This is a genomic window from Psychrobacter sp. TAE2020 (assembly GCF_018919485.1).
Lineage (GTDB): Bacteria > Pseudomonadota > Gammaproteobacteria > Pseudomonadales > Moraxellaceae > Psychrobacter.
Genome location: NZ_JAHLMU010000001.1, coordinates 96326 through 211668, shown reverse-complemented (window position 1 = coordinate 211668; position 115343 = coordinate 96326). Strand labels below are relative to the sequence as shown.

Below are 115343 nucleotides of genomic sequence, written 5' to 3'. Positions count from 1 at the left end.
AAAAACGTGCCTTTTGAGGTGCCGCCCCGCATATAAGTAGCAGGGACAGAGATTTGCGGGGCGAATTTTGGTAGGGTCATTGATGGAGTCCTTTTTTATTAATGCTATTATAGTGATATCAATTACATTGGAAAAATTTAACTATGGTTGAAACCAAGAAAACAATTTATTTAGACCAAAATGTTTTAACAGAGTTGAGAATCAATAAGCTATATGCAAATGATTTAAAGTTTGTACAACTACTAAAATTACTGATTTCTAAGGAATATACTATAGTTTACTCACGTGTAACTTTAAGTGAAATATATAATATAGGTAATAAAGACTATATCGAAGAACATCTGAAAACTTTAAAGTTGTTAAATGCGATTTACTTGAACAGTATATTCACACTCGATGAACACGACGTGACTAATATTTACGAAAATTTTGTCAAGTCATATGAAAATAAGTTCTCTAAAAAAATACATTTCAGTGCTAAAAATTTTATCAAGAAGCTAAACGGTATCAATGTTGGAATAACTACTAAGGACAGTTTTAATAATATGCTTAGCGAAGCTATTGACATGCCATTTTCTTATCTCAATGAACGATTACCAATAATGATAAGAGCAAATAAATATATTTCAAAAAAAGCAGCTGGTTTTACAATAAAATATTTTTCCAGTATAAGTGATGAGCTACTAGACTTTGACCCAGTTAAGTTTAGACAGTATATCAAAATAGATACCGAAGTTAAGGCAATAGAAGCTGAACAAGCTATGTTCGTTGCTATCAAAGCTCTATGTGATTACGACCCTCACTTTATAAATATATTTCAATTCAATGAAAACAATATAGAAACAAAAATTGAATTCTTTTTTAACTTTCTTAATTGGATAGGCTATTATCCTGACAAATTTCAAAATGATACTAATAAAAAAGGTTTCCATGCTGCATCTATGCGTGATGCAGCTCATGCTGGAACTGCTTGGCACTTTGACTATGTTATCTCAGATGACTATAACTTTAGGCAAAAAACTAGAGCATGCTACGCTTATGTTGGTTCTAAAACGAAAGTGCTTTCTATTGATGAATTTCTGTCATTACATTAATTTCTAATCCGATCACTAGATCGATACTGTGCAATAGACTTAGCTAAATGAGCAACGTTAGCGGGCGACTTAAGTAAATACAGCGTTTCCATCAAACTATCATAATGTTTAAGCGACATAATTACCGCATCGTCTGCTTTAGGACGTTCGATAGTCATTATTTTATCGTAGTCACATACAGCATCTAAAATTACTTTTAGATCATTATTAGCCTCTGAAAAATTAATTATTTTCATGTTATCTATCCTAAAGTAGTCAGTTTATATATTGCAAAATCAACTCTTAAACTAACTATGAGTTGAGCATAACGATTGGCAAAATAAGGCCTATGTTTAAGAATCCAACCTAGTTCAACTAAAGTTTTTATCGTCTTTTTCTACAATGATCTCTAACTTTAGTACCATTTTTTCTTACGTAAGAATTAACCCAGTATTCGCCTGTAGAACACTGGTTTGAATAACTGCTATTTTTTTGAAAGACTTCACAGGGAATACCATTGTTATCAGCATCTAAGTTATATGGGTCATAATTAGAGTTGAACCCATTAGATGTGAAAAATTGTATTGCTTCAGCCTGGCTACTAAAGTTTTTACAGTTATAGTTTCCATGCAGATCGGATTGCGAAGAAGTCGTCTTTGGTATATTTGGCGTTGTTTCAACGTATTTATCAGCGCTAGAAATTAATGAAAAAACCTGAGGACTTACACCTATAAAAATTTCTCTTCCTGTTTCTGAGGGGTCAAATGCAACAAGCATCTCAGTTTCATTGAAATAATATGTCTTACCATAGAAATCTACTGAATCGTCAGCATTATAAAAAACTGACCAATCAGAATGCTGTATTAGTTTATGGTTAAATGACTGTGTCAAAGCTTCCCAATCATTTATAAAACCCTGATGTTCTTGAGCATAACTACCGCATATCCATTCTGTTTCAGGGTCTTGGAGTGCATATGAATCACAATCAGTCATTGAACTATCTAAGCTTCTTATTGCTTTTGTTGCAAAATTATAATGTGCAGTAGCTGTATTCATCTCTTTTGCAAAGCATGAACTACAGAATAATAAAATCATTAATACTAAGCACTTCATTTATTAATCCCAAATTATAAAAATCTTTATGTCACTTCACCCGCTGAAAAATCCTTAATTTTTGTAGGCTATACCTTTAGCCCAGCATATTAATTTTATAACGTTAATTTCAATAATAGATACCAATGTTTATTGATGACTAAAATTAAAAAACCGATGCCATATAAACTATACAACATCGGCTCCTTTGTATTTATCAGCTTAGAGTGCTAAAAAACTAAGCAATATCTAACGTACCATCGATAAACTCTTTAGCAAAACGCTGCAGCATACCGCCAGCGTTATACATCTTTACTTCATCAGCAGTATCTAAACGGCAGATGATAGGCACTTCTGTTTTGCTGCCGTCAGTACGGTTAATCACTAGCGTCATCATACCGCCAGCAGATACTTCACCGGTCACATCAAATACTTCGGTACCGTCGATATTAAGCGTATTGCGCGTAACGCCTTTTTCGAACTGTAGGGGCAGAGCACCCATACCGACTAAGTTTTGACGGTGAATGCGCTCAAAGTCCTCAGCGACCACTACTTCCACCCCGGCTAAACGCACGCCTTTAGCAGCCCAGTCACGGCTTGAGCCTTGACCATAGCCATCACCTGCGATAATGATAAGCGGCTGATTACGGTTCATATAGGTTTCAATGGCTTCCCACATGCGCATAACTTGACCTTCGGGCTCAACACGAGCTAGCGAGCCTTGAATAACATCACCGCTCTTATTATCACTGCCATCACGTACCATTTCATTAAGCAGTTTAGGATTGGCAAAAGTAGCACGTTGAGCTGTTAAGTGATCACCGCGATGGGTGGCATAAGAGTTATAGTCCTCAGAAGGTAGACCCATAGTGTCAAGATACTCGCCAGCCGCTGAATCCCCTAAGATAGCATTAGACGGTGACAAATGGTCGGTGGTGATGTTATCACCAAGTACCGCTAATGGGCGCATGCCTTTTAGCTTATTCATCGCTGCCATTTTGCCTTCCCAATACGGCGGACGACGGATATAAGTGGTTTGCTCACGCCAGTTGTATAGTGGGCTTAAAGCTTTGCCTGTATCTTTTTTGGCTTCATCGAACATCGGTATATACACCGCATTGAACTGTTCGGGTTTCACGGCTGCGGCAACGATAGCATCAACTTCATCATCATCGAACCAGATGTCTTTTAGATAAACATCATTACCGTTTTGGTCTTGGCCTAATGAGTCTTTTTCGATATCAAAGCGAATATTACCAGCGATAGCATAAGCGATAACCAATGGCGGTGATGCTAAGAATGCTTGCTTAGCATAAGGATGGATACGACCATCAAAGTTACGGTTACCCGATAACACAGCCGTAGTAAACAAGTCGTTATCGATAATCTCTTTTTCGATATCAGGGTCGAGTGCGCCACTCATACCATTACAAGTAGTACAAGCAAAGCCCACCACATCGAATCCAATCTGTTGTAGCTCAGACATCAGACCAGCTTCTTCTAGATACATTTTTACGGTCTTAGAACCAGGGGCTAAAGAGGACTTCACCCAAGGCTTACGCAATAGACCTTTTTCATTAGCATTACGAGCGACTAGTCCAGCAGCCACCATATTGCGTGGGTTGGAAGTATTAGTACAGCTAGTGATAGCTGCAATAATAACCGCGCCGTCTGGCATCATACCGTCTTTTGGCTCTGGTAGTTTTTCATCAGCGCCGTGGGCGATACCTTTAGCGACTAAGTCGGTCGTTGATACCCGAGCATGTGGACGCGAGGGACCGGCCATATTCCGTACTACTGCTGACAAATCAAACTCAAGCACACGGGCGTATTCGGCTTTTTCCATGCCATCAGCCCATAGGCCAGTTTGCTTAGCGTACTGCTCGACTAGTTTGATTTGTGCTTCGCTACGACCAGTCAAGCGTAAATAATCGATGGTTTGCTCATCGATATAGAACATCGCTGCGGTCGCGCCATATTCAGGGGTCATGTTGGAGATAGAAGCACGATCACCAACGCTGAGCTGGCGAGCACCTTCACCGAAGAATTCGATATAAGTCGAAACCACTCCAGCATCACGTAAGAATTCGGTCATTGCGAGTACTAAATCGGTACCCGTTATACCTTTTTGCAATTTACCGGTGAGTTTGACACCAACGTAATCTGGCAGGCGCATATAGGAAGGATTACCGAGCATCACGCTTTCAGCTTCTAAGCCACCAACACCGATAGAGATCACCCCTAAGGCATCAACCATTGGTGTATGGCTGTCAGTACCAACTAGCGTATCCGCAAAGGCAACTTTATAGCCGTCTTTACCCTTAGCTACTTGTACAACAGGTGACATCTTCTCAAGGTTAATTTGATGCATAATGCCATTACCAGGTGGCACTACGTTGACGTTATCAAAGGCATACTGACACCAGTTGATAAAGTGAAAACGGTCATCGTTACGACGCTCTTCGATAGCTCGGTTTTTTTCAAAAGCATCTTCTTCAAAGCCTGCATGTTCAACAGCTAAGGAGTGGTCAACGATTAATTGAGTGGGTACGATAGGATTAACTTTCGAAGGATCGCCACCTTGCTCAGCGATAGCATCCCGTAGGCCGGCTAAATCTACAAACGCAGTTTGACCTAAAATATCATGACAAACTACACGCGCAGGATACCAAGGAAAATCAAGATCTTGCTTACCTTCGATATGTTGTTTTAGCGCAGCGGTTAAATCCTCTGGTGGGCAACGACGCACTAAGTTTTCGCACAATACCTTTGAGCAAAACGGGAGCTTGTCATACGCGCCAGCCTGAATATTTTCAACGGCTTCGCGAGTATCAAAATAATGCAGCTCGGTATCAGGTAAAGGCTTTTTGAAGTGGTCGTTCATCGGTTGTACTAGAGCGTTGTCCATAAGTCACCTTTGGCAGTTAGCTGTTTGGAATGTGAAGAAAATATAATAAAAGAGTAATTCTTTTAGCAAAGTCATTGTGAATTGTTAAATAAGTCTTTGCTAAAAAAACGTTATAAATAGCTGACAATAGCGGTAGGGCGCGCGGGGCACACCCTACCATTAAGCAACCTATTGCTTTACTGCGAACTATTAACGAGCACTAATATCCGGCACATAACGCAATTCTTCACCGATATACTCGGCACTTGGGCGAATGATACGGTTATTAGCCCGCTGTTCAAACACATGCGAGGCCCAACCCGTTAGGCGCGAGCAGACAAAGATAGGGGTGAACAGCTTAGTTGGAATACCCATGAAGTGATAGGCTGACGCATGGAAGAAATCTGCGTTACAGAACAGTTTTTTCTCACGCCACATGACTTCTTCACAGCGTACAGATACAGGGTAGAGCACCTCATCACCAACGTCTGCTGCTAGTTTCTCAGCCCAGCCCTTGATGACCACGTTACGTGGATCTGATTCGTTATAAATCGCATGACCAAAGCCCATAATCTTATCTTTACGCGCCAGCATAGCCATCATTTCCGTTTCTGCTTCATCTGCTGAGTTAAAGCCAGCAATCATATCCATTGCTGCCTCATTAGCACCGCCATGCAAGTGACCCCGTAAAGAACCAATGGCACCAGTGATACAAGAATGAATGTCAGATAAAGTAGAAGCACAGACACGAGCAGTAAAGGTTGAGGCATTGAACTCATGCTCAGCATAAAGAATCAAAGAGACGTTCATAACCTTTTCGTGCAGCTCGTTTGGCTTTTCACCTTTAAGCAGATGTAGGAAGTGACCACCGATAGTGTCATCATCAGTCTCAGTTTCGATACGCTCATTGTCATGAGTGAAGCGATACCAGTAGTTAATAATAGAAGGGAAAACCGCTAGCATACGATCAGCTTGATCGTTTTCTTCGGCAAAAGCTATTTCAGTCTCAAGGTTACCCAGCATAGAGCAACCAGTACGCAATACATCCATCGGATGCGCATCGCTTGGGATACGCTCAAGTACGTCTTTTAACGGCTGTGGTAGGCCACGTAGCTTTTTAAGCTTAGCTTGATAAGCATCCAGCTCAGCTTGAGTCGGTAGATTGCCGTATAGCAATAGATAAGCGACTTCTTCAAAGATGCACTTGTCTGCCAGCTCTGAGACATCGTAACCACGATAAGTCAGACCAGAGCCTGATTTTCCGACTGTAGATAATGCTGTTTTGCCTGCGACTTGACCACGAAGACCTGCGCCTGAGAGTTCCTTTTGTCCTGCTTGGTGTGCTGCCATGGTAAATTCCTTTTGTTGGTAGCTTAGGGTAAGTAAAAACGGTTACTTGCTGTTAGGTCAAGCGCTGAGTACGGTCGTCTATGATTAAATCAGCGCTTGAATAGTACGGTTTACTGCTACTAGTAGACTGCTGCTAGTAAAATGAGTCGTTTATTTATTATCGGCAAATAGTTTGTCTAAAGTTTGCTCGAACTCATGATAGTTTAAGAAATGATAAAGCTCCATACGGGTTTGCATAGTATCGACGACTTTGTCTTGGGTGCCATCAGAGAGAATATGCTGATAGACGTTCAAGGCGGCTTTGTTCATCGCTCGAAAGGCTGACAATGGATATAACACCATATCAACACCAACGCCTTGTAGCTGCTCAGTAGTATAAAGATCCGTCTGACCAAATTCCGTCATGTTAGCTAGTACTGGAATATCTAACACATCAGTGAACTTACGATACATCTCGATATCAGTCAAAGCTTCAGCAAAGATCATATCCGCCCCCGCTTCTTGAAAGGCCAGTGCACGTTCAACAGCAGCATCTAACCCTTCAACCGATAAAGCATCAGTACGGGCCATCACTACAAAATTCTCGTCAGTTTTGGCATCCATAGCTGCCTTTAGGCGATCGACCATCTCAGCGATACTGACGATTTCTTTATTAGGGCGATGACCACAGCGCTTTTGAGCTACTTGGTCTTCGATATGCACGGCTGCAACCCCAGCTTTTTCCATTTTTCTGATGGTCTGTGCAATATTAAATGCACCACCAAAGCCAGTATCGATATCTACTAGTAAAGGGGTGTCGACCGCGTCAGTAATACGACGGGCATCCTCTAATACATTATCTAGGCTAGTCATACCTAAGTCTGGTAGACCAAATGAAGCATTGGCTACGCCAGCACCAGAAAGGTATATAGCTTTATGACCAGCTTGAGTGGCCATCATAGCCGTATAAGCATTGATAGTACCGACGATTTGTAGGGGTTGGTTGTTAGTGTTTTGCTGTTGCATGGCATTACGAAAGCGCGCGCCTGCTGAAATTGAAGTCATTTTATAATCCTTAGCTGGTTTTAATATAAGCTTTTTTAACACGGTATATTTTTAATATAACGATAAAGTGGGCTAGGTGTAGGGTATCTGTACAATGCCTGAATACCTTTAGACTATAGATAATCCAAGCACTTTTAAAGAGCTATTAAAGAGCTATTGTTTAATAAATAACTATTAACTATTTAAAAAAAATTAATCTATCCGTTTTATGAATAATTATATCTATAAAACAGTTGTTTAATGTCTGCTTTATTCATAACAACCAAAATGGAGGGGATAATAGTTAGACAAGATTTACATCTAGTTACAATTAACCCTCGTGTATCTGTAGAGACTTAGAGAAGCTGCCTACTAATATCAATATTACTAATGAAAAGACCAGTACTCAGTGGATACTGGACAATTGAATAAAAAAGCCCCTATAGCTAACTAAGCTAAAGGGGCTTTGATTAATAGAAGGTTAGATTACTTTGTTAGGCGACGTGAGCAATAAAGGCCTAAGCAAATAGCCCAGCAAAATTGGCTAGGAACAACAGAGCAAAACCGCCTAAGAATATCAAGCCAGCAATCGATAGAGCATTCATACCGGGTGATAGTTTTTGATGGCTCTTAACCAATGAGTAGTTAAGCCAACCAAAAATAGGCGCCGAAACAAAGGCAGATATCATAGCGAATTTCAGCATAGTGCCTAACTGTCCTGCGAAGAAACTAATGATAACTAAGCCGCCACCGATAGCATAAGTGGTCCAAAAGGCGACTTGTTTCTTATTGATCTCACTTTCACCTTTTAACAAGCGCCAGCACTCGGCATTGGCACGTCCGTAGCCATCTGCACAAGTAATGGTAGTACCGAACATGCACATAAAGGCTACGAAGGCGACTAGCAGTCGAGACCATTCACCAATAGTGTTGGTATACATACTAATAAGCTGGTCGATGTAAGCACCGCCGGCGATCTGTATCTCTTGACCAGAACCGTACTGTACAAATACCCCTAGTGCTAAAAAGAATAGTGCCAAAATAGCAGAGATCGAATAGCCAACGTTGAAATCAAGCAGTCCTTGACGCTTAGTCGTATTATCAGCTTTTCTCTTAGCTGAAGTCCACATAGAAGTAATTGCCGCAAACTCAAGTGGCGCTGGCATCCAGCCCATTAGCGCTACAATGAAACCCAAGGTCGCTAAGTTCCAAGGAGAAGCGGCTATAAAGTCTGGAGTCACTACCGTTGGCTTGCCAGCGGCGATAATTACCGCTGCTAGGGTTGCGGTAGTCAACGCAATCATAATCCATTTGGTTAGCCCATCGAGCAGCTTATAGTGACCCGCTATCAAAAATACCCAGCATACCGCGGTTACTATCAGTGCCAAGGCAATCGTTGACAAGCCAATAGAGGCGGGTAGCATAAAGCCTAAGATCACTGCAGCAATCAAGGATACGGCACCAGTACTAATCACTGCCGACAGGACAGAGAGAATAAAGTAGATCCAAAGATAGGCTTTTGAGCGTTTGGCATAACCGGCAATTAGACTCTCGCCAGTATCATAGACATAATCTGTACCGAAACGAAAGAATGGATATTTAAAGACGTTAGCTAAAATAATCATGATAGCCAACTGCCAGCCGTAGATTGCGCCCGCTTGTGTCGATGAAATCAAATGCGAGCCACCAATAGCTGCTGTCGCCATCAAAATTCCAGGCCCAAATATACGCCAGCTAAAGCCTTCTTGTGCAGTACTGGCTGTTGCATCTGGATTGTTGAGTCGTTGTGTGGTCATGAGTACCCCAAATATAAAATATGGCAAGCTATCACTGACCTGTGAGAGCTTGCTAGTAATTTTTGCCGATTAAAGTTTATCAATAAATAAAAATAGTGGTAACTTTAGCATAGCGCACTTAATTAAGGATAATAATTATTTTCGTGGTTTAAACCAACTATCCGTTTTGAGTGCTTAATTTTTAGACAAACTGCTGCCGCCGATAAGTGATACCACGCTTCTCATAGACTTCATAAATAGCGTTTAATAAGTTAGGAACTTTAGGATGGCTAAAGTCTTTTAGGGTATGTAGATAAATAGGGGAAGTGACATTTTCGTGAATCAGACGCTGATAGCTAATCTGATCAGTACGCATGTTTTGCAAGCTGGCAGGCACTAAAGTAATCCCTTCACCGGCAGCGACTAGCCCCAGCGCCACTTGTAAATCACTCACCTTAGTGGTAGCAAATGGGGTGATACCGTATTGAGCAAACAAGTTTAATAAAGGTTCAGTCACACTATGAGCCGCCGTAGTCTTAGTGCGGTTGGCGTTAGGCACTGTAGGCTGGTCGTTGTGAGTGGCTGTTGTACTAACTGTAAAAGCGCCAGCACTTATGTCGGTTATGTCAGTTATCTGCGCTGGCAAGTGAGTTTGATGATATAGAATCAAGCGGTTATTGACCAAATCAATCAAACGCTGGTCTTTAGTGTGAGCTAGAGGATGCGCTTTTGGCAAAGCGACTACATAACGCTCATGGCGTAACAAAATCTGCTGAATCCATGGATCCTGATGAGGGAATCGGCTAAAACCTACGTCGATCTCACCCGATTTTAGCGCCTCAACTTGTTGGTAGGAACTGATATCCTTAAGGTTGACTTCGATATCAGTAGGGTAGTCGGTACTGGCAAGTTTTGAGGGTTTACACTCTTTATTGGAGCTATCACTATTGCTGTTATTATTGTCACTGCGACTAGTGCTATGTTGCTTTAGGGTGGCGATAACTTCTGGCAGCAGACCGTAGAGTACTGAGGGGACAAAGCCAATATTGAGCGTTGCGTTAGGTGCTGCCAGCCGCTGAGTCATATTAGTAATAGTTGACAGCTCGGTCAGTACAGCGCTTACTTTGTCATAAAAAAACAGTCCAGCTTCTGTCATCTGTAGTGGTCGGTGATAACGATTAATGAGCTCGACACCAATATCAGCTTCCAGCTGTTTTAACAGCCGACTGAGACTTGGCTGTGATAGCCCTGTGGTCTTGGCAGCCGCGCTAAAACTCTGTAATTCAGCGATTGCAACAAAAGCCTTAATCTGTTTTAGATCCATAACTAGGGTATACCTTTGTTCTATTTTCTATAGCCAATAAAAAATCGGCATTTGGTGGTGTTTTATCTGCCTTTAACATAATTAGTGCTGGTTTATAAATTTAGCTACAATACCAGATTAGCGATATCCTTACACTATATGGTAAGCTTATATAAGGCGGTAGCTCAGCAATAATATGACTCGCAGTCATGCAATAGTTTATTTAATAGTATTTTGAACTTTCCAATCGTATCTAGAAAGCAGATTAATCTATATAGGGAACATAGTTATCAAACTCCCAATTTAAACGTATTCTCATCTACAAAGTACTAAGGTTCCTTTTTAGGAAAATCTCGTAGTTTATCTATATAGTTAGCCCAGTCTTGCATCATTCGTACTCGAGTATCGATCTCATCTAGTCGATTATAAGCACCGCCATGCGTGTCTTTTATCCTATGGCCCAGCTGTAACTCTGTTACGATATCCGAATAGCGTAACTCAGGTTGTTCCATAAGCAAGGTTTTAGCTGATGCCCGAAAGCCATGAGCACATTGAACCTCTTTATAGCCAAGTCTATGAAATACTTGTACTAGCGCTGCTTTACTAATATAAGGATTACATGAGGCGCGCATCGATGCAAACACATATTCATTATGACCTGTGGCTGCTTGAATGCTGCGTAAACGTTGAATCACCTGAGTGGCTAATGGTACGACCAATTGCGATACCATGTCATCACGACCTTCGCCTTTTGTTGGGGAAAACCCCCATAGCTTGTTATCCCAATCTATATCTTGCCAGCGCATAGACCGCAAATCGATACTACGCACGAACACATAGGGCAGTAGATTCATTGCCTCCAAAGTGATTTTATTTGCCCCTTTGAAATTGGACATATCATTCAGGAGGGTGGCAAACTGATCAGGTTTGGTAATAGCTGGTAAGTGGTTGCCTGAGCTGGCAGGTGCTAGCTCGCCACGTGTATCAATAGCTACGTTTCTATCGCATAATCCTCTTGCGACAGCGAATGAAAATACTTTTTCCGTATAAAGACGAGTGCTAGCACCAACGAAGGCTGCTTGATTTTCATTATTTTGAATAGCCTCACACACAGTTAATATCATCTCGCTGGTGATATCGTTCATTCTTAAGTCGCCAATCTCGCGACACATATATCCTAGACATAGATCCCAATATTCCAGTGTCGACTCACTGAATGAGAGTTTAGATTTACCTTTATGACTACTTAATGTCTTATGGTCTCGCCAAGCTTGGGCAACCTCAGCAAACGTGGCGTTTTTTAGATGGGCATATTTATTCACTTGTTGATGTTGCTGTAAAGCCTTAGGGTCAACACCCTTTGCAACCATGTTGAGTATGGACTCGGCTTTATATTTCACCTCATATAAACTAATATCATTGATCTTGCCGAGCATCATTCTAGGTCGCTTACCATCGATATGTGGATGGGTATAACGAAGGTAATATTCTTTTTTGCCGTTTGGGTAGATGCGCACACTTAAACCAGCAATACCTGAAATACTTACTGAATAATCGTTATCTCGGCATTCAAGTTTATTAATATCATTTAAGTTGTCGACAGCCATGATGTATATCCGTAAGCTTTATAAGCAAGGTAAGTAGTGAGTGTTAGGCTATTATTTCTATATTGAGATTTAGAATAATCTTTGTGCCTGTTTTATAAATCTTGGAAAGTGCCTTCTAGAAAATATAGATAGCTATTGGACACTAATATGGACACTGTTACTTATTAGATAAGTTAGAAAACCTTTCAAGTAATAGACATTATACTACAATTATCCCCAAGGTTACCTTGGGGATAATTGTAGTATAACGACTGAATGAGGAGTAGGCCATGTGTTTATTGCGGTTTAGGTTGTTATTATTCTTTATTTTGGTCAAATAATTGGGGTTAGTATAAGAGGAATGCTTTATCTAGCATTCGATTGAGCGTATTTTTGACAAAAATCATGCTCGTGTACTCGCACAGAATTGTTTAATCAGGGTCATAGTACTGTTCTGTGCAAATTTGCAAAGTATCAACATAGTACTTTAAATTAAGATGTTTCAGGAAGAATGAGAGAGGTTAGACAAGATCGATGAATGTTTCATTTATTTAGAGAGCTTTTTTGGTGACTCTAAATAAAAACGTATTGCAACGTAGTTAGCTATGAAACTAGCAACTATAAGGTGTGCCTAGACTAGGACTGACTGAGATGCCAACAATCGAATGATAGGGAATTTGATTGTTAGGTGATGATTAGAAATGAGAATCTATGCGAAGGGCTTGATAGGTCTTGTGCAGGTAATAAGCTTAGCATTGATGAGCAAAGCAAGCTTACCAAACAGATTAACTCTGAATGAATAGTAAAATTACTGTATTTACAACATATCTACAATAGGCTTCTGTAATATATATAGAGGCTATTAGCGACTTGAATTAATACATTAATCGATTACGGATACACTAGGATATATGAAGACTCTATACATTAAGGCTTCAAGATATATCAGTTAGTAATTATATCAATGATGGTTATAATGGTCATTTAAACAAGCAATACATATTATGGTTAAGTAGTCATCAACCAATCTTGATAAGGATTTATTATATAATTATAATCCCGTGACTTATCATCAGGTACTGTCTATTTAACATAATATACATTATGCGAAAACAAACTAACGGTTTCTATAAGTTTGTTAATAGCTATTCTATAAGGCTTTTTACTTCTTATATGACATTTGCTTATAATTAACGGCTGTATTAAGCCTTAGCTCATATGCTTCGCTGACTGCATGAATAACAGTAAAACACTTTATATCTAAGCCACATATAAATTTTGGGCTTATCATTCATTATTCATTATTCATTATTCATTATTCATTATTCATTATTTAGATAATCTGATCTTTACTGACAGCTCTGTAGCAAATGAGCTTTTAGAGAAATATTCTTCACTAAAACCACGTCAGCTATTTTGCAAACACTATCATCACAAGATAATTCATAATAAATATTGCTGCCTTGCGCTAAGCTAACTTTAACTAGACCTTGCTCAGTCACAGCGAACTGTTTGTTTTGTGAATAATCAGGATCTTGAGAATCCCATAGCACATCATAATCGATACCACAGTTCAGCTGTTCTCTATCGAAATAATCGTCTGCAAGCTGAAATGCAGCTTTTAGCTCCGGATTGCTATATTGCTGCAAAACTATAGGATTATCCATACCTTCGGTACTGACATCTTGCTGATACATCTTTTCGATAGTAGCTACTTTCATCGCCGTAAGTCTCTGTTGCAGCTCTACATCATTGGCTATGGCATTAACTGCTATTCCGGTGCCAATGATTGCTACTAACACATACAATATGTATTTTTGCATAATGTTATCCACCCAACACAATTTATGACTTCATAAGCCCTAGTTACAGTATAGCTACTTCCTTAATCTGCTGCATAATGGTATTAGTAAGGTTTAGTGCGATCCATTGACTCTAAGGATATCGTTATGAAAACATTACCTTGTTATAAACTAGCCACTAGCAGCTGCACAGCGTTATTAATGTTGGCTACCGGCTGTCAATCAGTACCTGCTACCGATACCAGCATAAATGATGAAAGCACGTCTATTCCATCTCAACCACCAGCTAGCGCTAGCCAGAAAACCCTTACTGAGCAAGCGCTACATATCCAGCGTGCGCTTGCCAGCCAAAATTATGCTGACATCATCGATGATATTCACCCCACTCGTGGTGTGCGATTGTCGATGTATGCTTATGTACGTCTAGATTCTGACAAAGTCTTTAGTCGTGCCCAATTCGCCCAGTACTTGCAGCAGTCCAAAATCCGCTTTACTTGGGGTGATCTGGACGGTGCTGGTGAGCTATTTATTGTGTCATTACCAACGTACTTAGACACTTGGGTCGATGGCAGTAAGTTCAATGAAGCCCGTATAACCGTTAATAAGTTTGAGTCTAGAGGCAATATGATTAACAATATCAACGACACCTACCCAGACTTAGATGTGGTTGATTTCTATCGTAAAGGTAGCGAGAAATCTAACGGTATGGACTGGCGTGGTATGCGCTTAGTGTTTGATGAGTATCAAGGTAAGCGTTATTTAGTGGCTATCGTCAATGATCAGTGGACGGTATAAGGCTTCAATTAGGCAAAGATCATGGCCGCTTTACAGAAAACCATGGTTAATAGTCTAGAGTGTAAGACGCTTCAATGTCAGCCTACCCGCCACAACACTGAGGCCTATATATAGAGGGAGTATGACTGTTGGTACCATTCGTACTATCGATACTCCTCATCCTATAGCTGTCTGTAGATAGCGGTTATAAAAACAAAATTTTGAGCATTAGTATAAATAGCCGATAACAAACTACAGGTAATTTAAATCTTCACGATATATTTGTACTTTATCGTATCTGTGGCAACCTTAAACCATCAAACGCTTGTTGTGTAATGCCCTATAGACGTTGTATAGTCAACATAGGACACGGACGTTGTCGCCGCTATTAAGCATAAAATAGCGGTAACCTCATCTACTATAACAATGTATAACTTTGCCAAGGATGTGTGAGGTATTTATGAATAAAAAATCAACTCAGAGTCAATCCCAAAGCCAGTCTGTAACAGACAGCAAAAATAATCAGCAGCAGAGCCAAGCCACTATAACCACTACTAAAATAAACGCTGCCAAAGATTCTGCGCCACACCCTAGAAAAAAGCTTGAGAGTTTTGATGAATTAAAAATAGCCGATGGCCAATACCGCCCAGTAGCCAAGGCGGTAGGTGATTGGCTAGATAATATCAATAGTGACGCCCTTAACCACCTGAATGAACAAGCCGAAAACATCTTTTATCGTAAAGGCGTTACCTTTACGGTATATAGCGATGCCAAAAATATCGAGCGTATGATTCCGTTTGATATTATTCCTCGTATCATCGCCGCTAGCGAGTGGCAGCTGATAGAAAAAGGCTGTAAACAACGTATCACCGCGCTCAACGCATTCTTGCACGATATCTATCATGATCAAGCTATCATGAAGGCTGGTGTTGTTCCTGCCAGCTATGTCTATGCTAGCGGCTGCTATGAGCCTTGGATGATGGGCATCGAACTTGACAAGCCTATTTACTCTCATATCAGTGGTATCGACTTGATTCGAGATGAAACAGGTACCTTTTGTGTATTAGAGGATAACTTGCGTACGCCCTCTGGTGTCTCTTATATGCTCGAGAGCCGGAATATCTCAGAAACCCTATTATCGGATATGTTTACTAAGACCCCTATCCTAGGCATCAGCGACTATCCAAATCGATTGAAGAAATGTCTAGCTAGCTCAACCAGCAAGTATGATCCTCAGATTGTCATCTTAACGCCAGGGCGCTTTAATAGTGCTTATTATGAGCATGCCTTTTTGGCGCATGAGATGAATGTACCGCTAGTCCATGGCTATGACTTAGTAGTGGAAGATAGCAAAGTTTATATGCAAGGTATTCGCGGCAAAGTACAAGTTGATGTGATTTATCGCCGCATTGATGATCCTTATATCGATCCTTTAGCCTTCCAGTCCAACTCTATATTAGGGGTATCAGGACTGATGAGTGCCTATCGAGCTGGTAATGTCGTTATCGTCAATGCTCCTGGTACTGGTGTGGCTGATGATAAGAGCTTGTATCCGTTCGTTCCCGATATGATTAAGTTCTATTTAGGTGAAGAAGCTATCTTACCGAATATTGAAACTTATCAATGTCGTAAACCTGATGAGCTCAAATATGTGCTCGATAATTTAGACAAGCTAGTGGTAAAAGAGACTCAAGGATCAGGGGGCTACGGTATGCTCATTGGCCCAACTTCTAGTAAAGAAGAAATTGAAGACTATCGTTTACGCTTGCTTGAAAATCCAAGCGGCTTTATTGCTCAGCCGACGATTTCGCTATCAACTAACCCTACTGCCGTCAGCGATGGTGTTGCACCACGTCATATTGACTTACGTCCCTTTGTTTTGAGTCATGGCGATGGTTCAGTAGATATAGTGCCCGGTGGCTTGACTCGGGTAGCTATGGTTGAGGGCTCACTAGTAGTCAACTCCTCTCAAGGTGGTGGTATCAAAGACACTTGGGTTATTGATGATACAGATTTAAACCAAAGTAACGTGGACGCTAGCCCCGCAAGTAATAGGCAAGCTGGCAAGACTAATAAGCTATTAGAGAAAAATACTACTAGTCACCCTGAATACTATGATCGCTTACAGCCAATAGAGGCAGGCTATGATCATCTAGATGATGCGCCGATGATACTACTATTGTCTACCGCTAGTCATCTAATATGGCTGGGTAGATACGGCGAGCGTCTATACTATTACGACAGCATAATGAAGCAGCTGATTAAAGGCGATCTTGAAAAATCACAAGTGCAGCATTTGGTTAGTTGTCTGGGCTTTAAGGCTGATGTAGAAGCACCGCTCAAAACTATGAAAGCGCAAATAATGACTAATCTTGAGCAAGAAATAATACCTAACGTAGTACAGTCGATTGAGGCTAATGTGCAAGAGGCTAAAGGGGTTCTTGGCAAAGATACTGCCGAGCTCTATAACCTGATCAAGCGACTCAGCAGTGCAGGTACTTATCGGGCGGCAACCTTGCAGCTCTACGCTTGTAATGCGGCTATGAAACAAGAGCATTCTACAGTAACTTGTTTTTGGCAATTAGGACGCCACTTTGAGCAGCTTGAACGAGCGGTGTTATTAGATGAAAACTCCATGGAAGTCAGTCTTCAGTTTAAGCACTGGATTAATGAGCTACCGGAAAATACGCGCTGGCGTGAGCTAATCCGTCTGACCAATCAGATGATTAAATCTAAACGATTTAGTGATTTCAATCTTATTAGCAAAGAGTTCAATCTGATTCTACGCCAAGGGGTTTAGTGCCGTTATTAACGCTAAATATTGAGCTACTATTTAACGACTTCGTAATTTAAATGCGTCATCAACTTAAGCCTACTATAAAAAACAAGGATGCTATTATGAAATTACAAATCAGTCATCAGACCAACTATTACTATGAAGAATTGGCTCAGCGCAGCGTACAGTATATACGCATGACTCCTATGCAACTACCCCATCAAACTATTCATAAATGGGATGTGATGCTGCCCAAAGTAGCTACCAATCAAAAAGACGGCTTTGGTAACGATTGGTTGACCCTAAGTCGTAACGAAGCTCACAATAATTTGCAAATGCAGGCCTCTGGTATCGTCGAGATTAATACCGAAACGGAGTACTTAGAGGATATGGATAATGTGCCCTACTTACTATTTACCGTGCAGACGCCATTGACCAAATGCTCTCAGGAGATGCGTGATTTCGCAGCGCCTCATCTAAAAACGGTCACTCATGATAGTCTAACAAAACTGGCCAATGAGCTTATAATGAGAATGCCTTTTGTCAAAGATGTGACTCATGTAGGCACTACCGCTGCTGAGTCTTTTGCGATTAGTGCTGGTGTATGCCAAGATCATACTCATGTGTTTGTAAGTTGCCTACGAGATCAACAAATTCCGGCACGCTATGTGTCGGGCTACTTATATGATGATACCGAAAACCATATGGCCAGCCACGCTTGGGCAGAAGCTTGGTTAGATGGCTACTGGTATACTTTTGACATCTCAAACCAGTTATTCCAGCCCAGCTCACATGTCTATGTCGCTATTGGGCGCGACTACTTAGATACCGCGCCAGTACGCGGTGTACGGATGGGTGGCGGCTATGAGAATCTTTATAGTCAAGTGCTAGTGACCAGATTATCTTAACCTATATTATTTTTTGACTACAACTTTACTAGGTGTTTATATGACTTATTGTGCGGCTATTCGCTTAAAAGACGGCATGGTTTTCGCAAGTGATACTCGTACCAATGCTGGTGTTGATCATATATCAACCTTTAAAAAAATCTATCAATATGGTATCGAAGGTGAGCGCTTTATAGTACTACAGACCGCGGGCAGTCTCGCCACCTCGCAAGCAGTCTTTACTAAATTACAAAATGATATCGATCAGCGTGCTGAGCCTAATATCAATACAGTGATTACCTTGTTTGACGCTGCACAAATGGTCGGTGAATGTATGCGCTCTATTATGAATCATGCAAAATCAGTAGCTAATGCAAGTACTGATGGCGCGTTCACTAGCTCCTTTATGCTGGGGGGGCAAATTAAGGGGCAGTCTCCTGAGCTGTATAGGATTTATCCTGAAGGCAATTGTATTCGAGCCACTGAAGATACACCGTTCTTCCAATTGGGAGAAAGTAAATATGGTAAGCCTATCCTTGATAGGTCGGTAAGCTATGCTACGGATCCCAGACATGCAGCCCGAGCTTTGATGCTGTCTTTTGACTCCACTATTCACTCAAACCTATCAGTAGGTATGCCCATAGATTTTTTGTTGTATGAAAATGACAGTCTAAAACTACCTAAAGGCCGCCGTATTGATGACAACGATGAGTATTTTAATACTATTCGCCATCAGTGGTCAGAGGCGTTACGCCGTACTCTAGTTGAACTACCTAAGGCTCCCGATGGTTATTGGGATAGTTAAAGGAGACTTATGCCAAATTCAAAAACCTATTTACTGTTATGGATACTCGCTCCCATAAGCGTCTATGCTACTTTTGGCCCTGAGGACAGCGGTGATTATTTATCCAATACTACGGTAACTCCTAGCCAGCAGCAAGTAATGCAGGATGCTATTTATATCAAGCAAGCGCTTGCTTATAAAAACTATCAGGCCGTTGCACCCCTCATTCATCCAACTCGTGGTGTGCGCTTCTCGATGTATGCTTATGTTGACCTCAAGAGTGATAAGGTTTTTAGCCGTGCTCAATTCACTCAGTATCTTAAAGCCTCTAAAATTAAGTTTACTTGGGGACAGCAAGACGGTACTGGCGACCTCTATATAACCCCGCTGCCAGCTTATTTGACTGCTTGGGTTGATGCTAGTAAGTACCAAGCAACCGCGCCTACAATTAACCAGTTCCAGGGCTTTGGCAACAGCTTAAATAATCTAACCGATATTTATAAGAACCATGATTTTGTTGAATTTTATCATCCTGGTAGCGACAAGTACTCTGGGATGGATTGGCGAGCCATACGCTTAGTCTTTGCTGACTATAAAGGTAAGCCTTATCTAGTCGCTATTGTTAGTGATCAATGGACTATATAAGCACTCAGGATAAGTATTTATGATAAGCATTTAGGAATTGAATATTAAGCATATTAGGTAGTGTTGCCTATTACTTTTATTACTCTAGCCCTAATAAGACTGGTGCTTAGCGCTTATTATTACTCAACTATTAAATCAGCGCTAAAATAAATATAAAAAAGCCTACAAAATTGCAGGCTTTTTTTATAATAGAGCTTTGAAGACTTTAGTTTAGAAAACTCTTATTCAACTTTATAGGTTAACCTTATTGGTCAGATGACTCTAATCAAGCAGCACGTTACCATACTCTCTACGCAAATCATTTTTTACCATCTTGCCAGCACCATTCAAAACGATATTATCGACAAAGATGACTTTATCCGGTATTTGCCAACTAGCAACGCGCCCATTATAAAACTCTAGAATTTGTGCTTCCTCAACACTAGAGCCCTGCTCTTTTACTACGATCAATACTGGACGCTCACCCCATCGGGTGTGTTTAGCAGCAATAGCAGCAGCCATCTTAATTTGCGGATGTTCTACAGCGATATTTTCCAGCTCTACAGAGGATATCCACTCACCGCCCGACTTTATTAAGTCCTTAGCTCGATCACGAATATTCATATAACCATCAGTATCAATGGTAGCAATATCACCAGTATCGAACCAGCCATCTTCGGTAATGGCCTCTGGACTCTCAGTGAAATAATCACTAATCACCCAATGTCCACGAGCTTGCAAGTTACCTTGAGAATGCCCATCCTCAGCGACTGCTTGCTTTGGATACTCAGTGTCCATCAAGCGTATTTGTATCCCATAGGGAGGACGACCTTGCGATTCGCGTAAACTATTCATCTCACTATCACTAAGTGATTTATGCTTAGCCTTTATCTGGTTCATAGTGCCAAGAGGGCTAGTTTCGGTCATGCCCCAACCGTGAATAGCGTCACAATTGAAATTCTCTCGAAAAGTCTTAATCACTGATGGTGGGCAAGCTGCGCCGCCGACAATCGTTCGAGTCATACTATTGAGTTTGCTACCGCTATTCTTGGCAGCTGTCAGTAAGCTTTGCCAGATCGTTGGTACTCCTAGAGCCACTGTCACTTTATAATCATCAATCAGAGACACTAAGCTGTCACCATCTAGATTAGGCCCTGGCAGTATTAAAGAGCAGCCGGTGAGCGCTGCCGCATAAGGAGTTCCCCAAGCATTGACATGGAACATGGGCACGACTGGTAGCAACACATCTTGAGCAGACAGTGATGAGACATCAGGCATACACAAAGCTATAGCATGCAGTACTGAGGAGCGATGGGTGTATAAGATGCCTTTAGGATTACCAGTAGTCCCCGAGGTATAGCATAGCGAGCTCGCCGTAGTTTCATCGAACTGTGGCCAATCAAAATCAGGAGAGCTTTGCTCTAATAGTTCATCAAAAAATAGAGTTTCAGGCAGTTGTGCTAACACTTTATCATCGCGAGCCCCTAAACATATAAAGTGCTTAATGCCTTTGAGACCGTCTTTAATAGCCACAATCAGCGGCAAAAATGTAATATCAAAGAACAGAGCTTGGTCATCGGCGTCATTAACAATGTAGCTGAGCTGCTCGGGGAACAAGCGTGGATTGATAGTATGACAGATCATGCCACTACCAGAGATAGCATACCAAGCCTCTAAATGGCGGCGGTTATTCCAAGCTAAAGTAGCTATTCGATCTGCCGACTTTAGGCCCAATGCCGCTAAGGCATTTGCCATTCGCTTCGCGTTATTAGAAACTGTGAGCCAATCACTATGAGTCACCGTCCCATCTACCTCTTTCGATAACACGGCGGTATCACCATGATACTGAGCCGCATGCTCGATCAAACCACTAAGCAGCAACGGCTGGTACATCATCTTTCCTAACATAGATATCTCCCTATATTGATTTTATAACGCTCATCCATGGGCATCCTTAGGTCTGGTAACTCACACCTAAGATAATCAGTATACGGCATCAGCTTGGCCAACTGTAGCGATAACGTCTTAGTTTATGCGGCTATTTTTAGTCACTTATTGTCTTAATTAGCTTTGATATCGCTGACGGTATTCTCTGGATAATATATCGTAAGCCCGTTTAAAGGCCTGACTAAAATACGACTACTTACTACGGTTTCTCCCAACAATAGTATCTATATTTTTATGTATTTCCTATATTTTATTAGTCATAGTCCAATAAAATATATTTGTATTGCTCCAAATTATTAATATCGCTATATTATATTGAGTTTCTTACTTATGATAGTCTTAACTATCAATTAATTATTGTTAATTATTAAAACTAACATTAATAGGTTGAAGCTTTAATTGAATAGTAAGCTGAAAATTATCTGGAGTTTTTATGCCAAAGAGTGAACTGACAGGAAGTCTTCTAACTCGTACTCTGTTAGAAAGAGGTGATACACCAGTATGGTGTGCTGTGGCTGATAGTTGCGATGAAGAAGCAATACAAGATTTAACTGGTAATGATTTTACCGCTCTTATTAGCTCATGTGATGAATATAGTTTCTTCAGTACTAGCGGTATACAGTGGTTGTGTGCGGTACCTATTAAAATAGTGCTGATTATAGAAACTTGAATCGGTTTACGTCATGCTGTGGCCACTAAATATTAGGCCCAAAAACTAAGTAAAAACTGACTACTCAGTTAAAAATGAGGGGGTCATAAACAAGGCGACAAACATGGTCGCAAATAATCTTCTAAACCATAAAACTAAGCTGTTACATTAATAGCAAGTATTAGTTTTATGGTTTGCATTATCTTAAAAAATGCGACTATGGACTATGGACTATGGACTATGGATTTTAAGTTCCTGCTCATTTGAATTTATTCTAAAATGATCTAGTAGCGATATATCAACAGCTCAAGTCACCACTAGACGCATTAACTGAGTACTGATATAACCACCAAAAGTACCCATAGCATAACCAAGAATACCTAAAAACACTCCGACAGGTGCCAATGACGGATGAAAAGCAGTAGCCACAATTGGCGCTGACGAGGCGCCACCAGTATTAGCATTGGAACCAACAGCTAAAAAGAAAAACGGCGCACGGATAATTCTAGCAACAATAAAAATAATAATCACATGGATAGTCATCCACACTAAGCCGATCAGTAGTAATCGCCATTGCGAGACTATGCCCGCCAAATTAATCTGCATACCGATAGCGGCAATTAACACAAATATGAACACTGTGCCTATTTTAGAGGCGCCCACGTGGTCGAGCCTACGAATCTTAGTAAAAGAGAATATAACGCCTATTATGGTAATGATCACTACCATCCAAAAGAACGAGCTAGCAAAGCTGTATTGTACCGCCCAACTATAAGGCGCAAAAAACTCAGCAATCTGCCCACCGATGAAGTGCGCAACCCCTACCATTGCAAAACATAAGCCAAACAGCACCATCAAGTCATTCAAGGTTGCCGGTCGCTCATTATCGCGCTCATAGCTTTCGACCGCCTGAATGACTCTTTCAATGCTGCTAGTATCCGCCTTCAACAGTCGATCTATTTTATCGCTATGCTTTGCGAGCACTAAGATAATCAATAACCACAGTGAAGCGTTAGTAGTATCTACCAAAATCATCATGCCAAACAGATCGTCGCTGACCCCAAACAGCTCTTTCATCGCGGCTTGATTAGCAGCACCCCCTATCCAACTGCCCGCTACTGCTGAAAAGCCACGCCATAGCGTATCGTCGGTAAACATCTCAGGCGACACCCACTTAGCCAAACCCAAGCTTATAGGTCCACTAATAATGATAGCGACTGTTGCCGCCATAAACATAGCAATAGCTTTCCAACCAAGACCCAATATCTTTGGTACATCCATGGATAGGGTCATCAATAGTAAACTAGCGGGCAGTAAATAAGTCGCCGTAAAACCATAAATCTGTGAGCCTATGCCGTCAGCAAAAACCCCCAGACTATTCAACGTTGCCGGTATGAAGCAGCACAGAACAATACCTGGCAACAGCGCATAAAAACGTCGCCAAAACTTACCAGGTAATCCTTGGGTATAAAACACTAAGCCAATAATGGCCATGATAATGCCAAAGGCAACCGGCAAGCTGTCGATCTGTGAAGCAGTAAATGATGACGAAATCATGAACATCTTAGCGTTCCATATGCAAGCTAGATAAAAGGGACAAAAGGTAATAAAAGTTGGCAGTATAATCAAGGTTAAACTTGGGTGCAAGGGGCTGCTATTAGTCCATGAAGCATTTTTTAACTATAGCTATCTATTTCAAAATAGCGCAAGACTACTCCTAGTTACTGGAATTTAAAGCCAAAAAAAGCCAGATAATAATTATCTGGCTTTTCTGACTCACTATAAAGGTTATTTAATGACTGAAATATTATCAGTCATTAAATAACCTTTAATTAAGAGTTTTTGTTACGGTTGTTGCCTGCAGGACGGCCTTGGCCGGCGCTACCTGCACCTGAACGGCTAGCTGGACGACCTTGGCTACCACTTGGACGACCACGACCAGTTGCAGCGCGTTCGCCACGTGGGGCGCTAGTGCCGTCAGTACGTTTGCCTTGATAAGGTTTGCCGCCAAAGCGATCATTAGGCTTACCTGATGCATCACGTGGCTTACCTTGATAACCGCTGTCGTTGCTGGCACGTTGACCAGTAGCGCTGCTGCTATCGCTTGAACGACCACGGCCTTGAGGACTGCTGCCACTAGGCTTACCTGCATAGCCACCACCAGCTGGACGACCACGGCCTTGACCATTACCGCCGCCTGCTGAACGACCACGACCACGGCCACGACCATTACCTTTATTTTCGCTTGGTACATAAGTCTTTTTAGGCTCTAAGCCTTCAATGACTGATACTTCCATTTTGCGGTTAAGATAGCGGTTGATAGCATTTAACTGTGGACGATCATCCATGCTACATAAGCTGATAGCTACACCACTACGGCCAGCACGACCACAACGACCGATACGATGAACGTAATCTTCAGTTTGGCGTGGTAAGTCGTAGTTAATAACGTGTGATAGTGCTGGAACGTCAAGACCACGAGCAGCGACATCAGTTGCTACTAAGATTTTGCATTTGCCGTTACGTAAGTCTTGCACGATACGGTTACGCTTACTTTGTGGCAAATCACCATGTAAGAAGCTAGCTTTATGACCATCTTCTTGTAGCTGTTTAGCTAGCTTTTCAGTGCTGCGTTTAGTAGCTGCGAAGATGATTACCTGATCAACGTCTTGTTGACAAACGATTTTGTCTAAGATTTTGTTTTTATGATTGAAGTCATCACAGTAATACACTGTCTCATCGATGTGAGCAGATTCAACTTTGATAGCAACGCGTTCTGGGTTAGTAGTAAAGGTAGCTGCGATTTTGCCAACAGGACCATCCCAAGTTGCAGAACACATAATAGTCTGACGATTAGTAGGAGCTGCGCGTAAGATGTCACTGATATCATCAGCAAAACCCATATCAAGCATGCGATCTGCTTCGTCAAGTACTAGTACTTCAAGGTTTGATAAGTCAACGCGACCAGCATTGATATGGTCAAGTAGACGACCAGGAGTCGCAACGATAACTTGTACACCCTTTTTTAGAGCAGTAATCTGACCGTTATAAGGAGCGCCACCAACTAAGGGCACACAAAATAGACCACGCATATCTTTAGAATAAGTACGTACGCTATCATGTACTTGCTGAGCAAGCTCACGTGTTGGCGTTAGGATAAGGGCTTTAGTTAGTTTGTCAAAGCTAGTAGCACGGCTCAAGCGATCAAGTACTGGGATCACGAATGCAGCTGTTTTACCACTACCTGTTTGCGCAGACAATAGTAAGTCACGACCTTCTAGAGCAAAAGGAATAGCTTGTGCCTGAATAGGAGTTGGGTTGGTGTAACCACTACGCTCAAGTGCAGCAAGAATTGGCTTGGCAATATTAAGATCAGCAAAAGTGGTTTGATTTTCTTCAGAGTTGGCTTCAGAAGTGCTAGCATCAGTAGCTTGTGCAGTAGTATCTGTAGTTGCCGTATCTTGGGCAGTAGTGTCTTCGATAATACCGTTTTGTGCAGCGATTGTAGATAAGATGTCAGTCATGAGAATCCTTGGTAGAGTAAGCCGCTGCAAATTCAGCGAACTTGATGCATACCACTGATAACCGTTCATCATGTAAAGTGTTTATTGAAAATCATCAATAAAGGCTCTGCATGGCGTCTGACGTATTTTGGTGGTAGTGCCGAGTGTCTTATCCTTGCTTGTCACAGTCAAACTACAATAGCTTTATCCAAAGCAAGTAGTAGCAAATAACAATCAATTTAATCCATCACATAGGATTAGTAGATAAGATATGAGTCAAAAATAACCCTAGTGTTAAAGCGTTATTTAAGTACACAAAATCATCGGCAACAATTACTCTTGGTCATCCCAGACCCAAAATCGTAGGCGATGTTATCAATCTCATAATTCACGTCAACCTAAGCTAACGTGGCGACGTAGTATAGCATAATAAATACATTATACTTATATATTTTAATCTTTAAGTTAAAAGCGGTTGTTAAACCGTAAAGCCTAGCTCAATAATAGTGTTTTAACTTCTAGTGTTTTTTAGCAACCACCTTGCAGAGTGAGTTAGCAAAGTACTACTTTGCCAGTCTGCCACACCAGATCGATTGCTCGTAGTCTTACTCGTAGTGAGGACAGAAATCCTTTTAACGTCTTACTTGCGATACTAAAGTGGGTAGCCACCAAGCACCACCCTCAGCTATTAAACGACAAAGACCCGTAGTACCTTCCTTACTTTTAGCAAAGCCTTTCCCGGTCCATACCCATTCAGTAATAGTCAAACAGTCGCCGATACCACGCCCCTTTTGTACTGAACTGATAATACCTTTGTCATCGTAAGTAGTAGCAGCAGTAGTGACTAGTTTTGGATTATAAGGGTGACGGTCATTCATTACCCACATACCATCGCCAGTGTTGTAAGCACCTGACCAGCAGTTATGTTGCGCTAGTAATTGATTGCTATTTAGACGTTTAACCTTCCATGGGTTTTTGTTATACAGTTTTGGGCAATCATTGCTTACATCTTTAATCGTGCCTTTCACTATAGCGCTCAATTGCGAAGATTTGAGGCTAAAGCTTTTATTACTATTGGTGTCAGCAACTGGGTTAGGAAGCACTAAGTTTAGCTGCGGGGCATCTACAGCTGCTAACACATTACTATTAAGCTTATTAGGTTTTGGATTAAGCAAGGCGCTTGGCGTTCCTACTCGCCCTTGTACCTCATCAGCTTTTAGCATGACAGCTGTAGCGCCATGATCTGATACTTGCCAGCGTGAGTTACGCACTACCAGCTCAATCTTACTAGATTTAGTAAGAGAGTCTAATAAGGTTTTGACTTGGCTACTAGAAAGAGCTGCATAGCCCGCTCCCAATGATGAGGACGTGGTCTCCCCTAAGTCTTTGCCATTAATAAATAAGGACACCCGATGACGATTACCTAATTCTAGTAGCGCTTTATTAGAGCCGTTTTTGTCACCACCGAGCTTAATCTCGCCCGTTATTTCAGCTTTATTACCTGCTTGACGAGTCAATAATATAGACGCTGGAAAGTCACTAGTGAAATCCGTTTGATAGCCTGCGATACGACAAGTGCGGGTATTATCACAAACTACTTGCCAATCTTGGTTGACTAACTCTACTGGGGTCGCAGCTATGCTTAGGGGGCTAATCATGATAGTGCCGATGGCAGCTAGTAACTTCAGACTAAGGTTACGCCATCTAGTATTAGGGTCGATAGTTAGCATCACTGGCCTCGCAATTAGACTAAATAGGGTCAGCTTATTATAAATGCTGACTTTCTCATAAGATTAGGCACTCATCTTAACTTATCCATGTTTCTATCTGTTATATCTATGTTTCATAATGTAAGTATTTGAGTATCTAAATATTTGAGATAACGAATATTATGCAGATCTCAGCGCTAGTTTCTACTCTATCAACCAATTAAGGCCAATAGAACGATATACCGTCTATTAGCCTCAGGGTGACTGCTGGTTGATAGTTAACTCTAGTGGTTATTTTATGGCTCAATAACCATAACTATCTGATAATAACCATTAAACATAGCTGGTTATTTACTAACCCTAGTTTGTTAATAGCCCTAGTCTATTAGCCACTAGAGTTTAATGATAAACCAAACCTTTGCCTTAGCTAATAGGCTGTAGCTCTAAGTCCACTGCGCGTTTGACCGCGGGACGATCCGCTATGGTTTGCGCCCATCGCTGTAGGTTTTTGTAGTCAGCTACTTGTAGGAATTCAGCGGCATCATAGAGCTTGCCGAGCGCTAACTGACCATACCAAGCCCAAATGATAATATCTGCAATATTATAATCTGACTCATCATCGCCACACATATAAGTGCTAGTTGCTAAATGTTGGTCTAGAACATCTAGCTGACGCTTAGTTTCCATAGTGAAACGGTTGATAGGATATTCCATTGGCTCTGGCGCATAAGTATAAAAATGTCCAAAACCGCCTCCTAAGTAGGGAGCACTACCCATCTGCCACATTAGCCAAGACAAACACTTAGCTCTTGCTGCAGCTTGCTGCTTATCGCTTTGTAGCGGTACAAATCTCTCAAACTTCTCCGCTAAGTACAATAAGATAGAGCCTGATTCAAATAAAGCTATAGGCTGACCTTGCTCATCAGTTACAGAGTGATCGACTAAGGCTGGAATCTTAGAGTTAGGGTTTATAGCGACAAAATCAGAGCCAAACTGATCGCCTGCAGAGATGTCTATTTTATAAGCGTCATAGGCCGCTTGTTTTATACCTAACTCGCTAAGCTCTTCTAATAGAATATTTACTTTAACTCCATTAGGGGTGTTCAATGAGTACAACTGCAACGGCGCATCGCCTACTGGTAGATTTTGCTGATGACGTGATCCGGCAGTCGGACTATTAGTGCTAGCGAACTTGCCACCATTTTCTTTATCATTAGTCCAGACTTTAGCAGGCGTATAAGCAGCCTCTTGAGTGGTACTAGTTTGCTGGTTATCATTACTCATAAAAAATCCTATTATTTGTATCGTTGTTAACTGCTGGGGTTTATTAAGCTGGTTTATTAGCGTTAGCTGTTGGCCTGAGAGTGTATTTATAATGAAAACCAAAGAGAACATATATACCGTAAAAGCTAGCTATCAGCAAAAATCTAAATAATCACTGCCCTACTATAGCGAGTGCTGGACTCCGCAATAAAGTGCGCTGATGTAAGTAATGTAGGTGTTTCTAAACGATAGCCCAGTTGCTCTTTACTAAGCTGTGATTTCATAGTGATACTTAGCACTACAGCAAACCGTTACTTTGCTCATCTTTAATTACTGCAGAGTTATTCTTATACTACAGAATATTTTATAAATTTTTTCTAAATAGACTGCGCGAAAGCTTGTATGCTGCCGCTGCGGTGGTGATATCAATATGGTGACGCTAAGCGCAACACAAAGTAAATACCTGCCCTATGTGTTAGCGGTGGCATTATTTATGCAGATTTTGGATGCAACTATCCTAAATACTGCCTTGCCGCAAATGGCAAAAGCACTAGGTGAGTCACCCTTAAAGATGCAATGGGCAGTCATCAGCTATGCTTTGACTTTGGCGATATTTATTCCTATTAGTGGCTTTTTAGCGGATAAATATGGCACTCGACGAGTATTCTTATCGGCTATTATCGTATTCTGTATTGGCTCTATACTCTGTGCTACTGCCCCTAATTTAGATTTTTTGATTGGTGCACGTATCGTACAAGGTATTGGCGGAGCGATGATGACGCCAGTCGCACGCTTAATACTAGTCAAATCCTACCCTCGTAATAAACTACTAACCGTTATGAACTTTGCGGTTATTCCTGCCTTAATCGCTCCATTAGTCGGTCCCTTGCTTGGCGGCTATATAGTGCAATACGCCAGCTGGCATTGGATATTTTTGATTAATGTGCCGATGGGTGTGGTTGGTTTTATTTTAGGCAAAAAGTTGGTACCAGCCCTATTTGAGGAAACTGAAGGTTTAGACTGGCGTGGCTTTGTGTTATTTGCTTTAGCCGCTTGTGGCCTGACCTTAGCAGTCGAGCTTGGTTCACAAGCTGGACGTGGATTTTATGGGTTGCTATTAGCACTTGGTGCAGGGTTATTCCTAATCGGCTATATATGGCATGCCAAGCGCTACCAGCAGCCATTATTTCCCTTAAGCTTATTCAGCATTCGCACCTTTCGGATTGGTATCGTCGGCAACTTATTTACTCGCTTTGGTATTAGTGCTGTGCCGTTTTTATTACCCTTATTATTACAAGTAGTGTTTAAGTATTCACCTTCGCAGGCAGGGTGGCTATTAGCGCCTATTGCTGTTGGTGCTATCGGGGTTAAGCCCTTTGTCAGTAAGCTTATCCAACGTTATAGCTATCGCAGGGTATTGGTCTACAATACCCTGCTATTAGGCCTGCTAATTATTGTTTTGGCACAGTTTGGTGATGCCTCACAATGGCCTTGGTTCATTCCGGTACTAACATTAATGGGTGCTTGCAACTCTATGCAATTTAGCGCGATGAATACTATCACTATCGGCGATTTACAAGGTCAGCAAATCAGTAGCGGCAATAGTCTTATGGCGGTCAATCAGCAGTTGGCAATCAGTTTCGGTATTGCCAGCGGTGCAGCTCTACTGAGCTTGCTAAGTGAGCGCTTACAACTCGATGTTCTGACGGCTTTTCAGATGACTTATTGGATACTAGGCATCGTAACCATAATCTCGGGGCTGCATTTTTTACGTCTAAAACCTGAAGATGGTCGCGGGCTGTATTAAAGGTCATAAAAAGGCCAATATCAGCGCTAATGCTGATATTGGCCTTTTTTGATTGGATAAGCCTATAGATACGAGCAATTAAATATAGCTAGAGCGGCACTTGCCGCTAATAGAATATAGCGCGCGCCCTTTTGTCTATGGCGTATCGTCATCAATTTGTGACTGAATATAGTTCTGTATCCCGATACTAATAATCAGGTCTTGTTGAGTGTCCAACCAATCATCATATTCTTCATTACCATCTTTAAGCTTGACTAGTAGCTGGCGAGAAACATAATCCTTATGCTCTTCACATAGGCTGACCGCATCAGTAATGATATCGAACTTTTGCTGTTCTAGACGTAAGTTACAGTCGATCATCTCAGCTACATCTTCAGCGATGAACATCTTACCTAAATCCTGTAAATTGGGCAGACCACCTAATAATAATATACGACTAATCAGCTCGTCGGACCATTTCATCTCAGCAATAGACTGCTTATAGAAATTGTCATTTAGGGATTCAAGTCCCCAATGCCGAGCGATACGAGCATGTAAAAAATATTGGTTAATAGCAATCAATGACTGCCCTAACACTTTATTCATTGCACGAATAACTTCTTTATCGCCTCTCATTCTCTCTCTCCTTACTAATTATCACCCAATGACTAGCTATCTTGGTATCTACTAGGCCAGTTATCTATCAAACGTCAACTAAACTAGCTTTGGTGGTACTTCAGCCATTTGGCTCTGTAGATAATTAGGCAGGCCAATCATATCGATAAGACGTAACTGCTGCTCAAGCCAATGAGCATGGTCTTCTTCAGTATCTCTTAGCTGCTCAACTAACATATCACGAGTCACATAGTCGTGCTCTTGTTCACAAATAGCGATACCCTCTTTGAGATGTTGTTGTACTTCATACTCAAGATTAAGATCGAGCTGTAACATTTCAGGAACAGTTTTGCCAATATTAATAGCATTGACACTCATATTTGGCGTGCCGCTAAGCATTAGAATACGACGAATGATGGCTTGGGCGTGCAGGGTTTCGTCTTCCATCTCGTGATGAATACGATCATATAACTTACCATAGTGCCATTCAGCATACATCTCAGAATGGATAAAGTATTGGTCACGAGCCGCTAGCTCTCCCCCTATTAAAAAGTTTAAATAATCAATAACTTTTTGGCTGCCTATCATAACGTTGCTCCCCTGTCATATTATATATCTTAGGACGATATAGTAACACATAGATGCTGTCAGGGGCGTAGCGCTAATGCACTAAGAATAAGATTTCAGTTGGCAATGATAACTAATTCTACATATAGTACTGATTTTACAATGTTAACGAAGTATGCTTTTAGCCATAAAATAACCGCCCAACTCAGGGTGAGTAAAAGGCGGTACAAGCAATACTATTTTTAGCGCTGGTATTTAATACATTTATTTATAGACCTGATTAGCCATAATCAAATCGCATAGGCTAAAATATCGAGCTTAGCGTGGTGCGCTTCTAAATAATCATTCACCATAGGTTCACAGCATCCACAACACGTAGCTACATCAAGCGTGTCTTTTAGACCATCAAGGGTATCAATACCAGAAGCAATGGCTACCTGAACTTGTTTTTCTTTTACGCTATTACAGATACATACGTACATGGACTTTCCCCTACACTATCCTGACTTGTTATTTATTTATATCTCATAATGTTTATAATAACGATAATTATTACTATTTACAATAGCTTTTAACCAATTGAATCAGCATGGTGTTTATGATTGATTATTTAAATGAAATCAACTATCAGCCCACTATAATCAATACTAATTCTAAATCAGTGCCACCATTCGACACCTATTATTAAGATGATGTGTTACTAATATTCCTTTATGTGAGAATAGAAGGTTTTTAGGCGATGAAAGGTAACGATACTTTGATGAATGGTAATAAATGTCCTAAAATTGCGAAACTTAATAATAATTGGCTGCAGAATTTGCTATATTAGTTAGCCTATTAACATTTGCAACTGCTTACACTACCCACTGACTCTCTTTTAGACTCTGAAGTAGTCAATAGATCGTCTATTACCATGATAATTAATGCACATATTTATTAAATATATAGTTGCTAATCCATTAAAAACTTGGCAGTTCAATTATCAATTGGTAGGTTGATTTTTAATGGTTATGGCAACTAAACTGAAACGCATATGCAGGTTGAAAACTACATTTGGAGATGCTCTATGTCTGATGATAACTTTACTGTACAACCAATTGAGTTGACTATACACCCTATTGAGTTGTTTAAAGTGCTATCTGATCCTACTCGTTTGAAACTATTCCAAATCTTATTCCAAAAAGAAGCTCGTTGTGTCGGTGAATTAGTGGAGATGCTTGAACAGCCACAGCCAACGATATCACGACACTTAAACCACCTCAAAAAACTGGGTATCTTAAATGCCGTTCGAGAAGGCACTTGGATGTGGTATGAGATGTCTGATGACTTGCCTCAGTGGTGTCAAGATATATTAGAGACTACTTATCAAGCGTTATCAGAACAAAAAGATATCATGAGTGACCAATAACTATCTATTTGTTGTGATGACAGCTAACAAAAAAGACCTAATAACTTAGGTCTTTTTTTATGGGAATCAGGTTATGCTCGATAGTTTATATTAACAGTTTCTACTAAAGGCCAACATCAGACTATGCCTAAATCACACTATGTCTAAGAAGTCACTGACAAAGGCGTTAGTAGGATTATGAATCAGCTCTTCTGAGGTGCCTACTTGCTCAACACGGCCATGATTCATTACTACGATTTCATCGGACACCGCACGTGCCTCTTCTTGATCATGAGTAACCATAATGCTAGTAATCCCTAGCTCGTGATGAATATTCTTCAGCCAACTACGCAGCTCTTTACGTACTTTGGCATCGAGCGCGCCAAACGGCTCATCCAACAGCAACAGCTTAGGTTTTACGGCTAAGGCACGTGCTAGAGCAATACGCTGACGTTGACCACCAGACAATTGATGTGGATAGGCATTGGCCACTTGCGGCAGTTGTACTAACTCCAACAGCTCCGCTACTCGCTTGTTAATATCTGCCTTATTAGGTCGCTCAGCTTTTGGCAGTAGTGTCAGCCCAAAGGCGACATTATCAGCGATATTTTTATGACGAAATAATGCATAATGCTGAAACATAAAGCCGATATTACGCTTTTGTACTGGGGTATTAGTCACCTCAAGCTCATCGAATAATATCTGTCCAGAGTCGGCGTATTCAAGTCCAGCAATAATACGTAGCAAAGTCGTTTTACCACAGCCTGAAGGACCTAATAGCGTGGTTAGCTTGCCCGTAGGCACAGTGATATTAATGTCGTTTAGCGCATTGAAGTCACCAAAGCTTTTATTCACATTTCTAATTTCAATACTCATGTTTCAATACTCATATCGGTTGCTATTCTTAGGTTTGTTAAGTCATAGTCTTTAGTCATGCCTGCCACTCATTGATACGGGTAGCTCACTAGGCCGTTAACTACTTCTGGGAGTCAGTAGGACTCTTTAAATCAACGGTCGCATTGGCGCTTACTGGTAGCTCAGGCGCACTGACTAAACGCTCAGATTTAGCAAATTTACGATCTTGCAGGTTGGTCATGACTTGCTGAACTAATAGCGTCACTAAGGCTAAGGCTGCCAATATACTGGATAAAGCGAAAGCGGCAGTAAAGTTATAATCATTATAAGCAATCTCTACCAACAGCGGCATAGTGTTAGTCTCACCGCGGATGTGACCGGATACTACACTAACCGCACCAAACTCACCCATAGCTCGCGCATTAGTCAAAATCAACCCATATAACAAGGCCCACTTAATATTAGGCAAAGTAATATGCCAGAATGTCTGCCAACCGCTAGCGCCTAGTGTCAAAGCGGCTTGTTCCTCAGAATCACCTTGAGATTGCATCAAAGGTATTAGCTCACGTGCTACAAAGGGGAAGGTGACGAATAAAGTGGCTAAAATAATCCCAGGCACCGCAAAAATAACTTGGAACCCCATGCCTTCGAGCCAGCCGCCGATAGGAGAGTTAAGACCGAATAGCAAGATAAACATTAGCCCTGCAACTACTGGTGACACTGAAAAGGGTAAATCAAGTAAAGTGGTGACTAGCTGCTTACCTTTAAATTGATAACGAGTGACTAACCAAGCAATTGCCACCCCCATCACCATATTAATCGGTACTACAATAGCCGCAGTAATTAAGGTCAGCTTAATAGCTTGTAAGGCTTCAGGCTCTACAAGAGAAGCAATATACAATGCCCAACCATTTTTAAGCGCTTCGTAGAACACCGCCAGTAGCGGAAAAACCAACATGATAATCATAAATAAGACAGCAATAGTAATAAATAGACGTCTAATCCATGGCGTATCTTTGGTCGCAGGATTGCTTTGATAATCGTAGCTATTGGCTATTTGCATCTTAGCGAGCTCCTACGCGGCGTGACAGTTTCCACTGCACTATATTGATCGTTAATAAGATAACAAAGGAGATCAGCAGCATAAATAACGCTACTGCCGATGCACCTTGAATATCAAATTGCTCAAGCTTACTGATGATAATAATAGGTAAAATCTCAGATTCCATCGGTATATTACCGGCAATAAAAATAACAGAACCGTATTCACCGGTAGCACGCGCAAACATCATACCTGCGCCCATTAATAATGCGGGCAACAGCTCTGGTAATATTACTTTTTGAAAAGTTTCAAAGCGGTTGGCACCTAGTACCGCAGCAGCCTCTTCAAACTCAACTGACAACTCTGCTAGTACCGGCTGTACAGCGCGGACAATGAATGGAAAGCTCACCACAACTAGCGCTAGCCATATCCCTATCGGCGTGAATGCCACTTGAATACCAACTTTATCGAACCATTGACCAATAAGACCATTTGGTGCATAAAGCGTAGCAAGGGAGATACCCGTAACGGCTGTCGGGAGCGCAAAGGGTAGATCCACTAAAGCATTGATTAAAGATTTGCCCCAGAACTCATAACGTACTAATACCCACGCCACTAAAGTACCGAATACCATATTGGTTAACATGGCTAAAAATGACATCCATAAACTCAGCTTAATAGCGGCGGCGACTTGCGGCTGACTAATAGTTGACCAAAAACCCGTCCAACCCATCTGAGTGGTGGTATAAGCCATCATCGCAAAGGGTAATACCACCAATAACGATAAGCTAAACACTGTGATGCCCATGCTCAGCCCAAAACCTGGCAGCACATTGCGTTGGCGCAGACGTGTCAGCCAGCCTCTTTTGTGACTAGGCTTGTTGGCCGAAGATCTAGTTGCACTCATAGTAATGTCCTGTTGCCTATCTGATGGTACTTATTGTCAAGACCATGTCATATCAAGTTTATTATTAGTATGGTTACGGTATAAAGGACATAGCGCGAGTGGCCATGTCCTTTAGGGGGTTTATTCTATTTTTGCAACAATACTGTTTTTAGAATAAGACTATTGACCGGCTGTCTAAAACCTACTGCGGGGCGTTCACCGCTAACTTATCAAACACACCGCCGTCACTAAAGAAAGTACCCATGATCTCATCCCATGAGCCAAAGGTATCATTTGGACGGAAAGTTTCGATTGCTGGCAATTTATCACCGTTTTTATCTAGCACGCTTTTAACACTTGGACGTAAGTAAAGATCAGCAGCTAGTTGCTGAGCTGGCTCGCTCCATAAATAGTCAAGATAAGCTTTTGCGGCAGCAGTAGTGCCTTTTTTATCAGTCACACTGTTAACGATAGCAACTGGGCTCTCTGACTTGATAGAGTACTTAGGATAAATGATGTCTACTTTACCTACGCCAAATTGGGTAGCGGCAAGGTTAGCTTCATTCTCAAAAGTGACTAATACATCGCCAATACCACGTTGGACAAAAGTAGTAGTGGCCGCACGACCACCACTTTCATAAACTTTTACGTTTTTGAGCATGTCTTTAACGTAGCTCTTAGTTTTGGCTTCATCTTTATTAAAAGCATGCAGACCATAACCATAAGCGCCTAAGAAAGCATAGCGACCATTACCAGTTACTTTTGGATTGGCCATTACAATTTCGACACCCGATTGAGTCAAATCTTCCCAGTCCTTGATATTTTTTGGATTGTCTTTACGCACTAAGAATACGATAGTACTAGTAAAAGGCACGGCATTATCAGGAAACTGCCCTTCCCAATCACTAGCTACCAAGCCTTTTTGCTCAAGTAACTCAATATCTGAACCTTGATTCATAGTAGCGACATCTGCTTGTAGTCCATTAGCAACTGATAACGCTTGCTTGCTTGAACCCCCATGAGACTGGTTGACAGTGATGTTTACATCTGGGTTTTCAGCTTTATAGTGTTCGATAAACAGGGGGTTATAGTCTTTATAAAAGTCACGTGCTACATCATAAGAGACGTTTAACAGCTCAATATTTTGAGCGGCGGTTGACGCATCATCAGTCTTGGCAGCCGTATCGACTTTATCGTTATTGCTACAGCCAGCAAGTCCTAGGCTAAGCGCTACACCTACAATACTTAAGGTGCTCAGGGTCTTTTTTTTGTGCTGATAGCTTGCTGTATTAGATGTCATAACGGCCTCAAAGATGTTTGTTAAGTAATGCAGGTATGCTAACAGCGTCAGCTTATTATCTTTAATGATGAATATGCGTATGTTTCTGCCAAAATGGAATATCAAAGTGTCTTTACGCGATACTGAGTGTATAGAGGTACTCAGGTCGTGGTTATTACACTTGTCTATCCCATTGGTAGCACCCTGCTTGGTTAACAAGAGATAAATTGAGACTGATCGTTATTTTTTCGGTTGCACGGCTAGCTTATCAAACAGCGCACCATCTACAAAAAACTTATCCATGATGCTATCCCAATCACCAAAAACTTCAACGGGCTCAAAGGTTTGAATATTTTGTAAGGTACCTGCATGAGCAGCTAAAATCTTTTTATCGCTAGGTCGCAAATACATCTTAGCCATTAATTCTTGAGCAGGTTTATCCCAAAGCGCTTTAAGATAAGTGGTTGCTGCTTCAGTGGAACCTTTTTTGTCAGTCACTGCACTGACCACAGCAACAGGATTATGGATAGTAATTGAGTAGCTAGGATAAATAACCTCGACTTGACCTTTGGCATGCTGCGTTGCTACCAAATGCGCCTCATTTTCAGTAGTGATTAGCACATCACCGAGACCACGCTGAGTAAAGCTAGTAGTTGCTGCACGCGCCCCGTTGTCATAAGTAACCACATTCCCCAACACTTTTTTCATAAAATCGTCGGTCTTTTGCGGTTGATTGACTGGCTCTTTGAATTGATGCAATGCGGCGCCATAAGCTCCCAAAAAGGCATATCTGGCGGTGCCACTAGTCTTAGGATTGGGCATAACGACTTCGACATCCGATCTTGCTAAATCCTGCCAGTCTTTGATCTGCTTTGGATTGCCTTTACGAACCAGAAGTATCATAGTAGTCGTATAAGGGACGGCGTTATCAGGGAAAGCTTCGCGCCAATCGGTCTTGACTAAGCCTTTCTCAACCAGCATGTTCATATCGCTTTCTTGGTTCAAGGTCACTACATCAGCCTGCAAACCATTGGCAACTGATAGTGCCTGCTTGCTGGCGCCACCATGAGACTGCTTGATATCAACAGTACTATCTGGAAATTGAGCTTTATAAGCACTACTAAATAGAGGGTTATATTCCTTATAAAAGTCGCGCGATACATCGTAAGAGACGTTGAGTAAGCTGATATCTTGGTTTTTATCTACCGTAGAACTAGTCTCACTTGCCGCCTTATCGTCTTGTGTAGCTTGGGTCGGGTTACAGCCGGTAACGAGCACTGCCATTGTCAGTGCACCACTCGCCATCAGCGTGCGCGGTAAAATACTGCTCTGATTGGATTTTAAAGATTTATTAGCATGACGTAATACGTTGAGCGCTTTAATAGCAGATTGCATGGTCATTCTCTATAAGGTTAGATTTATGTTGTAAACTCATTGGACTGTTTTTATTAAAATTATTACTAGAGGATAAATTAAAAGATAAAAATACAGCACAAGGCGTAATGACGCTATGAGCCATAGAAGCTATGCTAGCAGTTTGTTCGTATTACTCTTAGTGACAAAAATGCGTATCAATTTATTAACTTGGCATAAGGATACTATTAGATATACTTCATTATTCTAGTTTGTATAGTCGTTATTCAATAAGCTGATAATCTAGCTCTCAGATAGCTTATAATGAAGGTTATGGCATAATAATTGTCTTGAATAAGCTTGCTTAATAGCTGGGTTTAACTACCTTTTCTTAACTACTTTATTTAATGAAGGGATTATAATTATTCACCTTTAGTCAATCAGCATTACAACTGAATTTTATAGCTACCTTCCACTACTTACAGACGCGCTATTCTTACGTTTAGCAGGGCATTTATATGATCAAAACTCTATCGTTACCTTCATTACCTTCCTCAGTGGCTGCGCTGACTTTGGCTGTTACTGCTCTCACTGCATTAAGCGCTTGTAATAGTGTCTCTCCCACTATGCAAAGTACCGCAACCTCGACTATGGTAAAGCCAGCTATTGAGTCTGCTGCGCAAGCTCAAACTACCCTCTCTCCAGCGGTGCAAGTGGCACTCGGTGATTATGTCTCTACAGGCTATGCCCAACGAGCCCAAGGTTACGACTGGATTGCGGTGATGATAAGCGCCAATGGTAGCGAAGCAATCAATATAAAGGTACGTGCCCGTACCGATATTAAGCAGGCGAGCTGTAGCTATGAAGGCCAAGCTACTTTGATGGGTCAGGATAATGCTCATGGCATTATTTTTCAGACTATGGCTAATGACAGCCTGGTTTTTTTGCAGTTTAAAGACGGGCAGCTTACTATTGATAGTGAAGATAAACGGGCACTCAATTACTTCTGCTCAGGGGGCGCTACTTTGGCCGGTGATTATCAAAAGCTTACTGGGAATTTGGCCGTTAGCTAACTTATAGCTAGGCAAATCTATAACCGAAAAAAGGTGTCAAACGTTAAGTCTGACACCTTTTTTATGCTTTAGGCTGTAATAAATTTCGTTAAATTATAACGCAGAAGCCCCTACTAGTTTAACTTCAGTACGTTCCTCACGGGCAATACTGGCATAGTAGCTACGTAAAATATCCAACACTTCAGGGCGGCTGAAGTTATCGGGTACTTCTTCATCTTCTGATAACGCTTTACGCAGTTTGGTTCCTGATACTTTGACATGTTGACTCGCATCATGCGGACAAGTTTTACTTGAGGCCATCGCCCCACAAGCGTTACACCAAAACGTCCAATCTATCTTTAATGGTTGCGTTAATAAATCGTCTTTTTCTAACTTCTCAAAGATGGTTTGCGCATCAAAAGCCCCATAATAATCGCCAACACCAGCATGGTCACGACCAACGATTAGATGACTACAGCCATAGTTTTGGCGAAAGAGCGCATGTAATAAAGCTTCACGTGGCCCAGCATAGCGCATGTCTAGTGGATAGCCGGCTTGGATAACGGTATCCGCTTTAAAATAGTTGTCAATCAAAGCCTTGATCGCCTCTTGACGTACTTCAGCTGGAATATCACCGGGCTTAAGCGCTCCTAACAGTGAATGCACTAATACCCCATCACAAATCTCAATGGCAATCTTAGCTAAATACTCATGCGAGCGATGCATAGGGTTACGAGTTTGGAAGGCTGCAACCGTTTTCCAGCCTTTATCGGTAAGGAGTTGGCGGGTTTGCTCAGGGGTTTTATAGGTTTCAGGGTATAGCGTTGGAAACTCACCCTCGCTCAACACCTCAACTTGACCGGCGATATTAACTTCATTTTGGCTAAGCACTTGCTGTACACCCGGATGCTCACTATCAGTAGTCGTAAAGACTTGCTGGCACTCGCGCAGCTTATCAATAGTATAAGTTTCTTCTACTGTTAACAGCCCCATAATCTCGCCATCCTCTGCCACTAGCGCCACTTTATCGCCGTTGTTCAGAGTATCAGCGATTGTTTTTGGCGCAGACAAGGTAATAGGAATAGGCCAAAACAAGCCAGCATTAGCTCCTGTTTGTAAGCGCATATTATCGACTACACCTTGCCAATCGGCTTGATTCATAAAGCCATTAAGGGGAGTAAAACCGCCAATACCTAGCATGATCAAATCACCACGCTCACGTGAGCTCAGGGTTATCTGTGGCAAAGTGCTGGCCAGTTCTAGCGCTTGAGTGCGAGCATCACCAGTTAATAATAAAGGCTTTAACTCGCTACTGCCATGCGGAGGTACTAGATTAGGATGCTGCACTGAGGTTGATGTTTGCGAATTTTGAGCGGCTGTAGGTTGTGTCATAGTAGTCTTTAGAACCTTAAATTGGATGGCGATTATAATAATAGTAGGGATAGCACTGAAGATAAAACTAACCACAGCACCACTAACACAGCTATTAGGCGACTATAAAAGCTGGCTAGTGATCAATAATGTCTCAGATGATGCTATTGGCTATAGAAGATGTACATAGGCTACCTAATTTTCGTTATGAAAATTTATGCTGTGTTTTACTATAGATATGACTTAAAGGAATTTATAATTTGAGTCGTAAGCTTATATGATGTGAAGCTAAGTTAATTTGACACCCTATTGAAGACGCGCTTATCTAGTTTTTGCTGATGCTGTTTTTTTGTTTCAGCTACTTTTTAATTCAGATACTTTGGATTAGCTACTTTTGAATTAGCTATTTAGCAAATTTTATACCCTTATAAAGCTATTACTGCTAAAGCTTGCATTCATAAACTTATTGTCTGTGAAGCTTGTATCGATTGCACACTGCCTTTTATTCTAAAATTCGAAATTGAGAGTACGTCATGTATCAATATAATTATGCTGATCAAGCTTTGGTTGAGGAACGGGTTGCCCAATTTCGCGACCAGACTCAACGCTTCTTAAAAGGTGAGCTGCCAGAAGAGCAGTTTTTGCCACTGCGTTTGCAGAATGGCCTCTATATTCAGCGCTATGCACCTATGCTGCGTATCGCCATTCCTTATGGTCTGCTTGCCAGCTATCAATTGCGCAAATTAGCAGAAATCACTCGTAAATATGACAAAGGCTATGGCCACTTCACGACTCGTACTAATATCCAGCTTAACTGGCCAAAATTAGAAGATGTACCCGATATTTTAGCTGAGCTTGCGACCGTACAGATGCACGCCATTCAGACTTCTGGCAACTGTATTCGCAATACCACTACGGACCCTTACGCTGGTATTCATCAAGCAGAAATTGCTGATCCCCGTCCTTATTGTGAGATTATCCGTCAGTGGTCAACCTTTCATCCTGAGTTTGCCTTTTTACCCCGCAAGTTTAAGATTGCGGTTATCGGTACTGAGAATGACCGTGCTGCTACCCAAGTTCATGATGTTGGCTTACATGTGAAAACCAATGACGCCGGCGAGATTGGCTTTGAAGTGATAGTTGGCGGTGGTTTGGGTCGTACGCCAGTGATTGGTAAAGTGATCAATGAGTTCTTACCACGTAAGCATCTACTGAGCTATCTAGACGCTATTTTGCGGGTATATAACTTGCACGGTCGCCGTGATAATAAATATAAAGCTCGTATCAAGATATTAGTAGAGAGCATGGGTGGCCGTGAGTTTGCTAAGTTGGTCGATGCTGAATGGCAAGCCCATACTAAAGATGGCGCTTTAACATTGACAGCAGACAACTTCGCCACGGCTAGCAGCTTCTTTAGTGCACCTGATTACGTAGCAATTGATGCGCTACAAGTACAGTCTGAGCTGCAAAAGCTACTGAGTGAAAATAAAGGTTTTAGTAATTGGTACACTCAAAATACAGTCGCTCATAAAATAGGCGGCTATCGTGCGGTAGTGATCTCTCTAAAAGCCGGCTTAGTCGACGGTCGCTATGTGCCCTCCGGCGATGTCAGTGATGCGCAGATGGACGCCTTAGCTGACTTGTCTGACCAATATAGCTTTGGTGAGCTACGTGGCACGTATCAGCAAAATTTGGTATTCGCTGACGTACAAGTTAGTCACTTATATGAGTTATGGCAGCAGTTAGATAAGCTGCATTTAGCCCGCGCTAATATCAATACTTTAACCGATATGATTGTCTGCCCTGGCTGGGATTATTGCTCACTTGCCAATGCTACCACTCACAATATCGCTGAACAAATCGAAAAACAGTTCAATGATCTTGACTACTTATATGACTTAGGTGATATACGTCTCAATATGTCGGGCTGTATGAACGCTTGTGCTCATCACCATGTTGGCGATATAGGTATCTTAGGGGTAGATAAAAAAGGCGAGCACTGGTATCAAATCAGCTTGGGCGGTAATTCTAGCGATGATGCCAAATTAGGTAAAATACTAGGTAAAGCGGTTCCAGCCTCTGACGTCGCTAGCACTCTACAGACTATTTTAGACGTGTATCTTGAGATACGTGCTAATAGTGACAACGAGGTTGAGGGCTTTGGCGAAGTGATTAATCGCGTAGGCATTGCCCCATTTAAGGAGAAGGTCTATGGGTAATCATCACATCTTCAACAGCACTGGGGTCGATATTAGCGGCCAAGATCGCTGGCAAGCGCTAACTACCGCTGATCTGCCTGATGGTATTGCCTTGGCTCACGTGACTTTGCTTGAGTTGCTGCACAAACAAGAAAAACTCGACGTATTAGTACCACTGACTGATTTATTAGATAGCAAAGGTGCGCTGGCAGGCGGTCTACTGCATGAAGTTTACGAGTTGCTAGCTCATCATAGCAGTCGCCTAGGCATTTGGTTGACCTCCAATACGGATGCTGATGCATTAGCTGGATTGAGCGAGTTTTTACTACAGCAGGCCTTGATTGTCATTCACGTACCACTGTTTGCTGATGGCCGTGATTTTAGTTTTGTACAAACTTTGCGCCAACTAGGTTATCAAGGTGAGATTCGCATCGCTGGTGCCTTTGGCCGTGATCAAATTGCTTATCTATTACGAGTCGGAGTCGACAGCTTTGTATTAAGCGAGCATGATTTGAAATCAGATATAAGCCAAGCCTTTACTGCGCTGGCTAGTAGCTATGATGGTCAAAATGCAGCTGCCTTGCCTATGTTCGCTAATGGCTAGATTATTTAGAAACCCTATTTTTATGACTAACTTTGCTATCAACGAGCTACTAATCTTAATAGCATAAATTATTTATAGTAATAACCATTAATTTTAATTTACCCTAAATCAAGGATCATATAATGAGTCAGCTACACCCTAGTCTAGATATCGATCAAGCCAATCAACAGCTACAAGGTAAGTCACCTGAGCAAATCGTCGAATGGGCGCTAAGCCAAGCCAAAAACCCAATTATCACTACCAACTTCCGCCCTTATGAGTCAGCGATTTTGCACTTAGTAGCCAAACAGCGCCCAGACATCACTGTACTATGGGTAGATTCAGGCTATAACACTGACGCGACTTATAAATTTGCTAATAAAGTTATCAGTGACTTAAACCTTAACGTCATCACTTATATTCCTAAGCAAACTTCTGCCCATCGTGACGTCACTATGGAAGGTATTCCTGGTATTGATAATCCACTCCATGACGAGTTCACTGATCAAGTGAAGCTTGAGCCATTTCGCCGTGCGCTTAATGAGCTAAAGCCTGACGTTTGGTTTAACGCCATTCGTAAAGATCAAACCGAATTCCGTCAAGGGCTTGATGTGCTTAGTTTGTCTAAAGATGGGGTGTTAAAAGTTGCACCGCTGTTTGAAAAAACCGACGCCGATCTAGATGTTTACCTTCAAGAAAATGATTTGCCAAACGAGTTTGACTACTTTGATCCTACTAAAGTAGAAGAGCATCGCGAATGTGGTTTGCATACTCAGCTGTAAGTTTTCCCTATTACTGAACGCTAAAAGCCTTTTCATGACGAAAAGGCTTTTTTTATTTAAAATTTATTACTTTAATCGTTTTCCTGCTCTATCGATGTAGAACCACTCCCCATCTTTTTGCACATGAGCCGTGCCATCAGCAAAGGGATAGGCAAAAGGAATATCATCATATATTAGAGGGATTTTAATCTCTCCCTTTATATCAATAAATCCATGTTTGCCTTGGTTATCTTGACCATTATTATAAACAAGCGCTAATCCATTAACAAAAGGGAAAACCACGCTATGATTGAGCTCTTTGACTACCCTATTTGATCTATCAATGATCATAAACTTATTATCATGGTTAACGACTGCTAAAGTACCTGAAAACCAAGTTACGCTATCATACTCGATAGGTATAACGATGTTATTTAACCTATCAATAAATCCAAATTTTTCATTTTTTTCAACTGCCGCCAATCCCTCTTTAAAAGAAATAGTAGAATCATAGTCATAAGGAATAATCAGTTTATTATTAATGTCAATGTAGCCATACTTTCCCTTCATCTCTACGGCAGACAATCCCTCAGAAAAACCAATTAAATCATCGTATATTATTGGAATAATCACTTGTCCCTGTTTATCGACAACCCCTCTTTTGCTATCGACCTCAACCACAGCTAAGCCCTCTTCAAACGGGTAAGTGCTATCGTAGATAAAAGGTATTATTACTTCACCTTTTGTGTCTATATAACCTGATTTTTCGTGGTTATGTATACTGGCTAAACCTTCGACAAAAGCTCCTAATAAATCGTATTCCGGTTTGATTTTTATTACGCCTTTTCGGTTAACGAAGCCATATTTGCTGTTTTTTACAATAGGAGCCAGATCTTCATTAAACGAGCAATATTCGTCAAATTCAACACCTTGCGATAGCTTATACCCTGCGTCTAGTTCACATTCTGCCAGCGCTTGCGTACTGATCAGCGAGCCAAATATCAGCCCAAAAATAGTGCCTGACTTTTTTAAAACCATCAAAACATTGCTAAAGTTCATAGTCACTGCCTTTATTACTCTAATACAATACTTTAATACTAAGATTATGAGCTGTTTTAACTCAGCTTACCTCAGTTAATTGGTGAAAACTTATAACTATTTTCATAAGAACACATCAGTCCGCACTAATAACCACATTAGCCATAGTTTAATGGCACAATAAGTTAAAATAATAAGCTAAAACAATAGTCAGCTATTACTACTAACCACAGCATTAAAAAAGGATTCCTTTATGGCTAGCCAAAACCGCAGTAGTATCTCTAAAATAATGAATAATGACATCTTGCAACATGCCGGCTATTTAGCCGTTGCTAAGACTAGAGCTAAAGTACTAAAAGTGTTCTCAATGGTCATACCTATGCCCCGACCGCTACTATTCGTCGGTGATAAGTCTTGTCACGAGCTGTGTGACATGATTATCAATGAAGGCGGCACTAAGGTATTTATCGTTACTGATGCAGTGCTTAATAAGCTTGGCGTACCGGCAAAAGTTACCGACTATCTGCAAGCTCATAATATTGAGTATGTTATTTATGATGGCATCACCCCTGATCCTACTTTTAAAGTGGTTGAAGATGGTTTACGCCAGTCTAAAAATGCCAATTGCGACGCTGTGCTAGCTATCGGTGGCGGTTCAGTCATTGATGCTGCAAAAATGATTGCTATGAGTCAAGGTAATAACTGTCAGCCAAAACAGCTGATTGGATTATTCAAAGCCCGTAAGCCTTGTATGCCATTGTACTGCATCCCTACGACAGCAGGCACTGGCTCAGAGGCAACTATCGGTGCCGTAGTATCCGACGATAAGACTCATCAAAAAGCCATTTCTATCGATCCAAAAATGGTGCCGTTGGCTGCCGCTATCGATCCAGCTATTATGCAAGGTATGCCACCCCATATCACTGCTGACACTGGTATCGATGTGCTCACTCATGCGTTAGAGGCATGGATGAGTGTTAATGCTGGCGCTGAAACGGACTACTATGCGGCGTCTGCGACTAAAGGGGTGATGGAGTATCTACCAATAGCTTATAAGGATGGTACCAATATAAAAGCTCGCGAAGAGATGGGTATTGCCGCACATTACGGTGGCATTGCTTTTAACAAAGCTGGTTTAGGTTACGTTCATGCTATCGCTCACCAATTAGGCGCACATTACGGTATTCCTCATGGTCGTGCCAATGCTATTGTTTTGCCTTACGTATTAGATCTAAACCGTAAAGCTAGTGAAAAACGCTTGGCAATTCTGGCGAAAAAAATTGGTATCGTTGAGAGTGGCAAGGTAGGTAGTAGTGACGGTGACATAGCGAATAACCTAATCGCTAAGGTTAGAGAGTTACTAGCGACTGTGAACATCGATCCTACAGTCAAAGGCATGCAAACTAGTGATTTCGATAGCATGGCTAAAGCGGCGGCTAAAGAAGTTAGCGATACTTATGCCGTGCCAACTTATATGCCAGCATCGGGTATCAAAGAGATTTTGACTAGAATTAAGCAAGCTAGTGATAAAAAAGAGGCTGAACAAGCTACAGCTTAAATATATCTAAGCTAATTTTTCTTAACCGTTGTGCTTAACCGTTGTGCTGAATCAGAAGGGTATATTACTAGTAGCGTAATATGCCCTTCTTTATGTCGATTAGGGCTGAAAATACATAGGTCTATATGGCGCTCACCCCTTATCTACGCTCGTTTTTTATAGCTTAGCTATTCCCTTTATTATCAAAAATCGCTTTTAATATCCCAATAATGACTATGCTAATGCCAATTCACTAGATGAGCCTATGCCAGCTATGCTCCATAATAGCGATATAAATTAAATCCTATTAAAATGTGAATTTTAAATACTATGAATACCTTTCCGCTGTTTTTTAAATTAGCAGGTCGCAAAGTGCTTATCGTCGGCGGCGGTGATGTGGCACTACGTAAGGCAGATTTGCTCAGCCGTGCAGGTGCTGCTATCACTATCCTTGCGCCTAGCATTTGCCCTGAGTTACAAGCATTACTGAGTAATAATAAAAGGGCGGCAACACAAAGCCATCACCAGTTAATATTTGAAAATTATCACAAGTCTTATATGGTCGGCGCACGTGTCATCATTGCTGGAACCGATGACGAAGCCCTCAATCATCAAGTTCATGCTGATGCCACTGAGCTTAATATTCCGGTCAACGTCGTTGATACCCCGCATTTATGTGATTTTATTTTCCCAGCTATCGTCGATCGCAATCCGATTGTGATTGGTATCTCATCCAACGGCAAAGCACCGGTATTAGCGCGTTTATTACGTGCCAGACTTGAGACTCTAATTCCGCAAGGCTATGGCAAACTGGCTAAGCTGGCTGGAGACTTTCGCGCAGAAGTTAAGACCAAAATTCCTACTCTTACTGGTCGTAGGCAGTTTTGGGAGCGCGCCTTTGAAGGACAAGTTAGTGAGTTGATGTTCGCTGGTAATGAAACCCAAGCCGCAGCGCAACTGCAAGCTGACTTAGACAGTACGGCAGCACAGATCGTTAAAGACAGTTTGCTTAGTAGCAAGGCTATCGATAATAATGATCCTCAACAGTCTGACCAACACTTTGATTCGTCAGCCGAAACAACCAGCTCAAGTAGCGCCCCTTCACGGTTAGAAGGTAATGGTGTTCATCACAGTGACGGTGACAGTCATAACCATACAGCCACTAAAGCTGTGCAGCTAGTGGGTGAAGTCTATATCGTTGGTGCCGGCCCTGGTGATCCAGAGTTATTAACCTTTAAAGCCTTACGTTTAATGCAACAAGCCGATATCGTCTTTTATGATGCTCTCGTGTCTCCGCAAGTATTAGACCTCTGCCGCCGTGATGCTGATAAAGTATTCGTTGGTAAAAAACGTAGCAATCATGCAGTAGCACAGCTTGGTATTAATGAATTGTTAGTCAATGAAGCTAAAAAAGGTCGGCGGGTAGTACGGCTAAAAGGGGGCGATCCCTTTATTTTCGGACGTGGTGGTGAAGAGATTGAGAGCTTACGGGCGCACAATATCCCTTATCAAGTAGTGCCCGGTATCACCGCTGCTAATGCCGCTGCTAGCTATGCTGGCATTCCACTGACTCATCGTGATCATTCGCAGTCAGTACGTTTTGTCACTGGATTCTTAAAAGCGGGCGCGCCTAATAATAATTTTAAAAGCTTTCTTAACACTGATGAGACCGTCGTATTCTATATGGGCCTGCATTCGCTGGCACGGTTGACTGAAGGCTTAATTGAAGCAGGTCGCAGTAGCGATACCCCTATTGCTATCGTCTCTAATGCCAGTATGTCCAATCAGCAAGTGCTAACGGGGACTCTGGCGACAATCAACGAGCTACAAGAGAAAAACCAACTGCCAACCCCAGCATTATTGATCATGGGTGATGTCGTGGCGCTACATCATGACTTAGCTTGGTACAAGCTAAATGAACAGCAGCACGACCCTAGTGATACTGCTGATAATTGGCTACGTGAAGGCACGGCTGCTACTCCAAAGGATGAATTGCTAGCTAACCACCCTGCACGCCAGCAAGCCCATGCCCTCTCAATGGTGGCTAATCTTGCTGATCAAAAACAAGCTGATAGTTTAGAGCAGTTAATTATTAATTAGCTTACTCATGAAACCCAGTTATAAAAAACCACCTCCGTCGTTAAGCGGATGTGGTTTTTTATTATCTTGCTAATTGCCAGTTCCATGTTAGAGTCTGAGGTTAACTTCAATATCAAAGGCTCTATAGTTATGAAAAAAATAATGGTTGTGCTGCTTACTCTCACATTCGCTACTTCAGCCTTTGCTACTAGCGGACGTACTAACTCCTCTGGCTGTCACAATTCGAAAACACAAGGTTATCATTGCCACTAAAACAGGTTGCCCATAAATAAGTTTATATCTAAATTTTAAAAAAGAACTATTGCGCTTTTGCACGATAGTTCTTTTTATTATGAATAACAGCTCTTTTCGTTATTAAGGAAGCTTACTAAATATAAGCTTAGTCATATTATGATTCTTACTATAGCCTAGCAAGCCCAGCAAATCCCGCTAATTCTTGCTAGAATAAAGCCTTTATATTAACTTTAATAATAGCCCTCTTATGCCCTCACTTGCCACTGCCATCTCGTCATCTTCAACTACTGACTGCAAACCCTTAACCGTGCTGCACACCTCGGACTGGCATTTGGGGCGTAGATTGTATGGGCGTATGCGTTATGAAGAATTTGAAGCGTTTTTAACTTGGCTGCAACAGACTATCAGTGCGCAGCAAGTAGACGTCTTGATCGTTGCTGGTGACATCTTTGACACTATGACGCCTAGTAACAAAGCGCAAGCGCTGTACTATGAGTTTTTAGGTAAAGTCTCAACCTTATGCTGCCAGCATATCGTTATAGTTGCTGGCAATCATGATTCGCCGACTTTCTTGGATGCGCCAAGCAAGGTATTGAAGTTTTTAAACGTCCATGTCATCGGCACAGCTTGTGAGGACTTGCATCAAGAAGTGCTGCTGCTAGAAGACCATCATGGCGACCCACTTTGCATCATCGCTGCTGTGCCTTATTTACGCGACCGTGATGTGCGTGGTAGTAAGCCTGGTGAGTCAGCTGACAGCAAAGACGCTAATGTCATCGCTGGTATCCGTGCCCATTACGATGAAGTGGCTAGTATCGCTAAAGCTTGCCAACAGCAGTTAATTGATACTTATAAGCGCCACATTCCTATTATTGCCACAGGACATCTATTTGCCGCTGGCAGTAAGACCACCGAAGATGATGGCGTGCGTGACCTTTATGTGGGTAATCTAGGTAAGATCTCTGCTGAGATGTTCGATAATTGCTTTGATTATGTCGCCCTTGGTCATCTCCATGTGCCGCAACGAGTCGGTGGCTGTGAGCATATTCGCTATTCAGGCTCACCCATTGCGATGGGTTTTGGCGAAGCTCGCCAGCAAAAACAAGTTTTATTAGTACAGTTTGGTGACGTGAAAAACCTTGTTACTGATGAAGATTTAGTTGCAAAAGCAGGTCATAACGTTGTTAAAAATACTATTAAACTTACGGAAAAAAAGATCAAAAAAGTCATTAATAACTCTACGGCCCTGATGGACGATTTATTTGGCTTCGAAGAAACAGAGGATGTTAACAGTAGTGAGAGCATAGCTAAAGAGCTACATAGTAATCGAGCAGAAGAAAATTCTGTTTCGCTTACTAACCCTGCTAATAGTAAAACTCTGCATTTTAACGATGGTAATAAGATGCAAATTATCACGCTACCTATTCCCTGCTTTCAAAAGTTAGCGCAAGTCTCCGGTGACCTGCAAACTATTGCCACAACTATTAAAGCTATGACTCAGTTACAACCGATTTGGCTAGAGATTATTTATACTGGCGATGAGATCGTCAGCGAGCTGCGTGAAGAAGTACAAGCGATGGTAGAGGGCTTAGCGTTCGAGGTGTTAAAAATCAAAAACACTCGTACTTATAATAAAGTGCTTAACCAAGAGCAAACCTCAGAGGCCTTGCAAGATCTTAATGAACTTGAAGTGTTTGAGCGTTGTCTAACTACCCATGAGGTGGCTGAAACTCAGAAAGACTCATTACGGGATGCTTATCAGCAAATACTGCATAATATTTATCATGCTGACAGTCGGGCGGAATAATCAACCATAAAGCCTTTGATACTTTGATACCTTTAATATAACTCTAAAACCATAAGACCTCACCATGCGCCTAATCGAACTGCGACTAAAAAACCTAAACTCTCTTAAGGGCGAATGGTATATCGACTTTGCCGATCCTGCTTTTATTAACGAAGGTATTTTTGCTATTACTGGGCAGACTGGCGCTGGCAAGACGACTATTCTAGACGCTATTTGTTTAGCCTTGTATGGGGAAACGCCAAGGATTAATAGTATTAGTAAAAGCAGCAATGAGGTGATGACTCGGCAGACTGCAGACTGTTTCGCTGAAGTGGTTATTGCTCTCAATGGCAGTCAGTATCGCTGCCGTTGGGGTCAGCGTCGAGCTTATGGTAAGTCAGATGGTAAATTACAAGACGCTACTCATGAGATTGCTAAGCTAAACCTTGAGGAGCCAGCCAAAGATGATGAGATTTTAGAGACCAAGCTATCACGTACTAAAGAGAAAATCATTGAGCTAACACGCATGGATTTTCAACAATTCACCCGCTCCATTCTATTGGCGCAAGGTAGCTTTTCAGCATTTTTGAAGGCTAAAGCTGATGAGCGAGCTGATATTTTAGAGAAGATAACCGGGACTGATATCTACGCTACTATCTCCGAGCACGTCCATGAAAAAAAACGCTCTGAAGAAGATATTCTAAGCAAGCTGCAATTCGGTCTTGAGGGCTTGAGCCTATTAGATAGCGCTCAAGAGGCTGAGCTTAAGCACACCTTAACTACCCATCAGACCACTCTGACAGCGCAGCAACACACCTTTAAGCAGTTAAATGAGCAGCTTAATTGGCTGGATGCTGTGCATGAGTTACAGCAAAAGCAACTGAATTTTAGCACTGAGCTTGAGCAAGCTAAGCAAGCCCAGCAAGCTTTTATCCCTGATGCTACTCGTCTAGCAGCCGCTAATAAAGCGCTAGAAATTGATAGTCAATACAGTCAGTTAGTTAACAGTCGTGATAATACAAAGCATTTAACTGCTCAACAGCAGCTGATTACCAGCCAGCTTGCTGGGCAACAAGTTAGCTTACAACAAGCGGCTAATCGTCTCACTACTGTGCACCATCTACAAACTCAAGCTGATAACGAACTACAAACAACTTTGCCTATTATCATAAAAGTACGTGCCTTAGATGCGGATATAAGACAGCAAGCACATAGCTTGAGTGATTATAACCAACGTCAAGATACTCTATCTACTAACCTGCAATGCCAAGCGGCAGAGCTTGTTAATAACCAACAGCAGCAAGTCAATAATCAGGCGCAGCTGGCGAGTACTGATAAGTATCTTGAGGCCAATAGTCAACTTAGCGACCTTGATACGGATACCGCTATTTTTGATAGTAATTGCAGCCGTTTAAAAGCTTTATTACAAGATAACATCAGCCAAGCACAAGCTAAAAAGGCTGTTGACGCTCAAGCGAAACACTATCAGCAGCAACTTGCTAAACTAGCTGAGCAGCAAGCGGTAGAGCAATTGGCAATAGCTACAGCTCGCCAGCAGCTTAGTGAATTACAGCAGCAACAAGCTGCCTTGCTAGCTAATAAATCACTAGCTGATAGACGGACTGAGCAAGAGCAAATTGAGCATAGCGGTAGTCAAGTTGAGCAAATAAAAGCTAAGATCCAACAGTTAACGCAGCTATCCGAACAAATCAATGCTATAAACTCAGCGCTACCCATAATTAATGATCAACTGCTAATTATCGAGCAACTAATCAGCAAAGGCGAGTCGGCCATTACTGAGACTAAGCTCAAACGCCAAGATAAACAGCAGCACTTAGACTTGCTACAAAGAGTCGCTAAGCTCGAAGATTATATTGTCGAGTTAGAAGAGCATAGCCCATGCCCACTTTGTGGTGCTACTGAGCACCCGTACGCTAAGCATCATCCCTTTTTAGAAACTGGCAAAGACAGTGACAACAGTAATCAGCTGTCGCCAACTATGCAGACTAAGCATCAGCTGAATGAATTAGATAAGCTTCTCGATAGCTTACAGCATACCTTATCAGCGCATCGTATCGACTATGCCACTAAGCAAACTAGCATTGTGCAACAGCAGCAGCAATTAACCCCTTTATATAATCAAGTCAAGGCTTTAGCTGGTGACATTGAACAGATAATAGCCACTCAAACCCCTGTATTAGCCTCATTACCAACTTCAGTATCAACTATCATTGCGCCGTTAACCACCATAGCTGCTGATATGGCGGCCCTACGCCAACAGCTAGAGGGCGAAGTAGCAACTGCCATCATCACTGATCATGCTACCTCGTTAGCGTTAATAAACACCATGCAGCAACAGCTCGCTGAGCAACGCAACGCTATTAGAGCTGTGCTAGCTCAATATGAAAACCTCACCAGCTCCCTGACACAGAGCAGTAAAGTTATCGAAACCAAGGAGCAGCAGTACTATAAGCTGGCAGCGGATATCAGTGCGATTGAAAGCGATCTAAAACTTAGTTTGCAAAAAACCGCAACTATAGATAGCACTATAGAAAATAACTTCTATGAGCTGGCAACAGTCAGTAGCACCGTTCAATCTTTACTCGCTAAGTACCCCCTAAGCAGCTATGTTGCAGAGCTAACAAGCGATTCTTTTGCAGTGGATACTGTTTCTAATACTTTACCAACAGTTTTACCGCTACTAAGCACTAGTATCGATCAACAAATGCTTGTCGATGCGGCAGAGGCTGACGATTATATAGAGCAGTTGCGCCAATACCGTAGCGGCTTAGTACAGTTAAAAAAGCTATTCAATAGCAAAAAACAGTCCCAGCAAACGCTGTTTACTAGCCTTAGCAGCCTAAACGCTCAGATAAAAACCCAACAGATGCAGCTTGACAAAGATACGGCGGAGCTTGATAAGCTCAGCGAGACTATCAAACAGCAGACTGAGTTATTGAACCAATTACGGCAGGACAGAAAGCAGAAGTTTGACGATAAACACCCTGATCAAGAGGAAAGTCGGTTACGCTTGTTAGTTGCACAGGCCACTACTGAGCAAGTAGCTGCGCAAAGACTGCATGACAATACGGCGCAAGCATTAGCACAATTAGAAGAAAAGCAGCAGCAGCTGATTGCACAGCTACAGACAGCTACTCAGACTATGCAAGCTCAACAACAGGCTTTTGCAACTGTGTTAGCAGCATCGCAGTTCACGGATGAAGCGGCTTTTGTGGCGGCGCGCTTACCTTTAGAACAGCGCAGCGAGCTTACTCATCGCCAGCAAAGTATCGATAACCAGCTGCAGCAAGTACAGTCATTACTGACTCAAACGTGCCGAGCGCTCAAGCATAAGCTGGACACCCCACTGACTGTGGCTGACCGAGCCACACTTGCTGCCGAACAACAGCAAATGCAGGACAGCAATACTCGATTGAGTGAAATGATTGGGGCGATAAGTAGGCAGCTCAAAGACAATAATGACAAAAAAAGCGCTCAACAACACAAACGTCAGGCTATTGACGAACAAAAACAAAAGCTGCAAGTATGGCAACAGCTACATAAGCTAATTGGTTCGGCCGATGGTAAAAAATACCGTACCTTTGCTCAAGGCCTAACCTTTGATATTATGGTTCGCCATGCTAATACTCAGCTGCATAAGATGAGCGACCGCTATCTGCTGATTCGTGACGATAATAATGCGTTAGAACTCAATGTCATCGACAACTATCAAGGTGGCGAAGTGCGCAGCACCAAGAACCTGTCCGGCGGCGAAGGCTTTATTATCAGCCTTGCCCTAGCGCTTGGATTGTCGCAAATGGCCAGTCATAATATTCGTGTCGATTCGCTCTTCCTTGATGAAGGCTTTGGTACGCTGGATGACGAATCACTCGATATCGCCCTCGATACTTTGACTAGCTTGCAGCAAGAAGGTAAATTAATCGGGGTCATCTCTCACGTTCAAGCGTTAAAGGAGCGTATATTGACCCAAATTCAGGTCAAAAAACTCTCTGGTGGCTATAGTGAAATCAGTGGTCAGGGCTGTCATAAAATTATCAGTTGATGAAGTAACAACTTTAAGAATCTAGCTAGAAAGGCTTTTATATGGATATGCTTATAAAGAAACTCATCGATAGCTTCTACGCTAATGTCCTACCTATTAGTGTGTTTTGCTTAACGGTGGTGGCCTCTATGCTCGTTGCTACCTCAGCGCAGGCAACTATTAATTGTGCGGGTTATTTACCTAATAGTTATTTTGAGCGTATTGAGAATAATAACGAGCGATTCGCTGATAAGCTATTCACTTTAGAAGATAACAGTCAACAGCTGCAAGATTTAAATAGCAACGTTTTATTAGCTGGTTTAACGGATGCTTATGGTTTAATGAATAAGTATTTGATCGCTAGTAAAGACACAGCAAAAGGTAAAAAAACAGGTGTCGTGAATGCTGCTGGCGAGATAATTGTACCTTTTGCTTACGATGCTATTGCGATTGAACCTGATATTTATACTAGCTTTATTGTCAGTGTTAATATGCCAAATGGCGCTACTGACCAAGGTATTATTGATCGCGATGGCTATTGGATATATCCAGCAATGAAAAACAATAAAAAACCACAACAACGTAGAATTGACAACGGCTACGGCAATTATCGTTATGTGCAACCAACCCAGCAACTCATCAAAGCAGTCGATGTACCACTCAATCTTACAGCCGCTGCTATCAGTCACGCTCATTATGATAGCAATGACGATCATGATTATTTTTTGATTAATTCTGTAGTGGATGCTGGCACAATAAGTAAAGCTGGTTTGCTTGATGATCAAGGTAACTGGGTCATTGCGCAGCAGTACGATGATTTACAACCACTAAACGCTTGTACTGGTCAGCCGTTATATTTGCAAGCGGTTTCTACAAAAGCATTTACTTCAAAAATGCAACGGCAAACGGCCCTCCTCGATCAAAATGCCAGTGTTATTATCCCTTTTACAGCCAATCAAAATATTGAAACTTTTAATAGTGGGTTTTTGAATTCGATACTATTTTTACGTAGTGATTTAATCGAAGGTAGTACAGCTACTGGGATGACTGAAGACATCAAGAATAACATCGTTAGTGCCCAAATTATTGACGCTGAAGGTAAAGTGATTTTGTCATCAGAGTCAGCTATCGTAAAACTGCTATACCATCAGCTTTATGCTTACAAGCAAGATGGCAAATTTGGCTTTATCGATGACCGAGCCAATATGGTATTAGCGCCACAGTTTGATAGTTACCGTGATGAAGGCAATAAAGTATGGGTAGAAAAGCAAGGTAAGAGGTTTGATTTAGCTACGTTGATTGAGTTGGATTAATTATTTTGTGCTTTAATTATTAAACAATAAAAAACCACCCTTATCATAAGAGTGGTTTTTTTAGATCCATTAATCACTAAATTCACTAAGCAATCCTTACTTAGTAACTAGCCCGCTCAGCTCACTCATTAATACTGACAGTGCTGATAAGCTAATAGCTTGCTCATCATTGCCATCTAATTTTTGCATCTCGATAGTCACTGACTCTAGCTGCGCTTGATGACGAGACTTCCAGTCACTAAAGGCTTGCTTAGCGTCAGGCTGAGATAACAGCGCATCCATAAGCATACGTAAGCTACGTGATAGCTCATTCACTAGCGCATGACGAGCACGGCGATCCCAATAGTCTTGCTGTGGTAGAGTAGCAATATTATCCATCATCCAATCAAGTTGTAACACCCGATAGGCTTCAAAGTATAGCGAAGCAATCTCATCGACAGGGCGCTCATACTGCTCAGCAAGTAAGGCTGCATCCAGAGCATCAACATGATAGGGCAACATAGCGAACAGCGCTGCATCCTTATCAGATAGGCCATCTTTAGTTAAGCTGGCGGTATCTTCCTGCAAGTATTGAGCGTACTGCTGCTCAATAAAGCCGCCTACTTTAGTCAGTTTATTGACACTACCGACGAAGCGGTCAATCATATCCGTCACTTGTAACTCTTGACCAAAGGCATTGATGAACCACACTACCCCACGCTCAAGCGCATCACGCAGGCGTAGCTCGAGATTGAGTAGCAGCTTAGCATCGACTTTATTATCCAAGGCTTCTAGCATTTTCCATGCGGTGGATACTTCAAACACATCACGAGTAATGGCATAAGCACGAATAATAGTATCTAAGGTTTGTCCGGTTTCCTCATAGAGTCGGAATAGCGCTTCAATACCTAGACGGTTGACCACACTGTTGGTTAAATAAGTACTAATAATCTCACGATGTAAGCGATGCTCTGTCATCTCACCAAAGAAGCGTCCAACTAGCTCATCAGGGAAGTACTTGCGCAGTTCATTGACGAAGTACGGGTCATCAGGTAAGTCAGACAATAATAAACTATCGTAAATCCACATCTTGCCATAAGCCATGACTACCGCTAGTTCTGGGTTAGTCAAACCAGTTCCTGCTTTTTGACGTCGAGCAATCTCTTCATCTGCTGGCAAGTATTCAATCGCTCGGTCTAAGCGTTGCTCAGATTCTAACAGCTGAATAAAGCGCTGATGATCGCTCAAGTTAGCCGCTGCTCGCAGATGGCTTAGCTCGATAGCTTGTGGTTGTAGATAGTTTTGACGCAGTACTAACTGTGCGACTGTATCCGTCATACTTTCTAGTAGCTCATTACGCTGCTTAAGGGTCATATCACCTTGCTCGACAACTTTACCGAGTAAAATTTTGATATTGACCTCATGATCTGAGCAGTTTACGCCACCTGAGTTATCGATAGCGTCGGTATAGATGCGTCCCCCTGTTTGCGCATATTCGATACGACCTTGTTGAGTGAAACCTAAGTTACCACCCTCACCGACCACTGCAGTACGTAGCTGGCCACCGTCAACGCGTAGTGCGTCGTTAGCTCGGTCACCAACATCAGCGTGGCTCTCGTTAGCACTTTTGACATAAGTACCAATACCGCCATTCCAAATCAAATCAACGGGAGCAAGAAGCAATGCGCTAATAAAGTCGTTCGGCGCTAGAGTATCAGCGCTAATATCAAACAGCTGTTTCATCTCGGCACTAATAGTGATGATTTTATCGTTACGTGAGAACACCCCACCACCTTGGCTAATTAGTGACTTCTCATAGTCATCCCAAGTAGAGCGCGGCGTATTGAATAAGCGCGCGCGCTCAGCATAAGAGTCTTCAGGATTAGGATTAGGATCTATAAAGATATGCAGGTGGTTAAAGGCGGCAACCAGCTTAGTATGAGTCGATTGCAGCATACCGTTACCGAATACATCACCGCTCATATCGCCGATGCCGACGACGGTAAAGTCATCACGGTTTTGAATATCCATACCGCGCATACGGAAGTGACGTTTCACTGACTCCCAACCACCACGAGCGGTAATACCCATAGCTTTATGGTCATAACCGACTGAGCCACCAGAGGCAAAGGCATCATCGAGCCAAAAGTTATATTCAGTAGATATAGCGTTGGCAATATCAGAGAAACTAGCTGTCCCTTTGTCAGCCGCGACTACTAAGTAGGGATCGTCTTCATCATGACGCACTGTATTGGCTGGCGGGACGATATTACCGTCAATAATATTATCGGTGACGTCGAGCATCCCACGTAAGAACGTCTGATAGCAAGCAATACCTTCTGCTTGGAAGGCTTCACGACCATCAGCAATAGTCTTAGTTTTGACAATGAAGCCGCCCTTAGAACCGACTGGTACGATTACCGCATTTTTGACCATTTGTGCTTTCACTAGGCCCAATACTTCCGTACGGAAATCTTCCATTCGATCCGACCAACGCAGGCCACCACGCGCCGCTTTGCCGCCACGCATATGTACCGCTTCAACACGCGGTGAATAGACAAATATCTCAAACATCAGCTTAGGTTTAGGTAGATTCGGAATATCAGCCGCTAAGAACTTAAAGGATAATCTATCTTTGCGCTGACCATCGCCATCAGTCTGATAAAAGTTAGTGCGTATCATAGCGTTAATTAAATCTACATACCAACGCAAGATACGATCTTCATCTAAGCTATCAACTTCGACTAGCGCTGCTGTTAGCTGTTGCTGAATTTCTGTCACTTTCTCAGTGCGTACACTACTATCATGCTCGGCATACTTAGGGTTCATACGCGCATCGAACAGACTAACTAATGCCACACTAATAGCGCTATATTTGACCAGGGTTTGCTGCACATAAGCGCTAGAAAACGGTGCTCTAGCTTGGCGCATATAACTCGATAAAGCGCGCAATATAACTACTTCATAAGTATCAAGTTTAGTAATTAGTACTAGCTCATTAAAACTATCGCTTTCGACACGTCCTGCCCATATCTCTTTTAGACTGTCCTCAAACTGAACACGCACAACACGCATATCGATAGTATCAACATGCTCTAAGTTTAGCTCGTATTCTTGCATCCAGATTGACTGCTCTGGTAGATCAAACTCATAAGTTTGCGCTGAGATGACTGACACCCCAAAGTTCTCTAGTACTGGTAAAACTTTAGACAATATTACTGGTTGTTGACGGCCATATAGTTTTAGATGCAGCTGATTACTAGCGTCACCCGTTGACTTATACAAATGCCATAGCATTGGTGATTCATCATTTAAGCCCGCTAAGCGCTTAGTATCTTCGACTGCTGTTCTAGCATCAAAACGCTCTTGGTAAGCAGCAGGGATATAGTTTAAAAAACGGCGCTGTAATGCATTGGCCTGCTGTTCACCGACATTATCGAGCATCACTTGCTGATAATTATCTTGCCATGATTCCATCAATGCTGATAGCTCGACCTCTAGGTCACTATTATCAACAGTATTAACTTCCCCTGGTACTGTGCGTACATGCACATGAACGCGGGCGTGCTCAGACTCATTAAACTCAGTAGTGAAGCCTGATGAAGTGCCACCATAAGCCGCTTCTAATACTTTTTGAACTTTTATACGTAACTCAGTATTGAATTTATCACGTGGTATATATACCAAACAGGAGACAAAACGTTGGTAGTGATCTACTCGGCTAAATAGGCGTAGACTCTTGCTATCTTGCAATTGGCTAATACCATAAACAATAGGATACAGCTCTTCAACGCTGGCTTGGAATAAGTCATCACGTGGCAAAGTATTGATCACATGCATCATTTTATGATAAGCATGTCCATTGCGTGGTAGATCTGACATCGCCATGATCTTGTTAGCTTTTTCACGCAATAGCGGAATTTGTTTTACCGTAAGCTGATACGCCTGTGAGGTCAAAAGCCCGATAAAGCGATACTCACCAATTAACTTACCTTGGTCATCAAACTTATGGATACCCAAAAAGTCCATATATACTGAACGATGAATTGGTGATACACGACTTGATTTAGAGAGCATCAATACTCGTGGCTCAGTTAGCAGCTGTTTTAAATTAGCAGGTAATTGATGAAAGCTCTCAGAGATCTTATCTTCATCAGCACCACGTAATAATCCTAAGCCACTATTGCCAATCGCAAACAGCTCTAGGTCAGCGCCTTTTTCAGTATCTTGCCCTTCTAAACGATACTCTCTAAACCCTAAGAATATAAAGTGATCATCAGATATCCAGTCTAGAAATGCTTGTATTTCTTGCTTAGAATAGAATAACTCTGGTAAAGCTTGCTTAGTCAACTCGGCTTTGATAGTAGTTAACTGCGACTGCATTTGCTCCCAATCACCGACGACGACATCTAAAGTGTCAACTTTTTCTAATAATAATTTATGTAACATCACTAACTCATCATCATCTTGATAAGCAATCTCAAAATGGATTAGTGACATATGTGAAGTGCCACTCTCAGGCGCACTATCAATTTGAGTGATATGACCTTCTTCATCGCGCTTGATACTGACAATAGTGTTATATATACGATGCACGTCGATACCCTGATCTTCAAGGCTCATCAGTAAACTATCTACCAAAAATGGTCGATCATAAGCCACTATTTGCACTACAGTATGCGAACTATGAAAATGCTGTTCCTCCGCAATAGGATTTAGGATAGCCAATTGCGGCTTGCTGCCGTCATAAGCTTTGAGTAAAGTAAAATGGTGTAGACCCATCCCTGCTAAATCTACATCACTAATATCATCTGCAATCTCGTTATGTAATGGTCGATAATAGCTCTGCAAAAAATAATCAACTAGCGATTTGTCTTTTTGTACGTAGCTGGTAGCAATATCGCTTATTTGGCCAATACGTTCTGCTGAGATATTAAGTGAGTTGGGCATAACAGTTGTCCTTGTTATAATTTATTAATTTATTTTTGGGTTAGTATGAATAATGCTATCCATGCTCATAATTCATAGCTTTTTTTTGCTCAAGACTAAGTATTGCTCAAGAATCTTGTTAGTTATTCTCAGACAATTGCTTAGAATCAAACCTCATTTTCTCTATCTTTCTACTAACTGTCGTTACTTTCTTGCTGTTCGAACAGTTATCTGGTTATTATTGAATAGAGATAATTATGATCCTGCTTCTAAAGTGTAACCCAGCTATTGCCATAGCTAACGCTTACAACATCATTTCATGAATGAGCTTTGCTCTCATAACCTTTATTAATGATACTGCTATTAATGAGACTGTTGCTCAAAACAGTAAGGGGCGTTTGCAACTATTGCCGTTTATAACGCAATGTAAAAAAACCACCTAGATAAATCCTAACCTATATCTGCGCTCTATGCTACGACTAGGCATTTATTAGCAATAATTATCAGTAGTCATATTATTTGGTTTTCGAGCGATTCACCATCATACAATATGGATATTATGATTAATGTCTTAAACTTATTGCTATTACACGCTTTCCTACGAATACACATAGTAATTGAGATCAGTTTTTTGCTAGAATACGCCAAGCTGATTAGCGGCAACTCTCTACGGTAACCTGAGAAGCCATCGATTTTGACATAATGACATAATTATAAGAAAGCTCGACATTTTAATACGTAATATCTTAATAGTTTAGAATTTTAGAACTCAGCATTTAAACACTCAGTAGTTAAATACCCAGTAGTTAAACTCTCAGCATTAAGGGCAAAACGCATGATGAATATTTTGGTAATTGGCGCAGGTGGACGTGAACACGCTTTAGCATGGCAATGTGCCAAAGATAAAAAGGTACAACGAGTTTATGTTACTCCAGGTAACGCAGGTACTGCCCTTGAACCAAAATGTGAAAATGTCATTTTAGAAGTCGCTGTTAGTGACTCAATTGCTGGCGAGCACAGTGCTGTTATTGATTTTTGCCAAAATAATGCCATTGATATGGTTATTGTCGGCCCAGAAGCTCCGTTAGTTACAGGTATAGTAGATGCTTGTCGTACTGCCGGAATTAAGGCTTGGGGTCCAAGCGCTTACTGTGCGCAATTAGAAGGCTCTAAAACTTTTGCTAAAGAGTTTATGGAACAGAACAATATTCCCACTGCCGCTTACCAAGGTTTTACTGATCCCGTAGCGGCCAAAGCTTACGTCGATCAGCAAGGTGCTCCTATTGTGATAAAGGCTGATGGACTCGCGGCTGGCAAGGGCGTCATTGTTGCTGAGACCGTCGAGCAGGCACATCAAGCTATCGATGACATGCTAGCTGACAATAAGTTTGGTGATGCTGGCAGCTGTGTGGTGATTGAGCAGTTCTTAATTGGCGAAGAGGCCAGCTTTATTTGTATGATTGATGGCAATAACATTCTACCAATGGCTACTAGCCAAGATCATAAACGAGCCTTTGAGGGTGATACTGGACCAAATACCGGCGGCATGGGTGCTTACTCTCCAGCGCCAGTGGTTACTGACGAAGTGCATGATAAAGTCATGGCGCAAGTTATTCAGCCAGTTGTCGATGCCATGAATGCTGCCGGCCATCCTTATACTGGGTTTTTGTATGCCGGTCTGATGATTGATGACGCTGGCAACCCTTCGATTATTGAGTTTAATTGTCGATTAGGCGATCCTGAAACTCAACCTATACTGATGCGTTTACAGTCATCGATGGTTGACTTAGTGACTCAAGGACTGGCAGGTGAATTACCTAGTCAAGCAAAATGGGACCCACGCCCCGCTCTAGGTATTGTGGTTGCTTCCAAAGGTTATCCTGAAAGTTCCTCTAAAGGTGATGTGATATCAGGATTACCCAAGCTTGTGGATGCCGATATTCCAGCAGTAAAAGTTTTTCATGCAGGCACTACTTTCTCTGATAATACCCAAACCGTAAATAATGATGATGCTAATAGCAAAGAGGTAACGACTAACGGCGGGCGTGTATTATGCGTCACTGCACTTGCGGATAGTATTTCAGAGGCTCAGCAAGCAGCCTTAATGGTCACTGGGGCGATTAGTTTTGACGGTGCACACTATCGTCGCGATATTGGTCATCATGCTATTGCCCGTGAGCTTGTTTAGTTCACTAGCAAAACAAGACTGCTGCTTTAGTAAAGTAAGTGGCGAATTAAAGCGTCTTTTATGGCTAAGAGGTATTGAAATTACATAAGTAGACACCTCTAGATTATCAGTGCTTAACAGTATTATTTTAAAGCCTGTTGAGCACTTGTTACCTTCGGTCAATCTATGGCATTTAGTGTGATACAATTTTGTATATTGGCGTCATCGCTCCCTTGTATTGTGAGTCTCTGACCCACAAATCATTCTTACTCTGACAAATACCTGATACTTATGGCAAATGATACGTCTAAACCTACTGACAATAAGCAGTCCATCGATAGCCTGAAAACCTCAGGGTTTGAACGTCGCATGTCGATTGCTAAAACCTCTTTAAACATCGGACGACGCTGGGCAGGTAACAGCGTTTCGGGAATGTTTTTGGATAAAAAAGCTCGTTCAGCACGTAACCAAGTGTTTATGGAAGCGCAGGCAAATTATGTGGCTCAAGAGCTAGGTAAATTAAAAGGCTCAGTAGTCAAGATAGGTCAAATGCTAGCTATGTATGGCGAGCATGTGCTGCCCCCTGAGATCACTCGTGCTCTGCAAACTCTCAATGATGATACTGCTATTTTAGCATGGCCAAAAATTGAGCAAACGTTACGTCGTACTCTGGGGAGTAAACTGGATGAGCTTGAAGTTAACCACACGCCTATCGGTACTGCTTCTCTCGCTCAAGTACATCGTGCAACCGTCATTGCAACAGGTGAAGATGTTGTTTTAAAGATTCAATATCCAGGTGTTGCCGATGCTATTGATTCTGACTTAGCGCTGTTTAAGCGTCTATTAAAAGTCAGTAATGCTGTGCCACAGACTCGAGCGCTGGATACTTGGTTTGAAGAGATTCGCGACTTACTACATGTGGAAGTTGATTATACGATTGAAGCTGCTACTACAGAACGTTTTTATCAACGTTTAGCAAACGATCCGCGATACTCAGTACCAAAAATTAATCGAGATTACTCTAGCAAGTATCTTTTGTGTATGAGCTATGAGGCTGGTGTTTCAGTAACTTCAGAGACCCTGAAACTCCTACCTAATGAGCGTCGCAGTGCTATTGGTCAAGCGGCGATAGAAATCATGATGCAAGAAATTTTTGTCTGGGGTGAGATGCAAACGGATCCAAACTTTGGTAATTATTTAGTGCGTATTGCTGATGAGAATGACCCTCAAGAGCAAGATAAGCTAGTATTATTAGACTTTGGGGCGATACGTCAGTTTGATACTCAACTCCTGACTATTGCACATGGCCTACTACGTGCCGGCTACCATCATGATCATCAAGCTATGAGAACGGCGATGACTGGTTACGACTTCTTTGACAGTATGAGCGACAAGGTAAGCTCTGATATCGCCACGTTATTTTTATTGGCGACTGAGCCTTTTAGTAATCCTGACACTAACCCTGATATTCCCTCTAACTGTTTAGACGATAGTAAACGTTATATTTGGGCTAATAGTAAATTGCATTCTCGTATTTCAGCAAAAGCTCAACGTGCTATGCAATCATTTGAGTTTAATCTACCACCAAAAGAGTTTATGTTTATTAGTCGAAAGTTCATTGGTGCCTATACTTTTCTAACGGTACTTAATGCACACACTAATTCAAATAATTTAGTTAAACCTTTTTTATAGTTAAATACTATATTATTCACTGAATTTTGCCGTTCCTCTTTTTGGAACGGTTTTTTTTGAAGTTATTTTATTTACTTAGGCTATTTCTTATAGCAACTATCTTAATATTTCTATATTGTTGGCATTATAAAATCATCTTACATTTTAGAAAAACCACTTTATTTTAAGTGCGTTTATTCTACTTAGGCTATTTTTGATCGAAGTTCCTTGCAATTCATTCATCGAATAGCTTGCGATACTATATTTTATAATTAATGCTTAGAGCTAAAGCTTAGCTACTATTGCTAACTGCACTATAAAAATAGTTTGGTTAATTAGGCTATATTTGTCTTTTGATAAGCGCGTGCTATTATAACCACTGCTATTATCTGATGACACTTTCTATCTTAACTATGAGGATATTCTCAGCTATATGACCACCACACCTGAAACTTTGCCTAAAACTTATCCTTGTCCGCGCTGCGGTACTAAAACGGCATGGCAAGGCAACACTTCAAAGCCGTTTTGTAGTGAGCGTTGTAAGCTTATTGATCTAGGGGCTTGGGCCAGTGAAGAATATACCCTACCTGCAGAAACTACCCCGTTTTCTGATGAGCTTTAACTCGCTTGCTGTAAATAGAGTAATGCCCTACCGTTAATAACTGTGCTTATATTAGCAGCTATTTTATCCCTCTAATAATCTAATGTTTTTCATCACAAGGATGTTTGTATGTCAGCGACTTACCTGATGCCCACTTATAATCGTCAGCCAATCAGCTTTACTCGTGGTGCGGGCAGCTGGCTCTACACTCAGAACGATACTCCCTATCTAGATGCGCTGACTGGTATCGCGGTATGTGGCTTAGGCCATTGTCATCCGCAAGTGACAGAGGCCATTCAGCAGCAAGCGGCAACTCTTATTCATACTAGCAACTTATTTGGTATTGACTGGCAAGAGCGCGCTGGCGAATCCTTATGTACTGCTGCACAAATGGATAGCGTATTCTTTGCTAATAGCGGCGCAGAAGCTAATGAAGCTGCACTCAAAATGGCACGACTGTACGCCTATAATAGAGGTTTCAAGCAGCCTAAAGTAATCGTTATGGAGCAGTCGTTCCATGGCCGTACTTTGCTATCACTGTCAGCGACTGCCAACCCAAAAGCGCGCGAAGGTTTTTTTACTTTAGATGATGACTTTATTCGTATACCTTTTGGTGATATAGCAGCTGTCGAGCAAGCCGCTATTGACCACGATGATATATGTGCCATATTTGTTGAGCCTATCCAAGGTGAAGGCGGACTCAATACTGCTGCTAATGGCTTTAAGTATTTAGAACAACTGCAAGCAGCTTGTGATACTCATGACTGGCTATTTATGATCGATGAAGTACAGACTGGTAATGGCCGTACTGGTAAGTACTTTGCTTACCAGCATAGTAACGCTCGTCCTGATGTGTTGACTACTGCCAAAGGTTTAGGTAACGGTTTCCCAGTAGGTGCTTGTATGGTTCGTGGGCGCGCGAATGGATTATTTGGTGCTGGTAGTCACGGCTCTACTTATGGCGGTACACCACTAGCTAGTCGCGTTGTGCATAGCGTATATGAAGTATTACGCACTACTGGTATCATGGAAAATTCAGTTACTGAAGGTCACTTTATCCGTGATAGTATCACCACTGAGTTAAAACAGTATGGGGTTAGTAGTCGCGGTGCTGGTACTATGATAGGTATCGTCCTGCCCGAAACTATGGATTGCAGTCAGCTAGTTGACTTGGCCCGTGATGAGCAGCAGCTAATTATCAATGTCACCGGCGGCCATGTTATACGTCTGCTACCGACTCTGAATATTAGTCGTGACGAGAGCGAGCAAGTAGTTGAGCGTTTGCTTAGTTTATTAAAGCCACTCGTATAAAGAGTTTACAGGCGACAATGTTAAAATGCTAAGCACACTTATTACTAAACTTATTTAATAGCTAGCAGATAGAGCTTACTATCAAACATCTGTAGTCAATCGTCATAGTAAAAAATTTTAGCAAACATCAGTATCAATATTAAAAACCATTATAAAAAGTTAGTAAGAAAAAGCCTGTAGATAGTAAGTTATCTACAGGCTTTTTTCTATTTAAACTATTGAACCTGCGTCACTTAGCTAGCATGAAAATACTTTTTTAATACTTCTAAACAGCGAGTGATTTTGGCAGGTTGCTGATCACGATTGAGAGTAACCGCATAAAGCACAAAACTAGGTAACTGATAGCCAGTTAATACTTCAACCAACTCACCACTTTCTAATTCTTTTTTGATATCCATTTCCATCATTCTCACTAAACCATGACCTTCTCTAGCCAAAGTAGTCGCCATAAACACATTATTAGTATGAATACGTGATTTCATCTTAGTGCGAGTCTTTTTGCCAGTTTCAGTCTGAGCCAGATCAACTTGGTTAGTATCTTTCATAATATCGATACAAATAAGCTGATGGTCGTTTAAATCTTTTGGGGTTTCTATCTTATTATGATTACGCAAATATTGCGGTGAGGCAACCAATAGCTGGCGTACATCAGTCAAAGGATGACTGCTTAACGTCGAATCATTGATACTAGGGCTCATACGAATAGCAATATCAATGCGTTCATCAATCATATCTATGTAGCGGTTATCTGCTAGATAAGTAATACTTAAATCATCGTGCGCAGCCATCCAAGTCGATAACGCTGGCAAAATATGATTAACCCCTAACTCAGGGGTAGTCGAAATCCGTAAACTGCCAGCCAACTCATCACGCAGTTGATTGACTTTGATACGCCCTTGTTCTGCGGCGCTGACCACATCCTTTGCTGCTTCGTAAAAGCTTTCACCCGCTTCTGTTAAGCTAAGCTTACGAGTTGAGCGATGTAATAGCACTACGCCTAGCTCATTCTCTAACGAGCGAATCTGCTGACTAACGGCACTAGTAGTGATGCCAAGTTCGCGAGCTGAGCCACTAAAAGAGCCGTGTCCGACTACACTGGCGAACACGGCCATACCACGTAAATTATCTAACATAATGTCACCTGAGCTATTTTTTAGTATTTAATATAACTTAACCATTATAGCCGAATTTTATTCGGCACACCTATTTTAAATATATCTAGGAAGTACAATAAATAATTTTCCAAAAATAAAAATGTATAATAATCAGCAAGATAGCTTACAAATAAAATATTCTAGATTTGAATACAGGAATATTAGCAAGATAAATACTATATAACAACACTTCCAACAACAGCAGTGACTATTTAAGTTAACTTAACCTTACCCATTTTTCCTTGCTGACGTTCTAATAAATGCTGCATAACTGGTGATTGTAATAACAACTCTTGTGCCGCTAAAGAAGCTTGCTCTAACCTCAGCTGTTGACGACTCTCTGGGGTCTTATCTTTTACTTCGTTAAGGCTGTTGTCTATTCGCAGACTAATATCAGCTTGAGAAAACTGTTGTTGTAATTTGGCAGCCAACTGCTCAAAGGTAGCTTGTAAATGCTTACTGTCTACCGTAGTAATAAAAGTGGCTTTGCCATTGCACAGACCAGTCATCATTCCTTGGCGAGCAAGGGCACGCTCATCTTCGGCCAAGCTATTCTGTTCACGAGCGCTTTGTAACCAGTAATCCCACTTTTCAGCGTTCCATTCTCCTGTCAGCGACTGCGTGGCACAGCGTAACAAAATACGGGGGTCATTTATCGAAATCGCACCATGAGAATCATTTGGGCTAAGCTCAACACTAGTATCTGTAGGTTTACTATCCACTTCAGCATTAGCCACTAGCTTAGGATTAATAAATGACTTATCTACAATTATGGCTTCAGCGGCAACTGCCAACCTGGAAGTAGCAGTAGGCGCTAGCGTAGGCTTAGCCGCTGTTATTGACTCAGTAACTAACTCAAATTCAGCAACCACGCTAGGCTCAATAGTTGGTTCAGACTGAACAGCTGGCTCGAGTTCCAAGCTATTACTAGCAACTGAATCCATATTGTATATTGAGTGGTTTAGGCCGTCAGTAGAGTGCCTATTATTAACAGCAGTATCAGTATCAACAGTCGATTCACTGGCTATTTCAGTGTTCACCATAGCCTTATCAACAATAGCTGCACTTTGCTGAAGATGCTTAGCAGCATTCTCCGCTAAGAAATAGCTATCTTCATCAGCGTATCTATCCTTTAAAACACTACCCTCTTCTAAGGGCGAACTCATTAAGTTATTAGCATTATCAGCTGCTAGCGCCTGGTTTATCGAGCTATGCTGATAGTCATCTACTACTGAGTAATCGGAAACTATGTTGTCTACAACTGAGCCATCTATAATCAAGGTATCAGGATTTTGATAGTCGATATTTTGATGGTCAATATCATAAACTTGTAATTCAGCTATTGAGTTAACTTGTTCACTAGCGTTAATGGTAGCAGTAGCGTTATTAGTAACCGCACCAGTATTAGCATCGCCATTGACCACATTGTTATTAATAGCACGGCTGTCTTGATTAGCTTGATAAGCTACTATCTCATCAACAGGCAAAGGTCGAAAGGCCAACAAACGTAGAATACACATTTCTAGCGCTTGCATTGGGGTACTAGCCAGCTTAATACCCTCACGTGCTTGCACCACAATCTCATAATACAGCTGCAACACATCAGGACTGATGTGCTGCGCTAGAGTATTGATAGTCTCAGCTTGCGCCTCATTTACATTTAAGGCGACTTCAGGTAATAGCTGAGTCAATGCCAATTGATGCAACAGTTCAGCGAGTCCATCAAACATACTCGAAGCATCAACCATCTGCGCCCGCATTTGCTCGATATGAGCTGCTACTGCCGACTTATCATGGTTATAGATATCAGTAATCAAACGTACTAAGTCTGCAGCGTCGATCAGACCGAGCATCTCATTCACAGTCACATCATCGAGCGCCCCTTTACCAAAGGCAATCGCCTGATCGGTCAAAGATAACGCATCACGTACTGAGCCTTTGGCAGCACTAGCCAATTGCCAAAGGGCTGGTTGAGTATAGTCAACATGCTCTAGAGTTAAGAGGTTAGCCAAGTGCTCACTAAGCAAAGTCTGTGGCAATGGGCGCAATACAAACTGTAGGCAGCGCGAAATAATAGTAATAGGCAGCTTTTGCGGATCAGTAGTCGCTAATAGAAACTTTACATGCTCAGGAGGTTCTTCAAGCGTTTTGAGCAGTGCATTAAAGCTGTGCGTCGATAACATGTGCACTTCATCAATGAGGTAGACCTTATAGCGACCTTGGCTCGGCGCATACGGCACGTTATCTAACAGCTCACGAGTATCCTCAACTTTAGTACGAGACGCCGCATCGATCTCAATTAAGTCGATAAAACGACCCTGGTCAATCGCTACGCAGTTATCGCAGACGCCACAAGGGGTACTAGTCACGCCCGTATCGCAGTTGAGACACTTAGATAGAATACGGGCGATAGTAGTCTTACCCACCCCACGCGTACCAGTAAATAGATAAGCATGATGCAAACGATTATAGTCAATAGCGTTAATCAACGCTTGCGACACATGAGTTTGCCCAATCAATTCATGAAAGTTTTTGGGTCGATATTTACGGGCTAATACTTGATATTGCTGGGTCATATCTGTCCATTTTACCAATTGACGATAATTAAATTAGGCTACTGGAGTACTATTTTTGAGTGCTCATTATAGCAAAAAGCCAGCACTTTCGTCTGACTTGTTGCGGTTACCGCTTCCGATTGTTTTAAGCTTATTGCTAATTATTAGTCAGCTTTGCGACGCATATGGGGGAACAGAATAACATCACGAATACTAGCAGAATCAGTAAATAGCATTACTAAGCGATCAATACCGATACCCTCACCTGCCGTTGGTGCTAAACCATAAGATAAGGCTTCGATATAGTCAGCGTCAAAATGCATAGCTTCATCATCACCAGCATCTTTTTCAGCAACTTGACCACGGAAACGCTCAGCCTGATCAGCAGGATCATTAAGCTCACTAAAGCCATTGGCCAACTCACGGCCACCAATGAACAGCTCAAAGCGATCGGTAATCTCAGGATTATCATCACTACGGCGCGCTAATGGCGAAGTTTCAGCTGGATACTCAGTAATAAAGGTCGGCTGACGCAGTTGATGCTCAGCGGTTTCTTCAAAGACGATAGTCTTCAGTTTACCTACGCCAAACACCTCTTTTACTGGCTGTCTCAGCGTATTGGCTACATAGTCTGCCAAGTAATCACGATTATCGATCTGAGCAATGTCAAAGCCTTCAGCATATTGGGCAATAGCCTCAGACATTGTTACTCGCGCAAAGGGTGCTTGTAAACTGATGGTTTCTTCTTGATAAGTGATTTCAGTGCTACCTAAGATATTGGTGGCTAACTCACTAAACAAACGCTCAGTCAAATCCATTAAGTCATGATAGTCAGCGTAAGCCTGATAAAACTCAATCATAGTAAATTCAGGATTGTGACGAGTAGAGATGCCTTCGTTACGGAAGCTGCGGTTGATTTCGAATACTTTTTCAAAACCACCAATCACTAAGCGTTTTAGATACAATTCAGGAGCGATGCGCAAATATAATGGCATATCAAGGGCGTTGTGATGAGTTTCGAACGGGCGTGCTACAGCACCACCTGGGATAGGATGCATCATTGGCGTTTCGACTTCCATAAAACGCTCATTAAGCATAAATTGACGAATACCACTGATCACTTGACTACGAATCATAAAAGTATCGCGGGTAGTCTCATTAGTCATCAAGTCGAGATGGCGATTACGATAGCGAGCCTCAACATCCGCTAGACCATGAAACTTATTTGGCATGGGGCGTAATGATTTGGTTAGCAGATTAAACGCTTCGATATGCACATATAAATCGCCTTTGCCTGAGCGACCGATATAGCCTGAGATACCCACTATATCGCCTAGATCTAGCGACTTTATACTAGCTAGGGTCTCCGGATCTAACTCTTTGCGAGCTACATATAACTGAATACGGCCACTCATATCTTGAATGACGATAAACGAGCCACGGTTGAGCATCACTCGACCAGCCACATTCACCTGAGTCTTTTCGCCATTAGCTGCTTTTTCTTCGATCTCTTGCTTAGAGATACCCTCAAAGGCTGTTTGCAAGTCTTGCGCATAATCAGTACGTTTAAACTGATTAGGATAAGGCTGTTTGCCTGAGGCAGTTATGTCATCTAGTTTAGCTTGTAGTTGAGCGATAAGCTCATTGGCTTCTTCTAGGGTTGGCGCTTGCTCATCGGAGGCTTGATTGTTCTGATTGCTGTTCTTTGACATAAAATTCTCAAAATTTGACAAGTTAAGTTTTAGTTTTGGAAAACTATATTATTAATCTATACACAAAGTCCCTTTGGTAATGCCACCTTCAATAAGTTGACGACAACCGAAAGGACTATCATTAGCCGCACAGGTTCCAACTTGATTGGCTTTGCCCGGCTCACTATCTAACTTTGAACTTAAGCAACTTCCTTGACAGTCAGAACTGTCACTACAGGACTTGCCTTCATCTGAAAACTGCATGACACACCTGTGCATCTGTAGTCTGCCTTGCTTTATGTACTCACCGCCTTTAGCGAGACATTCTTTTACAAGATTCTCAGAAGAAGAGGTAGAGTCATTCTGATGATCGATCACTGGCGAGGTTTGGCATGCAGATATAAATAGTAAAGAGCATAAACCAATAATAAATAAAACCAGACGATTCTTCATTATATTTCTCACCTACAAAATACGGATGGGTTTAGAAGCCAGTTTACTATAACAACACTTATATCTTTAACGCTAATTACCCTAAAAACGTTATTGCTCACCACCGATGCTGGCCATAAGATCTGCTTGGTGCTCACGTAATAACGCATCAAGCAACTCATCCATATCACCTTCTAAAATGGCATCAAGCTTATATAGCGTCAAGTTAATACGATGATCAGTCATACGTCCTTGCGGGAAGTTGTAAGTACGAATACGTTCACTGCGATCACCACTACCGACCAAATCTCGACGAATAGTATCGGCAGCATCTACTTGCGCTTGTACTTTAACTTGCTGAATTTTTGAAATCAGCATCTTCATAGCTTGCGCACGGTTTTTGTGCTGGCTACGTTCTTGCTGACACTCTACCACAGTACCCGTCGGAATATGGGTTAAGCGTACTGCTGAATCGGTAGTGTTAACGTGCTGACCACCTGCGCCACTTGAGCGAAAGGTATCAAAGCGAATATCAGCAGGATTTAGATCAACGGTATCATCAATCTCAACTTCCGGCATTACGGCAACTGTACAAGCTGAGGTATGCACGCGGCCTTGGCTTTCAGTTTCAGGTACTCGTTGTACCCGATGTACGCCAGATTCAAACTTTAAGCGTCCATAAACGCTATTGCCAGAGACGCGAGTGATGATTTCTTTATAACCACCATGCTCACCTTCGTTGGCTGATAATACCTCAACTGTCCAGCCTTGCGTTTGGGCATACTTTTGGTACATACGGAACAAGTCACCAGAGAAAATCGCCGCTTCATCACCACCAGTACCAGCACGAATCTCTAGAAACGCTGGCACTTTATCATTAGGGTCTTTAGGAAGCATCATCACGTTGAGCGCTTCTTCCATCTCAACGATAGTGTCGCGAGCGCTATCAATCTCATCCTGCATCATCTCTTTCATATCAGGATCTGAGGCCTCAGCTAACATCATTTCAGCATCAGCCTGGTCTTTTTCCGCGCGCCCGTAGTTAAGCCATAACGTAGTGATATCCATCAAGTCACTATGTTCAACCGATAGCTCACGGAATTTATTATTATCACTAATAATTCCAGGGTCAGATAATAAAGCGGTAACCTCTTCATAACGGTCTACCATTTGGTCTAAACGCAGGCGCAGGGATTCTTTCATAACAGATCTTTTAATTAGATAAGGGAAATAAGGGAGCAATTATAGCAAATTTTTGCTGCTAAATTAAAATCACTACGTAAACTTGCTGTTTATATCGTGCGATACCCCTAAACATTAGCTCCGTAGAAAAATTTAAAGCAAAAAAAATAGCCAAGAATGCTCTCAGCTATTTCCATATTCAGCATAGATCGATAGCAAAAATGGCTATTTAGACCTTTTTGACTAATACTGAACCAATCGAGTAACCAGCACCGAATGAGCAAATAACACCCAAATCACCTGATTGTAAGTCATCTTTATAACGATGGAATACCACCATAGGGCTAGATGAACTAGTATTGGCAAATTCAGCAATGACACTTGGCACAATAGACTTATCGGCTTCTTTGCCCATAACGGTGCGTAATATCAAATCGAGCATATTGGCATTAGCTTGATGTAGCCACATCATTTTTATATCGCTAGCTGGTATCTCGTTGTCCTGCAAATGCTCAAGAATTATTTGTGACACTTTTGGACAGACTTCACGGAATACTTTACGACCATTTTGCAGAAACAGCTTATCAGTAACCGGCTCTTTTAAGTCAGGATACATTTGGGTTTCAGCTGCTAAAAATTCTGAGCGATCCATAAAGCCATATTCGTTTTTGATGTTAGTAGAGAACTCAGTAAACAGCTTAGCGTTCAGTATCTCATAACCTTTTGGCGTATCTAGATCTTCTACGATACAAGCAGTAGCGACATCACCAAAGATAAAGTGGCTATCACGGTTACGCCAGTTAAGATGCGCTGAGGTAATCTCAACGTTGACCACAGCAATGCGCTTAGCCAAACCTGATACGATAGAGCCGTGCGCTTGCGAGAGACCAAAAGTGGCGGCACTACAAGCAACGTTCATGTCGTAAGCAAAGCCACCAATCATGCCGATTTCATTCTGAATTTCGATGGCAACGGCAGGATAAGTGCGCTGGAAGTTTGAGCAAGCGAGGATAATACCATCTAGATCGTTAGCTTCTAAACCAGCGTCTTTTAGCGCATCCCTAAGGGCTGCTGCCCCCATTTCAGCCATTACTGACAGCTCTTCACCCAAATTACGATAGGCAATAACGGGAGCCATAATTTCAGGGTTTAAAATACCCTCTTTTTCCATTACGTAACGTGATTTGATACCTGATACTTTTTCTATAAATTCAGCAGAAGAGGGTTGCAAAGCAGATATAGTCTCATTAGCTATCTCGTCTGCATGTTGCTCATTATAATTATCGACATACTGATTAAAGGAGGTAACCAATTCTTCGTTACTGATGCTATAAGGGGGAATGTACAGGCCAGTGCCAGTTATACAAGTCGTCATAATAAAGCTTCCTTGTCTACTACAAATAATGCTCAAAAAGGGAGAAAATAGCACAAGTCTACTTTCGGTTAATAACAATGGGTGAATAACTGTAAACTTAAATTTAATGTCTTTATTATGCCTGAATAATACTATTTTTCTAATAGTTTGTTACAAATAATCAGATTGGCGTTAATAATTAGCAAAGCAGAGCCTACTTCTACGGCAGTTAAGCTATAATCGAAGCTCTTAAAGCTTGGTAAATAATAAAAATTAGGAAAAGCAATGTTAGAACTTTTAAACTGGCTCTTTGGTCAGTATGCTGACTACCCTGTACTATTTATTGGATTAGAGATAGTAGCGGTGATATTCGGTGTCGCTAGTGTGTTACTCGCCAGCAGGCTGAATGTGTTGGTCTTCCCTATTGGTATCATCAGCACCGCAGTTTTTGTATATTTACTTTGGCAATGGCAATTGTTTGGCGATATGTTTATCAACGCTTACTATACAGCTATGGGTATATACGGCTGGTTTAATTGGTCAAAGAATAAAACTGACGGTGAGCAAAATAATATTACTATCGAGCGTATTCAAGCTGGTGACTTGCCCATCCTGACCTTACTAGCCAGCGTGACTGTTGCTTTTGTAGCACTGGTTTATTATTTCCGTCCAGTTATCAATAATAACTTCAGTTTTGACGGCGCCGTACTCGGTATGCACTTATTTACTTGGGTAGATTATACCGATATGCTGACCACAGCACTGTTCTTGATGGCAATGTGGCTGATGGCTAAACGCAAAATTGAGCATTGGCTGATATGGATAGTGGCTGACACTATTTCAGTACCGTTATACTTTTATAAAGGCCTTACTTTTACCGCGCTACAGTATGTAGTGTTCACTCTCATTGCAGTTTGGGCTTACTATGAATGGCAACGACGTTACTCTGTACAATTTGGAACAGCATACGCTTAAGTCGGTAACTAAAGTCGCAATTTTAGGTGCAGAAAGTACTGGAAAGACTACTTTGTGTCGTGATTTGGCGGCGCATTTTTCTAGTCCTTGGGTGCCTGAATACATGCGCACTTACTTGCAAAAAAAGTGGAATACTGAGCAGCAGACTTGTACTTGGGAGGATTTATTACCTATCGCCCAAGGCCAAATAGCTGTAGAAAATCAGCTGGCACTCGAAGCTATACAAGGTGCACAAGTTATTCAAAACCAGCAAGATGAGCTAGCAGCGCAAGCTATAGATAAAAACACAGCACAGCAGCGCTATCTGTTTTGTGATACTAGTCTATTTGAGCTAATGATTTATGCCAACTGGTATTATGGTGACTGTCCAAAGGCTCTGAGCCAAGCCGCACTAGCCCATCGTTATGATTTAATTTTACTGACTGAGGTCGACATCCCATGGGTTGCCGATGATCTACGTGACAGCCCTTATGATCGCCAAGCAATAACGACACGCTTTGAAAATGAGCTTAACTATTATAATAAAGACTTTCGGCGCATTGGCGGTGATCGACAACAACGAGTCCAGCAGGTAGCGCGGTGGCTAAGAGAATTGCATTAGCTGACAAAGTGAAAATTGAAATAGCAAATTGATTTATAGATGCAAAATTGAATTTAATAATGATATTTACTTAGGCTATTTTATCATTAATTAAAGCTGCTAGCCTCTGCTATCCAATAATGCGCCATCACCCTAGTCAATGCTATAACCTTTATTATTTTCGCTACTACCAATGAATAGGTTGGGGCAAAGCAGTGCTTTGCTACATCCGCCCTCATATCCATGACAATCATCGATAAGGAAGTTGGTACGTTTTTACCTTGCCAGTTGTAACTATCGATACAAGGCCTTTAATTAGTATTCTTATGTCTATGCATTAAATATATTATGAGTTCTTAAAAAGGATCTGATAGCCTTATAAAGGTTTCGTTAGATTATCAATAGCCGTTCTCATTCAGTCTTCTGTATTCGCTACAACCACCACTATTACCTTTTTCACAAACTTTTCCATACAGTTCTTTAGCTTTAGCTTTGTTTTGGCGAAGCCCACCCAAACCTCTTTCATAGAAATAACCAAGAAAACCTTGACCATACATATCTCCTTGATTAGCTGCTTTTTGGAACATCCTTCTTGCTAATATAAGGTCTTGACGAACATCTTTACCATAGTAGTATATCAATCCAACTTTATTTTGATATTCTGTACTACCTTGTTCTGCCCATTTTCTCATTTCATCTAAACTAGGTGTGGGTGTAGCTTTTTTCTGTTTGGAAGGAGCACCTAAATTATCAATAGCTTGAGTTATTTCATCATTGCTAGAAATGTATCCACCGTCATTACTGCTATAGATTTCCTTCGTAGAACCATAGTTTTTAGAAATAGAGCTATTAGTAATATGAGCCAAGGTATTATTAGGTTGAAAGGTTATTTCAGTAGCACCACTAGTTTGGACTATTCCTAATACTAACAAAATTAATAAAGATTTCGTCATAGACCTAATAACCTTCTTGTTTGATAAAACTAATATATATTAGTATAAAATATTACCCCTCTATACTTATCATGGGATAATATCACTGTATGCTTCGTCTTTAATCTGTTCTATAATTTCTAGATAGATGGAAATTAATTGTTATATCAAACATCAGATTTATAAGGCATTTCCACACATATCCCATTATAAAAACTCATCTTTATGTCTATCACTATTGAGCATAGCCCAATTGAATACCACTTTTGCCAGCACTGTAATACAGTTTTGCTAACATTATACAAAGTACAAGCCTGATGGATACTCATGTCTTTTTTTTGACGATTTTCATCACTTGTGCTCGAAAATCTGCTGAATAGGTCATGTGTTCTGCTGCCATTTCACTTGTTTTAAAACAATTGTATCTTATTTAGAAAGACCTAATTATAAGTGAAATCACCCTAAGTCATTTCCATAAACTATTCATCTTTTTTGCATGGTTTTTCTTTATGGCCTCTCTAAAATTATAGTCAAATCAATCGACTGTATTGACCCTTGCTAACAGCAAAAGGTCAACCTGAGGAACTGCTATGCAAAAAACACTTACTATAAAACTGGGTATTATCGCAGGCTTATGCATTATCTTTGCCATTGGTCTCACTATATTTAGCTCTGTTATCTACGAGCGCCAAAGCTACGCCGACTCAGTCATTGCAGAGATTGCTGAGCAGCACGTTTATCCACAACAAGTCATCACCCCCTTTATCGCTATTCCCACGACCGTGACCCCAGAATGCTTGCTAGATGCTGAAACCCAGTCCGTTAAATGTGCAGCGCCTTACTCTAAGATTGACGCTATCTTTGCCGCGCAAACTCAAGCCAGCCAAAGTATTATGGTGAATACCGACACTTATAAACGCAGTATTTATCATGCGACTAGCTATAACAGTGAGCTACAATTTAAGCAACGTTACTCATTAGCCGAACCCTCTTCGAACCTTTCATATTTATCGGATTTATCAGAGCTATCTAAACAAGATCAGCAGGGCATTACTACAGCAGCAGTGACAGCTGATAAAAATGCCTTACGCTCATTCCAAGCGGTTAGTCATTGGGAGCAGGCAAAATTGATTATTCCAGTGTCAGACTTACGCGGTGTAGCGACGTTGCCGACAGTAATGATCAATAAACATACGATCAAAGCTACTTATCCACAAAACTCCATGATTAAAGGTTTGTCTTATGTTGAAGTGGCACTTCCTGATACTGTCTTAACTCAATTAGCTACGCAAAATCTTGCCAACTCACCGACCCAAACAGCTGCATCAAATAGCAGTAAAACCTCTACTGTTGAAAACAAAAACCAGCCGATCGAAATGCTGATTGATTTACCATTAGTAGGTATAAGCAGTTTAAATACTGTACCGACTGGGCAGAACTTTGAGCTGACTATGCTTAGCAACTGGGACACGCCTAATTTTATTGGCAAGGCCTTACCTAATACTAAGAGCTTTAGCGCCGATGGTTTTAAGGCTAATTGGCAGAATCAATATCTCACTGTTGCTAATAATCAGTACCTATCACAATGCTTAAGTACCGCTAATAACCAGTGTCAGGTGATAAGTACTGCGCCTTTTGCAGCAGGCAGCTCCTATGATGAAGCCACTATTGCTGTAGAAGCAGCAGCTGGCTCAGTCGATAGCATCAATGGTAGCCTAAATAGCTTTGGAGTGAGTTTTGCTGAACCCAACGACGTCTATCTACAAACTGAACGGACTATGAAATACGCCTTATTGCTAATACTAGTCTCATTCGGCACTTTCTTTTTGTTTGAAATAATCAAGTCGAGCCGTATTCACCCTATCCAGTACTTGCTGGTGGGCTGCGCACTATTAGTGTTTTACGTTTTATTACTACCACTCGCCGAGCAAATTGCTTTTTGGCAAGCTTATGCTATCGCTGCTAGTGCTTGTGTTGGTCTCATCGGCTGGTACAGCTATTATGTGCTCGATAGCCTCAAACGCGCCGTTATTTTTACCGCTATATTGGCCGGACTGTATGCAGCGTTTTATGGCATCTTAACCACAGAGGATTTGAATCTATTACTAGGTGCCGTGTTCTGCTTTGTGCTGCTAGCCTGCGTGATGATAATGACTCGTAAGATTGATTGGTATAAAGCCGCCTAGTCTCAGAGAAATCATGACTAGTTGGGCACTTTATTGTCGCTAAAATCTGCCTGATTATTATAAATCCTGTTGAGTAATTGGTTATTATTGTTAAGATAGTCACCCCTATTAATAAACATTGATAGTCATCATTTGGCCCTATTACTGTAAGGATTATTTTTGAAAGCCACGTTATACACGATTATTGCGTTGATTGCTTTTGCTGCTAACTCACTCTTTTGTAGGATGGCCTTGGCAGAAGGATATATTGATGCTTGGAGCTTTACCATTATTCGTCTGCTAGGGGGTGCGGTCTGCCTTATGCTGATTATGACCATACACGCACGCCGCCTAACTCGCCAAAGTATGGTGAATAAAAATCTTGATAACCGCGCTATTTTAAAAGATAAAGGTAGCTGGCTTAGTAGTATCAGTTTGGTGATCTATGCGCTTTGCTTTTCACTAGCTTACGTAGAGCTAGATACAGGCACTGGCGCCCTTATCTTGTTCGCAGCCGTACAATTAACAATGATTGGCTGGGGTATTTTTAAAAAAGAGCAGTTGAGCGCCTTCCAGTGGGCAGCTTTTGTGGTGGCGGTAGTAGGCTTTATTTATCTAATGCTACCCTCAGCTGCTGTACCGTCATTATCTGGCGCGGCAATTATGGCTATCAGCGGCGTTGCATGGGGCGTATATAGTATCCGTGGCCAAGCTTGTATATCGCCACTGCGTGCTACAGGCTTTAACTTTATCCGAAGCTTAGTGGCTGTTCCTATATTATTCTTAGTGGCGGTAAGCTATCTGGATAATATAAGTGCAGAGGGCATACTTTTAGCAGCGGTATCCGGTGCGATTACATCCGGTATTGGTTATAGTATCTGGTATATGGCGATGCCGTTATTAAAAAGCACTCAAGCAGCTGTAGTCCAGTTTTGTGTGCCGGTAATGGCCGCTATTGCTGGGGTTTTATTTTTATCTGAGCAATTAACGCTGCGCTTTGTCATAGCTAGTGCTATTATTTTAGGGGCAGTGTTAGTGTTTATTTTGAATAAGAGTCACCTTAAACCTAACAGTCAGCATTAATACAGTTAGCGCTTATAAGCAATAAACTGTACCACGGCACTGACACCTTGATGACGATTACCTTCTGAAATCATACGTTGCCTTTCAACCCCGAATAGCTGCTCAAGTTCTGCCAGCTCATACTGCAAAGTGGCAAGCGATCCAAAACGATCTTTTTCGCTAGCTGTTGGCCCGCCGACCGCCTCCATCATAAGCTGTTGTTCAGTGTAAGCTTCAACGATAAATACTCCGCCCGGCTTTAATGCTGATGCAATTTGGCTATGTACACGCTGGCGAACCACCGTCGGCATATGCGCCCAAATAGAAACAATGCCATCCCACTGTTGTACTCCAAAATCATAATCATTAAGGTCGGCAACTTGGGTGATTAAAGTGACCCCTTTATCTTTAGCCAATTGCTGTGCTTTATTTAAGCCTACTATCGATAAATCAACACCAGTAACTTGATAGCCATTTTGGGCTAAAAACACTGCGTTCCTACCCTCTCCTTCAGCCAAACATAGTACCCTTCCACCCGCTTTTATGCGCTGAAACGACTGCTTTAAAAAATCATTTGGTTCTGTACCAAAGATATATTGAGACTCGCTATAACGTTCATTCCACATATTATCCCCCCTCCATTAAGTTCACCCAGTTATAAACCTGCCAACCTCATTATATTCTAAGCTGGTTATTAAGCTGGATATAGCAAACTCCATAAACTAATTTATATATATTACTAGCTTGGTTATAAGGGCTCAAAGCTATTAGTAATAAAGCGCTTACTAGGCATATTGATCTTTTGCCCCTAGGCACTACTACCAGCTAATTATGCCACTAAAATCAAAGCGCTTTTCTAGACAAAATGTAAATTAAAAATAGTGCAGACTGCTTTTATCAATAGGCATAAAAAAACCAGCCAAGACTCGCTCAGCTGGTTTTTGTTCATTACTATGACTTAAAGACAATGAATTAAAGACAGTGACTTAAAGTATTAGCTACTAATTAACTAACAGCTATAGTACAAGTCAAACTCTACTGGATGCACAGTAACATTGACACGCTGCACTTCTTCTTCTTTTAGAGCGATAAAGGCTTCTAGCATGTCTTTAGTGAATACATCACCTTTTAATAAGAATTCATTATCATCTCTTAAAGCTTGTAGAGCCACTTCTAAGCTTTCAGCAACTGTTGGAATTTGTGCTTCTTCCTCTGGTGGCAAGTCATACAAGTTCTTATCTGCCGCTTCGCCTGGATGCATTTTATTCTGAATACCATCAAGACCTGCCATTAGCAGTGCCGCAAAAGTCAAATACGGGTTCGCTGCAGGGTCAGGGAAACGTGCTTCGACACGAACTGCTTTTGGGCTACTAACGTGTGGAATACGAATAGATGCTGAGCGGTTAGATGCTGAATACGCCAATTTAATAGGCGCTTCGTAGTGTGGCACTAGACGCTTATAGCTGTTAGTCGATGGGTTGGTAATGGCATTCAATGCACGAGCATGCTTGATAATACCACCGATGAAGTATAATGCTGATTCTGATAAACCGGCATATTCATCACCAGCAAAAGTGTTTACCCCATCTTTTGAGATAGAAATATGCACATGCATGCCTGAACCATTATCACCAACGACAGGTTTCGGCATAAAGGTAGCCGTTTTACCGAACTGATGGGCTACGTTATGTACAACGTACTTTAGCTGTTGTACTTCATCGGCTTTTTTGACCAAAGTATTAAATGCTACTCCAATCTCTGCCTGACAAGGAGCGACTTCATGATGATGAACTTCAACACTACCCTCACCAATGATCTCTTCAATACGCTCACACATAACTGCGCGCATATCATGTGAGCTATCAATTGGTGGTACTGGTACATAGCCGCCTTTGACGCGTGGACGATGTCCCATGTTGCCCCACTCATAATCTTTATTAGTTGACCATGCCGCTTCTTCAGCGATAATTTCATGGCTAACTCCAGACATCTCAATCGACCATTTCACTTCATCAAAGATAAAGAATTCAGGCTCAGGACCGAAATAAGCGGTGTCACCAATGCCAGTCGACTTTAAATATTCTTCAGCACGGCGGGCGATAGAACGTGGATCACGATCATAGCCTTGTAGCGTTGATGGCTCGATAATATCGCAAGTGACGACCACAGTAACGGCATCGAAGAACGGATCAAGAAATGCCGTCTCTGGGTCAGGACGCAAGATCATATCAGAGGCTTCTATACCCTTCCAGCCAGCAATAGAAGAACCATCAAACATCTTGCCATCTTCCATGACCTCTTCATCAACACTATGAGCAGGAAAGCTCATGTGATGTTCTTTACCCCGAGTATCAGTAAAGCGAAAATCAACCCATTTAGCGTTAGAGGACTTGATAAGATCTAGTAATTTATTCGACATGAATAATCTCCATAGTAGTGGTTATAATGTTACTTGCGGTCTTTCTATTTTAAAATCTGACATTATTTTAGCAATATATGAGCGATAATGTTGAGTTGTTATCGACTCAGTAATAATTGACTAGCCTTCAGTAGTAAAAATCTTGGTAGTGGCTAGGAGTAAATCACGGTTACTAACTATATTCTATATAGCAGTCTTCGATATATAATCAAATATCAAATATAATAGAGCAAACATTATGCCAATCCATAATAAAAAGAGATAAAAGCCCTTTATTTACCTCTTTTTATTAATAATACGCTTACTAAACCTGCTAGTACGTCCCGAGACACTATCATGACCCGCTCTATAAAGACCCAAATTAGCACTAATTATCCGAGTAAATGCACAAAAATGATAAGACCAGCCATATAAACTGCACTAGATTGGTGCGTATACTGTTGCGACTTATCATGTTGCATTAAGCATTTAATTGCCACTACCTCAGCAATATTACTTCAATAACTTTGTTTTAATATGGTTACTTTCATCCTTTGGATAACTACAGGCTTTATGATATAGGTCTACTAATAATTAGTTAAACAAAATAAGTACTTTCATTAGCACTACATTTGCTAGGCTACAAAATGATGGTAAGATACTTAAGAGTGTTTGATAAATGACAAATTCACAAACCTATATTGTCACCACCCTAGTGTCCTAGTATAAAATCCAATAAAAGTTGAAACTCTGATGATTTTGATGATCGATAATTACGACAGCTTTACCTATAACATTGTACAGTACTTTGGCGAATTGCAGCAGAACATCACTGTTTGGCGTAATGATCAGGTCACTATCGAACAAATCCAAACGCTAGCACCTGATATTATTGTCATCGGTCCCGGTCCTTGTGACCCTGATCGTGCTGGTATCTCATTAGAGATTATTGATACCTTTAAAGGCATTGTTCCTATTTTAGGGATTTGTTTAGGTCATCAAGCTATCGGCCAACTATTTGGTGGTCAAGTCGGTAAGGCAGGTGCAGTAATGCACGGGCGTTTATCATCGGTTTATCATAATGGTCAAGGGGTATTCGCTGATCTCCCTAACCCTTCAGAATTCACTCGTTATCACTCCTTAGTTGTTAATAAAGACAGTTTGCCGGACTGTTTAGAAATGACCGCGTGGACTGAAAATACTGATGGTAGTATTGAAGAAATAATGGGCGTCCGTCATAAGACTTACCCTATCGAAGGGGTACAGTTCCACCCTGAATCCATCTTAAGCGAAGCTGGCTATCAGCTGCTCAATAATTTTTTGCAAATACATAATTTAGCAGTATTAAGCACTGATCAATTACCACAAGTCAGTTAATTATTCTAAATTGTGCAACTATTGAGCTACTGAACTTTCAATAAAAATGATAAATGAGACTTTATGAGCCCTGCTAATATTTCAACGACTACTAGTAATCAACATCAAACCACAGCGGAAGATATCGCCCAGCACTCCGAGGAGCAAATTCATAAGTTACTCTCCTCGGCTTTAGATCGGATATTACAACGTATTGATTTGACCTTTGATGAGATGCATCAAGTGATGTTAGTGATCATGCAAGGCAAATGTAGCAACGCTATGATGGGTGCTATCTTAACTGGTCTGCGCATGAAGGGTGAGTCAATTGACGAGATCACTGCAGCGGCTAGTGCTATGCGTGCTTTGGCCGCCAATATTAGCCCTAGTGCTTGTGATCACTTGGTAGATATTGTCGGTACTGGCGGTGATGGAGCTAATTTATTTAATGTCTCTACTGCTTCGGCCTTAGTGGCTGCTGCTGCTGGTGCGCAAGTCGCCAAACACGGTAATCGCGGGGTCTCGACTAAGTCTGGTAGCTCAGACTTATTGGAACAAGCGGGTGTCAGTCTCACTTTAACACCCTTACAAGCGCTGGATTGTATTGAGAACCAAGGTATTGGCTTCCTATTCGCCCCCAATCATCACAGTGCTATGCGCTATGCCAATCCAGTACGCAGAGAGCTTAGAGCACGGACTATTTTCAATATCTTAGGACCTTTGACTAACCCTGCTGGGGTACCCAACTTAGTGATTGGAGTGTTCACGGCACAACTGTGTGAGCCGATAGCAAAAGTGATGCGAAACTTAGGCGCACGCCACGTGATGGTGGTTGGTGCCAAAGACGGCTTGGATGAAATCAGTCTAGCCACTTCAACGACAGTTGCTGAATTAAAAGATGGTGAAATATCAGTTTATGATTTAATGCCAGAAGATGCCGGTATCGAATCACAGACGTTGATTGGACTGGATATAGACTCGCCACAGCAGAGCTTAGAGTTGATCCGCGCCGCCTTATCAGGTACTGACACTCATGAGCGCGCGGTACTCAAAGCCCGTGATATGATTGCCCTTAATGCAGGAGCGGCAATCTATACAGCAGGTCTAGCCAGCAACTATGCCAATGGGGTTAGCCAAGCACAAAGCGTTATTCAAAACGGAAGCGCCTTGCTTAAGCTTGAATCATTAGCCGCTTACACTCAACAGTTAGCGGCTGAATCCTAGCTAGCTCAATACTAGGCAGTTAAAACTTAGCTAGCGCAGCCTTAACGCATACACTGCAAGCTAAGCGCCAGTAGTAAAACTATCTCACCTAGCTATTTATATGATAATTAATCAATATTTGGACATTACTATGACCGCCAGCTCAACGACCAACGCTGCTATCCCCTCAGTATTACAACGTATTGTAGCCACTAAAGTCGAGGAAGTTGCTGCTGCCAGCAGTGAGCTATCGCTAGCAGACTTAAAAGCACAAGTCGCTTCTGACAAGCATCCACGCCGTGGTTTCGCTGAGGCTTTGCGCACATCGGACCTAGGAATCATCGCTGAAATAAAAAAAGCTTCGCCTTCTAAAGGGATTATTAATCATAATTTTGCTCCAGCTGATTTTGCTCAGCAGTATGAACAAGCAGGCGCTAGCTGCTTATCAGTATTGACCGATCGTGACTATTTTCAAGGCAATGATAGCTATTTGATCCAAGCACGTGCCGCTTGCAACCTCCCAGTACTGCGTAAAGACTTTATGATTGATGAGTATCAGATTTATCAGTCGTATTTGCTTGGCGCTGACTGTATTTTATTGATTATGGCCTGTCTCGATGACAAACAAGCCCTTGAGCTACAAACTTTGAGTATTAAGCTCGGCATGGATGTATTAATAGAAGTGCATACAGCCAATGAGCTAGAACGTGCCTTAAAGTTGCCACGATCGTCACACAATATCTACGGTATTAATAATCGTGATTTGAATACCTTTTCGGTAGACTTACAAAATACGGTTAAGCTAAAAAATACCCTGCTGCAGACCTTAAAGGCTGAAGATACTAACCAACAAGCGGTAATCGTTACTGAAAGTGGTATTCATGGTGCTGACGATATGCGCTTGATGTTCAAGCACGGTATCCAACACTTTTTGATCGGTGAGCAGTTTATGAAAACTAATCATCCTGGTAATGCTTTACAATCCTTACTTGCGAGCGTTGCCACACAAGCGTAAAGTATGGCTTATCAGGTCAATAGCATAATGTTGATAAACTATCAGTAACTATAATACTGGCTATATCTTTAAGCGCTAAACCACTTATAAAATTAGCAGTTTATAGCCTAAAATATTTGTAAATTAGCTTATTTATAAACCAAAACCTTCATTAATCAAATAGAACCCTTAATCATTATGTCAAATTCTCTATTTTCAAAAGAAATGCAAGATCAGCTTAAAGAGTTAAAAGGACAGCTGAATAAAGGTCGTGACACTTCAGCTGCTGACGGCGACAATCAAAAGCCTACAGAACCTGTATCGCTATTGACCCAAAAGCAAGTCAAAAGAACCGTTAAACAGCTAGATAGTGAGCATGTCGACGATGACAAAGTACTGTTCATGCAAGCTATGCATGGCGTTAATCAGCTAGAAGATAAAAATGTACGCTCGGTTACTGGAGCTACCAAAACTAGTAAGCCGGATGCAGCTACTCTCTCAAAGCGTGCTGCTGCTCAAGGTAGTGAAGCCGCTGAGTTAGGAGCCGCTTTATCAGACATGCAAGCTCTACTTAATCCGGTTGCCGCTGAATCAATCTTGTCTTATAAGCAGCCCTCCCTACAGAATAAAGTATTTACTCAATTAAAGCAGGGCAAACTACGCTGGTATGATGCCGTAGACATTCATGGCTGTACTATTGAAGAAGCTCGTGCAGCTATGACCCAACTGCTCAGCCAAGCCAAGCAAAATAACGAAACCTTAGTAAAAATCGTTCATGGCAAAGGCAGCGAAGCTATTCTAAAAACTTGTGTCAACGGTTGGTTACGTCAGCTGCCAGAAGTGCTAGCTTTTTGTTCAGCGCCACCAAAAGATGGTGGCAATGGTGCAGTATTAGTACTGTTAAAGAAGTCTAAACCAGAAGGTGAATAACTGGCTATTTGATTATCTAAAAAGGACTGCTATAGGCAGTCCTTTTTTTAGCTTTGGCAGTTATGAGTGATGCTGAGTTTATAGCAACTTTGACTGCCGTTATCAGCATTGCTCACTAAAGTTAAAGCCCTTAAAACCCTTATAGCTATCTTCATTAACAGTGCAAGCGTTACTGTCATAATATCAGCGCCAAGGCTGATTCCACATCGACAGGCTGTTTCTTTTGGCATGCTGTTTATGAGTAATTTTAAGCTTCTTAAATTTACGTTTTGCCAATATTAGACTATTTATTTTCTTTGATTTGTCTATAATACTATTCTTTTTTTCTAGCTTATGCGTCTGCTTATTATTACCTTTGCTTGCGCTACTTTCAGTGCTATCAATACTATCAACACCATTATTAGCATCTGTAGTATTAGCCTGTTGCTTATCATCCATATCAGCATCTTCAGTTAATAAATGCTCCATGGAATCAGTGCTGTCATTGTTACTATTATTAGAGTCTCTGAGGTTATTTTGGTCAATAACTAGTTGCTGTGTGGGTAGCGCATGTTCGACATTATATTTTTTGACTCGGCTTAACACATCAACTAATAATATATCTTGTTTTCCGTAAAACTCGATCACATCAGCTGAGTTGACATAAGCTCGTAACTGGATGACGTAACAGTCTTGACGCAGCTCTAAAATATGGGCCTGATTCCACTCTTCATTGGTTAGTTCATGCTCACCTAGTAGCTTATGCAAATCATTGACCATCTCGAACACTACATCGATGTCAGCATTGCGCTTAATATATAAGTTATGCAAAAAATGGAACATATCTCGCGAGTTGAAATTTTCAATCTGCATTGATGAAAAGTCACCATTAGGCACAGTCACTACCGTACGGTTTAGCGTGCGCACTCGCGAAGAGCGAATACCGATATCAATAACGGTACCTTCATAGGTGCCGAACTTACAATAATCGCCTATGCGTACGGGCGAATCAGCGACTACCACTACACTACCGACTAGATTCTCGATAGTCTTTTGCGCACCCAAAGCTAAGGCTAAACCCCCTACCCCTAAGGCTGCAATACCAGTAGTCAGATCAAAACCTAAGTTGCCAAATATCACAATAACAGCAAAGATTAATAATAACGCTTTAACCACTTTACGCAGCAGACCTAATATCGACACTCGCTCAATATAGTTCTTTCTATAACTTAAATTGACAGCACGGCTAAAAATAACGTCAACCATGCGTAATAGTAACCAAGTTATTGCCAGCCATGATGCTATTTCAGTAAAACGATTGATAGGCTCACGTAGGGTCACCGATATGCCAGCATAAACCATTATCTCCGACAGAATTAGCGCCATAATCACTACTGACAGTGGCAGGATTATCTTGTTAGGTAAGGGTAACGGATCACTACGTATATAAGGATAAACAATTCTTAAAACGTGATACCACAACCACACCATGATATAAGTCAGTAAGAAACTACCTAGTGTCAGTACTAGTGCGGCAACCAAATCAGTAAGCTGATAGCCAAATAACTTTTGGCCATCAATTGAATCAAGAGTATATTGAGATACTAATGTCGGCTCAGTATTTTCTAGTACCTCAGGTATTGAAGTTAACGTTTCGGCAGAAAACTGCCAGTATTGCTCACCTTTTTTGGAGACTACACGTTCCAATAAGATAGGTACACTTTTGTCATCGATATTAATGGTACCTACTTTTTCTTGGTTAGGTAGCAGCTGATCACTCAAATACCCTTCAGGGGAGTTACTCAGCTGTAGATCTGGTAAAAAACGTCCACCAGCATCGAGCGCACGTTTCAGTTGACGCCCCATGGTCGCCGGGTTATCAGATTTAGAAAGATTAAGATAATTGCTGGCAAGCAAATAGTCGTTTTCGCCTAGCGCACTAATAAATCCTTGTACCGTATGTCTTGGGGTATCTCGCCCAAATGAGTCTGGTATTGGCGTGCGTTCGCTTTCTTCTGTACTCCCACCACCCACTCCTAACAGACTAGCCTCAGCAGCAAAGGTACTAGTCGGTAACAGACTGAACAGTAGAGTCAGTAGCAGTAAGCCCAGCAACACAGGCTTTCTTATTAATAAAGTGACTGTAGTTACTGTGCTAGGAGTTACTGTGCTAGGTTTTAAGTGACACTGAATAGACAAAACAAACCTCTTAAGTTAATAAAGTAATACGATTAGCTGATTATAAATCTCATAGCTATGATAGCAACTATTGTTTGCCATAGTCATTCTGATTGTGATGTTTTATATGTGACGTTTTATAGTGGCTAGCAGCGTTTGCAGTCTCAATAAGCTATTAAATCTTCATATCAATACCATGAATATCATTCAAGCTCTACGACCATTATTATCAGTAGCTTACTGATCCACTGATTTAGCCTAGTTTAATGAATTTCTTTCATCTTATAGTGAATAAAAATTAGCTTAAAGTAGTTTATAACTTAGTGTTTTTTGTGGATAATAAACGTAGTTTTGCTTTTCTACTATTTTTTGTAAATTTTAGCCTTAAGTTTGTTACTTTTTGGCTTATTTCTTACTTTTATTGCTTTGGAAATTTCTATGGTTTTATCACGTTCTTCTTCAACTACTTATCTTAGATTATGTATTTTAAGCGCATTTGGCGTATTTGTCATGAGTGCTAGTGCAGCGACTACTGAGTTAGATAGCGTTAGCGATAATGATCTACCACAAGTCGAGCTAGATGAAATCATAGTAACGGCTACTCGTACCCCGACTAAAACTAGCAATGTTATTGCGCAAACTCGGGTAGTTAATAAAGAAGAGCTTCGACGTTTCCAAGGTCAGACTGTGATGGAAGTTTTGCGACGTCAGCCTGGGTTTAGCATTAAACAAGATGGCGGTATGGGCACTAATAGTAACTTCTATCTTCGTGGTTATGACAGTAAGCGTGTATTAGTATTAATAGACGGCATCCGTTATGGCTCAATGTCATCTGGGCAACCCGCTTTAGGCCTGCTTCCTGCTGACCAAATTGATCGCATCGAAATATTATATGGTGCTTCAGGATCTAGTATTTATGGTTCTGACGCTATGGGTGGCGTTATACAAATATTTACTAAAGGTAGCGATGTTGAGCAAACCAACTTTTCAGTTACTGCTGGTGTTGGCTCACATGACCACTATGTATATGGTGCAGCCGCTCAGTTTGCCAATGCTCAAGGTGCAAAACTTAGTCTTTCTGCCAATCGCAACCAAACCAAAGGTATCAGCGCTCTTGAAAACCGACCAGGTAATGATGCAGATGATGATGGCTTTAAAAGTAATAATTTTGCTTTAAATGCTAGCATACCTTTAACTGAAAATATCAGTGTAGGCGCAACTGGGCTTTTCGCTAAGTCGACTACTGAGTTTGATAACTTCAGTTTTGGACCAGGGCCTAACGCAGAAATTGATCAAGAAAACGGTTTAGTGTCAGCATTCTCACAATATGAAAATGATAAGCTAACCGTGCGTTTGTCAGCAGGTCAGAGCTTAGATAAACTAGATAATAAAGTTGGTGATGCCTTTGAAACCAAACAAAAACAAGTGAACTTGATAAGCAGCTACAAATTACCTGTAGGACATTTTCAAGCGGGTGCAGAATGGTTACAGCAGGAAGTAGAGCTCACAGATAACACTCCTAGTAGTAGCGGTAAAGATCAGTATAAAGTCAATGATCGTGATATTAAGAGTGGCTTTGCTGGTTATCAAGTCAATGAAGATGCTTTCGATTTTCAAGCTAATGTTCGCTTTGATGATAATTCGCAGTTTGGCAATGAAACCACTTTTGGTTTTGGTTATGCCGTAAAACTAGCTCCTAGTCTACGTCTTGGTACTAGCTTTGCTACTGGTTATAGAGCGCCTACTCTAAATGATTTATATATTGAAAGTGAGTATTACGTTCCAAATGAAGACTTAAAAGTTGAGAAGAGCAAAAATGTAGAAGTCTTTATTGAGTCTAACACTGCTGTACAGAATACCCGTCTGACCGCCTTTAATAGTGATGTCGATAATCTTATTGATAACAGATACATTGATAGTATTAACAAGTATCAAGCACTTAATATTGATGAAGCAAAACTATCAGGGTATAGCTTTACCTCAGACTGGCAGCTAAGTAATATCTTGTTAGGTGGTCAATATACTCGCACTGAAGCAGAAGAGCGTTCAGGAATTAATAAAGGCAAGCAATTAGTATACCGTCCTAAAAATACTGGCTTAATATATATAGGCTACCGAGCTGCAGACTTTGATATTCGTACTGAAGCGGAATATGTTGGTAAAACTTATAATGTAGCAGACAACAGTACTTTTATTGATGACTATACGCTGTTCAACATTAGCGGTAATTATTATCTTAGCCCAAACCTTACTTGGACCAGCCGTATTAATAACTTAACCAACGTTGACTACTCAACTAACGAAAGCTTCGGTGAATATGCTTCACGTTACAACCAAGACGGCACCAACTTCTTCACCTCACTAACCTATAACTGGTTCTAGGCTCATTTAATCTTAACTAAAACTTGTATTACTAATCAAAAAGGTCATCAATCGATGGCCTTTTTTATGGCTGTTGGTTAATATCAATAACGATTGACACGATTTATCAACATAATCGCTAACTATTTATACTAGCCAATAGGTGACAAACGGTCTGTCATACTTTACAATAACGACCTCCGAGAGGTGTTGCACCATACCCAGTAATCAAGGCATTTAAGTACTAAAGGCCTGTTAATTATTAGTTATGTTAGGCTCGGTACTGTTTAATAGATAGTTATTAGACAGCGCAAATAACGGCACCTGCGTTTTATTCTTTTTATCATTCATTTATTACTGATAGGAGCATATGATGGACGCAGTGTCTAATATACCATCTGTCCACACGCTAGACCCTACTTTCACGGACTATAAAGTTGCTGACATTAGCTTAGCGGAATATGGTCGTCGTGAAATCACCCTTGCCGAAGCTGAAATGCCTGCCCTTATGGGTTTGCGTCGTCGCTATCAAGCTGATCAGCCACTACAAGGCGCTAAAATCGTCGGCTGTATCCACATGACTATCCAAACCGCTGTACTTATCGAGACCTTGATTGCTCTTGGTGCTGAAGTGCGTTGGACTTCATGTAACATCTTCTCAACCCAAGATCATGCTGCTGCTGCTGTTGCTGCTGCTGGTACTCCAGTATTTGCTTGGAAAGGCGAAACTGACGAAGAATACGAATGGTGCTTGCGTCAACAGCTATATGTGGGCGGCGAAGAATCAGGTCAACTTTGGGATGCCAACTTAATTTTAGATGATGGTGGTGATTTAACCGCTCTTATCCATAATGAGTACCCACAACTGCTGGATAACGTCCATGGTATCTCTGAAGAGACTACTACTGGTGTGCATCGCTTGCTTGACATGCTCAATAAAGGCACGCTAAAAGTACCTGCTATCAACGTCAATGATGCTGTTACCAAGTCTAAGAATGACAACAAATACGGTTGCCGTCATAGCTTAAACGATGCCATCAAACGTGGTACCGATATGTTCCTAGCTGGTCGTCGCGCCCTAGTTATCGGTTATGGCGATGTGGGTAAAGGTTCTGCGCAGAGCTTACGTCAAGAAGGTATGATCGTACGGGTATCAGAAGTTGATCCTATCTGCGCTATGCAAGCTTGTATGGATGGCTACGAAGTCTTATCGCCTTATATTAATGGTGACAACACTGGCGGCGCAGAAAACATTAATACCCGTCTACTAGAAGATACTGACATGATTGTTACTACTACTGGTAACTATCACGTCTGTGACAAACATATGCTAGCGGCGTTGAAGCCAGGCGCTGTGGTTTGTAATATCGGTCACTTCGATACCGAAATTGATACGCAGTTTATGCGTGATAATTGGCGCTGGGCTGAAGTTAAGCCCCAAGTTCATCAAATCTTCCGTTCAGACGATGTCAATGACTATTTGATTTTGTTAGCTGAAGGTCGTTTGGTGAATTTAGGTAACGCCACCGGTCACCCATCAAGAGTAATGGACGGATCATTCGCTAACCAAGTGTTGGCGCAAATGTATCTATTTGAAGAAAAGTTTGCCGACTTACCTGTCGATGAGCGCTCTGATAATTTGTATGTTAGAGTGCTACCGAAGAAGCTTGACGAAGAAGTAGCTGCGGCAATGGTTGCGGGCTTCAATGGTACGCTAACTAAGTTGACCAACAAGCAAGCTGAATACTTAGGGGTACCTGTCGAAGGACCTTTCAAGCCTGAAACCTATAAATACTAAGGAGCACGACTGTGAGTAAGCCTGCCGTTTCTTTTGAGTTTTTCCCTGCTAAGTCTGCACAAGGGCATGAGAAACTGCTGAGTACTTTTGATCAGCTCAATAAGCTTGCACCAAAGTATTTTTCCGTCACTTATGGTGCGGGCGGCTCAACTCGTAGTCGTACTTTAGAGATAGTAAAAGATTTATGCGTGCGCAGCAAAACGCCAGTCGCCCCGCATATCTCTTGCATCGGTGATGATAAAAGCGAAATTTCTGAGCTGTTAGACTTATATAAAAGCTTAGGTATCGATCGTCTCGTTGCTTTACGTGGCGACTTACCTTCAGGTCAAGTCGGTATGGGAGAGCTGCCTTTTGCGGTGGACTTAGTCCAGTTCATTCGTGAACATTCAGGCGACTATTTCCATATAGAAGTGGCAGCCTACCCTGAGATGCATCCACAAGCACGTAGCTTTTTATTAGATATTGATAACTTAGTCAATAAATACCAAGCAGGTGCTAATGCGGCTATTACTCAGTTCTTCTACAACGCTGATAGCTATCTTTATTTGCGTGATGCCGTAGAGCAACGCGGCATTGACACAGCAGCTCAACCACTAGTCGCAGGTATCATGCCTATCACTAACTCTAGCAATTTGATACGTTTTGCTGACAGTTGTGGTGCTGATATTCCGCGCTATGTGCGCAAGCAGTTGGCTGATTTTGGTGACGATAGCAAAGCTATTCGTGAGTTTGGCTTTGAAGTTGTTTATCGCCTTTGTGAGCGTTTAATTAGTGAGGGTGTGCCAGCGATGCACTTTTATAGCATGAACAAAGTCGAGCCTAACAAGCGCTTAGTCGAAGCTTTAGGTCTCGCTTCTGCATTGGCGTTTTAAAGTTGCGGTTATAAATAGGCTGTAATACAATGTTTAAAACAACTGGTACTCTTAGGAGCGCCAGTTTTTTTATGAGTGGTGATCTAACAGCCTAGTAACAACACTATAAATGTCAGTGCCAATACTCAATACCCCACTTGGGATAGCTACTAATAATTTGTTATTCGATTAGCGGTAAGGTATTGTATACAGAATATTAAATCCCTTTTTATATTAATAATAGGAATAAGATAAAGTGCGACGTTTTTTCTATGCAGCTAACCTAGATGATATTAATAAAGACAATAATAAGCCTGAAGATCATAACAATAATCGGCCTCATTATCCCAAACTAAACACCCTAGTAATTGGTGCCAGCCTTATTCTGACTGAGACTATCACTCATCATTGGTGCCGTGTACTGCGTGCTAACAGTGGTGAGCGAGGTATACTATTTGATGGTTTTGGTGGCGAGTATCTGGTAGAGCTGGCTACTATAAGCAAAAAACAAGCGACCGCTATTTTACTCACTCACAACACTGATGACCGTACTGCACCGTTTATAAGTAAGATTGGCTTAGTCATTAGTCGCGGTGAGCGTATGGATTATGCTATTCAAAAGTCAACTGAGCTTGGGGTGACCGCCATTCAACTGTTGAGTAGTCATCATGGGGAGGTCCATCTAAAACCCCTGCAAGTAGATAAAAAGGTGGCACACTGGCAGCAAGTCGCTATTGCCGCTTGTGAGCAGTGCGGATTAAATAGGCCGCCCCTTATCATCGCACCAGTGTCTATCGATGCTTGGTTGCAAACGCTAGCCAAGCCAAGTGTGGATAATACTACAAATGGCCGCTCTGATAGTCATCCTAGCAAGGTCATAGGCAACCAAATAGCCGTAGGCTCTGCAATGACAGCGCTCAGTCAAGATCCTTATTACCAGCAATTACAGCAGCAAGCAGACTTATCCTTAATGCTCAGTGTACCCGCAGTAGCCCAACCTTTGATGCCAACTACTTTGTGTAATGTCTTAGCGAAGCCACTGCCTTATATCAACTTACTAGTTGGGCCTGAAGGGGGTCTCAGTACTGATGAGTGTCAGCAAGCACAGCAGGTTGGTTTTGCAGCTTGGCAAATTGGTACACGTGTATTACGAACTGAAACTGCCCCTATCGTAGCACTGGCGACCTTGCACGCCCTTAGCGACCTATAGCAACTATTTAACACTGATTATGGCCTGCCAGGTTTTTATATCCATCTATTGAACTTTTATTTACAATTACTATACTTTCAGTAGATTTTTAATAACGATATTTAGAGTAACTCTGTTTAAACTCTGTCATCCCATGAGCAAAGATTATGAGTACACCATCCCCTATCACCGATTCAATTAAGCAGCAGTTGCTAGCCCAATTTTGCGAAGAACACGATAATGCTATCTCTATATTAGACGCCGATCTTCATTACTTATCAGTTAACCGTGCTTTCGAGGTTATGGTTGGGTACAACTCAGAGTTTTTGTTAAATCGACCTCTTGGGGTTTACGCCACTGAATTTTTATCCCTACGAGATGGCACTGTTTTAAACGACATGATTGGTGATTTGCGTAGTACTGGCCTTTATGCAAATAATGTTTCAATAGCCAATCGTTATGGTCAGACACTCAATTGCTATGTTACTTATCGTCAAATGACTATTGATGATCAAGTGTATTTTATAGGTATGTTTCGTGACATCTCAGCACTAGTTAAAGATAAGGAAAAACTCACTCATTTACTAAACTTTGATCCACTAACAGGGTTACCTAAACGCAAAGTATTCCTAAGTCAAGCCAATCACTTGTTATTAGACAATAGCAGTGAAATATTCATTGTGCGCTTCAATATTAATCGTTATCGCACCCTTGCCTCTAGTATAGGGCTTACTCAGGGCAATAATTTAATAATAGAATTTGTAGAGCGGGTTAATGATATAAAACTAAAACATCTAAAATTTTTTGCCCATTTTGGTTCTGATGATTTTGTCTTACTATTTGACGGCTGTCACAAGAGCCAAGTGAGTCATCAACTGGATAGATTAATGCAAGTTTGTCAACAACCCTTCATAGTAGACTGTTGTTCAAAAGACCAACTGATAAATGCCTATCACAGAGATGAGATAGTAGACTTTAACGGCTTGGTAGATAATAGCTCCTTTAAAAAAATTAATATTTATTTACAGCTGTCCATAGGTATTAGTCATTATCCTAAGAATGATAATCAGCTTATAGGGCTACTGACTAAAGCTGAAAAAGCGCTACAGTATGTCAGGGAGAGTAAAGTCGACGATATCTGCTGGTATCATGCCGATTTGGATCGGTTTATCTCTGACAGCTTACAGCTCGAAGCAGAGCTGCGCGTGGCTATACAGAAGTGTCAGTTTGTACCTTATTATCAGCCTAAAGTGAATTTAAGTACTGGTGAAATTATCGGCTTCGAGGCCTTAGTGCGATGGCAACATCCTACTCGTGGACTGCTAAAACCTTGTCACTTTATTGATGCTATCATTAAGTACAAACTCTCATTTGAGCTATTCTGTCAAATGGCTGTGCAAATTACTAAGCATTTGCAAGCTTGGGAAAATCTGGGCTTTCACAAAAATATCTGTATTAATGCTGATGCCATGGAGTTTAGTCATACCGATTTTTACAACTTCCTTAGTGATTTGTTTAGTAAAAAATTAATTAATCCTACCCAATTAAATATTGAGATTACTGAGTCTTCATTAATGCTGGGTCATGCTAATGTCAAAAAGCAGCTTGAGCAACTCAAAACTTTAGGAGTGGGTCTAGCACTTGATGATTTTGGTACTGGTTATTCTTCTTTGAGCTACCTACAAGAGTATCCTTTTGATATTATAAAAATAGACAAAAGCTTTATTTTAAAAATGGTAAATAGCAGGACTCAGCAAGCTATTGTTAAAGCCATTTTAGACTTAGCTATAGCGCTAGATATGGTAGTTATTGCGGAAGGTATTGAAACTGAGCAACAGCGGGATCTACTATTAAACATGGGCTGTCTCTACGGTCAAGGGTATTGTTTTAGTCCTCCAATACCTTACTTATCCGCTACTAGAATGTTAACTGAGCAGATCAATTTTCGTTAATGTCGAATCCTATAAGGTTAATACTTTTATTATTTTAGCCGATATATGCTTACTTAATCCTGTGCTATTACCTACTAACAGTGATAGTAAATTTTGATCATGTCAATCGTTTTATATTCGCACTTAAGATTTCATCGGGCTTGCAAAATAGGATGCAAGTCGGGTTGATGACTTATCAGTTTTACCTACCAACTTGTATAATTCTCTGCGAACGCCTATCTTTTATAATGAATTCATTATCGTATATTGCCACAAGCTGATGAACAGACTGAATTTTAATAGATCAAAGCCATAGGCCTGAGTTATCACTCCCAATCGTTATCTTTATTAATTTTGCTAGCCTTATTGGCGGTGATTCATTTTTATAATCATCGTTACGATCGTTTGTGACTATTGATAACCCCTAGTCCTAGAGTTATTACTTTCTATTAATAATCCCTTAAATAGCAGTTACAACGCTCTAATTGTAAGCAGACATATCCCTAATAAAGGACAGGAAATTATGCAATATAAAGCCCCCCTACGCGACATGAAATTTGTCATGCATGAACTTCTAAATACTACTGCCCATTACCAATCGATCGCCGCCTTTTCTCATATTGAAGCCGACATCGTAGACAGCTACCTCGAAACAGCCGCCAGCTTTGCTGAGAATGAGCTGTCACCGTTGAATCAGAGTGGTGATGCTGAGGGCTGTCATTTTAATAATGGTGAAGTGACAACTCCTAAAGGCTTTAAGGAAGCTTATAAGCAGTATTGTGATTTGGGCTTCACCTCTTTAACCGCTGAAGAAGAGTTCGGTGGTCAAGCCATGCCAGCCTCTCTTAACTCAGCTATCTCTGAATTCGTGGGTACTGCCAACTGGTCGTTCGGTATGTATCCTGGTCTATCGGAGGGTTGCGTGTCTACGCTTGAGCATCATGGTACTGATGAACAAAAACAAAAATACTTACCTAAATTAGTGGCAGGTGAATGGACAGGCGTCATGTGTCTGACCGAGCCGCAATGTGGTTCTGATCTGAATTTAGTGCGCAGTAAAGCTGAGCCTAATGATGATGGCAGCTACAATATTACTGGCGGTAAGATTTGGATTTCTGCAGGCGAGCATGACATGTCTGAGAATATTATCCATATCGTTTTGGCGCGCTTGCCAAGTGCACCAGCAGGTACTAAAGGATTGTCATTATTTATAGTACCAAAGTTCATGGTCAATGATGATGGTAGCCTGGGTGTACGTAATGCGGTCTCTTGTGGCTCAATTGAGCACAAGATGGGTATCAAAGCATCAGCCACTTGTGTCATCAACTATGACAGTGCCAAGGGTTATCTAATTGGTGAAGAAAATCGTGGCTTAAACTGCATGTTTACCTTTATGAATGTGGCTCGAATTGGTACGGCTATTCAAGGGGTTACTGCCTCTCAATATGCTTTCCAAGGTGCTTTGTCTTTCGCCAAAGAGCGTTTGGCCTTTCGTTCTTTAGACGGTGCTAAATTCCCTGCAAAACCTGCCGATCCTATTATTGTACATCCTGCTGTTCGTGACATGCTATTGACGACTAAAGCTTTTGCAGAAGGCGGTCGCGCTTTGATCTGCTATATGTCTCAATTTGCAGACACTGTAGCCAAAGGCGAAGGCGAAGCTCTTGAATATGCCAATCAGATGCTGTCATTACTCACCCCTATCGGTAAGGCTTTCTTAACTGAAACAGGGCTTGAGTCTGCTCACCACGGCGTACAAGCCTTAGGTGGTAGTGGCTACTGTGTAGAATATGGTCTTGAGCAAAACGTTCGTGACACTACTATTGCCTGCATTTACGAGGGCACAACCCAGATTCAATCTCTTGATTTGATCGGTCGTAAAGTACTAGGATCACAAGGCAAGCTATTGGCTAACTTTACTAAAGTTATCCAACAGTTCTGTGATGACAATGAAAATAACAGTGCTATGAATCAATTTACCGCATCGCTTATCAAACATATCAAGCAATGGGGCGAATTGACCATAGATATTGCTAAGCAAGCTGAAGAAAATCCTGAGGCGGTAGGTGGCGCTGCTGTCGACTATATGTACTTCAGTGGCTATGTGACTTTAGCCTACTTATGGGCGCGTATGGCATTGGTTGCTCAGACTGAAATTGCTAATGGCAACAGTGAGCATGACTTCTATGATGCCAAAATGAAGACGGCGCAGTTCTACTTCGCTAAACTGTTACCACGTACGACTACTTATGCTGAGCGTATCGCTACTGGCGTTGAACCCTACATGAGTATGGATGTTGAACAGTTTACTTTTTAATTGATCATTCAAGCTACCAATAGCCTTTATCTTAATAAAAGCTATTAAACACTTTATTACTGTCAATACACGCATCGGCAATATACTTAGGTATGTTGCCGATTTTGTTAGGCGGTGCTGCCCATAGCGTTAGCTGCTACTAACCTCATCAAGCTTGATCTAGAGTTAGAAACTCTTTATTAGCAGTGCCCTGCCTTAAGCTATTTTTAGTTAATACAAGGTCAATTGATAACTTTTAGTACACTCGTAATTCACGAAGAGATACACACGTTTATACGCTAATTTGATAAACTTTATTTATAGTTTGCGCTCTCTGTTGATACTCAGTTGATGACTATTCATTGCTATTATAAACCCCTATTATCTAAGCATTAACTGTAAGCGCCCTCATTTTATTTATAGTAAACAAAAGGATTTTTTATGTCTGTTTATAATGCACCCCTTAATGACATGCGTTTTATTTTAACGGACGTTTTCAAAGCTCATGAACTTTGGCAAAATAACGATAAGCTTTCTCATGTCGATATGGAAACAGTCGATATGATTTTGGAAGAAATGGCCAAACTATCCAAGAACGTCTTACTGCCTATCAATCGTAGCGGTGATGAAGAAGGCGCTACTTTTCAAGGGGATGGCGTAGTCACTACACCTCAAGGCTTTAAAGAAGCTTATAAACAATATGCTGAGTCTGGTTGGGTAGGATTGGGAGGCAACCCTGAATACGGTGGTCAAGGTTTTCCAAAAATGGTTACTATGCTGACTGAAGAGATGATGTTCACTAGTAATCAGTCGTTTGCGCTGTACCCTAACCTGACCGTTGGCGCGACTATGTGTATGAATGCCGCTGCCTCAGATGAGATCAAGGAAATCTATTTAGAGAAAATGTATGCTGGTGAATGGTCAGGGACTATGTGCTTAACTGAGCCACATGCCGGTACTGACTTAGGTATCATCAAAACCAAAGCTGAGCCTAATGACGACGGCAGCTTTAACATCTCTGGTACTAAGATATTTATCACAGGTGGTGAACATGATCTTACCGATAATATCATTCATCTAGTATTGGCCAAGACCCCTAATGCGCCTTCTGGCTCAAAAGGCATTTCGTTATTTGTAGTGCCTAAATTCTTGGTTAAAGAAGATGGTAGCTTAGGCGCTCGCAACACGCTAGCGGTAGGTTCTATCGAGCACAAGATGGGCATCAAGGCTTCTGCCACTTGTGTAATGAACTTTGATGGTGCTAAGGGCTGGATGATCGGCGCTGAAAATACCGGCTTATCTTCTATGTTTATTATGATGAACTACGAGCGCGTTACTATGGGTCTACAAGGACTAGGGGGTACTGAGCTTGCCTATCAAAATGCGGCATTATATGCGCTTGATCGTGCTCAAGGTCGTAGCGATACGCAATTACAAAGCCCTGAAAAGCCTGCTGACGCCATCATTCACCATGCCGATGTTCGCCGTATGCTATTGAATGCTAAAGCCAATTCAGAAGCCTCACGTTGCTTTGCTATGTATGTGGCTCAACAGCTTGATATTGAAAAGTTCAGTAGCGATCCAGAAGTCGCTAAAACCGCAGCGGCTCGGGTGGCATTATTGACCCCGATTGCCAAAGCATTCTTAACTGATAAGGCCTTGGAAGCTACTATTGACTGCCAGCAAGTGTTTGGTGGCCATGGTTATGTACGCGAATGGGGTATGGAGCAGATCGTCCGTGATACCCGTATTGCTCAAATCTATGAAGGTGCTAATGGTATTCAAGCGCTGGATCTATTGGGTCGTAAAGTGGCTCGCAATGAGGGCAAATATATTGCCAATTTCTTAGGTGAGATTCGCGATTATGTGGCAGCAATGACCTCAGATCACGGTATCAAACAAGCGACTTTAGCGGCAGCAGATACCGTTGAAGAACTTACTAGCACGGTGCTTACCAATATCGGCACTCGCAAAAATGAAATCAATGGCTGTGCTGTTGACTACATGCATGCGGTTGGCTATTTATGCTACTCGTATATGTTTGCGATGATGGTAGAAGCTGCTGATGGCAAACAAGGTAAGTTCTATAGCGATAAAGCCAAGCTAGCTGATTACTTCGTTGGTCGTATCTTGCCACGTATTGATGCCCATGCACAGATGGTTAAAGCCGGCAGTGATCCAATGATGAATTTTGATCTTGAATACTTTAATGTGACTGCTAGTTAATCAAAGCTTAGCCGTTTAACACGGTAGGTATTTTATAAGCATATAATAATGAGGACAGTATAATTACTGTCCTTTTTTTGCTCTCAAAACTATGGTTTATAGAATAAAGCCTAATAAAACAACTACTAACAAAATAATTAACTATCATTGTGATATTCAGCTTAGAATGAAGCCGACAGTCGTACTGAATAACATCCCTAAAAAGCCATATATCTACCGTAAGGTAACTACAATAAAGGGTCTAATGTGTCAGAGTTAAAACGCATTTTACAGCAGATTACTGCTTTGAGTGAAGTACCCGATGCGGCCATTCTTAAACGCTTAATTGATCACCTAAGAGCAGGAGACAAAGAGCCTGCTCTGGCCAATGAAAAGCTGCAGGCGCTTATTGATATTTTGCATAAGCATCCAGAATATGGTAATGGTATTGCCAGCTTTGTATTGAAGCTAATTATCCAATACCGCCAAATTGCTCTTTATACTGATACCGGCATTATGTCGGATCAAGGTTTTTTTAGTAGTCTTCGCCGCTTGATTGGTCATCGGTTTTTGCCGTTATTACCACAAGATGATTCTGTAGTAGAATTGGTCGGCTATCTGTTTGATAAACCTCAAGATGAGCGCTGGCTGGCAAACGTCGAAAAACAAAAATGGGATGAGTTGGTCAGTTTATTAAAAATAAAAGATGATCAACTAAATTTAGTAGCTTCTGTTAAGAATAGTATTCTTAACGCTATAGTTATTTTATCCTATCGAATTAGCGGTATTGGCCTCCACCCTGATTTGATGGAAGCCTATCCTGAAATACTAAACTATTCAGCTGCTTTTGTCGCCCAAAATCAAGAAGCCGTCTTGTTCGTTAATCAATATCGAGAAGCGCATGAGCTGGATACTTTAACTGACATTACTCCTGAACAAGCGATCAGTCCAGCCCCTTTACTAGTGATGTTGGAGCAGTGTGAAGATATTGTCTCTACCATACGCAAACGTATCTATAAGACGGGTATCTCTATCCATTTGACTAATATGATGTTGCGCCTGGATCAAAGTCTACAGCGTGTACGCATCCTAACTGAGCTGGTTGCTGATCACTCTCAAAAGCGTGATCACGCTATTATTGAGATGATTCAAGCCTTAATTGAAACGGCTAATCGTCGCTATAGCATAGGCTATCTGATTGATAACAGTACTAAGCTGCTCTCGCGTAAAGTGACGGAAAATGCTAGTCGTGTTGGCGCAAACTATATTAGTACCGATAAAGCCGGCTATCGAAAAATGTTTCAAAAGGCCTCTATCGGTGGCCTTATTATCGCTTTTATGGCTACCTTAAAGATACTAGCTTATCATCTTGCTCTTGCCCCTATAGGACGAGCATTTATTAATAGTATGATTTATGGCTTAGGCTTTGTCTTTATTTATGTGGTTCATGGCACAGTAGCCACTAAACAGCCAGCGATGACGGCGGCGGCTATTGCTTCTACTATCTCAGACAGCTCTGGCAAAAAATCACATCAGTTGACTAAATTGTCAGAATTAGTAGTGGATATCCTGCGCACTCAGTTCATCGCCATTATGGGTAACGTCATGCTAGCGGTTCCGGTAGCATTGATAATCTCCTATGCGTGGTTGCAATATACTGGTGCGCCAATGATTAACACTAACAAGGCAGCACACTTACTGCATGACCTCGATCCTTTTCATTCGCTTGCTCTACCGCATGCGGCTATCGCTGGGGTCTATTTATTTTTATCGGGACTTATTGCTGGATACTACGATAACTTAGCGGTTTACAATCAAATTGGCCCACGTATTCGTCGTCATTGGTTACTAAAGTATCTGTTACCGCGGTCGTGGCTAGAGCGCTTGAGTGGTTTTGTGGAGGCCAACCTAGGCGCTATCATGGGTAACTTTATCTTTGGAGTATTCTTAGGAAGTACAGCTACTGTTGGCTATATCCTTGGCTTACCGATTGATATACGCCATATTGCCTTTGCTTCAGCGAATTTGGCCCATGGATTATTCAATATTTCATCGTCTCAAGTGAGCTGGCCATTGATTTTAATGTCTATTTTAGGGGTAGCTTTGATCGGCATGGTTAACTTGATGGTTAGCTTTTCGCTGGCACTGTTCGTGGCTCTACGATCTAAAGAAGTGCGTTTCTTTGAATGGGGACGCTTGACCCAACTGGTTGTTAGTCATATCTTTAGCCATCCCTCAGACTTTTTTTGGCCGCGTGATAAGCCTATGAAGTATGCACAGATTGACAGTCAAGGTCGTATGATTTTTGAGGATAGCTCTACACAACAAGGTAATAAACCTATTCCTAATAACTATGTGGTTAGACGCTTATCTGATGTCAAGATATCACCAGATATTGTCAAAGTAGTGGCCCAAGGAATACAATCTAACACTAACATTAATTATGACCAGCAGCCAAGCGACAGCAAGCAGACTATAAAAGCTACGGCGTCCCCTAAGAAGATTGTAGATTTAGACGATGGTCTAATAGATGAGGAACTAAATAGCGTTCCTTATACTGATGATATTCAGTACGATCAGATCACTAAAACCTTGGGGGCAAATGCCAATACTGGCCAGCCGGTAGCTGCTGATCATAAAGCTAGCGGTGATGCCAAAACCCCTTTACCTAAACCTAGTAAGCCCCCTAAACTACCTGATTAATTGGCCTAAAACTGGCATTAAGTGATAATTAGCCTTTAATTAAAAGGATTAGAGGCTTAAATACTATAATAACTAACAAGTAACCACTAAGTGCTTAAGGCTTTGGACAATGAGCGCTTGAGGTAATTACTTTGCCGTCACCTAGGCGATAAGCTAATAAGTAATTACCCCAAACACAACCGCCATCTAGTGCTCGTGCATGAGGTAAGTCAATAGTGCCCTTAAGCGCCGCCCAATGGCCAAAAAGTATTTTGCGCTCACGCGGAACTTGCCAGGCAAACCAAGGTAGATAACCTGTTGGAATAACCTGGTCAAGGCCGGAGGTGAAAGTAAACTCCAATCCCCCATCCTGCTGACATAAGCGCATACGCGTGAAGTAATTAGCGATAGCACGCATCTTGGTAAAGCCATTTATTCCAGCATGCCAGTTATCCGCGCTCTTACTATATAGATGCGGCAAAAGACGCCCAAGCTGTTTGAGACTGCCTTGCAACTGTCCCTCTAGCTGCCGCGCATAGTCTGCTGCTTGTACAATACTCCAATGCGGTGGAATACCAGCATGTACTAATACTGTATGGGCATCTGGATAGGCCAACAGAGGCTGATGGCGCAACCAATTTAACAATTCATTTTTATCATCTGCAGCAAAGATAGGCGCCGTCTTATCCTTTTTTTTCATCTTAGTAGCGCCTAGCCATACTGCTAATAGATTAAGATCATGATTACCTAATACCGTAGCCGCCGCGCCAGTCTCGCACAACACTTTCACATCACGTAGAGTTGCGAGTGAATCCTCACCGCGCGCTACTAAGTCACCGGTAAACCATAATTTATCTTGCTTGGGATCGAAATCTAAAGCTTTAAGCAGCTGTTGATAGGCGCCATAGCAACCTTGTAGGTCGCCGATGACATATTGGTGGCGAAAACTCATAGTGCCTCAAAATCTAAAAGTGGATAAGTAATAATCATAAAATTAAATCTAAATCACAGTAATGCAATCAACCTGCTCTTATAAGCAACTAGCCTTTGCCGGCGCTTTGCTATTAATCTTAGTCTTGAGTCAGCGGTAAATGTAGCTCTACTTGCTTCGCTTGATTGGTCAAAGCCACAAAATCTCTGACACTAAGTGTCTCTGGACGAGCTTGGGGATCAATACTACAAGCAGCGAAGTCTTGCTCGCTAAGGGTTGGTAATAGTGTTGATTTTTTGAAGATAGCCCGTAGTGTTTTGCGACGATGGTTAAAGGTCTCGCGCACTACTATGGCAAAATAATCTTCGTCGGCAGCTACTATTGGCTTATCGACGTGTGGGGTCAGGCGAAAAACAGCACTAGTGACTTTAGGCGGTGGATTAAAGGCACCACGCGGAACGGTTAATAGATAATCAGTATCACAATAATACTGCATAATTACTGACAAGCGTCCGTAAGTCTTACTACCGACGTCAGCAGTGATGCGCTCAACGACTTCTTTTTGAAGCATAAAATGCATATCTTCAATGACATCAGCGTAGCTAAGCAGATGGAACAATATCGGCGTAGAAATATTATAAGGTAAGTTTCCTACTACTCTTAGCTTGCCACGCTCACTACTATATAACTCACGATAATCTACGTGCATAGCATTAGCTTTGATGATCTCAAAGTTAGGGTGGCTATTGGCACCAATACGTATGCGCAAACTATCGGCTAAATCACGATCCAGCTCAACTACAGTCATCGCATCGACTTCAGCTAACAATGGCTCAGTCAACGCTCCCATACCGGGGCCGATTTCGATTAAATTATCATCACGCTCAAGACGTATGCTATCGATGATTTGACGAATAACACTAGCATCATGCAAGAAATTCTGTCCAAAGCGCTTGCGAGGTTGGTGTTTGGCGGTACGCAGACTATTGGCAAGGGTTTTGGCATCAAACGAAGGTTTAGACATAAAGGTTTCTTACTTAATATAATAAAATGGTTTTTGCACTAACTTGCCTTCAAAAGCTTAGCAGTTATCGGTGTCAAATTATAACACAGCTCGAAAGCTGCCTGCATTGTAGCGAAACTATTGATTTATATATATCAAAAAATAACTATTAATACACCGCTAAGGCTTTGTTTGCCATCTCATCAGCCATCACCAGCGCCTGATAAAGACTAGTAGAACTAGCGCCGACACCACCAGCCAAATCAAGCGCAGTACCATGATCGACGGAAGTACGAATATAAGGCAGACCTAAAGTCAAATTAACGGTATCACCAAAGCCGTGCGACTTAAGTACAGGCAGTCCCTGATCATGGAACATAGCGATAACAGCATCACATTCAGCTAGATGTCTAGGCGTAAATAAAGTATCTGCCGGCATAGCCTGTGAAATATTAACCCCAGCAGCTATAAACTCTTGCAATACCGGATTGATAATTTCAATCTCTTCCATACCCAGATGCCCACCCTCACCGGCATGCGGATTAAGGCCACAGACTAAAATACGTGGCGCGGCCAAGCCAAATTTTGTACGCATATCATCGAGGACAATTTGTACGGTTTGCCTAACGTTTTGGCTAGTAATAGCAGCCGGTACATCTTTGAGCGCTAAATGGGTAGTCACTAAAGCGACTTTCATCGATTGATTGGCTAGCATCATAACGACTTTATCACAGCCACTTTGCTGCATAAAAAACTCAGTGTGACCGCTAAACATCGTACCGTCTAATAGCTTGATACCAGCATCGATCAAGGCCGATTTTTGCAACGGCCCTGTAACGATAGCCGCTACCGTATTGTTGATAGCCAGCTGATGCGCTATCTCTAACTGCCGTGCGACCATAATGGCATTATTAATATCAATTTGACCCGCAACAACTGGGGCACCGCAAGCGATGTCAAGTAAGATGAATGCCTTATCAGTAGTCGGCTGCTGCGCTATCTGCGCTATCAGTTCCTCAGTATCTAATTTAGTGTTACCTTCTGCCGCTACTGTCTGCCAAGACGGACAACGGCTTAGTACCCCAGCAGCTAGCAACTTATCGGCACGGGCTTGCATAGCTTCCGCTTCTGCTGTTACCCAAATAGGTCGATCAAAATCTTGCAGCTTACCCGCTTCTGCTAACAGTAGTACTACATCCATACCAATACCAGCAGGCTCGCCAGTGGTAATGAGTAACGGTAATTTGCTCATAAAAATAATCCTTATTTTTGCTATGTATGGTAAATTTTTTTAACTGGTTTTTATTCTTCTATAACATGATAGGCTTCAGGGTTTAGCATTGAATAGCGACTCGCTGATCTATATAAACTTACTAACAGCAGGCTTTAAAATGGCATAATGTGTTAAGCTTTCGCTTTTGATTGTATCATCTATTAACAGTATGCTAAGCGCTGTTTTGGTACAGCTATTATTGGTTTTTTTATAGTAACGTACTATTTATTTTCTATAGCTCTAGCCGTACTTCAGCGCTAATAATGTTGCAAACGACTTTAAAAACCAACTATAAAAACTGAATTTAAAAATCGAGTCTAAAACTGACTCTAACAACTGGGTACTCATGGCAGACACTGATAAAACCGACGACTTGCTCAATCAACAACCGCCACACAATATTGATATCGAAAAGGCGTTGTTAGCCTCACTGATGAGTATTGAAGAGGCTTATGACAAGATTGCAGATATCGTCACCAAAGACGACTTCTATGCTGGCCGCCATCAGCACATTTTTGCGGCTATTGCTCACTTAGCAGCGGTAAACGAGCCTTATGACACAGTGATGGTGCATGACTGGTTAGAGGCACAAAAGCTACTCAAAAGCGCCGGTGGAGATAGCTATTTGGCCGATATATTGAGTCAAAGCCCAGCGACCCTATTTAACTTGACCGCCTATGCCCAGCGAGTTCGTGAGCTATCTACTTTGCGCCAGCTGATAACCACTGGTAATGAGATGCTTAGCCTAGCGTATAATCCAAAAGACCAATCGGTTAGTGATATTTTGGATAGCGTCGAAGCGACTATCTTTAGTATTAACGAGCAACATAATAAACGCGCAGAACAGCGAGGACCAGTCGGTATCACCGCCGTATTGACAAACGTTATTGATAAGATTCAAGAGCTTAAGTCCAATCCTGATGGCATGATTGGCTTACAGACCCCGTTTACTGAGCTCAATAATAAGACTCAAGGCTTGCAGGCCGGTGACTTAGTGATTGTTGCCGCCCGCCCATCTATGGGTAAGACTACTTTTGCAATGAACTTAGCCGAAGGGGTACTATTTAACGAGAATCTACCCGTAGTAGTGTTCTCGATGGAGATGCCTGCCGAGTCTATCGTCATGCGTTTACTGTCCTCGTGGGGTGCGATCAATCAGACTCATTTGCGCTCAGGACAGATGAACGAGGACGAATGGGCAAAGATGATGAATGCTATTCAACATCTACAATCCAAACACTTATACATCGATGACAGTACAGCGCTCCCTCCTTCGGAACTACGCTCACGCTGTCGCCGTATCGCCAAAAACCATGATGGCAAGTTAGGCGCCATCATTGTCGATTATTTACAATTAATGAAAGTCCCTAATCTAGACGGTAACCGTGTAGGAGAAATCTCGGAGATCTCACGCAGTCTTAAAGCCTTAGCACGTGAGCTTGAATGTCCAGTTATCGCCTTATCGCAGCTTAACCGTAGTCTGGAAAATCGTCCAAACAAACGGCCAATCATGTCAGATTTGCGTGAGTCTGGTGCTATTGAGCAGGATGCCGATTTGATTATGTTTATTTATCGCGATGAAGTCTATAACGAAAACACAGATCATAAAGGCGTCGCTGAAGTCATTATCGGTAAGCAACGTAATGGTCCTATCGGTACTCTACGCTTAGCCTTTGAAGGTCAATATACACGCTTTACTAACCTTACTCCCGAGTACTATCAGGGGGTTACTTTCGACGACGAATAATCATTAAAATAAATAGTTTTGATGATAGGTTATGGTCAAAATAAACAACCATGATGATAGAGCTAGCTTTAGCGATACTCCGTTTATAATCTCCGTCTACCACCAGCAGTTGCTATCGAAAGTAAATCGCTGTCAACGAGAACAGCTTTGACTACCCGCTAGGTTAAAATACTGCAATACAAGAAGTCTACTATGCGTACTGCTACCGTAATGATCAAGCCTGATGCCCTAACCCACAACCTAATGCAAGTGAAGAAACTAGCGCCAAAATCTAAAGTGTTAGCGATGGTAAAAGCTAATGCTTATGGCCATGGTATTGCGGTGGCGCTGCCCGCATTACAGCAGGCAGACGGTATCGGTCTTGCTAGCTTTACTGAAGCATTAGAGGCCAGACAGTTAGGTTGGCATAAGACTGTAGGCTTAATCGAAGGAGTGTTTAGCGCCGATGAATGGCAGCAGGCTATTGATAATGACTTTAGTTGCGTGATACATCATCTGCCTCAGCTTCAGTGGGCACTAGATAATGTGCCTGATACCGATAGTCCTACGCGCACAGTATGGTTGAAATACAATACTGGGATGAATCGCTTAGGCTTCGCTGACGATATTATCGTTGAGGTCGCAAAACAGCTGCATCGTGTAGGCTACCAGCTCATTTTGACTACTCACTTTGCCAATGCTGACAACGGCGAGCATCCGCTAAATGCTAAGCAAATACAGTGTTTTTCAGCAGTATTAGGAGTGCTAAAGCAGACTGTCAGCGCTGATATTAAAGCCTCATTATGTAACTCAGCTGGGATAGTAAACTTTCCTGAGCATCATTATGATTGGGTACGTCCGGGCATCATGTTATATGGTAGCTCACCCGTAGTTGACAAACGGGCTGATAAGCTTAACTTGCAACCAGCTATGAATTTTAGCGCAAGGATTATGGCGATACAAACTGTCAAAGCTGGCACCGCTATCGGCTATGGTAGCCACTGGCTCGCCGAGCAAGATACTAAGACGGCGCTAGTCAGCATTGGCTATGGCGACGGCTATCCGCGCGTAGTGGCTGACTGTGCTGAGGTCTGCGTAATAGATTCCAGCAGCGGAAAAAGCTATCGCTGTGCTATACGGGGGCGAGTAGCTATGGATATGATCACCATCGATATCAGTGCTATTCCTGAGAACATCGCTTTGGACAGTCAAGTAGTACTTTGGGGTGACGCTCCTCATGTCGATGAAGTAGCAGCATACGCTGGCACTATTGGCTACGAGCTACTATGTAGGCTTAGTTTACGTCCGGAACGACGGGTCTGCTCGAGCTTATAAATTGGATTTAAATTGGGCGTTTACATTAAAAGTAATTCCGCTATACTAAAAGTTTGTTATCGTTATAGTCCGGCTGTATATTCTATGGCCACTTACCTGCAAAATGCTTTGGTTACAGGCTGACAGCTGCAGTAATTATTGACTACTGATAACGTTTTATTTCACTGATCGTGATCGACTGCTAGGATTGCTATGAGCTTGCGCCATTTTTTGACCTTATCTGATTTGAGTAAACAAGAACTAGAAAATCTAATCAAACGTGCCAGCGAACTGCGCAAAATGCAGCATGCTGGTGAGATTTATCAACCTTTCGTTGGTCGTACTCTAGGTATGATCTTTGAGAAATCCTCTACTCGTACTCGTATCTCATTTGAGACTGGGATGGGTCAATTCGGTGGTAGTGCGATATTTTTATCACCCAATGATACTCAGTTGGGCCGTGGCGAGCCGCTTGAGGACTCAGCTCGAGTCATCTCTAGTATGGTCGATATTATTATGATTCGTACCTTTGGCCATGAAAAGGTTGAAACCTTTGCTGAATACTCAAGTGTGCCTATTATCAATGCTTTGACCGATGAGTTTCATCCTTGCCAGTTGCTTGCTGATATGCAGACTTATTATGAGCATCGCGGTAGTATTGAAAATAAAATCGTCACTTGGGTTGGTGATGGCAATAATATGTGTGCCTCATTTATGCAAGCTGCCCATCAATTTGGTTTTGAGCTAAGAATAGCAGCGCCTTATGGTTTTGAACCAGATGCTGTCCTTATGAAACGCTTTTCACATTGCGTCAGCTTAGTCGAGAACGTACAAGATGCGGCAAAAGATTCTAATTTAATTGTGACGGATGTCTGGGCCAGTATGGGTCAAGAGTCAGAACAGAATACTCGCGCCCGTAGATTCGCCCCTTACCAAGTTACGCCATCATTATTAGATAAAGCCGATCCTGAGGTTTTGTTTATGCATTGCTTGCCTGCACATCGTGGCGAAGAGATTTCTCATGATATGCTCGATGATCCACGCTCAGTAGTCTGGGATGAGGCTGAAAACCGTCTACATGCCCAAAAGGCTTTGATGGAATTTTTATTAAAAGATAAAATTAAGTTGTCTGTATAAAGTGATTCCCTAATACTGACAGCATATAAAATAATATTGGCAATCTATAAAATCTCTAAGACAATAACACAATCTAGTAACCCAGTACCATAAATAAAAAGGCAGACTGTTGCTGTAGTCTGCCTTTTTATGGTTTAAATATCTTATATAAAACGTTTGGTTTTATAAAATTCTTATCACTTTAACGCCTTGTAGCCTTAGAATATACAGCCTTAACGCATTAAGGTTTGTACCCCATTGCTACTTGCCTTTAATAAAACATCGGCTTGATTGGCCGCAAAGATACCGTTGCAGACTACTCCAACGATATTGTTTAGTTGCTGTTCCAGTGCGCTTGGATCACTAACATCTAAGTCATAAGTATCCAATATAACATTACCATAATCGGTAATAAAGTCTTCACGATATACTGGTTCTGCACCCATCTGTGCTAACTGCCTAGCCACATAAGATCGTGCTTGTGGCAATACTTCGATAGGGACCGGGAACTCGCGCCCTAATATCTCGACGCTCTTACTGTCATCAACCATACAAATGAATTTTTTTGAGGCGGCGGCGACTATTTTTTCACGAGTCAATGCGCCACCACCGCCTTTAATCAGTTGTAAATTGGCATTAACTTCATCGGCACCATCGATATAGACATCTAGAGTACCAGCAAAGTTTAAGTCGATAATATCAATGCCAAGCGCACGCAGCTTGTCTTCGGTCACTTGCGAGCTGGCAACCGCACCGGCTAGCCTGATTGTAGGTAATAATTCAATCAGACAATTGACCGTACTACCTGTCCCTACACCCAATATCATATCTTCTTCTATGTATTGTAGTGCGGCTTTGGCAGCGGCTTGCTTTTGTGCGTGCTGATCACTCATGATAGGTCCTTGGCGGAATAGAAGTGGGATGAATGCTGTTGGCGAATTCCTGGCTATTATAACTGATAGCGATAAACGATGGCTACGCTTGATGTCAGCTCAATCTTCTAACGAACCCACTATGATAAATAATTTTGTGCGCAAACCTTGCAACATGATAGGAATCAGCATAATCTAATCTATTTATTTTTTATACTAACTTATCGCCTGTTAATTCATCACTGAGATTAGGAACCACTATGCTGTCACATTGGGTACGAGCTATTTTACAAGCCACTGTTTATGATGTTGCCATCCAAACCCCACTTGAGGCTGCACCTAAGCTTACCCAGCGCTATAACAATGACATTCGCCTAAAGCGTGAAGACTTGCAGCCGGTTTTTTCCTTCAAATTACGGGGTGCTTATAACCGTATCAGTCAGTTGAGTGAACAACAAAAAGCGCGCGGCGTTATTTGTGCTTCAGCCGGTAACCATGCTCAAGGCGTCGCCTACTCTGCTCGCAAGCTTAATTTAAAAAATATTATTGTGATGCCAACGACTACTCCTGATATTAAAGTCGATGCCGTTAAAGCACTTGGCGGTAATGTTGACTTATATGGCGACAGCTTTGATGAAGCTAACCGCTATGCCATTGGCCGTGCTGAGAGGGAGGGACTAACCTTTGTACCGCCATACGATGACGAGCTAGTGATCGCCGGACAAGGTACTATTGGCCTTGAGCTGACTCAACAATGGCGTAATATGGATTATGTCTTCGTAGCAGTAGGTGGTGGCGGTCTTATCTCAGGTATTGCTGCCTTTTTGGGCGAAGTAGCGCCACACGTCAAAGTTATTGCTGTAGAAGCTGAGCAATCCGCTTGTCTAAAAGCTGCTTTGGAAGCTGGTAGCAGAGTAAAACTCGAACAAGTCGGCTTATTCGTCGATGGAGTAGCAGTTGCTCAAATCGGTGAACTGCCTTTTGATGTTGTGCGTATGCAAAAGAGCGATAACTCAGGGCCAGTAGTAGAGCCTGAAGTGATTACTTGTACTAATGATGAAGTCTGCGCGGCTATCAAAGATGTATTTGAAGAAAACCGCAGTATCGTCGAGCCAGCTGGCGCATTATCTGTTGCTGGCATGAAGAAATATATCAAAGCTCATGACCTACAACATAAAAACTGCGTAGGCATTATCTGCGGCGCTAATATGAATTTCGATCGCTTGCGCTATATTGCTGAGCGTACTGAAATTGGTGAGAAAAAAGAAGCTATCTTTGCGGTCACTATTCCCGAAAAAACAGGGGCATTTTTAGATTTCTGCCGTAGCTTGCATGGTCGTAACATCACTGAATTCAATTACCGTGCTGATAACAGACAGTCACCAGATTCAATGGACCCTGCAGCAATCTTCGTCGGCATCGCTT

The 115343-nt window shown here is 41.6% G+C and carries 83 protein-coding genes (2 of these 83 running past the window's edge); 43 read left to right on the top strand and 40 right to left on the bottom strand.

Annotation, left to right across the window (positions count from 1 at the left end; all coding sequences use genetic code 11):
- Positions 1–80, bottom strand: partial view of a 2-methylaconitate cis-trans isomerase PrpF gene (gene prpF, locus KPY62_RS00830; RefSeq protein WP_216580403.1) — the 5' end (the start) only. The gene continues 1144 nt to the left of window position 1, outside the view; only the first 80 of its 1224 coding nucleotides appear in the window; the start codon lies at positions 78–80; its stop codon lies beyond the left edge, outside the window.
- A gap of 63 nt (positions 81–143) precedes the next feature.
- On the opposite strand from prpF, the gene KPY62_RS00825 reads away from it, so the two are divergent.
- Positions 144–1094 (top strand): hypothetical protein, encoded by a 951-nt coding sequence (locus tag KPY62_RS00825; RefSeq protein WP_216580402.1) that lies wholly within the window; start codon positions 144–146, stop codon positions 1092–1094.
- On the opposite strand, the gene KPY62_RS00820 is transcribed toward KPY62_RS00825, so the two are convergent.
- From KPY62_RS00820 to KPY62_RS00780, 9 genes are all read right to left on the bottom strand, one after another.
- Positions 1091–1330 carry a type II toxin-antitoxin system Phd/YefM family antitoxin gene (locus tag KPY62_RS00820; protein WP_216580401.1) on the bottom strand — a complete coding sequence of 80 codons (240 nt, stop codon included), beginning with the start codon at positions 1328–1330 and terminating at the stop codon, positions 1091–1093. The two genes, KPY62_RS00825 and KPY62_RS00820, sit on opposite strands and share 4 nt — an antisense overlap.
- A 127-nt stretch (positions 1331–1457) precedes the next feature.
- Positions 1458–2129: an excalibur calcium-binding domain-containing protein gene (locus tag KPY62_RS00815; RefSeq protein ID WP_216580400.1), complete on the bottom strand. Its 672-nt coding sequence runs from the start codon at positions 2127–2129 to the stop codon at positions 1458–1460.
- Between the two features lie 274 nt (positions 2130–2403).
- Positions 2404–5049 (bottom strand): Fe/S-dependent 2-methylisocitrate dehydratase AcnD, encoded by a 2646-nt coding sequence (gene acnD, locus KPY62_RS00810; protein WP_216582979.1) that lies wholly within the window; start codon positions 5047–5049, stop codon positions 2404–2406.
- A 213-nt stretch (positions 5050–5262) separates the two neighbouring features.
- Entirely contained in the window at positions 5263–6402 is a 1140-nt protein-coding gene (gene prpC / locus KPY62_RS00805) for a bifunctional 2-methylcitrate synthase/citrate synthase (protein ID WP_216580399.1), read from the bottom strand.
- Positions 6403–6552: 150 nt separating this feature from the next.
- Positions 6553–7446 (bottom strand): methylisocitrate lyase, encoded by an 894-nt coding sequence (gene prpB / locus KPY62_RS00800; protein ID WP_216580398.1) that lies wholly within the window; start codon positions 7444–7446, stop codon positions 6553–6555.
- Positions 7447–7943: 497 nt separating this feature from the next.
- Positions 7944–9221 (bottom strand): NRAMP family divalent metal transporter, encoded by a 1278-nt coding sequence (locus KPY62_RS00795; protein WP_216580397.1) that lies wholly within the window; start codon positions 9219–9221, stop codon positions 7944–7946.
- A gap of 181 nt (positions 9222–9402) precedes the next feature.
- Complete coding sequence (locus tag KPY62_RS00790) at positions 9403–10524, bottom strand: LysR family transcriptional regulator (protein WP_216580396.1); 1122 nt, start codon at positions 10522–10524, stop codon at positions 9403–9405.
- A 308-nt stretch (positions 10525–10832) separates the two neighbouring features.
- Positions 10833–12110, bottom strand: coding sequence for a tyrosine-type recombinase/integrase (locus KPY62_RS00785; protein ID WP_216580395.1), 1278 nt, complete (start codon positions 12108–12110; stop codon positions 10833–10835).
- Positions 12111–13438: 1328 nt separating this feature from the next.
- The gene (locus tag KPY62_RS00780; protein WP_216580394.1) at positions 13439–13912 is read right to left on the bottom strand and encodes a hypothetical protein; all 474 of its coding nucleotides are present in this window, start codon (positions 13910–13912) and stop codon (positions 13439–13441) included.
- A gap of 126 nt (positions 13913–14038) precedes the next feature.
- On the opposite strand from KPY62_RS00780, the gene KPY62_RS00775 reads away from it, so the two are divergent.
- The 5 genes from KPY62_RS00775 to KPY62_RS00755 all read left to right on the top strand — a co-directional run bounded on the left by KPY62_RS00775 (position 14039) and on the right by KPY62_RS00755 (position 19757).
- Positions 14039–14686, top strand: coding sequence for a hypothetical protein (locus tag KPY62_RS00775; protein ID WP_216580393.1), 648 nt, complete (start codon positions 14039–14041; stop codon positions 14684–14686).
- A gap of 439 nt (positions 14687–15125) precedes the next feature.
- The gene (locus tag KPY62_RS13995; RefSeq protein WP_216580392.1) at positions 15126–17465 is read left to right on the top strand and encodes a circularly permuted type 2 ATP-grasp protein; all 2340 of its coding nucleotides are present in this window, start codon (positions 15126–15128) and stop codon (positions 17463–17465) included.
- 98 nt (positions 17466–17563) lie between these two features.
- Positions 17564–18349, top strand: coding sequence for a transglutaminase family protein (locus KPY62_RS00765; protein WP_216580391.1), 786 nt, complete (start codon positions 17564–17566; stop codon positions 18347–18349).
- A 40-nt stretch (positions 18350–18389) separates the two neighbouring features.
- Positions 18390–19133: a peptidase gene (locus KPY62_RS00760; protein ID WP_216580390.1), complete on the top strand. Its 744-nt coding sequence runs from the start codon at positions 18390–18392 to the stop codon at positions 19131–19133.
- A 9-nt stretch (positions 19134–19142) separates the two neighbouring features.
- A complete protein-coding gene (locus KPY62_RS00755; RefSeq protein ID WP_216580389.1) occupies positions 19143–19757 on the top strand; it encodes a hypothetical protein in 615 nt (204 codons plus the stop codon).
- Positions 19758–20018: 261 nt separating this feature from the next.
- On the opposite strand, the gene KPY62_RS00750 is transcribed toward KPY62_RS00755, so the two are convergent.
- A complete protein-coding gene (locus KPY62_RS00750; RefSeq protein ID WP_216580388.1) occupies positions 20019–21644 on the bottom strand; it encodes a long-chain fatty acid--CoA ligase in 1626 nt (541 codons plus the stop codon).
- 472 nt (positions 21645–22116) lie between these two features.
- On the opposite strand from KPY62_RS00750, the gene KPY62_RS00745 reads away from it, so the two are divergent.
- Positions 22117–22353 (top strand): hypothetical protein, encoded by a 237-nt coding sequence (locus KPY62_RS00745; RefSeq protein WP_216580387.1) that lies wholly within the window; start codon positions 22117–22119, stop codon positions 22351–22353.
- Between the two features lie 285 nt (positions 22354–22638).
- Here the strand turns inward: KPY62_RS00745 and KPY62_RS00740 are convergent, their stop codons facing one another.
- The 4 genes from KPY62_RS00740 to yghU form a co-directional block, all read right to left on the bottom strand.
- Positions 22639–23895 carry a DUF819 domain-containing protein gene (locus KPY62_RS00740; RefSeq protein ID WP_228730507.1) on the bottom strand — a complete coding sequence of 419 codons (1257 nt, stop codon included), beginning with the start codon at positions 23893–23895 and terminating at the stop codon, positions 22639–22641.
- Positions 23896–24164: 269 nt separating this feature from the next.
- The gene (locus tag KPY62_RS00735) at positions 24165–25856 is read right to left on the bottom strand and encodes a DEAD/DEAH box helicase (RefSeq protein ID WP_216580386.1); all 1692 of its coding nucleotides are present in this window, start codon (positions 25854–25856) and stop codon (positions 24165–24167) included.
- Between the two features lie 611 nt (positions 25857–26467).
- Positions 26468–27565 (bottom strand): DUF1176 domain-containing protein, encoded by a 1098-nt coding sequence (locus KPY62_RS00730; RefSeq protein ID WP_216580385.1) that lies wholly within the window; start codon positions 27563–27565, stop codon positions 26468–26470.
- A 402-nt stretch (positions 27566–27967) separates the two neighbouring features.
- The gene (gene yghU, locus KPY62_RS00725; protein WP_216580384.1) at positions 27968–28828 is read right to left on the bottom strand and encodes a glutathione-dependent disulfide-bond oxidoreductase; all 861 of its coding nucleotides are present in this window, start codon (positions 28826–28828) and stop codon (positions 27968–27970) included.
- Between the two features lie 409 nt (positions 28829–29237).
- Between yghU and KPY62_RS00720 the strand changes: the two genes are divergently transcribed.
- On the top strand, positions 29238–30614 hold the full coding sequence (locus KPY62_RS00720; RefSeq protein ID WP_216580383.1) for a DHA2 family efflux MFS transporter permease subunit: 1377 nt from the start codon (positions 29238–29240) through the stop codon (positions 30612–30614).
- A gap of 135 nt (positions 30615–30749) precedes the next feature.
- Here KPY62_RS00720 and bfr (KPY62_RS00715) read toward each other — a convergent pair whose 3' ends face one another.
- The 3 genes from bfr (KPY62_RS00715) to KPY62_RS00705 all read right to left on the bottom strand — a co-directional run bounded on the left by bfr (KPY62_RS00715) (position 30750) and on the right by KPY62_RS00705 (position 32257).
- Positions 30750–31229, bottom strand: a complete 480-nt coding sequence (bfr, locus tag KPY62_RS00715) for a bacterioferritin (RefSeq protein ID WP_216580382.1) — start codon at positions 31227–31229, stop codon at positions 30750–30752.
- Between the two features lie 78 nt (positions 31230–31307).
- Positions 31308–31796 carry a bacterioferritin gene (bfr, locus tag KPY62_RS00710; RefSeq protein WP_216580381.1) on the bottom strand — a complete coding sequence of 163 codons (489 nt, stop codon included), beginning with the start codon at positions 31794–31796 and terminating at the stop codon, positions 31308–31310.
- A 269-nt stretch (positions 31797–32065) separates the two neighbouring features.
- Entirely contained in the window at positions 32066–32257 is a 192-nt protein-coding gene (locus KPY62_RS00705; protein WP_216580380.1) for a (2Fe-2S)-binding protein, read from the bottom strand.
- A gap of 584 nt (positions 32258–32841) precedes the next feature.
- Between KPY62_RS00705 and KPY62_RS00700 the strand changes: the two genes are divergently transcribed.
- A complete protein-coding gene (locus KPY62_RS00700) occupies positions 32842–33183 on the top strand; it encodes an ArsR/SmtB family transcription factor (RefSeq protein WP_216580379.1) in 342 nt (113 codons plus the stop codon).
- Positions 33184–33315: 132 nt separating this feature from the next.
- Here KPY62_RS00700 and KPY62_RS00695 read toward each other — a convergent pair whose 3' ends face one another.
- From KPY62_RS00695 to KPY62_RS00675, 5 genes are all read right to left on the bottom strand, one after another.
- Positions 33316–34038, bottom strand: a complete 723-nt coding sequence (locus tag KPY62_RS00695; protein ID WP_201622002.1) for a sulfate/molybdate ABC transporter ATP-binding protein — start codon at positions 34036–34038, stop codon at positions 33316–33318.
- A gap of 100 nt (positions 34039–34138) precedes the next feature.
- Entirely contained in the window at positions 34139–35080 is a 942-nt protein-coding gene (cysW, locus tag KPY62_RS00690) for a sulfate ABC transporter permease subunit CysW (RefSeq protein ID WP_216580378.1), read from the bottom strand.
- Position 35081: 1 nt separating this feature from the next.
- A complete protein-coding gene (gene cysT, locus KPY62_RS00685) occupies positions 35082–35966 on the bottom strand; it encodes a sulfate ABC transporter permease subunit CysT (RefSeq protein ID WP_201622004.1) in 885 nt (294 codons plus the stop codon).
- A 181-nt stretch (positions 35967–36147) separates the two neighbouring features.
- Entirely contained in the window at positions 36148–37245 is a 1098-nt protein-coding gene (locus KPY62_RS00680) for a sulfate ABC transporter substrate-binding protein (protein WP_216580377.1), read from the bottom strand.
- A gap of 219 nt (positions 37246–37464) precedes the next feature.
- Positions 37465–38619 carry a sulfate ABC transporter substrate-binding protein gene (locus tag KPY62_RS00675; RefSeq protein ID WP_216580376.1) on the bottom strand — a complete coding sequence of 385 codons (1155 nt, stop codon included), beginning with the start codon at positions 38617–38619 and terminating at the stop codon, positions 37465–37467.
- Between the two features lie 476 nt (positions 38620–39095).
- Between KPY62_RS00675 and KPY62_RS00670 the strand changes: the two genes are divergently transcribed.
- Entirely contained in the window at positions 39096–39650 is a 555-nt protein-coding gene (locus KPY62_RS00670) for a hypothetical protein (protein WP_216580375.1), read from the top strand.
- Between the two features lie 93 nt (positions 39651–39743).
- On the opposite strand, the gene sat is transcribed toward KPY62_RS00670, so the two are convergent.
- Positions 39744–41021, bottom strand: a complete 1278-nt coding sequence (gene sat / locus KPY62_RS00665; RefSeq protein WP_216580374.1) for a sulfate adenylyltransferase — start codon at positions 41019–41021, stop codon at positions 39744–39746.
- A gap of 512 nt (positions 41022–41533) precedes the next feature.
- Between sat and KPY62_RS00660 the strand changes: the two genes are divergently transcribed.
- The 3 genes from KPY62_RS00660 to KPY62_RS00650 all read left to right on the top strand — a co-directional run bounded on the left by KPY62_RS00660 (position 41534) and on the right by KPY62_RS00650 (position 44563).
- A complete protein-coding gene (locus tag KPY62_RS00660) occupies positions 41534–43219 on the top strand; it encodes a nitrite/sulfite reductase (RefSeq protein ID WP_216580373.1) in 1686 nt (561 codons plus the stop codon).
- The gene (locus KPY62_RS00655; RefSeq protein ID WP_216580372.1) at positions 43212–43802 is read left to right on the top strand and encodes a DUF934 domain-containing protein; all 591 of its coding nucleotides are present in this window, start codon (positions 43212–43214) and stop codon (positions 43800–43802) included. The genes KPY62_RS00660 and KPY62_RS00655 overlap by 8 nt, the downstream gene beginning before the upstream one ends.
- A 122-nt stretch (positions 43803–43924) precedes the next feature.
- The gene (locus tag KPY62_RS00650) at positions 43925–44563 is read left to right on the top strand and encodes a phosphoadenosine phosphosulfate reductase family protein (protein ID WP_216580371.1); all 639 of its coding nucleotides are present in this window, start codon (positions 43925–43927) and stop codon (positions 44561–44563) included.
- A 66-nt stretch (positions 44564–44629) separates the two neighbouring features.
- On the opposite strand, the gene KPY62_RS00645 is transcribed toward KPY62_RS00650, so the two are convergent.
- Positions 44630–45601, bottom strand: a complete 972-nt coding sequence (locus KPY62_RS00645) for a WG repeat-containing protein (RefSeq protein ID WP_216580370.1) — start codon at positions 45599–45601, stop codon at positions 44630–44632.
- Between the two features lie 232 nt (positions 45602–45833).
- On the opposite strand from KPY62_RS00645, the gene KPY62_RS00640 reads away from it, so the two are divergent.
- From KPY62_RS00640 to KPY62_RS00615, 6 genes are all read left to right on the top strand, one after another.
- Positions 45834–47138, top strand: coding sequence for an iron-containing alcohol dehydrogenase (locus KPY62_RS00640; protein WP_216580369.1), 1305 nt, complete (start codon positions 45834–45836; stop codon positions 47136–47138).
- 309 nt (positions 47139–47447) lie between these two features.
- Positions 47448–49217 (top strand): uroporphyrinogen-III C-methyltransferase, encoded by a 1770-nt coding sequence (gene cobA / locus KPY62_RS00635; RefSeq protein ID WP_216580368.1) that lies wholly within the window; start codon positions 47448–47450, stop codon positions 49215–49217.
- 48 nt (positions 49218–49265) lie between these two features.
- The gene (locus KPY62_RS13945; protein ID WP_324033678.1) at positions 49266–49469 is read left to right on the top strand and encodes a YHYH domain-containing protein; all 204 of its coding nucleotides are present in this window, start codon (positions 49266–49268) and stop codon (positions 49467–49469) included.
- A 229-nt stretch (positions 49470–49698) separates the two neighbouring features.
- Positions 49699–51258, top strand: a complete 1560-nt coding sequence (locus KPY62_RS00625; protein ID WP_216580367.1) for an exonuclease SbcCD subunit D C-terminal domain-containing protein — start codon at positions 49699–49701, stop codon at positions 51256–51258.
- 64 nt (positions 51259–51322) lie between these two features.
- A complete protein-coding gene (locus KPY62_RS00620) occupies positions 51323–55300 on the top strand; it encodes an AAA family ATPase (protein ID WP_216580366.1) in 3978 nt (1325 codons plus the stop codon).
- A gap of 41 nt (positions 55301–55341) precedes the next feature.
- Positions 55342–56592 carry a WG repeat-containing protein gene (locus KPY62_RS00615; RefSeq protein ID WP_216580365.1) on the top strand — a complete coding sequence of 417 codons (1251 nt, stop codon included), beginning with the start codon at positions 55342–55344 and terminating at the stop codon, positions 56590–56592.
- Between the two features lie 96 nt (positions 56593–56688).
- Here the strand turns inward: KPY62_RS00615 and KPY62_RS00610 are convergent, their stop codons facing one another.
- Positions 56689–61521, bottom strand: a complete 4833-nt coding sequence (locus KPY62_RS00610) for an NAD-glutamate dehydrogenase (protein WP_216580364.1) — start codon at positions 61519–61521, stop codon at positions 56689–56691.
- A gap of 817 nt (positions 61522–62338) precedes the next feature.
- Here KPY62_RS00610 and purD point away from each other — a divergent pair.
- The 4 genes from purD (at position 62339) to KPY62_RS00590 (ending at position 67250) form a co-directional block, all read left to right on the top strand.
- The gene (gene purD, locus KPY62_RS00605; protein WP_216582973.1) at positions 62339–63688 is read left to right on the top strand and encodes a phosphoribosylamine--glycine ligase; all 1350 of its coding nucleotides are present in this window, start codon (positions 62339–62341) and stop codon (positions 63686–63688) included.
- Positions 63689–63958: 270 nt separating this feature from the next.
- Positions 63959–65359 (top strand): ABC1 kinase family protein, encoded by a 1401-nt coding sequence (locus KPY62_RS00600; protein WP_216580363.1) that lies wholly within the window; start codon positions 63959–63961, stop codon positions 65357–65359.
- Between the two features lie 412 nt (positions 65360–65771).
- A complete protein-coding gene (locus tag KPY62_RS00595) occupies positions 65772–65960 on the top strand; it encodes a DNA gyrase inhibitor YacG (protein WP_216580362.1) in 189 nt (62 codons plus the stop codon).
- A 108-nt stretch (positions 65961–66068) separates the two neighbouring features.
- A complete protein-coding gene (locus tag KPY62_RS00590) occupies positions 66069–67250 on the top strand; it encodes an aspartate aminotransferase family protein (protein WP_216580361.1) in 1182 nt (393 codons plus the stop codon).
- A gap of 233 nt (positions 67251–67483) precedes the next feature.
- On the opposite strand, the gene KPY62_RS00585 is transcribed toward KPY62_RS00590, so the two are convergent.
- From KPY62_RS00585 to KPY62_RS00560, 6 genes are all read right to left on the bottom strand, one after another.
- Positions 67484–68383 carry a LysR family transcriptional regulator gene (locus tag KPY62_RS00585; RefSeq protein WP_216580360.1) on the bottom strand — a complete coding sequence of 300 codons (900 nt, stop codon included), beginning with the start codon at positions 68381–68383 and terminating at the stop codon, positions 67484–67486.
- Positions 68384–68616: 233 nt separating this feature from the next.
- Positions 68617–70980, bottom strand: a complete 2364-nt coding sequence (gene dnaX / locus KPY62_RS00580; protein WP_216580359.1) for a DNA polymerase III subunit gamma/tau — start codon at positions 70978–70980, stop codon at positions 68617–68619.
- A gap of 143 nt (positions 70981–71123) precedes the next feature.
- Positions 71124–72671, bottom strand: coding sequence for a lysine--tRNA ligase (gene lysS, locus KPY62_RS00575; protein WP_216580358.1), 1548 nt, complete (start codon positions 72669–72671; stop codon positions 71124–71126).
- Between the two features lie 51 nt (positions 72672–72722).
- Positions 72723–73103 carry a hypothetical protein gene (locus KPY62_RS00570; RefSeq protein WP_216580357.1) on the bottom strand — a complete coding sequence of 127 codons (381 nt, stop codon included), beginning with the start codon at positions 73101–73103 and terminating at the stop codon, positions 72723–72725.
- 90 nt (positions 73104–73193) lie between these two features.
- Positions 73194–74285: a peptide chain release factor 1 gene (gene prfA / locus KPY62_RS00565; RefSeq protein ID WP_201622026.1), complete on the bottom strand. Its 1092-nt coding sequence runs from the start codon at positions 74283–74285 to the stop codon at positions 73194–73196.
- A 208-nt stretch (positions 74286–74493) separates the two neighbouring features.
- On the bottom strand, positions 74494–75639 hold the full coding sequence (locus KPY62_RS00560; protein ID WP_216580356.1) for a beta-ketoacyl-ACP synthase III: 1146 nt from the start codon (positions 75637–75639) through the stop codon (positions 74494–74496).
- Positions 75640–75903: 264 nt separating this feature from the next.
- Here KPY62_RS00560 and pnuC point away from each other — a divergent pair, with 264 nt between their 5' ends.
- Positions 75904–76593 carry a nicotinamide riboside transporter PnuC gene (pnuC, locus tag KPY62_RS00555; protein WP_216580355.1) on the top strand — a complete coding sequence of 230 codons (690 nt, stop codon included), beginning with the start codon at positions 75904–75906 and terminating at the stop codon, positions 76591–76593.
- A complete protein-coding gene (locus tag KPY62_RS00550) occupies positions 76544–77194 on the top strand; it encodes an AAA family ATPase (RefSeq protein WP_216580354.1) in 651 nt (216 codons plus the stop codon). Before pnuC ends, KPY62_RS00550 begins: the two co-directional genes overlap by 50 nt.
- 377 nt (positions 77195–77571) lie before the next feature.
- Here the strand turns inward: KPY62_RS00550 and KPY62_RS00545 are convergent, their stop codons facing one another.
- Positions 77572–78126, bottom strand: a complete 555-nt coding sequence (locus KPY62_RS00545; RefSeq protein WP_216580353.1) for a tetratricopeptide repeat protein — start codon at positions 78124–78126, stop codon at positions 77572–77574.
- 569 nt (positions 78127–78695) lie between these two features.
- Here KPY62_RS00545 and creD point away from each other — a divergent pair.
- Both creD and KPY62_RS00530 read left to right on the top strand, forming a co-directional pair.
- Positions 78696–80291 (top strand): cell envelope integrity protein CreD, encoded by a 1596-nt coding sequence (gene creD / locus KPY62_RS00535; protein ID WP_216580351.1) that lies wholly within the window; start codon positions 78696–78698, stop codon positions 80289–80291.
- Between the two features lie 159 nt (positions 80292–80450).
- Positions 80451–81353 carry a DMT family transporter gene (locus KPY62_RS00530; protein WP_216580350.1) on the top strand — a complete coding sequence of 301 codons (903 nt, stop codon included), beginning with the start codon at positions 80451–80453 and terminating at the stop codon, positions 81351–81353.
- Between the two features lie 5 nt (positions 81354–81358).
- Here KPY62_RS00530 and KPY62_RS00525 read toward each other — a convergent pair whose 3' ends face one another.
- Together KPY62_RS00525 and glnA are read right to left on the bottom strand one after the other, a co-directional pair.
- On the bottom strand, positions 81359–81958 hold the full coding sequence (locus tag KPY62_RS00525) for a class I SAM-dependent methyltransferase (protein ID WP_216580349.1): 600 nt from the start codon (positions 81956–81958) through the stop codon (positions 81359–81361).
- A 383-nt stretch (positions 81959–82341) separates the two neighbouring features.
- Complete coding sequence (gene glnA / locus KPY62_RS00520) at positions 82342–83751, bottom strand: type I glutamate--ammonia ligase (protein WP_216580348.1); 1410 nt, start codon at positions 83749–83751, stop codon at positions 82342–82344.
- Between the two features lie 732 nt (positions 83752–84483).
- Here glnA and KPY62_RS00515 point away from each other — a divergent pair.
- The 4 genes from KPY62_RS00515 (at position 84484) to KPY62_RS00500 (ending at position 88213) form a co-directional block, all read left to right on the top strand.
- Positions 84484–85107 carry an anthranilate synthase component II gene (locus KPY62_RS00515; protein WP_216580347.1) on the top strand — a complete coding sequence of 208 codons (624 nt, stop codon included), beginning with the start codon at positions 84484–84486 and terminating at the stop codon, positions 85105–85107.
- A 63-nt stretch (positions 85108–85170) separates the two neighbouring features.
- The gene (trpD, locus tag KPY62_RS00510) at positions 85171–86310 is read left to right on the top strand and encodes an anthranilate phosphoribosyltransferase (protein ID WP_216580346.1); all 1140 of its coding nucleotides are present in this window, start codon (positions 85171–85173) and stop codon (positions 86308–86310) included.
- A gap of 130 nt (positions 86311–86440) precedes the next feature.
- A complete protein-coding gene (trpC, locus tag KPY62_RS00505; protein WP_216580345.1) occupies positions 86441–87304 on the top strand; it encodes an indole-3-glycerol phosphate synthase TrpC in 864 nt (287 codons plus the stop codon).
- A gap of 177 nt (positions 87305–87481) precedes the next feature.
- The gene (locus KPY62_RS00500) at positions 87482–88213 is read left to right on the top strand and encodes a Smr/MutS family protein (protein ID WP_216580344.1); all 732 of its coding nucleotides are present in this window, start codon (positions 87482–87484) and stop codon (positions 88211–88213) included.
- Between the two features lie 183 nt (positions 88214–88396).
- Here the strand turns inward: KPY62_RS00500 and KPY62_RS00495 are convergent, their stop codons facing one another.
- Positions 88397–90391, bottom strand: coding sequence for a mechanosensitive ion channel family protein (locus KPY62_RS00495; protein ID WP_228730506.1), 1995 nt, complete (start codon positions 90389–90391; stop codon positions 88397–88399).
- Positions 90392–90808: 417 nt separating this feature from the next.
- Here KPY62_RS00495 and KPY62_RS00490 point away from each other — a divergent pair, with 417 nt between their 5' ends.
- The 8 genes from KPY62_RS00490 (at position 90809) to KPY62_RS00455 (ending at position 105704) form a co-directional block, all read left to right on the top strand.
- Positions 90809–92752 (top strand): TonB-dependent receptor domain-containing protein, encoded by a 1944-nt coding sequence (locus KPY62_RS00490; protein WP_216580343.1) that lies wholly within the window; start codon positions 90809–90811, stop codon positions 92750–92752.
- 352 nt (positions 92753–93104) lie between these two features.
- Positions 93105–94529: an adenosylhomocysteinase gene (gene ahcY, locus KPY62_RS00485; protein WP_216580342.1), complete on the top strand. Its 1425-nt coding sequence runs from the start codon at positions 93105–93107 to the stop codon at positions 94527–94529.
- An 11-nt stretch (positions 94530–94540) separates the two neighbouring features.
- Complete coding sequence (locus KPY62_RS00480) at positions 94541–95401, top strand: methylenetetrahydrofolate reductase (protein ID WP_216580341.1); 861 nt, start codon at positions 94541–94543, stop codon at positions 95399–95401.
- Between the two features lie 235 nt (positions 95402–95636).
- Positions 95637–96590 (top strand): 16S rRNA (uracil(1498)-N(3))-methyltransferase, encoded by a 954-nt coding sequence (locus tag KPY62_RS00475; protein ID WP_216580340.1) that lies wholly within the window; start codon positions 95637–95639, stop codon positions 96588–96590.
- Between the two features lie 146 nt (positions 96591–96736).
- Complete coding sequence (locus KPY62_RS00470; RefSeq protein WP_216580339.1) at positions 96737–98521, top strand: putative bifunctional diguanylate cyclase/phosphodiesterase; 1785 nt, start codon at positions 96737–96739, stop codon at positions 98519–98521.
- A 499-nt stretch (positions 98522–99020) separates the two neighbouring features.
- A complete protein-coding gene (locus KPY62_RS00465; RefSeq protein WP_324033929.1) occupies positions 99021–100817 on the top strand; it encodes an acyl-CoA dehydrogenase C-terminal domain-containing protein in 1797 nt (598 codons plus the stop codon).
- 420 nt (positions 100818–101237) lie between these two features.
- Entirely contained in the window at positions 101238–103022 is a 1785-nt protein-coding gene (locus tag KPY62_RS00460) for an acyl-CoA dehydrogenase C-terminal domain-containing protein (protein ID WP_216580337.1), read from the top strand.
- Positions 103023–103268: 246 nt separating this feature from the next.
- Positions 103269–105704: a site-specific recombinase gene (locus KPY62_RS00455; protein WP_216580336.1), complete on the top strand. Its 2436-nt coding sequence runs from the start codon at positions 103269–103271 to the stop codon at positions 105702–105704.
- A gap of 94 nt (positions 105705–105798) precedes the next feature.
- On the opposite strand, the gene KPY62_RS00450 is transcribed toward KPY62_RS00455, so the two are convergent.
- The 3 genes from KPY62_RS00450 to pdxA all read right to left on the bottom strand — a co-directional run bounded on the left by KPY62_RS00450 (position 105799) and on the right by pdxA (position 108869).
- Positions 105799–106635 carry a symmetrical bis(5'-nucleosyl)-tetraphosphatase gene (locus KPY62_RS00450; RefSeq protein ID WP_216580335.1) on the bottom strand — a complete coding sequence of 279 codons (837 nt, stop codon included), beginning with the start codon at positions 106633–106635 and terminating at the stop codon, positions 105799–105801.
- A gap of 118 nt (positions 106636–106753) precedes the next feature.
- Entirely contained in the window at positions 106754–107638 is an 885-nt protein-coding gene (gene rsmA / locus KPY62_RS00445; protein ID WP_216580334.1) for a 16S rRNA (adenine(1518)-N(6)/adenine(1519)-N(6))-dimethyltransferase RsmA, read from the bottom strand.
- A gap of 148 nt (positions 107639–107786) precedes the next feature.
- Positions 107787–108869, bottom strand: coding sequence for a 4-hydroxythreonine-4-phosphate dehydrogenase PdxA (gene pdxA, locus KPY62_RS00440; RefSeq protein WP_216580333.1), 1083 nt, complete (start codon positions 108867–108869; stop codon positions 107787–107789).
- A gap of 367 nt (positions 108870–109236) precedes the next feature.
- On the opposite strand from pdxA, the gene dnaB reads away from it, so the two are divergent.
- The 3 genes from dnaB (at position 109237) to argF (ending at position 113067) form a co-directional block, all read left to right on the top strand.
- On the top strand, positions 109237–110637 hold the full coding sequence (gene dnaB, locus KPY62_RS00435) for a replicative DNA helicase (RefSeq protein ID WP_201622050.1): 1401 nt from the start codon (positions 109237–109239) through the stop codon (positions 110635–110637).
- A gap of 192 nt (positions 110638–110829) precedes the next feature.
- Complete coding sequence (gene alr / locus KPY62_RS00430) at positions 110830–111951, top strand: alanine racemase (RefSeq protein WP_216580332.1); 1122 nt, start codon at positions 110830–110832, stop codon at positions 111949–111951.
- A gap of 192 nt (positions 111952–112143) precedes the next feature.
- The gene (gene argF / locus KPY62_RS00425; RefSeq protein ID WP_216580331.1) at positions 112144–113067 is read left to right on the top strand and encodes an ornithine carbamoyltransferase; all 924 of its coding nucleotides are present in this window, start codon (positions 112144–112146) and stop codon (positions 113065–113067) included.
- Between the two features lie 212 nt (positions 113068–113279).
- Here argF and rpiA read toward each other — a convergent pair whose 3' ends face one another.
- Positions 113280–113939, bottom strand: coding sequence for a ribose-5-phosphate isomerase RpiA (rpiA, locus tag KPY62_RS00420; protein WP_216580330.1), 660 nt, complete (start codon positions 113937–113939; stop codon positions 113280–113282).
- A gap of 239 nt (positions 113940–114178) precedes the next feature.
- On the opposite strand from rpiA, the gene ilvA reads away from it, so the two are divergent.
- On the top strand, positions 114179–115343 hold the 5' portion of the coding sequence (gene ilvA, locus KPY62_RS00415) for a threonine ammonia-lyase, biosynthetic (RefSeq protein WP_216580329.1). The gene runs 389 nt beyond the window's last position; 1165 of the gene's 1554 nt are visible here — the first part of the coding sequence; it begins with the start codon at positions 114179–114181; its stop codon lies off the right edge, out of view.

Coding starts and splice junctions, on each gene's coding strand:
- KPY62_RS00570 (WP_216580357.1), bottom strand. CDS start 73,103: ATGAAGAATCGTCTGGTTTTATTTATTATTGGTTTATGCTCTTTACTA.
- KPY62_RS00460 (WP_216580337.1), top strand. CDS start 101,238: ATGTCTGTTTATAATGCACCCCTTAATGACATGCGTTTTATTTTAACG.
- creD (WP_216580351.1), top strand. CDS start 78,696: ATGCAAAAAACACTTACTATAAAACTGGGTATTATCGCAGGCTTATGC.
- KPY62_RS00785 (WP_216580395.1), bottom strand. CDS start 12,110: ATGGCTGTCGACAACTTAAATGATATTAATAAACTTGAATGCCGAGAT.
- KPY62_RS00720 (WP_216580383.1), top strand. CDS start 29,238: ATGGTGACGCTAAGCGCAACACAAAGTAAATACCTGCCCTATGTGTTA.
- sat (WP_216580374.1), bottom strand. CDS start 41,021: ATGACACAACCTACAGCCGCTCAAAATTCGCAAACATCAACCTCAGTG.
- yghU (WP_216580384.1), bottom strand. CDS start 28,828: ATGAGTAATGATAACCAGCAAACTAGTACCACTCAAGAGGCTGCTTAT.
- KPY62_RS00640 (WP_216580369.1), top strand. CDS start 45,834: ATGGCTAGCCAAAACCGCAGTAGTATCTCTAAAATAATGAATAATGAC.
- KPY62_RS00615 (WP_216580365.1), top strand. CDS start 55,342: ATGGATATGCTTATAAAGAAACTCATCGATAGCTTCTACGCTAATGTC.
- purD (WP_216582973.1), top strand. CDS start 62,339: ATGAATATTTTGGTAATTGGCGCAGGTGGACGTGAACACGCTTTAGCA.
- dnaB (WP_201622050.1), top strand. CDS start 109,237: ATGGCAGACACTGATAAAACCGACGACTTGCTCAATCAACAACCGCCA.
- prfA (WP_201622026.1), bottom strand. CDS start 74,285: ATGAAAGAATCCCTGCGCCTGCGTTTAGACCAAATGGTAGACCGTTAT.
- argF (WP_216580331.1), top strand. CDS start 112,144: ATGAGCTTGCGCCATTTTTTGACCTTATCTGATTTGAGTAAACAAGAA.
- KPY62_RS00660 (WP_216580373.1), top strand. CDS start 41,534: ATGTATCAATATAATTATGCTGATCAAGCTTTGGTTGAGGAACGGGTT.
- pdxA (WP_216580333.1), bottom strand. CDS start 108,869: ATGAGCAAATTACCGTTACTCATTACCACTGGCGAGCCTGCTGGTATT.
- KPY62_RS13945 (WP_324033678.1), top strand. CDS start 49,266: ATGTGGTTTTTTATTATCTTGCTAATTGCCAGTTCCATGTTAGAGTCT.
- KPY62_RS00780 (WP_216580394.1), bottom strand. CDS start 13,912: ATGCAAAAATACATATTGTATGTGTTAGTAGCAATCATTGGCACCGGA.
- cobA (WP_216580368.1), top strand. CDS start 47,448: ATGAATACCTTTCCGCTGTTTTTTAAATTAGCAGGTCGCAAAGTGCTT.
- KPY62_RS00515 (WP_216580347.1), top strand. CDS start 84,484: ATGATTTTGATGATCGATAATTACGACAGCTTTACCTATAACATTGTA.
- prpB (WP_216580398.1), bottom strand. CDS start 7,446: ATGACTTCAATTTCAGCAGGCGCGCGCTTTCGTAATGCCATGCAACAG.
- KPY62_RS13995 (WP_216580392.1), top strand. CDS start 15,126: ATGAATAAAAAATCAACTCAGAGTCAATCCCAAAGCCAGTCTGTAACA.
- rsmA (WP_216580334.1), bottom strand. CDS start 107,638: ATGTCTAAACCTTCGTTTGATGCCAAAACCCTTGCCAATAGTCTGCGT.
- KPY62_RS00450 (WP_216580335.1), bottom strand. CDS start 106,635: ATGAGTTTTCGCCACCAATATGTCATCGGCGACCTACAAGGTTGCTAT.
- KPY62_RS00680 (WP_216580377.1), bottom strand. CDS start 37,245: ATGACATCTAATACAGCAAGCTATCAGCACAAAAAAAAGACCCTGAGC.
- cysW (WP_216580378.1), bottom strand. CDS start 35,080: ATGCAAATAGCCAATAGCTACGATTATCAAAGCAATCCTGCGACCAAA.
- acnD (WP_216582979.1), bottom strand. CDS start 5,049: ATGAACGACCACTTCAAAAAGCCTTTACCTGATACCGAGCTGCATTAT.
- KPY62_RS00735 (WP_216580386.1), bottom strand. CDS start 25,856: ATGACTGACATCTTATCTACAATCGCTGCACAAAACGGTATTATCGAA.
- rpiA (WP_216580330.1), bottom strand. CDS start 113,939: ATGAGTGATCAGCACGCACAAAAGCAAGCCGCTGCCAAAGCCGCACTA.
- KPY62_RS00815 (WP_216580400.1), bottom strand. CDS start 2,129: ATGAATACAGCTACTGCACATTATAATTTTGCAACAAAAGCAATAAGA.
- KPY62_RS00645 (WP_216580370.1), bottom strand. CDS start 45,601: ATGAACTTTAGCAATGTTTTGATGGTTTTAAAAAAGTCAGGCACTATT.
- KPY62_RS00490 (WP_216580343.1), top strand. CDS start 90,809: ATGGTTTTATCACGTTCTTCTTCAACTACTTATCTTAGATTATGTATT.
- KPY62_RS00695 (WP_201622002.1), bottom strand. CDS start 34,038: ATGAGTATTGAAATTAGAAATGTGAATAAAAGCTTTGGTGACTTCAAT.
- KPY62_RS00675 (WP_216580376.1), bottom strand. CDS start 38,619: ATGCAATCTGCTATTAAAGCGCTCAACGTATTACGTCATGCTAATAAA.
- glnA (WP_216580348.1), bottom strand. CDS start 83,751: ATGTCGAATAAATTACTAGATCTTATCAAGTCCTCTAACGCTAAATGG.
- KPY62_RS00730 (WP_216580385.1), bottom strand. CDS start 27,565: ATGCTAACTATCGACCCTAATACTAGATGGCGTAACCTTAGTCTGAAG.
- KPY62_RS00795 (WP_216580397.1), bottom strand. CDS start 9,221: ATGACCACACAACGACTCAACAATCCAGATGCAACAGCCAGTACTGCA.
- KPY62_RS00650 (WP_216580371.1), top strand. CDS start 43,925: ATGAGTCAGCTACACCCTAGTCTAGATATCGATCAAGCCAATCAACAG.
- KPY62_RS00625 (WP_216580367.1), top strand. CDS start 49,699: ATGCCCTCACTTGCCACTGCCATCTCGTCATCTTCAACTACTGACTGC.
- pnuC (WP_216580355.1), top strand. CDS start 75,904: ATGTTAGAACTTTTAAACTGGCTCTTTGGTCAGTATGCTGACTACCCT.
- KPY62_RS00560 (WP_216580356.1), bottom strand. CDS start 75,639: ATGACGACTTGTATAACTGGCACTGGCCTGTACATTCCCCCTTATAGC.
- cysT (WP_201622004.1), bottom strand. CDS start 35,966: ATGAGTGCAACTAGATCTTCGGCCAACAAGCCTAGTCACAAAAGAGGC.
- KPY62_RS00790 (WP_216580396.1), bottom strand. CDS start 10,524: ATGGATCTAAAACAGATTAAGGCTTTTGTTGCAATCGCTGAATTACAG.
- KPY62_RS00545 (WP_216580353.1), bottom strand. CDS start 78,126: ATGACGAAATCTTTATTAATTTTGTTAGTATTAGGAATAGTCCAAACT.
- KPY62_RS00705 (WP_216580380.1), bottom strand. CDS start 32,257: ATGTACGTATGTATCTGTAATAGCGTAAAAGAAAAACAAGTTCAGGTA.
- KPY62_RS00765 (WP_216580391.1), top strand. CDS start 17,564: ATGAAATTACAAATCAGTCATCAGACCAACTATTACTATGAAGAATTG.
- alr (WP_216580332.1), top strand. CDS start 110,830: ATGCGTACTGCTACCGTAATGATCAAGCCTGATGCCCTAACCCACAAC.
- trpD (WP_216580346.1), top strand. CDS start 85,171: ATGAGCCCTGCTAATATTTCAACGACTACTAGTAATCAACATCAAACC.
- KPY62_RS00600 (WP_216580363.1), top strand. CDS start 63,959: ATGGCAAATGATACGTCTAAACCTACTGACAATAAGCAGTCCATCGAT.
- KPY62_RS00595 (WP_216580362.1), top strand. CDS start 65,772: ATGACCACCACACCTGAAACTTTGCCTAAAACTTATCCTTGTCCGCGC.
- KPY62_RS00825 (WP_216580402.1), top strand. CDS start 144: ATGGTTGAAACCAAGAAAACAATTTATTTAGACCAAAATGTTTTAACA.
- KPY62_RS00740 (WP_228730507.1), bottom strand. CDS start 23,895: ATGTTCATGATTTCGTCATCATTTACTGCTTCACAGATCGACAGCTTG.
- KPY62_RS00775 (WP_216580393.1), top strand. CDS start 14,039: ATGAAAACATTACCTTGTTATAAACTAGCCACTAGCAGCTGCACAGCG.
- KPY62_RS00655 (WP_216580372.1), top strand. CDS start 43,212: ATGGGTAATCATCACATCTTCAACAGCACTGGGGTCGATATTAGCGGC.
- trpC (WP_216580345.1), top strand. CDS start 86,441: ATGACCGCCAGCTCAACGACCAACGCTGCTATCCCCTCAGTATTACAA.
- dnaX (WP_216580359.1), bottom strand. CDS start 70,980: ATGACCCAGCAATATCAAGTATTAGCCCGTAAATATCGACCCAAAAAC.
- KPY62_RS00590 (WP_216580361.1), top strand. CDS start 66,069: ATGTCAGCGACTTACCTGATGCCCACTTATAATCGTCAGCCAATCAGC.
- KPY62_RS00620 (WP_216580366.1), top strand. CDS start 51,323: ATGCGCCTAATCGAACTGCGACTAAAAAACCTAAACTCTCTTAAGGGC.
- KPY62_RS00670 (WP_216580375.1), top strand. CDS start 39,096: ATGATCAAAACTCTATCGTTACCTTCATTACCTTCCTCAGTGGCTGCG.
- KPY62_RS00760 (WP_216580390.1), top strand. CDS start 18,390: ATGACTTATTGTGCGGCTATTCGCTTAAAAGACGGCATGGTTTTCGCA.
- bfr (WP_216580382.1), bottom strand. CDS start 31,229: ATGAGAGGCGATAAAGAAGTTATTCGTGCAATGAATAAAGTGTTAGGG.
- ahcY (WP_216580342.1), top strand. CDS start 93,105: ATGGACGCAGTGTCTAATATACCATCTGTCCACACGCTAGACCCTACT.
- KPY62_RS00585 (WP_216580360.1), bottom strand. CDS start 68,383: ATGTTAGATAATTTACGTGGTATGGCCGTGTTCGCCAGTGTAGTCGGA.
- KPY62_RS00820 (WP_216580401.1), bottom strand. CDS start 1,330: ATGAAAATAATTAATTTTTCAGAGGCTAATAATGATCTAAAAGTAATT.
- prpC (WP_216580399.1), bottom strand. CDS start 6,402: ATGGCAGCACACCAAGCAGGACAAAAGGAACTCTCAGGCGCAGGTCTT.
- lysS (WP_216580358.1), bottom strand. CDS start 72,671: ATGTCAAAGAACAGCAATCAGAACAATCAAGCCTCCGATGAGCAAGCG.
- KPY62_RS00610 (WP_216580364.1), bottom strand. CDS start 61,521: ATGCCCAACTCACTTAATATCTCAGCAGAACGTATTGGCCAAATAAGC.
- KPY62_RS00500 (WP_216580344.1), top strand. CDS start 87,482: ATGTCAAATTCTCTATTTTCAAAAGAAATGCAAGATCAGCTTAAAGAG.
- KPY62_RS00750 (WP_216580388.1), bottom strand. CDS start 21,644: ATGTTAGGAAAGATGATGTACCAGCCGTTGCTGCTTAGTGGTTTGATC.
- KPY62_RS00745 (WP_216580387.1), top strand. CDS start 22,117: ATGCCAAAGAGTGAACTGACAGGAAGTCTTCTAACTCGTACTCTGTTA.
- KPY62_RS00550 (WP_216580354.1), top strand. CDS start 76,544: ATGAATGGCAACGACGTTACTCTGTACAATTTGGAACAGCATACGCTT.
- KPY62_RS00755 (WP_216580389.1), top strand. CDS start 19,143: ATGCCAAATTCAAAAACCTATTTACTGTTATGGATACTCGCTCCCATA.
- bfr (WP_216580381.1), bottom strand. CDS start 31,796: ATGATAGGCAGCCAAAAAGTTATTGATTATTTAAACTTTTTAATAGGG.
- KPY62_RS00470 (WP_216580339.1), top strand. CDS start 96,737: ATGAGTACACCATCCCCTATCACCGATTCAATTAAGCAGCAGTTGCTA.
- KPY62_RS00525 (WP_216580349.1), bottom strand. CDS start 81,958: ATGTGGAATGAACGTTATAGCGAGTCTCAATATATCTTTGGTACAGAA.
- KPY62_RS00700 (WP_216580379.1), top strand. CDS start 32,842: ATGTCTGATGATAACTTTACTGTACAACCAATTGAGTTGACTATACAC.